This window comes from Psychrobacter sp. CX5 (assembly GCF_057621535.2).
This window is the reverse complement of the sequence record NZ_CM177735.1, coordinates 1557132-1672474: the sequence shown is the minus strand read 5'-3', so window position 1 is coordinate 1672474 and position 115343 is coordinate 1557132. Positions and strand designations below refer to the sequence as shown.

Below are 115343 nucleotides of genomic sequence, written 5' to 3'. Positions count from 1 at the left end.
AACTAAAACCTCGTTGAGAATAAGACTTCATTGTAATTCCTTAAGAAAATTTTAAATATGAAGGGTTGGATTTAGGTTTTTCGACTCATTACCGATTCCCCGCTACTAATAAAAACAGCAAACTATTGCATACTGCGACTTAAATATAATGCGACCAATAGTATACAATTATGGTAATGATAACGTATTTGATTATAATACCGCATTTGACAAGGTTCTGTGAACTATTAGCCTTGCTAAAACCTTAATTAATGGTTTGACATGCGTTATTAAATGCTCACAACGTTTAATTTAGATACCCTTAAATCATATATTGAATTTTAAACGAATTTTAAATGATGAGAGCATAGATTTGATTTATGCTTTATTAAAAATAGTACGCTAGGATACAACTTAACCATCTTTTAGGCTTAACCAACTTTGAGACTTAACCGACCTTAGAAATTTAACCGACTTTGAGATAAGTGTAGTTACATCGAAATCTTTAATTTGAATAGCGTTAATATGCATAGCTTTAATTTACATAGCTTAAACTTACATAAAAAATTGTCATGTATATCGTTTTCTTTTTATATATTAGAGTCAATTTGACTAAAAATGTCTAAAAATCCTTTTATATTTTAATGCAGCCGAATAACTTAAGAGATACCCTATTTTCTTAAGCTAGCTTATGAAGCATGGTAAGATAGGGTCAGTCTCAATAATATCGAATACTTGTTTTGAATGCCTATGCGTTAATTATTTATCAAAGATGTTTTACCCAAAATCATACTTATAATATTATTTAGTTTAGGAAAGCACATGACTCAGATGCAAACAGATTTTAATGTCGAGACAGATACTCAGACTCCCCTCGCCGCTTCAAAGACCCCTAGCGTAGAAGACAACTCTCTAGACAACGATTTAGACAACTCTTTAGACAATAACTTAGACAGCTCTCTAGACAAAGATTTGGACAGCAATGTCGATATGAGTGAAGTCGGTAAATTTACGCAACTTGCCAGCCAATGGTGGGACAAGCAAGGCCCCTTCGCCACCTTGCACCAAATCAACCCACTACGGTTAAATTGGATTGAGGAAAATGTCAGTCGTTATATGGTAAGTGGTCTGACCGGTAAAAAGGTATTAGATGTTGGCTGTGGCGGTGGTATCTTAACCGAATCAATGGCGCGCCGAGGAGCTGATGCAACGGGGATTGATTTAGGAGTTGAAAACTTAAAAGCGGCCAGTGTCCATGCCAAGCAAAGTGGGTTAACTGACACCCTGAGATACCAGCATATTGCGATTGAGCGTCTGGCTAAAGAACAACCTGAAAGCTTTGATGTCGTGACGTGTATGGAGATGCTTGAGCACGTGCCAGATCCCAGTCAAATTGTACAGGCCTGCTTTGATCTGTTAAAACCGGGCGGCGTCTGCGTATTATCCACCATTAACCGTAACCCCAAATCATACCTATTTGCTATTATCGGTGCTGAATACGTCTTAGGGCTATTAGACCGAGGCACTCACGATTATGCAAAATTTATCACTCCCGCAGAGCTTGATAAAATGGCCATCTCTGCTGGATTTAATCGTTATGACTTAATTGGTCTGCATTATAATCCTATTACCAAACGCTATTGGCTGGCACAAAACGTCGATGTCAATTATATGATGGCAGTCGTTAAGCCCGCTTAACCACTACAACTAAAACATTAAAAAGTATAAAACTATGTCCACTCATTATATCAAAGCTGTCCTATTCGACTTAGATGGCACCTTAATAGATACCGCCGCAGACTTTGTTCGTATCATTAAGCGCATGTCAGATCAAAATGGCTGGCAAGTCCCCTCAAGTGACGCTATCCGCGAGCAGGTATCAGCAGGGGCTGGCGCTATGGTCCGCCTCATGCTTGAGTTTAATAGTCAGCCTATAGATGATGAGATGTTGGGGCAGTATCGTCAGCAGTTTTTGGACGAATATGAGGCAGATATCTGTGTCGATAGCGTCGTTTTTTCAGAGATTAATGCGTTACTAGCGTTTTATGATCAAAACAACATACCTTGGGGCATCGTCACTAACAAACCACGCCATTTAACGCTCAAGCTATTAGAGGCTCTAAATTTAGAAGAGCGTTGTACTGTGGTGGTTTGTCCAGATGATGTTCGTAATACCAAGCCTGACCCTGAGCCCTTATATTTAGCGTTAGAAAAGCTTGAGCTTCCTCGTGGTATTGCCAACAGTGTCATTTATGTCGGTGATCATATTCGGGATATTCAGGCAGGTGCAGCAGCAGGTATGACCACTGTATTAGCCAGTTACGGCTATATACCCCCAGAAGATCAAAAAGACTTGCATCTTTGGGGCGCAGACTATATCGTCAAATCCCCAAAAGACTTGGTTAAGCTGTTACGCTCCAAAGAGTTTGATTATCTATAAATGATTTATTAGGGCCTGTTGAACAGGTATTATCGCTATTAAAAGATAAGTTAATTTTAAAATTTAATATGACAACCAAAGTAGTATAATTATGACTGACGACGCTTCAAACGCTTTAAAAATCTTAAATCACGACCAAATTCGACACTTTATGCCAACGTCAAATTGCTTAGAAGGTAAAACCATCTTAGTCACAGGCGCAAGTGACGGTATCGGGCGAGTTGCCGCCTTAACCTATGCAAAATATGGAGCAACCGTACTGCTACTTGGGAAAACACTCAGTAAACTCGAAGCCGTCTATGATGAGATTGAAGAGGCGGGCGGTAAACAACCTGCCATAATGCCACTAAACCTTGAGACTGCTAGCTATAGCGATATGCAAAAATTAGCTAACCTGATTGAAACTGAAATCGGTGAATTACATGGTGTACTTCATAATGCGAGTGTTTTAGGCGCATTAACCCCATTAGAGATGTACGATATTGTGACCTTCGAGCAGGTCATGCGTGTGAATACAACGGCTACTTTTATGCTCACTCAAGTGTTGATGCCATTAGTTAAAGCGGTAAATAATGGCTCGTTTATATTTACCACCAGCTCTGTCGGCACCCATCCTAGAGCGTTTTGGGGTGCTTATGCTTTATCTAAACAAGCTGTCGAAGGGATGAGTGATATTTTAACTCAAGAAACCAAAAATACCACCAGCCTGCGCTTTAACTGTATTAATCCTGGTGCGACCCGTACCAATATGCGTGCCCATGCCTACCCTGGCGAAGATCCAATGTCGTTAAAGACACCGGAGGATATCATGCCTGCCTATGTGTGCTTGATGAGTGATGCCAGCATTGGGGTACGTGGGCAAGTCATCGCACTGCAACCCAAATAGCTTTCTAGGTAGATAATAGAATAGATCATTAGCCAGATAATTGAATTAAGAATTAAGTAGAAAATTAAATTAAAAAGAATATAGCTTGCTATCGCATATCCTTGAAATTATCTGCCCATGTCTCTATTTATATAATTTAGTTGTAGATAGATAGGAGTTGCTATGGCCGGAGGATGGGCGCGTGATGGCGCAGAACATGAGCAAATGGATGCTACTGTTAACGACGCCTTAGAGCGTGCTAGACGAGCGCTTCCGAAGGGGGACAGTCTAGAGTATTGTGAAGAGTGTGGAAACGCCATTCCTGAAGCACGTAGGCTGGCGCTGCCTGGCGTCGAATACTGTGTCAGTTGTCAAAGTGAGCTTGAAGCATACACTAAATCTCAAGAACTCTACAACCGCCGGGGCAGTAAGGACAGTCAGCTTCGCTAATGTCAGACCACTGCACTTCTACGTCATAATTAATACCTAGCCTTAATATTTATCTAAAGCTCTTAGGGGCTGTATAGAATAGAGTCAATTAACGTCAAGACGCATTATCTTAGGATAATGCGTCCTTTTTTTTAAAGGGATATAGATACTCTATTAAATCGTCCATTGGTAGGTTGAATAGGCTGTTAGCGCTTTAATCCTTCAATAAAAAGCTAACAGATACTATTCACTATCTTCCTCGTCAGGAACAAATACATAACCGACGCCCCAAACCGTTTGAATATATCGAGCTTGTGAGGGGTTGTCCTCAATCAAACGACGTAGACGGGAAACTTGCACATCAATAGAGCGCTCCATTGCGCCCCACTCACGGCCGCGTGCTAAATTCATCAACTTGTCACGAGTCAACGGCTCACGCGGGTGTTGTACCAAGGCTTTTAATACAGAGAATTCACCCGTCGTCAGCGTCACTAGGTTGCCATCACGCTTAAGCGTCCGCGTCGATAGGTCCAGCGTCCAAGGGCCAAACTGAACGACTTCGACTTGTTGTGACGGCGCGCCTGGCAGTTCACGGCTATGCCGACGTAAAACAGCTTTAATACGAGCTAACAACTCTTTTGGGTTAAAGGGTTTGGGTAAATAGTCATCTGCACCTGCTTCAAGACCCGCAATACGATCACTGTCTGAGCCTTTTGCCGTCAACATAATGATGGGGATATCACTATTGTCTTCACGCAAGCGCTTACAGATACTAATACCATCTTCACCTGGCAGCATCAGATCTAACACCACTAGGGAAAACAGCTCGCGCTGCATAAGCTTGTCCATTTGACTGCCGTCATGGGCGGTGCGTACTACAAAGCCATCATCTTCCAGAAAGCGCTGTAAGAGTGAGCGTAGGCGTGCATCGTCATCGACCACTAAAATACGGTGGGTCAAGCTATCAGTATTGTTTATTTTATTGTCCGACATACTTTGTATCCTTTTACTAAGGGTTTATTGAATAAAATACCCTTTAATCAGTTTATGCTTATTTGATTGGTTTTTTAGTTTGCACTTATTCATTATGACAGTCTATGAACTATTCATTTAGACAGTCTATTTCAAATCTATGTTATCTTTTAGTGTATAAGATTGTGACGCAAATTACACACCTAATACAGTGCAATGCTGTATGTGTTTGTTAATTAACCGTGTAAAAACCATAGAAATAAACAAAATAAGCAAAATCGTTTTTTATAGGTCAGCTTTTGCTATAATGCAAACCTCACTTACTTAAACTCGATACGGATATGACCCAAACCGATACTAACACTAACATCACCCCCACCAGTCAGAGCACTTCAACATTGCCGACTGATGTCACTGCCAACATTCATAACAAGCTTGCAAAAGAACTGGGCATCAAGCCTGCGCAAGTCAATGCGTTTGTTAAGCTTTACGACGAAGGTGCGACGGTGCCGTTTATCGCTCGTTATCGTAAGGAAAAAACGCAAGGCCTCGATGACAGTCAATTACGTGCTTTAGAGAAAGGCTTAAATTACGAACGGGATATGGCGACACGCCGTGCTAAGATTCTCGATCTTCTCCAAAGCCAAGGTAATCTAACAGAAGCATTGCAAGCTCGTATTGAGCAAGCGACATCTAAGCTTGAGCTTGAAGACATCTATCTGCCCTATCGTCCTCGTCGCCGTTCGTTAGCCGCCAAAGCGCGCGCTGCAGGCTTAGGAGACGTGGCGGATAATATTTTAAATAATGACATCGCACCACTTGATGCGCTAGCAAACTATACCTTGCCCGAGACTATTACCGATGATGCAGGCACGGAGATTGATGTTGACTTTTCAGATACTGAAAAGCAGCTTGCTGGTGTCGAAGCGATCATTATCGATACGTGGACGCAAGAGCTTGAACTGCTGGATAATCTACGTCAGGGATTTGCTAAAACAGCCACCATTAACTCGAGCTTAGCTAACGAAGATAAACGCGACGTTGGAGAAAAGTTTGCAGACTATTTTGAGCATAGTGAAAGTTTAGCACGTCTACCCAATCATCGCCTATTGGCTATGCTACGTGGTCGTCAAGAGAACGTACTGGTCTTAAAAGTTGACGGTGAAGATGCTCCTTTTGTAGAAAAGATTATTAGTAAATTTGAGATTGACGCAAAGCTACCTGAAGCGCGCCGTGAGTTTTTATTAAATGCGGCCAATAGCTTATGGAAAGACAAATGGCGCCCTCATTTAGAGCATCGCTTACTGACAGAAAAGCGTTTAACAGCAGAAGCGGATGCCATTGATGTATTTGCGAGTAACTTACAACACTTACTAATGGCCGCACCTGCTGGTCGTAAGGTCATACTCGGTGTTGACCCGGGCATTCGCCATGGTGTCAAAATGGCGGTTATCGATGCGCAAGGTCAAGTCATCTGGGATGACGAGGGCAAGCCTGCGACAGCGACCGTCTATCCATTTGCGCCAGACAATAAAATGGCCGAAGCGAAGGCAACTATTGCAGACTTATTGAAGTCTCATCAAGTAGATCTGGTAGCAATTGGCAATGGCACCGCCAGCCGTGAAACGGATGCCATGATCAAAGAGCTTATTGACGAGGACGATGCCATTACTGCCAAAGCAGTGGTAGTTAATGAGTCTGGTGCTTCGGTCTACTCTGCCAGTGAGCTTGCCAGCGATGAGCTTGCTGACTTAGACGTCTCAATACGGGGCGCAGTCTCTATCGCTCGTCGCCTACAAGACCCCTTATCAGAGCTGGTCAAAGTAGAACCCAAAGCCATTGGTGTTGGTCAATATCAACACGATGTTAACCAAACTCAACTCTCTGATAGCCTAGATAAAGTCACTCAAGACTGTGTGAATGCGGTAGGCGTTGATGTCAATACTGCCAGTCCTGCTATTTTGGCGCATATTGCCGGTCTTAACCGGAATGTCGCTCAACAGATTGTCAACTATCGTAAAGAACATGGCGCCTTTACCAACCGTGAGCAACTCAAAGATGTGCCAAGACTTGGCGCTAAAACCTTTGAGCAGGCTGCTGGCTTCTTACGTATCCGTGATGGCGAAGAGCCATTAGATGCCACGGGTGTCCATCCAGAAAGCTATGCATTGGTCAAAGAGATACTTAACCAGTCAGGTAAAGAGATTACTGAGGTTTTGGGTAATGATAGTGTCATTAATACTCTAGCCGTCGACGGTATAGAAGCGGCTAACGACGACAATATTAGCATTGCTGCCATCAAGCAAGAGTTGGCTAAGCCTGCTCACGATCCCCGCCCTGAGTTCAAAACGGCTCAATTCAGAGATGATGTGAACAGTGTGAGTGATCTTGAAGAGGGTATGCAGCTTGAAGGTGTGGTGACAAATGTTACAGGCTTTGGCTGCTTCGTGGATGTGGGCGTACATCAAGATGGCTTAGTGCATATCTCTGAGATGGCCAATGACTTCGTTGAAGACCCAATGAATTTAGTTAAGCCTGGCGATATCGTGAGCGTACGTGTACTGTCAGTTGATGAAAAACGCAATCGCATTGGCTTTAGTATGAAGTCTGAAAATGCCGCACCGGCCAAGCGTCGTTCTGAAAGCCCTAGCTTAGATGGCAAGCAATCTAATGATAAATCGACCTCTGCCAAACCAGAACACGCCGCACGTCGTTCATTTAAGGACAAGCCAAGATCGAATAAACCTAATGCGAAAGGTAAGCGAGATCATTCGCGTAGCGATAAGCCCAGACCTAGTCAATCTGGTAAATCGTCTAAGCCTAAAGCAGATGATAATAAAATTGGTTCATTAGGCGCTTTGTTAAAACAAGCGGGTCTGAAATAATCAATAGTTTATCGATGTACGATTAAGGTCTATAGACCTTAAATAAAACAAAGAGCCTCTAAAAAAAGAGGCTCTTTGTTTTATGTTTAATGGGATCATTTATTATTCAGTAGCAAGCTGTGAAAACTCAATTCCAGCATATTTTTCTAAGCGCTCGATTAAGGGCTCACCCATCGCAGATGCTGACGTCCAGAACCCACCGCCTACCTTATCTTTGGGTATATCCTGCAACAAACATAGCGCACTTTGCGATAGCATCTGACACGTACTGCCATACCCTGGGTCTTTATCACCCGTGACTTTTGTCTTAATCTTATGGTGTTTATTGGTATAGCCGAAGAATCGGATATCGAAATACCCATTGTCACGCTCTGATTGAGAAGGACCGTCTCCTGATTTAGGTAACACATGGTCATTCAAGAAATCACGACTGGGTTTAAACATCATGCCTGCAGCAAAGCCCGCAATCCCTGCAGTCATACCATAACTCATGAGACGTCCTTTTACGCCTGTTGGCATCCATACTGCTTCGTCATACTTAAAATCACGTCCATATTGATAATCACGCAATTGATTACTGCGATGCACAATTCGCGTATTGATGGTCGCCATAATAAAGGGTGCTAACCAATGGTCACTCTTAGCGTCCCATTGTGGCTTGCTGATATTGACTTGGCGAATATCGGGCCGTGAACTATCATCATTTAATAGATATGGATTTGACAACTGCTTGCGAAGCGACTTGTCTTTACCAACTGCTTCAAAAATAGTCGCCATTGAGGCTACTGTGCCACCTGACAAACCCCCTTTGGCTGCTTTTACGCGCATATTAATGGTATCGCAGTACTCTCCAAATTGCTCTTGAGCAAGCTTTTGGGTATATAATACGCCTAAGTCAGAAGGCAAAGAATCAAAACCGCAGGCATTCACAATACGGGCCCCTGACGCTTGCGCTGATTGCTGATATTTATCCATCATATCTTTAATAAAGATGGCCTCTCCGGTCAGATCAACATAGTCTGTTCCGTTATCTGTACAAGCTTTAATTAAAGGCTCACCATATTTTAAATAGGGTCCGACAGTGGATATAATGACCTGAGTTTGCGCTGTCATCCTGTCCAGACTTTCTGCATCTTCGCTATCTGCAATAATCGTCGCTAAGTTATCATTGCCAATATCTTTTTTGACTTGATCTAACTTATCTTGATTACGCCCCGCAATCGCCCAGCGAACAGAACCTGAATGAGGATTGTCACTTATAGCACTGCTATTTTCTGAGAGAAACTTTTGTAAATAAGCGGCACACAGTTGACCCACAAAACTAGTTGCTCCGTATAAAATGATATCAAACTGACGGCTATCATTTTCCTGTGGTTTATTATTAAGTGGATTGTCTTGAGGATTGTCTTGTAGGTTATCTGATACTTTCATTGTCTCGTTTTTATTAGTGGCTTCATTATTAGTAGCTTCCTTTTTATTGCTCGTGTCTTGTGTTGCTTGCACCTCTTGTACCTCTTTTTTATATGAATCTTTAGTCGTCTTTGTCTCGTGGTTATCCATGCGTCATACTCCCTTGGCGTCAGTTATAATTATCAAAGTTAGTTGTTAAGGTTATCAATCAAAGTATTGATTTAGACTTGTTCATTTAAGCACAGTTATTGTATTGACTAAACTACAGATTGTAAGAAAGATTCAATACCAAAAAGAGTATGCGCGTGCATAAAGGTGCTTCAAAAGGAGGTTATATGCCCTTTTTCACGGTATATTCATAGTTTTTTTAGGCGCATGGTATCACTAATCACCAATTAGACGTAAAATAGCTTAATGATTGCGGTAGGGGGAATGTGCTACACTATTTGCATCCGCAAATTCCCAGATTAGTTTAGAATATGTTGAATGATTAACAGACATATAAATTAAAATAACTTTAAATGACAGAACGAACGCTCATGCCGCAAATTTTGGCAACATTTTCATTGAAATATAGTTTAAATAACAGTTTAGATTACAGTATACAATTGATTTAACAAGGCGATATTATGAGTAACCCCTATTCTGATTTCCAGTCGCAATTACAAGGCTCAATGGTAGCCCTTGTAACTCCTATGCATGCTAATGGAGAGGTTGATTATCCCCGCCTAGCAGATTTAATCGATTGGCAGATTGAACAAGGTACACATTGCTTAGTGGCCGTGGGTACAACTGGCGAATCTGCCACTTTGTCTATGCAAGAGCACAGCGATGTGATTCGATTTTATGTCAATCATGTAAAAGGTCGTGTGCCCGTTATAGCCGGTACAGGAGCAAATAATACCAAAGAGGCCATTCATCTGACGTCCGAGGCAAAAGACGCTGGGGCTGATTGTGCTTTATTGGTAGCGCCTTACTACAATAAGCCAACTCAAGAAGGGTTATACCAGCATTACAAAGCCATTGCTGAAGCGGTAGATATGCCTCAAATGCTTTATAATGTGCCTGGTCGTACAGTGGTAGACATAGCTCAAGAAACGGTTGAACGTTTGGCCGATATTGACAATATTGTGGCTATCAAAGATGCGACTGGATCGGTTGAACGAGGCAAATTACTTATCGAAGCGTTAGGCGATCGTATGGTTGTCTTGTCTGGCGATGATGGTACCGCCCTTAAGCTAATGCCATATGGCGCAAAAGGTAATATCTCCGTCACTGCCAATATTATTCCTAAGGCCATGAGCGACATTTTTAGCACAGCTCTAAAAGGTGATTATGATACCGCTCAAAAAGCGCACGACCTTATCGAGCCACTACATAAACTTATGTTTATAGAATCAAGTCCAATACCGGTTAAATATGCCCTCAATAAAATGGGTATCATTGAAAAGGGCATACGTCTGCCTTTAGTTTGGTTAGATCGTAGATTCCATGATGATGTGGATGCTGGTCTGAGAACAGCAGGTTTGATCTCATAGATCATTTATTTTATTGTTCTTCATTAACTATAGGTATACGTGAATACAAGTCGTTTATTACTAGGACTTACGCATATAGCAATATTTAAACATATGAGCGACTGGAAATTATTTATAAATCGTCCGGCTTTCTTATTTAGGCAGTGCCAATGAATGATAGCCAGTCACTCATATTTTAGTTCTGCGTCAGTCTTAATTACCTATTCACTAGATTTTTGATTATTGCATTAAATAGCAAACGACTCATAAGGATAATCCATGCAACAGTTTGACTTACATCAAGGCTCTAATACGGCTCTTCGCAAAGGCGTTCAGGCTTTCATGGTGAGTGTGAAAGTTATTGGCTTGACCAGTATTATCGCTTTAACAGGTTGCCAAGCCACTAGTAACTTTTTTGGTAAGTTTGATAATGGCAGCTTGAAGTATCAAGAAGCAAAAAAGCTTGAGCCCATTGAGCTGCCCGCAGAACAAGAAACAGCACCTTTCACCCCTCTTTATCCAACGCCCGCTGTGGGTGTGAATACACTGGATCTTGAGAATGACTCTGGTAATCGCTATGAGTTACCACCACCTTATCGTCAAGTACCTGCCAATTAATAATTAAATTAACCCATTAATTATCGTGATTACCCATTAATTGTCATGATTAATATAAATATGGGGTTATGTTTAAGTGTATTGTTTTCAATTGGGAATGCTTAGCCCTTACTAGAATAGCCCTTATAAAATAGTTTTAATTTATTGTTATAGACTGACGTTTAATAGCGTTGGTCTCAAAATTCTATATTCATATTTATTTTTTAAATATCATTACTCTTTAAACCCTTTCAACCTTTTTAAAAACTTTAGCTAATGTGACGCTTATTAAACATAGCTATAGGCATAGGACCTAAATCATGCAACTTCAAAAACAAGATCTTCTTTATAAAGGTAAGGCTAAATCAGTTTATGAAACTGAAAATGCAGATTATCTGATTCTTCATTTTCGAGACGATACGTCAGCTTTTAATGGCGAGCGCGTAGAACAATTAAACCGTAAGGGTCAAGTCAATAACCGTTTTAATGCCTATATTATGCAAAAACTTGAAGAGGCAGGCATTGAGACTCACTTTGAAAAGCAGCTTTCACAAGATGAAGTGTTGGTGAAGCGCTTACAGATGATTCCTGTAGAGTGTGTGGTACGAAACTTTGCGGCAGGTAGCTTAGTACGTCGTCTTGGTTTAGAAGAAGGCCAAAAGTTAACCCCGCCTACTTATGAGTTATTCTTTAAAGATGATGCACTAGGTGATCCAATGGTCAATGAATCATTGTCAGTCTCATTAGGCTGGGCGACTGAAGAACAGTTAGCAACTATGAAAGAGCTAACCTTTAAAGTCAATGAGGTGTTACAAGAGATCTTCGATGCAGGTGGCTTAATGCTGGTTGATTTCAAGCTCGAATTTGGCGTTTTCCATAATCGTATTATCCTTGGTGATGAGTTTTCACCAGATGGCTGTCGTATTTGGGATAAAGAGACCAAGAAAAAGTTAGACAAAGACCGTTTCCGCCAAAGTCTTGGTGACGTTATTGAGTCTTATGAGGAAGTCGCACAACGTATTGGCGTTCCTATTGATTAGGTTAGATCTTTGATGTGATGTCGATTACTCGTTTTGTCTTATTGCTCTAATAAAATTGTATTGTGCTAATTGTACATTGCTGACTGTGATCAAATTATAGTCAGCTTTCTTAACAGTGGTTTTTGGTCAGACACACAGCTTTTAATAAGACACACATCATTTCACCCAGTATTTTAACTCGGGCCTGTTGCCATGTATAAATTGACTGTTTTTATTCCGGATACTGCGCTAGATGACGTGAAAGACGCCTTATTTTCGGCAGGGGCTGGTCATATTGGAAATTATTCTAATTGCTGTTGGCAGGTTCAGGGAACCGGTCAATTTATGCCACTTGAAGGTAGCCAACCCCATATTGGACAACAAAACAATGTTGAAAAGGTGACTGAGTGGCGAGTTGAAATGGTGGTTGCTGAAGAGAACATTCATCGTGTCATAGATATATTAAAGCAGGCTCATCCTTACGAGACGCCTGCTTATGATGTTATCAAATTGTTAGATATATAAGTCTATAGGTTGTTATAAGATTAACGGCTATTAGATTAGCTTTTTTTTAGAGCCACTGTTATTAGTTCAATTGCGTCAATATAGCCACTTCTTTAATATAGCTTTTTAAGTCATTTTCAGATTCGAGTAACAGCTCATCATCATTCATGTGCTTAGCATATTCTATCCACAGTAGTAGTTGATAGACACTGTTGCGCTCAGCAGCTTTAAACTGTTGGCAAAATTGCTTTAACGTGCTTTCATCGTTAAAGTTAAGTCGAGTAAACCAACCTTCAATCTTAGCCGCTTGCTCATTGCTAAAGCGCGTCTGAAACAGCGCATCTACTAACGCATGGCGATCTTCTTCACTAATCAGTTTACCCACCCGTTTAATCTGACGGTTACGCGCAGTGGGACTGGTAATATCAGTGAGTGTCATAAGCTCTGCTAAAAAATACTCGCTGGCAGGTAGTTTCTTCATTTGTTTTTTTGATAAGCCAGCCAAAGGCACAGACAGTTTCTGCAAACGCTCGTGGGCTTTTTTAAGCTCTGTACGCGATACGCGCATATCGTGTTCGGACCAATCAATCATAAAACTCTCAAATTAATAATAAAGATTAAAACGCTAAGCACTCCAATGGGCTTTTTCACGATGCTTAACTGTCATTTTTAGTTCTGAAGGTAAGTTATTTGAAAGCTTAGCATACAAGGTTTCGGCAATAAATACGGACCGATGCTTCCCGCCCGTGCAGCCAACTGCCACAGTGATAGAATGGCGATTATTATGCAAGAACTCAGGCAACCAGCGGTTTAAAAATTGATAGATATCTTGCAGCAGCTCTTCCACTTCTGGAAATTTAGAAAAGAACACTATCACTTCTGAATCTTTGCCCGTCATGGCGCGAAGTTTTGGTTCCCAATGCGGATTTGGCAGTATTCTGGCATCAAAAACAAAGTCAGCGTCAATAGGAACACCGTATTTAAAACCAAAGGACAGCAAGTTTACCGTCACTTCATTATCAACACCAACATACTCTCTAACTTGATCTTTTAATTGATGAATATTAAGCTGGCTGGTATCGATAATGATGTCTGAATTACTGACAATAGGTCGTAGTGTCTCGGTTTCAATCCGAATGGCACTGGGTAAATTTTTGACTTGTTCTTCAGTCACTGCCATTAACGGGTGTACACGCCGAGAGGCGGCAAATCTAGCCACTAATACTGACTCTTGCGCGGTCACGTACATCACCTTAATGCTACCCGCGCCATAGCTATTTACCAGCTCATCCTTTATTGAAGAAAAGCTTGAGCTATCGGCACGCAAGGTACGAATATCGACACCGAGAGCTAACTTATGAATAGCACCATCTTTGATCAGCTTAGCAATAGCATCGGGTACTAACGACAATGGCATATTGTCAATGGCATAATACCCCAAGTCTTCTAGGATATGCAGCACAGAGGTTTTACCTGACCCTGAACGACCAGAAACAATTATTATGCTCACAGTCGCCTTCTTTAGGACTACTTGCTGCTCAATTGCGTTACCGACTGCGCCCTTATTCATTGACATGAGGATCTCCAAAATCCATTATGACACTAGCACATTAACCATAGGGTCTGTTTGATCATTCTCCACATAAGCTCAAAAGCGGTAAGGCTTTGAGATTTATTTAATACTCAATGAGCATTCATCGAACAGACTCTAAATGATGATCTTAAAATTCTCGGGTTACGTTTTAATCAATAAGGTCTATTTCTTGATTATCTAATAACCGGGCTTTACCCAACCAGGCGGCAACGGCTATCACCCACTTTTTCTCAGTATCAAAGTTGGTTATTTGAGTTAAGTCTCGATTTAGAACGTCTAGATAATCTACTTTATAACCTAGACTCTCAATACTGACAATAGATTGCGAGACTAAAGTTTGTAACTCTTTACTACTTTTAGCCTGACCCTGTATCAATTTGTCGGCTAGCTTTTTTATTTCTCGATTAAGCATTGGCGCTATTTGACGCTCATCTGCACTTAAGTATTGATTGCGTGAAGATAGAGCTAAGCCATCCTCTGCACGTACAATAGGGCCCCCTAAAATTTCTATCTCATAACTTAAGTCACGAACCAGTTGTTTGATAATCGCCAATTGTTGGTAATCTTTTTTGCCAAATACCGCTATATCTGGCTGCATAATATTAAACAGTTTAGTCACTACAATACCTACCCCATCGAAGTGAGTCGGTCTTGATTTCCCGCATAGCTGTTGACTAATACCGCCTGCTAAAACTTGTGTTGGTGGTGGCATAACGGGATACATCTCAGCAACTGTCGGTGCAAATATATAATCCACCCCTGTTTGTTTAAGCTTAGCGGTATCTTCGTCCAATGTGCGAGGATAGCTGTCTAAATCCTCACCAGGACCAAACTGTGTAGGGTTCACAAAAATACTAACAATAACGATATCAGCATGCTGTTTTGCGAGCGTCACTAATGATATATGCCCATCATGCAGATTTCCCATGGTTGGCACAAGGGCGATCTTATTATCTGCTCTAAGTGGCTGTAATGTCTCACGTAACTCTTTTATTGAACTAAATGTCACGGTCATATTAAGCATCCAAAAATAAACTTAGGTTCCTAATTAAATTGATGCTGAGGCTGGGGGTAGCTTCCCTCTAAAACGGACTGATGATATAGCGCAAAAGCGCCTTCAACACTTCCCGCATGATCGCCTTGTTGATTACGCTCATCTGTTAAGAAATCGTGCACAAACCGTGCTGTTCTTCCATGTGTGACACCTAGCATATCGTGCATTACCAATACTTGACCATCCGTATCTGATCCGGCACCAATACCAATCACAGGCACCTCAATAGCTTCCGTAACGGCTTTAGCCAGCGGTGCTGGAACACACTCTAACAGTATAATGGCAGCCCCTGCTTCTACGACTGCCTTGACATCATTCATAAGCTTGCTGGCACTGTCTTCGGTTTTCCCTTGAACTTTATAGCCACCAAACACGTTGACGGATTGAGGTGTTAGTCCCAAGTGCACACAAACAGGCGCCCCTGCACGAGTTAAAGTAGTCACTAACTCACTGAGCTCAGCACCCCCTTCCAATTTGACAACATGAGCTCCAGCTTGCATGACTTGCCGAGTATTGGCAATGGCATCCTCAATAGTGACATAACTCATAAAAGGTAGGTCAGCTAATATAAGTGCATGTTTATTACTTCGGGCAACATTTCTCGTATGATACACAATATCTGCAACAGTTACTGGCAGCGTAGAGTCATTACCCTGAACGACCATGCCCAAGCTATCACCGATTAAGATAGCATCAATCTCTGCTTTATCCATCATCTTAGCAAACATAGCATCGTAACATGTCAAGCAGCTGAATTTACGACCCTCTTTTTTGTATTTTTTTAAGGTAGATAACGTAATCATAGTGGGTCATCCCGAAGTAAGTATAGGGGTAAAATAAATGTTTTAAACATCGATTAGGATTTAATAGGTTTTAAAAAGGATATTTCTGGCAGAATAAAAGACCAAAGAACAAGGCGTAAAACAGGTGTAAAGTTAAAGAGTAGACAGAACTACAGTTTAGTCAGTCCAGACCAGTTATGACTCTGTTTGTATTCAGTTATTCGCTTTCCTGCAATTTTTAACTCGGGGTTTAGCTCGGCTAGCGGTATCAAAACGAAATTACGCTCTGTTACTCCAGGGTGGGGCACCGTTAACGTCGGAGTAGACATTATCTTATCCGCATATAATAGGATATCGACATCTAGACTACGCTCGCCCCAGTGACGCACCCGCACCCGCTGTGCCTGTTGCTCAAGCAATTGGGACAGCGACAATAAGTCTTGAGGTGATAAACAGGTATCAATCTCTATAACAGCATTGATAAAATCTGGCTGGTCTTGTGGGCCCAATGGCTTAGAAGCATACAATGACGATGTACGTACGTGACTGATACTGGGATGGGCCTTTAAATACTCAAGTGCGTTTTGAATATGGTCCTTGGGTGTGCCTAACTCATTACTGATATTGCCCCCTACCCCAAGATAACACTGATACATATTGTCAGATAAAGAGTCTTTATCCATTATGTAATCTGCCTTCATTCAATTTAATACCATTGATAGTTATAGCGAATCCATAAATTAACCTATCGAAGAAGGCTACGAACGCTGTAAATAAGAGATTCAGTGAGCCTGACAAAGATAAGTTATTTTATATAAAAAGGTATTACACACCTTCACTGACGTTCTTTTTTTCGCTAACACTTAAAGTAGAGCTCGGCAGTCGGCGGCGTCGAGTAGCCGGTATTCGATCACTTTTAGTGATAAGCTTGTCAGCAACTGAAGCCTTATCCTTATCCGCTACGATAGATTCTGATTTAGTACTATTAGCTGTCTTATTCGTCTTAGCTGGCTTTTTAGTGTTCACAGATGGGGCAACCGTTTTGCTATCCTTCACCTGCCTGCTATTTGAGTCCGCTTGGTTATCCGACTTAATGTCACCAGTCGATTGCTGGAACTGTTGACTACTTTTTTCATCGTCATTTACTTTAGAACTTGCTTTGTGACTAACGTTAGGACTTGCACCATGACCACCTTGTTGACTAGGCTGGCGACGACGACGTTTATTAGGAATAGGCTCAGACTTAGGTAATAAAACCAAGTCAGCTTTCGCTACCAAACCGTCATCTGGAGCATCTCCTATAGATACCGGCTCATTGTTCTTAGTAGCGCGCGAGGTAAACTGTTGCTCTTTTTTCGGCGCTTGCGGTTCCTTTTTATCTTTAGGTTTGTCATTAGGCGCTGGTTGTACTACCTGAGCTTCAATATCGGATTGCTGAGGTACTTGTTTTGCCATTTTATCCGCATTAATGGTAAACAATGGACTTGGTTGATTTTGCGTGTTAGGCGCCTCCCCCGCAAGATTGCCTAATGACAGTTTCTCAAGCTGAGCACGCTCTTGTGCATAGTGGTCTTGATATTTAGCTGATCGGCCACGAGTGTGATCACTTGATGTTTGTTTAGGCGATTTCGATGTTACGTCAGTAGTTTTATGGGTAGCAGATTCAGAATTTGCTGTAGTAGATGAGTTCGAAGTTTGAGACGGATCGGTATGAGCCTCAACATTCCCCTCATTTCTGTTACGTCTGCGATTGCGATTACGACTAGACTTACTGGCACCGCGGCGACTGTCTCCTGCAAAATCATCCATTGCCTGTTGTTTTTGCTTTTCAGACAAAGTCTGATAATTCTGCCACCATTCACCCATGCCATTGGTAGACTCGGATAAAGGATTGGCGTCATCATTACACTGTTCACGTAATAAAAGAAAATCAAAGGCTGCACGAAAACGAGGGTGCTCCGCCAATTGCGGAATTTGTTTGACACGGGGGCTTGCAAGCTTAGGTTGCAACATCCAAATATCACGAATAAATTGTTCTGCGAAACGAGGTATCGCAGTTTTTATACGCTGACGCTCAATAACCTTACTACCCGCTTGAAGCTGCGCATCATGAAAGGGCATGTTCTTTTTCTTAAACTTCGCCAGCTGATACAGATAATTATCCCAAAGAAGAGCCGCATAAAAAAATGCAGGGTTTATACTTTTGCCCTGAGCTATACGTTTATCAGTATTTATAGCCACTTGATTGACCAGTGCCGTGGGTTGTTTAGGCGGATATATAATTAAATGACGTATTGCACCATATTCGAATAATAAAGGCAATAAAGGCACTAAATATCCACCGGTAAACATTTTTTGTGACTCATCGTACAGTCTATGCGGCGACACCTGATCTAATAAAGCCCAATTATCATCGTGGAACTGCTCAGCTAGGGCTGCATCAAACTCAAAGCCTAGTTTTGCCTTAAACCTTAGGGCACGTAACAAGCGTACCGGATCTTCTTCAATACGCACAGGCGCATCGCCTAACAATCTTAACGTTTTATTTTTAATATCATCAAGGGCATTACAAAAATCAAGCACTGTACCCTTAATAGGCTGATAGTACATAGCATTGATAGAAAAGTCGCGACGGGCAAAATCTTGTTCAATAGTTCCCCATACGTTATCACGTACAATCATACCATCACTGGTAGTATGAGCATCTCCATTGGGTGGCGCACGAAAAGTGGCGACCTCAATCATGTCGCGACCTGAGTATACATGCGCCAGCTGAAATCGTCGTCCAATAATACGGCAACGTTTGCCAAATAAGTCTTTTACTTCATGCGGTTTAGCATCAGTTACGGCATCAAAATCTTTAGGGTTTAAACCCATAAGCGTATCACGAACACCGCCACCGACAATATACGCATCAAAACCACCTTTATTCAAAGTGGAAATTACTTCAATAATCGAATTGGGTAAATCCGCCTTACTTAACCCTAACTGCTTGGCTGAACGTTCTGCCATGCATATACTCCCTACAACCAAATCAAAGCCTTGTATTTAGTTCGGTGAATAGTACCGATAATACAAAGCATATATATATGTTAGTGTAACAAATTTTCACTATAAATGCCCAATATACTCTACTTTTACGTCACAACTACCGTTCTAAATAACTATTAGGATAGTAATGTTTGGAATTTGACCCGATTAATAGCCCTACACATAAGCCACCAAAATGGGCGGCGAACGATATGCCTGTCTGCGGCATAAGTCCCTCTTTGAGAATTAACCAATAACTTGCACCCATAACAATGCAGGCGATTAGATAACCCCAACGCCTCGCAAATACCGCACCGCCTATCATATAGCCTAACATGGCAAATATTAGTCCCGACGCCCCAATATGAATAGAAAAGGGTGAGCCTAGACCCCATGTCATCAAACCGGACCCTATAATAAGCTTTACCACAGTACGGTAAGCATTTCGCTCAAAGAGACCGAATAAAAACAATATCTGTGCCAATACTATGGTATTTCCAAAAATATGCGCAAAATTGCCATGCATTGTCCATGACGCTGTCACACCGATCATACTGCCCAAACTTAGTGACCTTGGAACAATCCCTAGCGAGTTCCAAAAATTGAACAACACCGTATTATTTAAGACATACATTACCCACATGGGGATAAATACAAAGCCATACAATCCAAAAACTTGACTAACACGATGCCTTATTAGTGTCAATATCCTCTGCCAATTCATACGCAACGCCATATTATTAATTTAAATCAAAATCAGTTTAGGAAAAATAGGCTTCATCTCTTCAAAGTTTAGACTCATAGTCTAAACTTTTGAGAAGAAGATCAATCAAAGGTTATTTCTATTTATGAGCCAAGTGCCAGGTATGTGAATGAAGCTCTGAGGTTGAGTAATAAGGCACCAATGCTGTAGGTACATAGTGTCTAGCCGCTTCGATATGCTGAACAGAATCATCAAAAAAGATATGAGGCGCAAAGGTTTTTAACACAGACGTCTTCTCCAGTCCTCCCAAAAAGAACGCCATATCGACAGTGACGCCCCATTGCCGTAACGTCTTGATGGCTCGCAGATCAGCTGGAGAATTGCGTGCAGTGACCAAAGCGATTTGAATCGGCGAATGCTCTAACCAACAAGGCAAACGACGTTGTAAATGGGACAATTTTATTAACAAATCAGCATAAGGGCCCTTTTCTATAGGTAAATCTGCCATTTCAGCTTCTCTATCATGAAACGCCTTTAACCCTTTTTGTTTATACAATAATTCTCCAGAATCATCAAACAGTACGGCATCACCGTCAAATGCGATGCGTAATTGTTCTGTATCCAGTTTAAAGGTATTAACTGGTGTGGCATCTAAAATAGCACAGGCACATATTTTGGCATCCGTCACGCTCTGTGCATCTTCTCGGTTTGTTGTTAAGAATAAGTCAACCTTAAAGTCTGCGATATAGTCTGCAATTTTACCGCCAGATATAAAGGCTGAACGGGTAATATTCAAGCCTCTCGCTCGAATAGCATTTAACACTCGGATACCTGTCTCAGGTGAGCTTTTTGAGATAATAACCACCTCGACCAAAGGGGCATTATCGGCATAAATATCAATCTCTTCATCCGGAATACAGTTGTCTTGATCCTTACTGTCGCGATTATATTTATTAAGATTTAATATGGCTTGAATAAGCGGAAAACCTGCCCCTATCTGTAAAGGTTCATTTTCACTTTTTTGCATATAGTCACGGAACAACTGCGCCGCTTGTTGAGGATGGCTGTTTAAAAGCGATTCGCGATATTGCTCTGACTCGGTTAAATCAAACAGTGCAGTGGCTGAAATTGCCACGATAAGTGTATTCGATAAATCTATAGACATTGACGCTAGACCAGGAAAGTTAATTGAATATGTGATAAATAAATTTTTGCTATCAACAATTATATAGGTTATCCCTCTTTAGTGAGTTTAAAAATGTTTCATTCACCCTTTTATACTTTAAGCGCTATGACAGGATAATTTCGTGGTTCGTTATTATGAACGCCTAGATGAAAAAACAAAAACCACACCATTATTTAAATAGTGTGGTCGAAAAACGTGATCGAAAAAGGTAAATGATAACTGACTTGCTGAGTTAGACCGAATTAATTTAATAACACCAAAGATATCGCTGGGAAAGCCACCAGTATAACCAAACGTATTACATCAGAGACAATGAAGGGCGTTACCCCTTTAAACATATCGCCAAGCTTAATATGCGGGGCCATCGCTTTAATAACGAAAATATTCATTCCCATAGGCGGTGTGATTAATCCAAGCTCTACCGTTAGTACAGCCACAATACCAAACCAAACTGGATCATACCCTAAAGCTAGAATAATCGGGAATACCACAGGTATTGTAATTACCAGCATTGCGAGAGCGTCCATAAACAACCCAAGCAAGAAATACATGATTAAAATGCAAATCAGTACAACAAGAGGACTGACGTCTAATGCCCCAATCCAAGTAGCTAACGAATTCGCTATCCTTGAGACCGAGATGAAATATCCTAATGCCTCTGCGCCTAATAGCATAAAGAAAACAACTGCTGATAACGCGAGGGTTTCTATCAAAGATTGCTTTAAGCCTTTGAGACGCATGCCTTTAAATGCCGCATATAGCCATGATGCAAAAGCACCTACTGCAGCGCCTTCAGTTGGGGTAAATAGACCAAAGAATATACCGGCGATAATGATGATAAAAATGAAACTAAACGGTATCAATCCAGTTAAAGAGAAGAACTTAGCCTTCCATGATGTTTTCTCGCCTCGCTCAGCTAAATGAGGCTTCCATCGCACCATAATCATCACGGTAATAGAATACATTACCATACCCAATATACCCGGTAAGAACCCAGCGATAAACATATCACCGACGGACTGTTCGGTTAAGATCGCATAAACAAGTAATGCGATACTTGGTGGAATCATAATACCTAAGGTACCACCGGCTGCTAAAATACCGCAGGCAAAACCCGGGTTATAGCCGTACTTCTCCATTTCTGGTAAAGCAACTCGAGTCATTGTAGACGCCGTCGCCAATGAGGATCCTGAGATAGAAGCGAAGATACCGGAAGACCCAATACCTGCAATCCCAAGACTACCGCGTACCCCTCCGAAAATAGTCCTTGTTGCATCAAATAACTTTCCTGCCATTCCTGAATGGGCGGCAAATACGCCCATTAAAATAAATAAGGGAATAGCACTAAAATCATACTTTGCTAACACATCAGTTGGAATATCTCTTAGCATTTGTAAGGCACTACTTGGGCTAGTCACCGCCCCAAACCCAACAACTCCAACTCCCAACATGGCTAAAGCCACTGGTACTCGTAAACATACCAGTAAAATCATGGCTGCTAAGCCGAATGCACCAATAATTTCTGGACTCATGCGCCTGTCTCCTCGGCGTCATAAAACTCGCCCGTTCTGAAAATATTGATGGATTCATATAAAGATCTATAGGCTAGCAATGCGCTTAAAAATGCACTAAACATAAAGATTGGTGTCATCGAAATTCTTAAATCTTGAGTCACTCTGCCAAACTCAGTGGCATCAATCGCACTTTCATATAATCCCCAGACAAAAATAATGCCCAGAGCAAAATATCCCATCATAAAGGCCCCCATGAGGTAACCTTTTACTTTCTGCGTCATGCCTTGTGTAAAGACATCCACGATTACTTGTGATTTTTCAACATACGCTGCAAAGGCGGCGAGCAATGCAAATAACATCATATAAGAGACAATCTCAACAGTACCTTTGATGGTAAATCCAAGATCGCCATTTGTCAGCTTGAAGACGTATCGGGTGATGACATCCACAATCGTTACCAGCACGATTATGATTAAACTAATACCGCCGATAAACTCACAAATCTTTTTGAGAAAATGGTTAATGCTAGCAAATATCGACATTGTTAATTCCAACCTTTTTATTAAGCTTTACAGGCTGCACTTGCCGCTTTAGCCGCTTCATAAACCCCATCCGCATCCAGACCTAAATCTTTAACATCGTTTAGATACTTTTGAGTCCCTTCTTCTAGTGGACCTTTCCAGTTTGGATCATTTAATGGATCAGGAATTTCGACAAACTCATCCCCCTTCGCTATTGCTGCATTTAAAGCAGTAGAATCATTATCGTCAAATAACTTACCAATTTTCATCGCAAGCTTCATTCCAGAGTTATCATCAATTACTTTTTTCAAATCCTCTGGAAGACCTTCATAAACATTTTTATTCATATTAACCAATAGGCCTGAACTATAAAAAGGAATATTGGTATGATACTTGGTGACTTCATCAATTTTGAATGTTTGAACCGGTTCCCAAGGGAAGCTTACGCCGTCAACGACACCACGTTGTAAAGCAGTATAAATTTCAGTAGCTGGCAATCCAACGGGAGAGGCGCCCATACTTTCAAGAATGTCTCCAGCAACAGCTGAAGGACGACGAATACGCATACCCTTCATATCTTCAGGTGTTCTGATTAATTTATTACTAGTATGTAGCACTCCAGGTCCTACGCCATACATGAACAATACATGAGAGTCTTCGTACTCACTTGCGACCGTGCCATTATCATACAAGGTCTGTAGGATACAACTCATTTGGCTAGCAGATCCAGATAAACCAGGTAGTTCGGCGATCTGAGTTAATGGGAAACGTCCATTTGAATAGCCATGAGCTTGTGACCCAATATCAGCGGTACCTTTAACAGCGGCTTCATAGGTGACATCAGGCTTACTTAAAGTAGCGGAAGGATAGAGCTCAACTTTTAAGCGTCCATTGGATTCTTCTTCAATTGTTTTTGCCCATGGCTCGAATACCCCTTTACTAATTGAGGAGGTCGCCGGCCAAAAATGCGAAAAACGAAGCGTGGTAACTTCGTCAGAGCTCGCCTTACTAGCGGTAGTTTCAGTAGAGGTGTCAGAGGTTGTTGGAGTGTCTGTTGATTCTTCCGAAGATTGATTTGAACAGCCAAAAAGTCCAAACGAAATTAAGAGAGCAGCTGAGAGGGAGGTACGGAGTTTCATTATCAGATCCTTTGATAAATTATAAAACCTATTAATCCTTAATAGGCGTAAAAGAGATATAGTTTTAACTGATAGCTATTAGAAGACTTGTTTAACAAGCTTAAATTATAATAGGCTGTTATTTTTAAAGAATTTATAACGCAATAAATAACTATTAAGTTTTTCTAGACAATAGATACTTTAAATTAAGTTAAAACTATATCATGAAAATAACAACTATACTGATATAAGTCAAATCATTTTATAAAATATAGCTTAATAACTATTTTCACTTTTAACTATTATTTCAATAAGCTAACGGCTAAAAACTATGGACTTAAACTATTGCCTTAAAGCTGACCCAAAGGAAAAAGCCCCCACAACGTAAGTTGCGGGGGCTTTTAGGGTATAGGGAGCTGACGATGACCTACTCTCACATGGGCGAACCACACTACCATTGGCGCGACGATGTTTCACTTCTGAGTTCGAGAAGGGATCAGGTGGTTCCATCGTGCTATTGTCGTCAGCAAAGGGGGTATAGATATGAGTTGGTTAAGTTATTTACTTAACGTTGTATTGACTATAGTATCAAGAACCTGAATCAAGGTTGCTATTCATCAGCAATCATCAGGATGATATCGAAATAATTGGCGACATACTAAAACCACTTGGGTGTTGTATGGTCAAGCCAAACGAGCAATTAGTACAGGTTAGCTACACGCATCACTGCGCTTCCACATCCTGCCTATCAACGTCCTAGTCTTGAACGGCTCTTAAGGGAAATCTAATCTTGAGGTTGGCTTCCCGCTTAGATGCTTTCAGCGGTTATCCAATCCGAACGTAGCTACCGGGCAATGCCATTGGCATGACAACCCGAACACCAGCGGTTCGTCCACTCTGGTCCTCTCGTACTAGGAGCAGATCCTCTCAAATTTCCAACGCCCACGGTAGATAGGGACCGAACTGTCTCACGACGTTCTAAACCCAGCTCGCGTACCTCTTTAAATGGCGAACAGCCATACCCTTAGGACCTGCTTCAGCCCTAGGATGAGATGAGCCGACATCGAGGTGCCAAACACCGCCGTCGATATGAACTCTTGGGCGGTATCAGCCTGTTATCCCCAGAGTACCTTTTATCCGTTGAGCGATGGCCCTTCCATACAGAACCACCGGATCACTAAGACCTACTTTCGTACCTGCTCGACTTGTGGGTCTCGCAGTTAAGCGCGCTTTTGCCTTTATACTCTTTGAACGATTTCCGACCGTTCTGAGCGCACCTTCGTACTCCTCCGTTACTCTTTAGGAGGAGACCGCCCCAGTCAAACTACCCACCATACATTGTCCTCGGTATTGTTATACCTGAGTTAGAACCCCAACATGACCAGGGTGGTATTTCAAGGGTGGCTCCACAAATACTGGCGTATCTGCTTCAAAGCCTCCCACCTATCCTGCACAAGTCAGGTCAAAGTTCAATGTAAAGCTGTAGTAAAGGTTCACGGGGTCTTTCCGTCTAGCCGCGGGTACACAGCATCTTCACTGCGATTTCGATTTCACTGAGTCTCTGCTGGAGACAGCGCTGCCATCATTATGCCATTCGTGCAGGTCGGAACTTACCCGACAAGGAATTTCGCTACCTTAGGACCGTTATAGTTACGGCCGCCGTTTACTGGGGCTTCGATCAAGAGCTTCGCCTTACGGCTTACCCCATCAATTAACCTTCCAGCACCGGGCAGGCATCACACCCTATACGTCCACTTTCGTGTTTGCAGAGTGCTGTGTTTTTAATAAACAGTTGCAGCAGCCTGGTATCTGCGACTGCTAGTAGCTTACACCGCAAAGGGCTTCACCACCAGCAGCGTACCTTCTCCCGAAGTTACGGTACCATTTTGCCTAGTTCCTTCAGCAGAGTTCTCTCAAGCGCCTTGGTATTCTCTACCTGATCACCTGTGTCGGTTTAGGGTACGATTCGTTTATGACTTAAGTTTAGAAGCTTTTCCTGGAAGCATGGTATAGACCACTTCGCCAGTAAACTGGCTTGCTATCAGATCTCAGCATATAACCACCCGGATTTACCTAAGTAGTCTGCCTACATCCTTTCACCTGGACAACCATCGCCAGGCTGGTATAACCTTCTCCGTCCCTCCATCACATCATAAACAAGTATCAGAATATTAACTGATTTCCCATCGACTACGCCTTTCGGCCTCGCCTTAGGGGTCGACTCACCCAGCCCCGATTAACGTTGGACTGGAACCCTTGATCTTCCGGCGTGGATGCTTTTCACACCCATTATCGTTACTCACGTCAGCATTCGCTCTTGTGATACCTCCAGCATGCCTTACAACACACCTTCACAGGCTTACACAACGCTCCCCTACCACTTGAAACATGTTCAAATCCGCAGCTTCGGCTCCTAGTTTGAGCCCCGTTACATCTTCCGCGCGGGCCGACTCGACTAGTGAGCTATTACGCTTTCTTTAAAGGATGGCTGCTTCTAAGCCAACCTCCTAGCTGTCTATGCCTTCCCACTTCGTTTCCCACTTAACTAGGAATTTGGGGCCTTAGCTGGCGGTCTGGGTTGTTTCCCTCTCCACGACGGACGTTAGCACCCGCCGTGTGTCTCCCGGATATCACTCATCGGTATTCGGAGTTTGCATCGGTTTGGTAAGTCGGTATGACCCCCTAGCCGAAACAGTGCTCTACCCCCAATGGTGTTCGTCCGAGGCGCTACCTAAATAGCTTTCGGGGAGAACCAGCTATCACCGAGTTTGATTAGCCTTTCACCCCTATCCACAAGTCATCCCCTGGCTTTTCAACGACAGTGGGTTCGGTCCTCCGGTGCCTGTTACGGCACTTTCAACCTGCTCATGGATAGATCACTCGGTTTCGGGTCTATACCCTGCAACTAAACGCCCTATTAAGACTCGGTTTCCCTACGGCTCCCCTAACGGTTAACCTCGCTACAGAATATAAGTCGCTGACCCATTATACAAAAGGTACGCGGTCACGGATCAAGTCCGCTCCCACTGCTTGTACGCACACGGTTTCAGGTTCTATTTCACTCCCCTCACAGGGGTTCTTTTCGCCTTTCCCTCACGGTACTGGTTCACTATCGGTCAGTCAGGAGTATTTAGCCTTGGAGGATGGTCCCCCCATCTTCATACAGGATTTCTCGTGTCCCGCACTACTTAATATGCTTGCATTTATGTTTCGAATACGGGGCTATCACCCACTATGGCCAGATTTCCCACTCTGTTCTTCTACATAAAATTAAGTCGGCTCCTCCCCGTTCGCTCGCCGCTACTAGGGGAATCTCGTTTGATGTCTTTTCCTAAGGGTACTGAGATGTTTCACTTCCCCTCGTTCGCTTCCTAATAAATTAGGATACCTAACTTACGTTAGGTGGGTTTCCCCATTCAGAAATCTCCGGATCACAGATTATTGCCATCTCCCCGAAGCTTATCGCAGGCTGTCACGTCTTTCATCGCCTCTGACTGCCAAGGCATCCACCATGTGCGCTTAATTACTTGACCATACAACCCCAAAGGGTCTTTAGTCCGCAATTATAACGATATCACCTTGATAATTTACGCTTGATTCAGTTCTCTTTACTTTGTAACCAACCTCTTGGGATAACAACTGATGTCGTTAAAGAGGTTGGTTACTGGTTGATACCTAAACGTGAAAGATTAGGTATCAACCGTATTACAACTCATATCTATGTTTTTAAATAGTAATGACGCTGTCATCCAGTCGTCATATGCTTTCTGTATAAAACAGAAGTAAGTAATTCATTATCTAATAACCTAATAATCACTTAATTCTATTTTATGTCTCTATTCTATCTGTATGCTTTATCTAACTCTATTAGTCTGCAATATGGTGGAGCCAAGGAGAGTCGAACTCCTGACCTCCTGCGTGCAAGGCAGGCGCTCTACCAACTGAGCTATGGCCCCTGAGCGAGGATACAGTCAAAGCACTGCTTTGACCCGAGCGCAAGGAAAATCCTTTAAATAGGATTTTCAAAAAGCTCAGCTTACTCTCATAGTCTAATATGGTGGGTCTGATAAGACTTGAACTTATGACCCCCGCGTTATCAACACGGTGCTCTAACCAGCTGAGCTACAGACCCTGAGCTTTAAAGCTTTAACTAAACCAAAGAACAACTTGTTGTGAATTCTTGCTGACCGGATGCGTCAATAAGGAGGTGATCCAGCCGCAGGTTCCCCTACGGCTACCTTGTTACGACTTCACCCCAGTCATCGACCACACCGTGGTGAGCGCCTCCCCGAAGGTTAGGCTACCCACTTCTGGTGCAATCAACTCCCATGGTGTGACGGGCGGTGTGTACAAGGCCCGGGAACGTATTCACCGCGGCATTCTGATCCGCGATTACTAGCGATTCCGACTTCATGGAGTCGAGTTGCAGACTCCAATCCGGACTACGATAGGCTTTTTGAGATTCGCATCACATCGCTGTGTAGCTACCCTCTGTACCTACCATTGTAGCACGTGTGTAGCCCTGGTCGTAAGGGCCATGATGACTTGACGTCGTCCCCGCCTTCCTCCAGTTTGTCACTGGCAGTATCCTTAGAGTCCCCGGCCTAACCGCTGGTAACTAAGGAAAAGGGTTGCGCTCGTTGCGGGACTTAACCCAACATCTCACGACACGAGCTGACGACAGCCATGCAGCACCTGTATTCTAATTCCCGAAGGCACTCTCGTATCTCTACAAGATTCTAGATATGTCAAGACCAGGTAAGGTTCTTCGCGTTGCATCGAATTAAACCACATGCTCCACCGCTTGTGCGGGCCCCCGTCAATTCATTTGAGTTTTAACCTTGCGGCCGTACTCCCCAGGCGGTCTACTTATTGCGTTAGCTGCGTCACTAAGGGATCAAGTCCCCCAACGACTAGTAGACATCGTTTACGGCGTGGACTACCAGGGTATCTAATCCTGTTTGCTACCCACGCTTTCGAACCTCAGTGTCAGTATGATGCCAGGAGGCTGCCTTCGCCATCGGTATTCCTTCAGATCTCTACGCATTTCACCGCTACACCTGAAATTCTACCTCCCTCTCACCTACTCTAGCCCAACAGTATCAGATGCAGTTCCCAGGTTAAGCCCGGGGATTTCACATCTGACTTATTAAGCCACCTACGCTCGCTTTACGCCCAGTAATTCCGATTAACGCTTGCACCCTCTGTATTACCGCGGCTGCTGGCACAGAGTTAGCCGGTGCTTATTCTGCAGCTAATGTCATCGCATATGGGTATTAACCATATGGTCTTCTTCACTGCTTAAAGTGCTTTACAACCAAAAGGCCTTCTTCACACACGCGGCATGGCTGGATCAGGGTTGCCCCCATTGTCCAATATTCCCCACTGCTGCCTCCCGTAGGAGTCCGGACCGTGTCTCAGTTCCGGTGTGGCTGATCATCCTCTCAGACCAGCTACAGATCGTCGCCTTGGTAGGCCTTTACCCCACCAACTAGCTAATCCGACTTAGGCTCATCCAATAGCGAGAGCGCAAGCGCCCCCTTTTCCCCGTAGGGTGTATGCGGTATTAATACGAGTTTCCCCGTGCTATCCCCCACTACTGGGCAGATTCCTAAGTATTACTCACCCGTCCGCCGCTCGTCATCTTCTAGCAAGCTAGAAATGTTACCGCTCGACTTGCATGTGTTAAGCCTGCCGCCAGCGTTCAATCTGAGCCATGATCAAACTCTTCAGTTTAATCTTGCTATGAAGCTCTTTAAAGAAGCTTCTAAACTTGGCTCATTCTTTTACTAGCAAATTGCTTTTCGTATGTTTCATATAATGAATTAACTTCGAGTTTTTCTGCTTCTAAAGAATGATAATTTTTATAGTTAGTCACTATCTCGAAAAGAGATAGTCCCAACTTTAATTTCTCAGCATCCTAAATCAGCAAAAATCCACACAAGTTGTTCTTTGATTTTAGCTTTTAAATAGTTGACTTATCTTGTCGTCCAAGGTAAGTTATGCAATAGGTAAGATAGGTTAATTACCTCTCTTACTTATCGGGTTATCAAGTATAACATTATTATGATATCTGTCAACCTTTTATTTACTGCATTTTAAATTCTTTCAATAAGTTATCTCGGTTTTAAACTTCTGCTTTCGCTTTCAGTTCTTAACGTCGTTTCCCTTAATGAGGTGCGTATTATAGACGCTTTAATTTGTGTGTCAAGAGTGTTTTACAGTTATTTTTTAGTTATTTTGATTTTCTTCAAACTTCATTCATTTTTAACTGTCTAAATGATGTTTGTTCACTATAAGCTAGTTAACTATATAAGTCTTCTTGAACAGGTGGCGTAGTATATATAGTTTTTGAGTTTGGTCAAGGGGGTGGGAGAATTATTTCAGCAAAAATTGAGTATTGTTTTGATCTGAGATATCCAAAAGGTAAACATCATATTAACTACCCGCTCATCGAATTCTAGTTTATCTATATATAGATAATGGTTAACGTCAACATTTAATTAAGACATCCCTTTCTTAATTAAGATATACGCTTTAATTTGTAATCTTAAACGTGGGTTTCGTTGCACTACACCACACGCTACGTATTTTAGAGGCTAGTGTTAGAGACTATAATATGTATCTGACGCTAGGTCCTATGCAACCTAGCTAATATCTGTTTTTTATTACTCTTCTCGTTACGGCTCTTCTTGTTCTACTTCACTTCTTATTTGCTATCTTTATTTTACCAAGTACCAGCCTTTCGATAACAAATACATGTACTAAGGTATAGACGACAAAAATGGCTAACGCTTCATACCTTGAAAGGTAATCATATATTCTACAATACATGACGCCTGCCATCACTAAAAACCATACCACCTTTAACAAAAGCTCTTTTCTTTGAGTACTTAACAAAACATCCCACCCCCTTCTAAACAACTAAACCATTGGTTTTAGTTGTTATGTGCTATTTAATTTGCTAATTATTCTAAATGAGCGCTTAACTCTAGTCCGTCTTTTTCAATAAGATAACCTTTTTAACACAGACGATAGTAGCAAGAACACGATGTTGCCGCTAGCCCTGATTGCAGCGGATATACTGCATGAGTGAATGAGGTACGATGGCTTAGTTTGGCTAGGCTCGCGAAGCAAGAGACTTGCCAAACGTTAGCCACCGTGTCATTCACTCATGTAGATAGTAGCGAAAAGCAGGAATAGCTATAAAAACGAATACAAAATCCTTTATAATAGGATGAATAACGACTTATAAACTGGCTTTGAGGTCGGTTTTTCTGTTTTAATGGTTGTGTTTGTTATTTTCGTCACAATTATAATGGTGATGAATTTTAATTTATATTATAAATAATTTGGATTTTAGATTATGGTTGCAATTACTTTGCCTGATGGCAGTGTCAAAGAGTTTGAAGGTGAAACTTCAGTCATGCAAGTGGCTGAAAGCATCGGCCCAGGCCTCGCTAAGGCGACGGTTGCAGGACGTGTGGATGGTCAGCTTGTCGATGCAAGTGACCCAATCACCCATGACGCTAAAGTTGAAATTGTGACCCCAAAAGATGCCGACGGTGTGGATATTATTCGTCACTCTTGTGCGCATTTGCTCGGTCATGCGGTGAAGCAGTTGTACCCAGATGTGAAAATGGTCATCGGCCCGGTGATTGAAGAAGGCTTTTATTATGATATCTATAGTGAAACGCCCTTTACCCCTGATGATATGTCGGCGATTGAAAAACGCATGGCAGAACTTATTAAGCAAAATTATGATGTGATCAAAAAGATGACGCCACGTGATGAGGCGATTAAGATCTTTGAAGAGCGTGGTGAGGATTATAAGTTAAAGCTTATCAATGACATGCCAGAGGAAAAAGAATTTGGCTTATACTTCCACCAAGAATATGTGGATATGTGCCGTGGTCCTCATGTGCCAAATACGCGCTTCTTAAAAGTATTTAAGTTGACTAAAATGAGTGGCGCTTACTGGCGCGGCGATGCTAAAAACGAACAGCTCCAACGTATTTATGGTACTGCATGGGCGGATAAAAAAGATCTAAAAGCCTATATTGAACGTATTGAAGAAGCTGAGAAACGTGACCACCGTAAGATTGGTAAGGCTTTAGACCTGTTTCATTTGCAAGAGCAAGCGCCTGGCATGGTCTTTTGGCATCCAAATGGCTGGACCATTTATCAGGTACTTGAACAGTATATGCGGAAAGTTCAGCAGGATAATGGCTACCAAGAGATTAAGACACCGCAAATTGTGGATAGAAGCTTGTGGGAGAAATCTGGACACTGGGAAAACTATGCTGAAAATATGTTTACCACCCATAGTGAAAACCGTGATTATGCCATTAAACCTATGAACTGCCCTTGCCATGTGCAAGTCTTTAATCAAGGGTTACGCTCTTATCGCGATTTGCCGTTACGCTTGGCAGAGTTTGGTTCGTGCCATCGTAATGAGCCATCAGGTGCCTTGCATGGTATTATGCGGGTTCGCGGCTTTACACAAGATGATGCGCACATTTTTTGTACCAATCAACAAATCGGTAAAGAGGCATCTGACTTTATTAAGCTGACCTTGGACGTCTATAAAGACTTCGGCTTTGATAATATCGAAATGAAGCTATCGACGCGACCTGAAAAACGTGTAGGTGCAGACGAGCTTTGGGATGAGGCTGAAAAAGCGTTAGCCGATGCTCTTGATGCGGCTAACCTTGATTGGGAACTGCAAGAAGGCGAAGGCGCATTCTATGGTCCGAAAATTGAGTTTAGCTTACGCGACTCTATTGGCCGAGTCTGGCAATGTGGTACGCTGCAATTAGACTTTAACTTACCGAACCGTTTAGAGGCCCATTATATTAATGAGCAAGGCGAACGTGATACGCCAGTTATGTTGCACCGCGCTATTTTAGGATCCTTTGAGCGCTTCTTGGGTATGCTTATTGAGCATTATGCAGGTTGGATGCCGGTATGGCTATCTCCTCAACAAGTGGTAGTGATGAACATCACTGATAAACAAGCGGAAGCCTGTGACAATGTCGTGTCAGAACTAAAAAATGCAGGTCTGCGGGCTATTAGTGACTTGCGTAATGAGAAGATAGGATTTAAGATACGAGAAAGAACATTAGAGCGTATCCCCTATATGCTAGTATTGGGGGATAAAGAAGTTGAGTCAGGACAGGTTAACGTGCGTACTCGTGAAGGCGAGAACCTAGGTGTCATGTCTGTGACGGACTTTATTGAATTAATACAGAAAGCAGTCGCCCAAAAGGGACGACAATAGTCTTTAACTTTTAATGCTATATGCCAACCTTGTGAAAAGAGTGAACTGCTGCTTTGAACAAGGTTAGCGTGCTAATGGCGTTAATAATGTTAATAATAAAGACTATAAAACCTAAAACTGATGAGGAGTATTACCTATTAAACAGTCAAACCGTTTGAACATCAACGAAGAGATTCAGCAAAAAGAAGTTCGCTTAGTAAAAGAAGATGGCGAACAGATGGGTATTGTCGATATCGATACTGCCCTAAAAGCGGCTCGTGATGACAATCTAGATTTGGTTGAATTGGTACCAGATGCCCAGCCGCCTGTGTGTAAAGTGATGGACTACAAACGTTACTTGTATGACCAAAAACAAAAGGCGAAAGAGGCTAAGAAAAACCAAAAGCAAACCCAGCTTAAAGAGATGAAGCTACGTCCAAGTACTGAGGAAGCAGATTACCAAGTTAAACTGCGTAAAATTATCAGCTTCTTAGAAGACCAGGACAAAGTGAAAGTAACCATTCGCTTCCGTGGTCGTGAGATGGCTCACCAAGACCTTGGTCGTCAGCAACTTGAGCGTATTATTGAAGATACAGCTGACATCTCAAATGTCGAGCAACATCCAAAAATGGAAGGCCGTCAAATGGGCATGCTACTTGGCCCAACTCGTAAGAAATAATCAATGTGGTATGTCTAATTTGACAATGTGTCATGTAGACAGCGTCATGTTGTGATTTGTTATACACTCTATATAGTAATAATCGCGTACCACCAATTTGCAGTAGCGGATTGGTGGTTTTTTTCCACGTTAAAAAGTGCTCATCAAACTTAAAAGCACTCTTTATATGTGCTACAAGTCCTAAACCAAATTTTCAATCACGCTCTAAACCAAACGCTAAATCACACTCAAAATAAAGTTACTTTTATTTAATATCATCATAGTCTACTTTCTTGTACTATTTAAAATACAACCTCTTTATTGTTTCGAAAACATTCATTCAACCTTTAAGCCAACACATTGCTTAATTTAATTGCTCAATTTATAAGGATAACAATATGCAAGAATTAACGCCTCCTGAAAATGCAAAAGCGCCCGCAATCAGCCTAACGCCGCCAGAAGCAGTTAAGGAAGTCCCTGTCACTGAAGCGGATCAAATGGTTAAACTTGATCCTAGTGATATCCCTGAGCTCGATGCCAAAGTTGACGCTTTTATCGATAACGTCCTTACAAACTCTGTGCAAAGTGATGAATTCAAACAAAAAGTCCAGTCAATACATAATTTAGGCAATAAAGAAATACGTGAGTCAGCTCAAGTGTCTAACCGTATGTTAGAGCTGCCTTCCAAAAGTTTAAGCAAAGGCTTATTTGATGACTCTCCTATTGCCAAATCCTTAACCGAGCTACGCGGCATTGTCGAAGATTTAGACCCAAGTAAAAAACAACTGACAAGCTCACGCAAACTGTTTGGTCTCATTCCCTTTGGTAATAAAGTTCAAGATTACTTTCGTGAATACGAATCGTCTCAATCACATATTAATGCGGTGGTAACCAGTCTATATAACGGTAAAGATGAGCTCATGAAAGACAATGCTATGATTGAGCAAGAAAAAGTTAATATGTGGAACTTGATGGAGTCTATTCGTCAATATGTCTATGTAGGCAAAAAGATTGACGAGCAGCTAGAGAAAAAGGTCTACGAGATTGAAGCGACAGATCCTGAAAAGGCACGTATTATTAAAGAAGAGATGTTGTTTTATGTGCGCCAAAAAAACACAGACTTCTTGACTCAATTAGCAGTCAATATTCAAGGTTATCTAGCACTTGATACCATTCGTAAAAATAACCTAGAACTGATCAAAGGTGTCGATCGTGCGACGACAACGACGGTTTCCGCATTACGTACGGCAGTCGTGGTTGCTCAAGCCATGACCAATCAAAAACTGGTATTAGATCAAATCAGCGCGCTTAATAAAACAACCAGTAGCTTGATTGAATCTACCTCTGCCATGATGAAGCGTCAATCTACTGAAATTCACGAGCAGGCAACCAGTAGTACTATTGAGTTGGACAAACTTCAAAATGCATTTAACAATGTCTATGAGACGATGGATATGATTAGCGCTTACAAGGTGCAAGCGCTGGATAATATGAAGCAAACGGTTGATACTTTGACTAACGAAGTCGACAAAGCTCAGAAATACTTAGATAAGAGCAATGAGACCACCATCTTAGAGGTATCAAAAGATATCGACACTAAGAAAATCAGTAATAAACCTAGCAACACCGTTGATATTGATTTATAGAGATTCAGTTTATATTCTGTTGCTTGAAACTCTCGCTTTAAGTGTGTTTTTAAGCAACATTCAAAGACTTCACACTAAAAAAGCCCCGCTAAGCAAATTAGCGAGGCTTTTAATAACTGCCTAAAAAGGTATATATAAAGTTAGCTTAAACAGCTGATATTTATATACACCTCATTATTAGGTTAAAGTATTATTAAGTTATAGTATCTAAGTTAAACGTCACCTTAGATTTTACCAACTAGGTCTAGGCTTGGCTTAAGAGTGTTTTGACCTTGTTCCCAAGCTGCTGGGCAAACTTCACCGTCGTTGTCACGAACATACTGAGCAGCTTTAACTTTACGTACCATATCTTTAGCGCTACGGCCGATACCTAAGTCATGGATCTCAGCAACTTTAACAACGCCATCTGGATCAACTAAGAATGAACCACGTAAAGCAGCATGCTCTTCTTCGATTAATACATTGAAGCCACGAGCAATATTACCAGTACCATCACCTAACATTGGGTAAGTCACTTTGCCGATTGCTTCAGAAGAATCGTGCCATGCTTTATGTACAAAATGAGAGTCAGTAGATACTGCGTAAACTTCTACGCCTAAACCTTTAAGTTCTTCATAATGGTTTGCCATATCTTCAAGTTCTGTTGGGCATACGAATGTAAAGTCATGTGGGTAGAACATGAAGATAGCCCATTTACCTTTCACATCATCAGAAGAAATGGTCTTGAATTCACCATTTACGAAAGCTTCAGTCGTAAATTCAGGGATAGTTTGATTGATAATAGATGCCATGATTAAGGCTCCTTTTTTTGTGGGTTTAATTGAATTTAGCTTCTTGCATACTACAAAAGACTGTTCGTAATTATATTATTAATGGACTTTTGCTAATTGCTTATCAAAGTCTAACCTATCATAGCGGTATTGCAATTCTATGACGTGGTTGATTGTGATGGTCGATGGTTAATTTATGTAGCCTTGCATTGAAAAAATCATGGATAAAAGGCATAACAATAACTGATCAATAGGATATTCTGGCTTTAGTTGTTATGACTTGAACATTAGATATGGCAGCTATGGCTACTTAACTAGCAACAATTTGATTTAACCACTCACAACTTGACTTTAATCAAGTGATCTCGTTAACTACGAGTTTTATTATAGCAATCTATAATCTTTAATCTAATTTAAAGATTATAATATGATGTTTTGTTTAACAAAACGTAGACCAATATATTTCGCACCTGTTATGATAACAGTTGCTCACTCTCAAAATGCTCAAATATGTACTTAATCATATAGGTGCTTAAATAGCTACTTACTTAATGGTTAATATTTCTTAAAGCAATATATGCTATAGCAATATATCGTACAACGATAATATTTTGTACAACGATAAATAGTACAGTGTGCTACCAAAATTATAAATGAAAAATATTTAATAGATAAGAGAGACTTAATGATTACTTTAAGACAATTAGAATTTGCCCTTGCTGTCGCTAAACATCGCCACTTTAAACGTGCCGCTGAAGAATGCAATATTTCACAATCTGCCTTAAGCTTAGGTATTGCCGAGCTTGAAAAGCAGCTCGATACTCAGATCTTTGAGCGTAATAATAAGCAGGTGCTTATTACACCTATTGGCGAGGAAATCTTAACGCGTGCTCAGCGGGTATTTTCTGAGATCAACGACTTAACCACCCGCGCTCATAGTCACCAAACACCGCTGGCTTATCCTATGTCAGTCGGTATGATTCCGACCATTGCACCGTATTTACTCCCCAAAGTGTTGCCTGAGTTAAAAGCACAGTATCCTAACTTTCGTATGACCATCGTAGAGCAACAAACCGAACGTTTGCTAGAGCAAGTACGTTATGGACATATCGATACCGCTATTATCGCACTGCCCTATCCTGTCGAAGGACTGCATACGTTTGAATTTTGGGAAGAGGACTTCTTTGCGATTTTCCCAAGTGACAACCCCTTTGCCAAGTTAGAAACCATCAGTGCAGATCAGCTTGGTAGTACCAACTTAATGCTATTAGGGGAAGGACATTGTTTGACCGATCAAGCATTGACGGTCTGCTCATTTGATCGCGATGATTATAAGTCTAATTTTTCAGATGCTAGCCTTAATACGCTTATTCAAATGGCTCTAGCGGGTATGGGAACTACCTTAATTCCAGAAATGGCTTTAAAACAAGTGCATCATCAAACCAATGATGTTGCGACTGTTCCCTTATCTGAAAAAGGACCTCATCGCCGTATTGCCTTTGTCACACGCTTGAATTATGCCCGCGTCGATGACATTAATCTATTGGGTAATATTTTTAAAACTGCTTTAGAGAAGTGTGAGCAACAAAATGCTTCTTAACACTCCAGTATTTTGTAAAGCTTTAGTATTTTGTAAACCATATTTTAATATATTTTACAAATTAATTGTCTTTTAGCCATGGCATCTAATAATAAAACAACGACGCTGTTATTTACCTCAATTGTAGATACGCCCATTCAGTATCCAGATAACCAATCGCGCTCCATTGAGAGGCTAAAAGACCGTTATTATGGACTCTTTACGCGTTTGGCTCAGTCTAATGATAATGATTTTCATCTTTTGAGTGATTTAGTGAATTTAAATGCTTTAGAGGCTGATATACATTCATTATGGGAGGATATTTATTCTCACTATACTCAGCCTCATCGTCATTATCATACGCTAGACCATTTAATGCAGATGTTTGACCATTTTGATGAGGTTAAGCCTTTACTACATAATACAGTCGTTGTCGAACTGGCCATTTGGTATCACGATATCATTTATCAACCTACTTTGAATAATAATGAACAGCAGAGTGCGGATTATTTTAAACAGCAACTGAGAAGTTACTTGCCACCCTCTTTAATTCGCCAAGTAGAGTCGCTCATTATGATGACGGCGTCTCATCAACTACTAAATCCTAATGAATTAGCGCATAACCCTCAATCTTGTTGCAATATTGATGATGGTAATAATGGGGAGAGTCATCAAAAACAATCGAAGTGCGGACTTGAGATAGCTCTAGACGATGCGCGGTATTTTTTAGACATGGATTTGGCTATTTTGGGCGCTAAATGGAAGGTTTATAATAAGTATGCGACCCAAGTGCGTTCGGAATATCAGCATATTCCATTAGTAGTCTATAAGAAAGAGCGTTCAGCAATTTTGAATAAATTTTTGGAAAGAGACAGGCTTTATTTCTCAAAAGAATTTTTTGATAAATACGAGCAACGGGCACGTCAAAATATTGAGCATGAAATTCAGCAACTTTTAAATTAAGAATTGTTTTTAAAGTAGGATATATAAACCCTATTCACAATACCTTGGTTCCTCTGTTCGTTCTAATCCCCTTCAATCCACAATCCCTGATTTACCCGCCAGCATATCATGCCAATGTTTATAGTCGGGCATAGAACGCTTTACTTCACCCCAAAATGCAGGGCTATGATTGGCATGATGCAGATGACACAACTCGTGTACGATAACATATTCAGTACAGGCTAACGGATAGGCTGGCAGATATACAGAGAGCCAAACCCGCTTAGCTCTGGTATTGCAGCTGCCCCAACGGGTTTTCATTTTCTTAATACGCGTTTCATTGGCCGTTGCACCGACGATGGGTTGCCATTTTGCAAACAAATCAGGCATGACATTTTGTAGCTCTTGTCGATACCAGCGAATCCTTTCTTGCTCACCCATAACCAAACCTTGAGGGTTGCCCCAAAGTGTTACCGGAAGTAGGGTGTTATTGTCATAGCCCTTTTGAGAGTCACCGTTTTGCACCCCATATTGCTTTTTTAAACGCTGACGTTTTAACAAGGTCGCATGGTGATTTATGGCCCAGTCAAGTCGATGAGAGATTGCGGTCACAATGTCACTTGTAGTGGCATGGTTAGGAGCAGATACAGATAAAAGATTGGGCTTTAGACGAAAGTTAATATTTTTTACCCGCTTACGCGTCACCACAAGCTTGATATCTGCTTCATTTAATAAAGACTCGAGGGCTTGGTAGACACTGGTTGCCTCTTTATTATGTTTAGCAGACTTACGGTCAAATAACATCTCATACCTTATTTAAAAACATCCTTATAACTCTAAGGCGTTTAAATGATTGTCAAACGCATAGGGCAGATGCAATTTATCGACATCTAACTTAAAAGAGCTTGTCTGATTAAGACTTAACTGAGTCAAATACCCCTGTCCATCACTGACTAAAAAACGTGCGATATCATTTTCAGACGTGAAGGATCCTCTTGTAGCGTTAGGCCAATTGGCCACACCGGCACAGTCTGCAAGCTCAGTTGCCACCAGCATTTTACCGGTGGTTAAATCAAAAATAGCGGCACAGCCCCCTATCGGACTGGTCGCACAAACTAGATTATGATCAGAGTCGACAGCGACACTAGCAATATAATGGTGGAACCGATGCCAGCCCTTGGTGTCCGCTTTATCTAGCTGCATTGCCGTTAGTTTTGACTCTCCTCGACGATGAGTCAGTACCAAGGGCACACTCAAATGACGCTCACCTTGGAACTGAATACCGATCACCACTGTCCCATTATCATGCATCGCTAAATGACGCACACTCATTTGATTATGCTCAGGATATATTTGTTGCAACAATGTGCCATTATGACGATTAAGATAAACCAGCGACGGCTGCATACTGTCTAAGTTTAGCTCTTGCCTTGAGGCACGTTCGGTCTTAATTCCCCCATTTGCTACCACCAATGTCTCACTGTCAGTATGCATCAGCAGTTCATGTGGGCCAATACCATGGGTGGCAAACTCGTCAATTTTTTTATAGCCTGTCGCTACCTCATAAACGCCAATAATACCACTAAAATCTAACGTATTATTTTCTGTGACGTATAACAAATCGCCCGCTAAACTATAACAAGCATGACCATAAAAATGACGATTAGGCTCAGATTTTATGTGATAAATGACGTCTCCACTATGACTGTCCAAAACCCAAAAGCTGTCACTCGGGCGGCGACCCATCACCACTACCTGCGGACTGCCCGCCTGAACGTTCCTCTTATAAGTATGATACTTAGAAGTAGTCTGAGAATTTGAATGGGAGATGCTTAGCGGCTGTATTAAAATATCATGCACCCGCTCTGGCATAGGCGTCTGCCAAATAATTTGGCGATGACTATCAATAGCAACAACGGCAAAAGTATTGCGCTTTAAATCTGCAACGCCACTTATCCAATAAGCTGTCTTTATACTATCAGGGGAACTGCTTGTACTATCAGCATCAGAAGGTGTAGCAGACTGATGCTGGTTTACAGACTGAGTTTTCTGAGCAGGTTTAGTGCGTTTAGTAGGTGTACTATTTTGAACGCGCTGTTGAGCACGCTGTAGGGCAGATCCCAGCCCCTCGATATAATCGCGCAGACGCGCATCAGGATTAGCTTGTTTCCGGCCCAGATGATGCGATCCCACTAAGGCAAGCGTTCCCAAACTTGCCAGCCCAACGGTTTTTAAGATGGTTTGTAGACCCGTCGCCAACGTACTGTCGTCGTTGGGATCAGTAAAACATTTCCCCTGACTGCTTGGCTTAAAAATGAATGAGGACATATCTGATCTCAACATTAATCACCATCCGTACTATTAAAGCCTACCTGCACACCGAGTGTTGGCATCAATTGACGTTTAACCAGTCTCGTAAGCTCGGCAAATTTATCATACAATTGTTTCTGAGTGTCAGGGGTAGCGTCAGTCAGATCTTGTGGCATTTGTGCCAATAAGGTTGAAATCTCTGCCAATGTTGACGACATCTTATCAGCTAAGGTATCTTGCCCTCCTTCTGAGAGAATGGCTACCAATGCTGGGTCGGTTAAAGCTTTGTTTAACGCGGCTACTTTTGCCGTAATTATTTCTCGACTCTGCCCTGCCGCTTGTGCTGGTAGATGGCCTTTTTTATTGCCTGTTATTCCCAAAGGCTGATCGAGTGAGGTACTCTTGGTAGTTTCAATCAAAGATAGTACTGAATTGATCCAACGGCTTACACCGACTTTGCTAGCTTCTTTGTTGCCTTCTTTGCTATCGGCTTGACTTATACCCATTAATTCTTCTGCCGAGTTATCCCACGCGTTTTCTATATCAGTCAACCTATTCGCCAAGGCGCCACTGGCGCTAACAATATAGTTACACTGAGCCGGAGTTAGTGACTCGTTGGCATATAATACTTCTTCGAGCCCTGGAATACCTTGGACAATGGCACTTTCTGCCGCTAGCTCATCAGCGGTTAAGTTAGGATTGGCGTCTATAAGATCAATGACGCCTTGATGGACTAGTCCACGTTCATCAGGATAGTAATTGATATACAGATTACTCATGCTGTCCATCGCTGGACCAAAGTTGATGATTTCTGCCTGTGCCCATGCCTTGGCTAACTCTAACCATTGTCCACGCAGTTCATTAAGTTTATCGCCTTTTAAACCACTATTATTGGCTTGACAGTACTGCGTTGCTAAACTATTTAACGTTCGGCTTTGTTCAGAAATTTGTTGATAAGCTGGTAAAATTTGCGTTTCAGTCACTCCAGTAATATAGCGGTGTGCTGTCTCAGGGGAAATATCGATAGCATCAATCGCAGCTGCATTACCTGTACTGTCTGACTGAGTATCGGTCTGAGTGCCGGTGTCGCTTTTAGCCGCGATCGTTGTGTTTTCGACTTCTTGTTCGTTTGCTGTTTTTTGTCCATCTTCATTTGGCTTGCTACAGCTGATTAAAATACCTGCACTGAGTGCGGATAGCACCATAGCAGCGAGTTGGTGTTTTTTCATATTATTCTCATTTTGTTTATACGTCTTGCCCTAGTTGACTCTATTATAATATGACACAGATATAATATTGCACAAAAAAGTGTTTCGATTTAATTAGGGTCATCTAGCTAAGGTCTAGACATTATCGTCGGTTTACGCCTAGTTTGGAAAACTGCTTTGATAAATTGGTAGCTATCAGCAGTCCTAATATTTGAATGTTTAACAGACCCTATAGTGAATTCAAAAAAGCCTCTAATTCCGTGCGACCTTGCTCATCTAACTGTAAAACTTTTTTCTTATGAGCCTCAGCTTCGCCGCCATGCCAAAGCACAGCTTCCATCAGGGTTCGCGCTCGCCCATCGTGTAAAAATGTCGCTTGTGAGTCTACCGTTTGCGCCAACCCTGTACCCCAAAGTGCAGGCGTTCGCCACTCATATGAGGTCGCTAAAAACTCAACCTTAGCGTCTTTAGGAGCAAGTATCCCGGCAATGGTACGATCTGCCAATTCCTCACCCATATCATGTAATAATAAATCAGTATAAGGATAAATGATCTGACCTTGCTGTTCTAAATTGTCATCGTTGCCTTTTGGTAATTGATAACGCGGTGTATGGCAGTCCTGACAACCGATATCAAAGAAACGTTTCTTACCTGCTAATACTGTTGCATCGTTAGCATCTCGCCGATCAGGAACTGCTAAATTTTTGGTATAAAATTCAACAAATTTTGCCACATCATCACTGACCTCAACGGGTGACTTGCCATCGCCTTGATCATCAGCCCCTGTCGGTGCTTTAAGACACTGGGGTTGATTTTTAGTACAGGACTCTATAGGACGTATACGTGATGTCAGTCCCATATCTTCGTTAAAGGCGCTCATATTTTGAGTAAAAAGGCGAGTCTGACCAGCTTTCCAGCCAAACCTGCCCAATGCCTGCTTACCAGTTTGAGGATCTAAAACCACATTATATTTGCCACTGATGCCGTCTTTATTTTTATCCTCTGCATCTGCTTGACGCTTAATCGCCTCATCAGGAATATACTCAAGAAGGCCCAACCCTATCATCGGCAATGCCACACGGGGTGATAACATAAGCTCTTGACTAAAAGAACCATATCCTGGGTTTTTTAATTGAAAATTGGGTCGACGCAGGGTGACCACATGACCATCTGCAAAAGTCACGGGTACTTCCGTCCATTTGACCGATATTTTGGCTTCAGCAGGCACTCCTTGAATACCTCTATCTTGCAGTTGACCACCATAGACCGGGTGTATTACCTTTTCAATTTGCGAGTTATTCAAAGCATCGATTTGCTCTGGTGTGGTCGCCGGCATTGCTAATCGTATCAGTAAACTGTCCGCATTATCGTCTGCAGTCATCGGCGCATGCCCGCGCCCATCTTTTATATGACAAGACTGGCAAGCGGCGACGTTAAATAACGCCCCTAACCCATCTCGACTATCAGTGCTGGCAGGTGCGACTACCCAAGGCTGCTTAAAAAAAGCATTGCCAATAAAGAAATCGCCTTTTCGTGAGGCGGTAATATTTGACGAAGGCTTAGAGTAGCTTTCAGCCGAGGTAATGGCGATACCCGTCTCTCCCCCTTGCTTGATTTCCTGCGGGTCAAAAGTAGCTAACTGGGTCAAAGGCACACCTGCCAATGCTTCGATAATCTGTGTTCGATCACTCTGATCTTTTTGAGATTGCGATTTCTTTGATGCTTCTTTGTCAGTGTCATCTGCCGGTTGCTGACAGCCACTCATTCCTAATAAGGTAAAGCCAATGAGCGATACCCCTAGAACTTGAGTCAATCTATGCTTTTTTAGCCTTAACGTACTTAGTCTTCCTACTTCATTTGAATTCAACTCTTCTACAGTCGCTTTATAGACACGATTTGAAACTCGGCGAAAGCTTGAGCTTGGTAAATGACGGTGTTTCATAATGAGTCCTCAAATGACACTGGTCAATTTTAAAAAAAGGGTAACTGACAAAGCAAAACACGTTACCAGATAACCACTGGTAACGTGTCTATTTTATAATGTTAGACGAGAATGTTAGACGAGATAACTGGATAAGACAGCTCATAAATATTCTAGGTTAATTCGGGACCTGTATAGAAATCCTCTATTGATATTGAATATAAGCCATCAAACTTGAATTAAATCTATTTAGGCTTAAAACTGCGAACCGGTATCCGCATCTAAGTTTTCTATACCAATGCTTTTTGCTGAATACTCGATAGCATCTGTCAAAGACTTTAGATCATTAATAGCGGACTCAACCCAGCCACGTCGTTTATTTTGGTCATCCGCAGTAACACCTTGCTTGCTCGCTTGACCAACTGTTGCAATCATTTGATCGACTTTAATGCCGTTCTCTTCACCTTGAGTCACAATGGTATCAAAGCTTGATGCAACTTTTTTAAACTCAGCGTCTAGCTTGTCAGCGGCGTCTGTTTGTCCAGCATCTATTAAAAACTGTTTAATGCCATATTCGCCGACTGTTGACCCTGAAACGGTCTTATACTGACCGTTGAATACGTTATCGATACCACGCGCATTATTTGCATAGCTGAGATGCGTCAAGTCACTGAAACACTCATGCTCATCTTCGGTAGAGCCAGTAACAAAAGCAACCTGCATACGCTCTGAGGCAAGCTCTCCAAGTGCCAAACTCCCCATTTGATAAAAAATCTGACGCACCGCATTGTCACTACTACGCGCCATCAAATCACTACGCAATGTATTTTCTGAATTGGATTGCCACTGTGCCACCATGTCGCTCAGATCATCAACCAATAGTTGGGCTGCTGCCTCAAGATAATCGCCACGTCTTTCACAGATATCATCATCACTCGGATTGCCCACACCACTGGTACATTGGTCATCTTCCATATAATCGCTTACGGGGCGATTACCAGCACCTTCGCCAACACCGTTAGTATCCTGACCCCATAATAAAAACTCTATGGCATGGTAGCCAGTGGTCACATTTGCTTCACTACCGCCAATTTCATTCATGTCGGCCAGTAATTCTGGGGTAATCTCGCTGGTGTCTTGTTCAATGCTACCCACTGTAATATGGTCTGAATTTATAATATTATCTTTACTATTATATTCACCCGCGTAACCTTCTGACACATAGTCAATCAAAGCTTCGTCTAACGGCCAAGCATTAACTTGACCTTCCCAGCCATCCACACTACCTATCTCTCGGTTATCATTGGCAGTCACAAACCCTTCATCAAAGCGGAATACCTCGGTTTGCGAATAAGGCTGACGGGCTGCTTTATAAGCGGCTTTTGCTGCTTCTAAGTTGGCTTCAGTGGGGTCATCTACAAAGGTATCTATCGCAGCTTGTAGTTTTTTTGCTTCATTTAATGAATCTTCATAAGAGGCCAATGCCATATCAGCATAACTGGTCAGTAGTTTATCGACAGAAGCTTGATCACCTTCACTGGCTGTAGTACGCTCAGCATCATTGGCAGTAGTGGCGACTTTAGCATTAGTGATATCATCGGCTTGCTCTGTGTCCTCTTTTGAGCAACCTGTTAACGTTATTGTCCCGATGACTGTCGCTATTAATGCAGTGGTTAGTTTGGATTTGATCAAGTTTTTCTGTGTTATTAAAGCCATAAATTATTCTCTAATTAAGTTTTAGTTCTGCGTGGTGATAATTTGGGATCTCAAATCGGTCTATTGAATTAAAAGTTCTAGAGAGTTACAAAAGCAACCTTTCATTATTAATTAAGAATTATAGTGGTATTGATAACCATTATCAATACAAAAAGTAAATAACTTAACATTTAGGCAAATTTTAGGTAAAAAAATAAGCCAGTCATGACTGGCTTACTTTAAAGACAAGGAGGATTAAAAAGAACTTAAATTAACAATGACTTATATTAGTTTAAGTTTTGAGGAGCGTTGATTTTAATTTCCACACGACGGTTTTGCTGTCTACCTTGCTCAGTATTGTTGTTACCAATAGGTTGGTTTTGACCATAACCCATAGTTCGGATACGATATCTTGAAACGCCACGGTTAACTAGATAACTTGCAACTGCTTGGGCACGGCGCTCAGAAAGACCTTGGTTATAAGAGGCATTACCTGTGCTATCAGTATGACCGGCAATATCTAATGTCGTTTGGTCATATTGGTTCATCGTGGTAGCTAGCTTATTCAACGTATTATAAAACGATGAATTAATGTTAGTACTGTCATGAGCGAATGTAATATTACCTGGCATAACAAGGTCAATGTCACCCGTTGTTGGGTTGCGGTTGACTTCTACGCCTGTACCTTCCATTTGCTGTTTTAACTGTTTTTCTTGCTTTTCCATATACAAGCCAACAGCACCACCAAGTGCAGCACCAATCGCTGCATCACGACCAGTATGCTCACCACCAGTTGCCTTAGAAATACCGGCACCTGCAACCGCACCACCTAGAGCACCTAATACACCTTTATTAATAGATTGTTGACCTGTTGCAGGATCAGTCGCACAACCGGCTAACGCCAAAGAAGAAGCCAAAGCAGTAATCATAAGTTGGTTTTTCATAATAAATTCCTCAATTTAAGTCCATAGATTTAAACACTATTTCTATAACATTGTATTCATACAAAACTATATATAGAAAATGCTACTTTATAAAATATCTTCGAATCGTATACTTTCAAATCAAATACTATTCTGTCTAATACTTGTATATCACATAGTATAATAGAAAGTTTCTCTTAATAAAGTTAGCAAATGTTTCATAGGTTATTATGCCTAATATATACATTTTGCATCTATCAATTATGTAATAAATTGTCAGTTTGCTGTATTATATGTAGTATTCATATCACAGTGTTAACCCTCTTAATACTTTGATTCCAAATACTGTATTATTCCAAATACCGTATTACAAATTTTCTTTATCGAATGCATTCCTATAACTCACTCATAAATATTACTCATCTACTTAAGCAAATATAGTAAATTATTTTCATAATCAAAATAACGTTCTAAATTTACGTTTTATCGTTGTCATTTCTGCAGTCTCTGGTTTACAATCGTAAACAGAAAATTTATTTAAGAATGCTCATAGTAATTTCTATTTAACAGTATCGTCTATTTACAGTAATGCCTATTAGCCATATGAGTTGGTATTTAAAAAGATAATCAGAAATGTCATCTTATACTGCCCTATATTAATGTTAGTCTTATTAAGTATAAGTTAACGCATTGTAAAGCAAATTCCGTTATCTAACTAAGCTCTTATCTATCTGATGATACTCCTAGGTCAATACATCACTAGCTTAATCTTAATATAGCCATAGGCATCAGCTCTATAATACTTAATCACCTCGATGCTTGATTCTAATAACTACTAATCACTTCGGTCTAAATTATGAAAAGTAAAATAAAAAACATCTATCAAAAACTACATACTAAAGCCCCATCAATAGGGAAAGTGGCCTCATTTACTACAGCAGCAGGGGTTATAGGTGCCAACACCTTTACATTTGGTGGGCCATTATGGATGCTTGGCATGACCAAAGTAATGACGGGCTCAAATGTGGCTGATAGCAACGTTATCAAAATTGCTAAGCATTGGATTGGGACGAATAACAAACTGATAGACAGCGTATTGCCTGAGCGCGACTGGCGTATTGACATCCCTGATGACCTTGAACAAGATAAGCAATATCTACTTATTAGCAACCACTTATCTTGGGTAGATACCACTATCGTACAATATATTAGCCAAGATCGACTGCCGTTGACTCGATTTTTTACCAAATTTAACCTAATCTATATTCCTGTCGTCGGTCAAGCCTTTTACTTTTTAGACTTCCCAATGATGAAACGTCACACTAAGGAAGAAATTGCTAAAAATCCAGAGTTAAAAAATCGCGATATTTTGGAAGCAAAACGAGCCTGTGAACTTCTAAAAGACAAACCTTTTGCCTTACTCAACTATCTCGAAGGGACGCGCTTCACTCCTGAAAAGCGTGATGCCCAAAAATCGCCTTATAAGAACTTATTAAAACCTAAAGCAGGCGGTATATCCCTTGCTATTCAAGCGCTTGGTCCTCAAATTGATGGTATCTTGGATATGACCATCGTGTACCCTGATGGTAGCCCTTCTTATGGTGATTTATGGAAAGGAGATGTAAAACGGCTAGGGGTGCATATGCAACGTATTGATATCCCACAATCGTTATTTACCTCTATCGAAGAAGGTGATTATAACAATGATGACGATATGAAGCAGACCATGTACGCATGGTTAGATGAGATTTGGCGTCAAAAAGACGAGCAAATTGATCGCATGCTTGCAGATTTTGAAAACTCGCCAAAGCCTTTGTAACTTTGTGTCTTCATGATGGCGTAATGGCATATAGAAGCTGAATTCATCAGTTAAAATCAGGATTAAAAGTCAACTGAACCTTATTTAAGGTCAACTCAACTTATAGGCTTTGCAACCGCATGACAGACTTAAAAGATACCCCTGAGCATACTCAGGATCAGGGCAGCCCTAATAACGTACCAACTGCTTATTCAAACCCGTCAAAACATAAAACAGCAACCAGACTGTCATTGTTTTACGATATTATTATGCTGTTAGTTATTATTGTTGATTTATCTATTATAGGTATTGACCTATTACTGATGAGCAAGTTTGCCGCTCAGCTCGCCGACTGGTTAAGTTTAACGCAATCTTATAATTACTATACCCAAAATATTCATCAACCTCTTAGAGTGTTAGGCGGATTCTTTACTATATTTTTGATCATAGAGTTGGTATTTCGTTGGTTGCTATCTATTGTATCTAAAGAGTATAGCCGTTGGTTCTTTTTCCCCTTTGCCCATTGGTATGAAGTTATTGGTTGTTTTCCTCAGTTTCGCGCCTTTCGTCTGTTACGTGCCTTTTTTATCGGCCGCAAACTGTATCAAATGGGCTATCAGGTTTTACCAAAGAGCTGGATTAAGACCGGGAAGTTTTATTATGATGTTGCATTTGAAGAGTTATCAGACCGTGTCATCTTGACTGCTACGGACAATTTGCGTCAGCAGTTTGCTGATGAACAGGCGAACCAGCGCTTTATCGAAGACACGCTGAATAAAAACCGTCTTAACATCCAATCGATGCTCTCCTCGATGCTAAAACAAGAGCTTTCTCCGCAATTGGTTAAGCTGGCTCATAGTGATGCCTCAAAAGAGCTATCAGTCCAAGTTGGCTTAGCGGTTCAAGAAGCGTTAAATAATACGCCAGAGTTACGCCGATATTTGCGTATGATTCCTATTGCAGGGGGCTTAATTGAGAGTCAAATTCACGTTATTAGTCAAAATATTGGCGAGAACATCACTAAACGCTTGTTGTCACATTTAACCCAAACTGAAATAACAGATGTTATTATTGATGAGGTTGCGAACACTATAGCGAATATTGACCTCAATAACCCTGAGCTTGAAAACCTTGTCGAAAGTATTGTCAATGACGGATTGACCGCATTTGAACAACAGGTTAAAGTTCAACAATGGAAACACCAAGAATACCTGCATCTTTAACTTAGACCTGTTCTGATGCAGACCTGTTAAAATCATAATTAATAACTATACTTATTCATAACTTTGCGTCGCTTATTCTAAGGATTTTTTATGTCAGCCTCGAACGATGCTATTCCTGCATTAAAAATGTATGGCAAGATGCTCGCTTTTACACGCATAAAGTTGCAAACAGCTGAGCTTAAGCAAATTGAAGAATACCTTGCAGCAAACTTAAGCAGTAAAAGCAGTCAAATTCCGGTTATCATTGAATCAGATATAGAACAAGATTTAGCTGCTTTGGTAGAGCTTTTTTGGTCATGGGGACTGCAACCCATAGGGGTAATGACTGGTATTTTAGATGAGGCCGCCAAAACGTTAAGGCTTGCTATTTTCCCTGGGGACGGTAAGCGAATCGAACGTATTCGCCCCACTAAAAGAGCACACAATTCCGCAGCAACTCAAACCTCTGTATCAGTCGCAGACCCAGTCGACACTAATGAAAGTGTTGACCACCCTAATGGTAATACGGTTACTGCTGGTCAACCTCAAAATGACTCGGGTGGTAATAATACCTTAGTTGACAATAGTGTCTTAATTGAAGATAGCACTATTGAGGACGATACTGAAACGATGACTACCGTTTTTTATGATCAAATGCTACGCTCCGGTCAAAGTATCAACCATGTTGGTGGTGATTTAGTATTGACCAATAGTGTCAATAACGGGGCGGAAGCTATAACAGACAACAGCTTACACATTTATGGACGCGCTCAGGGTCGTTTGGTAGCGGGTGCAACAGGTGATAAAGATGCCAGAATATTTTGCCAACGCTTCAATCCCTCGTTAGTGTCTGTCGCAGGCACCTACTGCTTAAATGATAGCATCCCAAAAGATATGATCGATAAACCGGTTCAAGTTAGATTTGTGGAAGGTCAAGGGCTGGTATTTGAAATACTCAATAACAATTGAATCAGAGCCTTTCAATAAGGACTAAGATGAAAGATAAAATTCAGTATTCTTTTAATAAGGACATTAAATGCTATTGAGATCACAGACGTCTATTAAGCCAATATCAACATTTTCTTAATTATCTAGGGTGTTAAGCTAATCATTAATTTTACTGATATGCACTTATCATAAAGCGAATACTGTTACTTTACCATCATCTGTGATAATCTAATGATATAAAAATTTGACTTTTTTTGGTGCATAAATATTCGTTGATTTTTGACTATCGCTGTTGAATCTTTTCAGGGTCAACAGGTGTATTTAGTCAACGTTGCACCTAGCTTTAATATAGTTGTAGGAACTTATTGTCCCTTTTTTAGATTTATAGGAGTATGCCATAGTGGCAAAGATCGTTGTAATTACCTCTGGTAAAGGCGGCGTCGGTAAAACTACGACCAGTGCTTCATTTGCCGCAGGCTTAGCATTACGTGGTTATAAAACAGTCGTCATCGACTTCGATGTTGGGTTACGCAATCTAGATTTATTGATGGGTTGTGAAAACCGTATCGTTTATGATTTCGTTGACGTCATTTTAGGTAATGCCCGCTTATCGCAGGCGTTGGTAAAAGACAAGCAGTTAGATAACTTATTTATTCTTCCTGCCAGTCAAACGCGTGATAAAGATGCCCTGACTGATGAGGGTGTGGCCGAAGTCATGGAAGAGCTCTCTAAGCAGTTCGATTATATTATCTGTGACTCGCCAGCTGGTATCGAGCGTGGCGCTCAGCTTGCCATGTATCATGCAGATGAAGCTATTATCGTTACTAACCCAGAGATATCCTCAGTTCGTGACTCAGATCGCATTATAGGCGTTCTTCAAAGCCGTACTAAGAAAGCGGAAGAAGGTACAGGTAGTGTGCGAGAGCATTTGGTTATAAACCGCTACAATCCTGAACGTGCTGCCGCAAAAGAGATGATGGATATTGATACTATCTCAAATGATATTTTAAAAGTGCCTTTACTGGGTGTTGTCCCTGAGAGCAATACCGTACTTGAAGCTTCCAATCATGGTGAGCCTGTCATTCATTACCCAGACTCTATTGCTGGTCAATGTTACGATGATATCGTTGCACGCTTCTTGGGCGAACAAAGACCATTACGTCACATTGATGTTAAGAAGAAAAGTTTCTTACAACGCTGGTTTGGGGGTTAAAGATGTCGAGAAAAAAAGGTTTTTGGGGTAGTCTGTTTGGCACAGAGACTAAAAGCTCAGGTAGTGCTAATACAGCTACTGAGCGGCTTAAAGTCATTGTTGCCAGTGAAAACCGTTTAAACTCACGTTTAACCACTGATCGTATTGAGAAAATGAAACGTGAAATTTTAGAAGTGGTTAATAAGTATGTGAATGGGGTTCAAATTGACGATGTGAATATTAATCATCGTCATGAAGACAACCTAGATGTATTAGAAATGAATATTAACTTACCAGAAAGCAAATAACGCTACTGGTACATTACACTGGTAAAACCGTATTCGATCTAATATTACTTAGCTTGCGATAAATAAATTTAAAAAGCGCTGTCAGGGATTGACAGCGCTTTTTTGTATTTATTGAGCATTTAAAAAATTGAGTATTTAAAAAACTGGGTATTAAAACACCAAGACAATCAGAAGTCAGACTCTATAAGCAGGTGTCGAAGATAGTATAGTCAAAGAAGTTAAAATGGTTACAAGGCAACCGAGTACTAGCACTACTGGAGTAGGCTTAACGAGGCTAACGATGTAACCGTTAATTAGTTCGCTGACTATATTACTTTATTCTAGAGATGATATTGTCTCTTTTAATAAACTGGTGCTGTAGAGCGGCTAAAATATGCAATCCTGTAAATATTAATAAGGAAGGCCAAAAAATTTCGGTATGTAAATCATTAAAAAAACGAGCTTGAGTGCGATCACTTGCTAATACACTTGGTAATTCAAACAACCCAAACATATTAATACTATGACCTCCATACCAGGACATTAAAATACCAGATAAGGGCATCGCAAACAGCAAAACGTATAAGATAATATGGGTTATTTGAGATATCCTAGTCTGCCACTTCGGCATTGGAAGATTGAGAGGCGTAGGGGTAATCACTCGGCTTATCACCCTAGCTATCATCCAAAGAAATAAACTGACCCCAAAGGCTTTGTGAAGCTGGATAAAAGTGTCTCCATCTGAGTTTTCATGAAGCGTTATCATCCCCCAAATCACTATTAAAAGTAAAACACTACCCCAATGAAAAATCTTAACTGATCTAGACCATATCGTAGGTCTTGAAATTCCTACCTTACTATAATTAGTATTCTCATCTGAATTCATTGACATAAGCCACCAATATATCGTTAGTGAACAAGTTAATTACGAGCTTCCTATTAACTTATACCTTTTGTATAAAATAATCTATCTAACTCAGGGTCGAATGTTCCACACGCCCTGGCGCTATTTTGACTTATTAGTTATCTGATCCACAAGCTTTGGTAAGTCAGGTACAAGATAAACATGCTGATTGATTGCCACAAACTGAAAAGCGTAGTCAGAGGGTTTAGCAGGTAGCAACTTAGAATCAGGCTCAATATCTTTAATATCAGATATATTGATACGCTGCTCTGCAAGCGCTCCTTTTACCAAAACCCCCAGACGCTGCTCATCACTAGACCCCTCCAAAATAATCAGAGTATCTGGTTTGGCTGACTTCTTTAACAAAGGGTGCACAGGTAGGGTCTTACCCTGCCAAGTATAGCTCTTTATACGCTTATCATAAGGAATTGACTCTAATATCAATTGCGTTGGCACAACCCAATCCGTTTCATCCACAACAGGAATGATAGTGATCGCTAAGGTGCCTTGATTGACAGTCAGCAAATTGGTTGCTTCAAACTGAGGGTTATGGCCTTTATTCACATGAGTTCCTCTTAATTTTTAATTTTTTGTTCAGCATAGTTTGCAAGGTGTTGTGCCAATATATGCGGAGGGCCACTAAGGTTGATATATTTGGAGTCAGATCTAGATCTTGAGACATGGAGCGTTGCATCATTAACCTGTTGCCATACTTGACTTTGGTTTTGTTTTACTCTTTTAAGATCTAACGTTGAGTCGCTGTCAACATCCGTAAACAAAATACTGATCAGCTGCTCACCAAATGCCTCAGTACAGTTATTGAGCAGTTGCTGTATTCTTAACTGTTGTATATTACTGCTCTGAAAGTCAACATTTGATATCTGAGTCATAATCACTCTACCTGTTGAATTACAAACGACATTCTGATCGGTAGGGACGATATAACAGTTTCCAGCTTGCATATTGAGCGCCAAGCTAATAACTTGACATCGCCAGCTATTATGTTGACTTAATACTCGAGGCATTGCATGGGGATGATATTCAGCATATTGCTCGTCTTCAATTTGCTGAATAAGCAGTAAAGCTATCGATAAATCACTTGGTAAATGATCTAAAAAGCGTTGTACAGCTTCGATCTCATTAGGTCCTACAATTAAGAGTGCTATATAGTCCCAAGGTCTATATTTGACAGTTTCAGTATTGGTTGCTATCAGTTCAGGCATCTGAAGCATGCTAGCGAGTTTGCGCGTTAATTTGCGTTGCCATTTGGCATACAAATTGATCTCGTCGCTTTTTGGTGCTTGCTCAAAACCCACTAACATAAGTGGTTTATTCGCAGTAGGACTGATTAAATCACTGCCATGTATAGACTCAATCACGGTATGATGGGTGCTACTTAAGCTATTATTTTCAATCAATCTATCTAACTTTTCATATAACTCATCATCATAGTCGGTTTCACTATCATCATCGAAACCACTGTCTACCATCCAAAGATCAGCTTGCACTGTGAGGTACTTTTCACTAACCGCATCAGGAGCGATACAGTCAATTAATTCAAACCCCAACTGAGATATAGTGTCACTTAATGCGTGGCGTTGCTGATCCGTTTCAGCGATTACCATGACCCGTATAGAGGGTAACTCTTTTATTTTACTACCCACTATTATCCCCTGATGTTTGACCTATTAGTGCTTGCATAGTACTAATAAGAGCAGCTTCTTGGAAAGGCTTGCCCATATAGTCATTTACACCGAGTTGTCGTGCTCTCTGGCGATGTTTTTCACCCGTTCGAGAAGTAATCATAACGATTGGAAGATCACTTAACCTACTATTGTGTCGTACATGAGCCGCTACCTCAAACCCATCCATTCTAGGCATTTCAATATCAAGTAACATTAAATCAGGTAGCATATTTTCTAACAGCTCAACTGCCTCTACCCCATCACGTGCCACATAAGTCTGGTACCCTTGTCGCTCTAAAATGCGAGAGGTAACCTTACGCACCGTTACAGAGTCATCGACAATTAATATTTTTGGCTTAACCGTCGTTTTATTCGCCATCGGCATCGCTCGTCTCTGAGCCGTATCTGTATTGGACGACACGGCAGATATATCGCGTGACGGCGCGTTCCTCATTAGTGCCAACGCATCTAAAATTAATACAACTGAGCCATCGCCCGTGATCGTTGCAGCTGACAGCCCTGTAATACTTGATAAGGGTCTACTTAGAGGTTTAACCACGACTTCCACACGGGATCCAACGATGTCATCGACATGTAATGCGAAATTTTGCCCTGTTGGGTTTTTAATCAAAATGACGGGCGCACTTGAATCAGTCCTTATTAACTTGCCATCGGGCCTCATACCCAATAACATTTCAGTTAAATATCCTAATCGATATTTCGATCCTCCAATGTTAAAAGCATGGCTCTCAATCGGCTGAGCACCTTCAGACTGAGAGCTACCTGGTTTAGGATCTATTTTCCCATTATAAAAATCTAACAAGCTCTGTCCGTCAATGCGTTCAATACGTTCAATCTGCAATAAAGGTATGGCAAATGTCTGATCGCCGGCACGAACTACCAATGCATCCGCTACTGCAATTGTCAGCGGTAGTCTTAGAATAAACTCAGTGCCTTGGCCTGCATCAGAGTGTGCTGAGACGCTGCCCCCCAATTGACGAACTTCACTTAACACCACATCCATGCCGACACCGCGACCCGATATTTGTGTTAAATTACGTGCTGTAGATAGCCCTGCATGGAAAATATATTGCACGATATCTAAGTCCGTCAGCAGTTTATCATCCGCACTGATGAGTCCCCTACTGACCGCTTTACGGCGCACTGACTCAACATCAATACCTTGACCATCATCTTTAAGTCTAATGACAATCTCGCTACCTTCGCGAGTCATATCGATAACGACCTTGCCTTTGATTGGCTTGCCTTTTTGTTTACGAACGTCAGGAGACTCAATGCCATGATCTACCGCATTTCGAATCATATGCTCAAGCGGTGAGGTGATTCTCTCTAATATCGTTCTATCAATCTCATCATGCTCATTAACCACAACCAGCTCAACTGATTTCCCAAGCTCATTTGCGGTTTGTCTGACGGTTCGTTGTAGCCTTGATGATAAACGTGAGAACGGCACCATTCTAGAGGTCATCAACCCTTGCTGTAGTTGCGCTTGGGATTGTGATAATTGCAACAATAGCGATTCGGTATCTTGGGTTTTGTTGTATAGAGTCGTTTTGATATCAAGTAAATCAGAGGCAGATTCTGCCAATGACTTTGACAACTGATTTAAAGCAGAATACTGATCCATTTCTAACGGATCAAAACCTTGTTCTAAATCTAAGTTCTTGTCATCAATCTGTGAGCGAATTTGTGCCTCAAGTTCAATGTCCATGCGGCGTAACTGTTCTGCTAAACGTTTAACAGTCGTGCCCATCTCGTTAAGCGTCGCACCAAAACCGCTCATACTACGCTCTATCCGCGAACAACTTATAGAGGATTCACCGGATAGATTGATCATTTTCTCCATCAATCTGGTTGAGACACGTATCATCTCATTGTTTAATGTAACTTGCTCTTCCGGCTGCTCTTTAGTCGTTATACACGTTGGCATTTCGCTAATATCACGTAACCCCAGACGTGCTTCACGCCAGGCTTCATAACGATCAACTGCCTCTACATAATCAGTTAATGATACATTGGGTACTTCTTTCAAGCTTTGAGGATCTTTAGCTATTGTCTCAAGCGTAGATATCAAAGCTTGAGCAGGCGGGGGGTTAATACCGTTATGTAATAGGTATACTGCTTGATTTAGCCAGTTATGCGCTATCTGAAGTGAGCTTATTGGCAAAGACGTCGAAGTTAAACTAGTGAATACTTGACTATGCTGCTTTTCAAACTTGCTATAGGCGGATTGCAAGGCTTCTGCAACATCTGCTGTAGCATACGCATACGCCATATGAGCACCGCCTTTAAACATATGCAGTTCACGCTGTAAGTCTTGCAAAAGCGCTGTCTGATCATCAGGTCCCCACTCTATGTCATCCTCGTTACTGTGTATCGATTTATTGTTTATCGCATTTAGTAACGTATTAAAATGCTTATCGATACTATTTAAAAGCTCATCCGCTTCTTCTAAATAAATAGTTAAAATATCTGGATCAGGAATCAACCCCTCCCAAGACTCTGACTTCATCCTATCGAAATCAAGTTCAATAGAGCTGATATTGTCCATCGCCAATGTCGGATTTTCCAACGCTGCATCGAGATCTAATTCAGCACTGTCTGTCACGGCACTTTGTGACTGTACATTACTGGCCTTAATTGCATCTGACTGACTGTTGCTTACTTCTGATAAGTTGCTGACTTCTGACCAGTTGCTTAGTTTTGAGTCTTCTGAGTCGGCGCCTTTTGTTAAATCGAGTACTGCTTCAATCTCATTAGCCTCAGTTTGTTCAGTGCCTATAGTCTCATCAGTCGGCTGAATTGGTTTACTCAGTCCGTCTTCGTCTACAATCAAAGTGTCCTGCGATCTTAACGCTTGCTCTACAGGCACTTGTAACTGGTAATCAGGCGGTATCGCTTTTGCTTTGGCCAACGCACGCAACTGTTCAATAACCGTCGGAACATAAAATGACTTTCGATCTGTAACGAGCCGCTCGATTTGATTGGATAAAATATCTTGTACCGATTGCATAACGGCAACGCCAGACGCCGTTGCTTCAATCTTTCCTGATACAAGATATTCATATAATGTCTCAGCTTCGTGGCTAAGCTCAGCAATACTTTCGATACCTGCCATGTTGGCGCCACCTTTAATAGTATGAAGGTGTCGCAGTAAAGCTTTAACAGGTGCCCTATTATTAGGAGCTTTATGCCACTTTATAAACTGACGGTTACTGTCTTCATTAAGTTCTTGAGCTTCTTCAACGAAAATCGTTAACATCTCTTCGTCTATATCGATTACCTCAACGGGCAAAGAGAGTTGCTGATCTTCAGTAGCTATAACGTCCATACTTTCATCAGATAGTGACTCTTCAGCTGGCATCTTATCCTGAGTAATCCCAAAAGCTTCCTGCTGTCTAGCAGGATCAGAGTAGTGGTCAACATCAAGATCTTGCGTCTCTGCCTCTTCTGTACCAAAGTGGGTAGAGAGAATACTTAATGACTCAATAACGTCTACATCCATATGACTTATAGTGCTACTGTCATTAATAACATCATTGCTAGCAGTTTTACTGCTACCAATACTGATAACCAAGTGTTGCAATTGATCAATGACGTCATCATTCACTTTGAGAGTCATACTCCCAGCAAGGGAGTCGAATAAGCCGGTTAATTGCTCCTGTCCGGCAACCAATGCGTCAATCAGTTTCTTATTGTCAAGGATATCAGGGGCATTGCAAACCGATTGATACGTCATGATAAGCGCATTGAGTACCGTAACAAATTTAGGAGACTCAGAGACTCTTGATAATAGTTTTTGCCCTTGTTGACTTAATTTATCGAAATATGAAACCAACTGCTCGTGTCGATCATCGGTTTGTTGAAAGGTGCTTAGGTTCTGTTGGAGCTGCCAGTCTGCATCTAATAGCTCATCAATACCGTCTATTAGTTCTTCCACTCTGAGAGTCACCTCGCCTTGGGCAATTTGTGATTCCGTCTCTTCTTTCAAGGAGCTCTCAAAAGCATGCTGCAACAGACTCAGGTCCTGCTGCATTTGTGTGGACTGTGACTTAGAGGCATTGTTTTGTAGCTTGTTAATATGATTGGTAATATAAAGTTTGATCAGTTCTACTGATTGGGAAATGAGTTGCAGATGGCTGTCTGTTATTGGTCCATCTTGCTGTTGAAGCTGTTCTAAGCTATGCTCGACTGTCGCACTTATGTCACTAATAGCATCGAGTGACTGACTACTTGCAGCGCCATGCAGGGTATGGAAGGCGCGAACCAACTCATCGTTTATACCCTCTGATTGGTCGCTACTCATTTCACCAATAATTTTATCAATGGTAGCTAGTAACTCCCCTGCTTCAGAAAAAAACAGCTCTTGTAGCTCCGCTTCTTCTGTAAAGCTAACCAACTCAGGATCATGCGCCACTTGCTCCAATCTGGCATTTGCACTGGCTAAGTCTTCAAGTAAGTCAGACTCTATCGCACTTGCAGGGTGTGACGATTCTGGTATCTCGGTAGAAGACGCGTCACTTATAGTGTCTATTTCTGTGTCTAGCTCTTGGTCTAACTCTTGATCTAATTGCGAGTCTGGCTCTTGGTCTAATTGCGAGACGGATGGATCTTCATCAACCACAGGTTGTAAGACGTTTGATAACTCAGTGACATCCTGTTCTGTATTTGCGTGTTCTACCGTCTTCGACTGACTTTCAATGACGTCAAGGTAATCAAATTCAGGATGCTGATTTTTAGCGTATATATTAGCAGCGGTCATCCATAATCTCATCTGATCTGGATAATCGCCATCTTGTTCAAATATATCAATAAGTGCAGGATAACCTGTCACAATATCCTGTAATAATTGCTGCATACCAGCAGTAGGTTGTATCGTACCTTCTAATACTCGGTTAAGCATATTCTCAATAGCCCAAGCCAGCTCAGCACTCGTATGCGCCCCTGCCATACGACCAGAACCTTTCAAGGTATGAAACCCACGACGCACCGTCGTCAATGGCTCTTTAGTGGAAGAGAGGATATTAAGTTGAGGCATTAGCTCTGTTATCGCATCAAGCACTTCTTGAGCTTCTTCTACAAAAATTTCTTTTATTTCAGAGTCACAATCCTCGTCATCGTCTGGGATATCATTATCTTGTATATTTGAATACAGTAGTTGCAGAGAAGGGTTAGTATCTTGTTGCGACGTTACTGATTTATCATTGGACTCGTTACTTAATTCGTCACTTAACTCTTCATTGAACTCGTCACTTAACTCTTCATTGAACTCAGCATTAATTTGCTTGGGCTCAGTCTCATTCTGCATCATCAATTGTTCTAATTGTTGACAATATTCGCTAATTCGGGGCTGATCATAGGTGTCTGTCTCTGCCAAACTTAGCAACTCTTGTAACAATATCTCACTGGCATTTAAGACCTTAGCGCTTAAAATGTCAGTACTTAAAGCTTCAGAATTTAAAGCGTCAGTGCTTTGATCAAAAAATACGGGCTTGTCAGTCATTGCTAGGGTAATGTCTGCAAGTCTCTTTGCCAATACCGCAAACTCATTTAAACCGGCTTTATTTAATTCAGCACATACTTCCTGATATCCTTGAGAGATACTTAGCAATATATCATCTGACAGCTCACGCTGAAGCTGATGATGCAAATTATGCAATCGCTCTTTAACAATAGGGAACTTCCCTGCACTGGTGAAAAATAGGTTCGTCAGACTGCTCATTATTTATCCTTAAATAACGGCGCATTATCTTTTTCTAATGTAAAGCCAGACACTGATTTTTGTAATGCTGCTGCCATTTCATTTAGCTGACCTACTGAACGTGCGGTTGCCCTCGTACCTGAGGTAGTCTTAGAGGTCACCTCTTCAATAGCTTCCATGGTTTTAGAAATTTGGCTCGCTGATGACGCCTGAGTTTGTGCTTCATTTGAAATTTTCTGGATAAGGTTTGCTAAATTGTTCGATACCGTTTGCACCTCTTTCAATGCCTCGCCAGCATCTGCTGCTAAACGAGCACCTTGCACCACTTCGGTCGTGGTGGATTCCATAGATCTCACAGCCTCATTGGTATCTGCTTGAATGGTTCTGACTAAGGTTTCGATTTGTTTGGTAGCATTGGCAGATCGTTCTGCTAGACGTTGAACTTCATCCGCAACAACCGCAAAGCCCCATCCCGCTTCACCAGCCATTGAAGCTTGAATAGCAGCATTTAATGCCAATACGTTAGTTTGATCAGCGATATCATTAATCAATCCAACAATGTCGCCAATCTCTTGCGATGATTCGCCCAGTCGTTTGATACGCTTTGAGGTTTCTTGAATTTGTTCACGAATAGTATTCATGCCATCTATTGAACGCTGCACGACCTGTGCCCCATTATGCGCAATACCTACCGAACGCTCAGCAACCGTAGACGACTCATAAGCACTTAATGATACCTGCTCAATAGAATTTACCATCTGATTAATAGCTGAAGAGACATCGACAATCTTCTTCGATTGTTGCTCAGAGGCCTCAGCCAACTCTGTCGCGGTCAACTGAGTTTTTTCAGAGGATTGTGCAACACTTACCGCTGTACTGTTAATAGCTTGCACCAATTGACGTAATTGATCGATGGCATAGTTAACGGAGTCTGCAATCGCACCTGTGATGTCTTCTGTAACCGTAGCATTGGTTGTCAAATCACCATCTGCCAAATCTTCTAACTCATCTAATAACCGTAAAATAGCTTGTTGGTTTTTCTGATTTTCCTCTTCAACAGCACGGGCTCGCTCGAACTGCGCATCCATCTCATCTCGTTGACGCATCTTTTCTTTTTCAATGAGCAGTCGCTGGGTAACATTGGCCGTTTGATATTGACGATAAAGCGCATAAGCGGCACCCAATAGACTTAAAAGAAATAGCAGTGCTGGAAAGATTATCCCTGTACGCGATATGATATCTCGATCTACCTGCTGTAGACGATCTTGGGTTTGAGCGACAAAATCACTAATTGCAATGGCTTTTTGTTGCAAGTCAGGAAGCTGCTCAGCTGTCTCTTCATTGGACCCCTCATTAGGTTGAGCGTCAGCTTTAGTATTAATAATTGACTGTACATCTGGCTCTATCGCATTCCATTGAGCGGTGAGACTTTGATACAACTGTTCATCGGCCAGACTATAGGTCTGTGCTTCTGTTAAGAGCGTTTGATAGCTTTCTAAATCCTTTGCTAATAACTGTTTTGCCTGATTTTGATGTTGCTCATCGCTGACAAACACAGCTTCATTGACATGGCGTGCTAAATTGCTTGATGAAACCTCTAGTTGATTGACGCTACCCACATACCCTGTCACCTTGCTCAAGTTCATAAACAGGAATAGTAGGCTTAATAAGCCCAATATACCAAAGCCTACCAAGGCATAAATCCATTTTTTGCGATCACCATCTGGATGAGACAATGAGCTGTTGTTTCGAGAGGGAGTGTTCATGCTCGCAGACATTTTGGCTACATCTTTCATTCGGGCTGTCCTTAAAGTAAGCTTTTATCAACGCATTATCCAGCGTAGGTTCAACTAATAGGGGTGGTTAAAATGTAATGTTTATTCGGTTTATTTCACTAATGGCATTTATATCGATCAAATCAGTATAATTTTAGAATTGATGAGACTCATTATCAAATCGAAGCCTCTAAAAATCTAGGATCCTGAATAAGGAGGCTAGGCATAAATACAGGCCACTGCTGCTCATTTTCAATAAACTGTCCATGGTTATAAGGCAGAAAAGGGGAGCTAGTGGGTAAGCTTTTGGCAATATACTGATCAGGTGAGAACTTTTTGATGTGCGAAACTGCATCTACTAACAGTCCAACCCACACACCCTGCTGTTTAATCACCAGCACCTTATGTCGTAATAAACTGCCCTTTTTATAAGGCTGATTTTGACTGTTTAGGTTCAGAAATTTATAAAGATCAACTAACGGCAGGAGCTGCCCTCGAACATTTGCAATACCCATTAACCAAGGCTTTGATAACGGCACGGGCGTTAATGTTTCAGGAATAGCAATGACCTGCGTAATTTCACCGATAGGGGAAACGAAGCGTTGACCCGCGACTTCAAATGCCACGCCTTGCCACTGCTGCTGCTGATTATTTTGACGTTCAGCTTTACGTGACTCTGCAAGACGCTCTAATCTAAGTAATTCGATAAATCCCTTTAAAGCCACAATGATTATCCTATTACTGATTGAATCGTACTCAATAACTCTGCTTCATAAACAGGCTTGGTCAAATACGCTTGTGCACCTTGCCGTTTACCCCATACTTTATCGGTTTCTTGATTTTTGGTACTAATCATTACAATCGGTATATGACGCGTCGTCTCATTACGAGATATTTTGCGAGTGGCCTGAAATCCATTCATTTCTGGCATAACAATGTCCATTAAAATAACGTCGGGTAGATGGGTTGTTGCCATTTCGACGCCTTGATGACCATTGGTCGCTTCTATCACTTCAAAATCACCTTTGATCAGCATATCCTTAAAACGTGCCATTTCAGACTGCGAGTCTTCAACCACTAAAACCTTATACATTGTCATCTCACTACTCATTATTTGACGTCTCTTTGTGATATTTATAGATAATAAAGATTTGAGTATAAAGAGCGGCTTAACTAGGCTCTATGCGGCCTTATGATGTTGACGAATGGCATCATATAACTCATCTTTACTAAAGGGTTTGGTTAAGTATTCATCTGCCCCAACAATACGGCCTCTTGCTTTATCAAATAAACCGTCTTTTGAGGACAACATGATGACAGGTGTGTCAGCAAACTCTTTATTATTTTTTACAATGGCACAGGTTTGATAGCCATCTAAGCGAGGCATCATCACATCAATAAAGATAATATCCGGCTTATAATCAGCAATTTTAGCCAAAGCTTCAAACCCATCTACTGCGGTGACAACCTCACACCCAACTCTTTGTAGCAACATCTCTGCCGTACGGCGAATGGTTTTAGAGTCATCAATTACCATGACCTTTAAACCTTCAAAACTAATATCCATTATTGTTACCCTATTTGTCTTACTCTATTATGGTTACCCTATATCGTATAGTGTTATCTTTCGAACCTATTACGCTAATCATTTTATAATATAAAATCTATAACGAAACGCTTTTTAATCTTAAATTTTCTTAAGCGTTTTGCGCATCTTTAAATTATGATTTTGATGTTAAGATTGAAGCTTTTCTTCTTAGATAATTTATCTATATATTTTACAAACTCTAAAATATTAATAATACTATTATTGATATCTTTTTTAGCATAATTTAACAGTCTTTACTACCAATTTTATACTCTCATCGTCTTTTAGTAGTATAGTTTGACCTTATAAGCTCATTTTTTATAGTTTTTACCTATATTACTAATGACTAGCATTAACCATTTTATTGGCATTAACCATTTATTTTGACTATTTAAGCGAAACATGGCGCCTTAGTAACATTCGCGAACAAAAGTAACAAAATGTGAATGGTTAAGATAGGTAGTGATTTGGCATTATGGATATAATAACGTAAATAACGACTCATTGATTTAAAATTGATGTTTTAATTAATGAACTAATTTTAGTAATGATCGCAGTAATTATATTAACTATTTATTACCTATATAAACTATTACCTAATTAAAGATATAACGAATCACTTCCCACAAAATTATTAATTAAGGACAGATATGAGTAAGCAAATTTTATTAATTGAAGATGACCCTGATTTAGCTGAACTGATCAGTGATTATTTAACCATGAACTACTATGAAGTTCACCATGCCTCGACAGGTCAAGAAGGACTAGACATCCTTGATACTAAAGAACGTGCTATAGATCTTATTATTTTAGATTTAATGCTCCCTGATATGGATGGCATGCAAGTGTGCCAAAAAATTAGAGGTAGCAAAAATAGTCAAACCAATAAAGTACCCATTGTCATGCTAACGGCAAAAGGTGATACCACGGATCGTGTATTAGGCTTAGAGATGGGAGCAGATGACTACATTGCCAAGCCTTTTGAGCCTCGAGAGTTACTAGCACGTATTCGCGCAGTATTGCGTCGCCATGAACAGCCTAATCAGGCCGATGGTCAATCTGACAGTCTTACCTTTGGTCGTTTAAGTGTATTCCCAGACAGTCATGAGGTGACTATTGATGACAAGCCTGTACGCTTGACTACTCACCAATTTCAACTATTGCATTATTTTGCCACTCATGCGGGTAAAGTGTTGAATCGTGAACAGTTATGGCAGGCCATGCCGAATGATGATAGCTCAGATAATATTGACCGGGCAATTGATGTGCATATTTCACGTTTAAGAGCCTTAATCGAAGATAATCCTCGTCAACCTAAACGTATTATTACTGTGCGTGGAGTGGGCTATCAATTTGCTACCGATCAAGTTTAGGTAACAACTAACCTGGGTCTATTAACCAAGTTCAACCTATTATGCCTACATTATATTAGATACGCTTATGTCTCGACCGTCTCGATTTGGCTTTACCTCCGTCTTTAGCAAACTATTTGCCAGTGTCATGTTGACACTGGTTTTATTTGCTATTGCCATGGTCACCTTAATGAATTTGGTACATAATAATTCGGTTGATGCACGTTGGGAGGTATTAGCTAAGCAAATTATCAGTCAGGTAGATCCTTTTGTCGATGAGCTCGATAATGCAACGACGATGAATGAGCTACTACAAGCACGTTTTATGCTTGCCGTTATCAAAAAAAGCTTTGATATTTTGGATGAATCATTAGAAGCCAAAATGGGGCTATATGACCGTCAAGGTAACTTACTGATTCAAACTGACGATAGCGATTTACCCAAAACCCTACCTGAAGATCCTTCTTTTTTCTCTCGAGTTTTGCCGGCCTTTTTTTCATCGGATACAGTCAACGTGACTGTGATGAGTGATCGAGGTTATACCCTGTTATATGAACCACGCAACCCGCCACAACGCTCAGAGCTTTGGGCTGTGCTTAACTGGTTTACCGGTACAATAGTGCTCGTTGCATTAATGTCATTAGTACTTTGGTGGATTGCGCGCTCGATGACATGGCGTCTCAACCAGATGAGCAAACAAATGGAGGAGCTTGGTGAGGGTAACTTTAGCGTCCGTGTGCCCGCTAAAGGAACTGATGAGATTGCGAGTTTGGCAAGAGGGTTTAACCAAGCGGCGCAAAAAATTGAACAACTTATTAATGCCAACAAGTTATTGTTAGCGCATGCCTCTCATGAGCTGCGTACGCCAATTACCCGTATTAGGCTACAAATAGAGATGATGGATATGCTCGCTAGTGAGCTGTCACCTGATACGCAAGCCAAATTCAAAAAAAGAGCGCAAGCGGTCAATCGTGATTTAGTGGGTCTTAATGACTTAGTAGAGAGCATTCTTTTAGTAAGCCGTCTTGATGCAGGACATGCTGCCCAAAATAATGAGAAGCTTGACTTTTATGATTTGGTCAGTCAAGAGTGTCAGCATTATTCAGAAGCAACGTTATACGGCCAATCTTTGATTATTGAAGGTCAACCAAAGCTACTCACTCACCTTATTCGAAACTTACTCAATAACGCTCTGATTCATGGTATCTCTCCAATAGAAGTGCATGTGTACGGAGTGGTTAAGCAACAAGATGCGCTTTATCCGCCTAAACCATTGTTAGAGGAGATTTCAGCTGCATCTTCAGCTCAGTCTATTGAGTCTGAGTCTCAAGAGAATGAGAATAGCAATAACCCTGAAGAATTACCCTCTGAACATCAGGATGATACACTTGCCAATTCATCCTTAAAGAATACGTCTGAGCAAGCGGTTTTAAGCAAAAATACGTCGATTGCAACTCACGGTCATTCAGAAATAAACAACGACTTAGAGACTACTGAGAGTCACTCTTATGCTAATAAGACTGGCAATCGCCAAAATGAATCTATTCAGTCATCCTCTACTCCTACCTTAATAGCACATAAGTCACACCATAATAGTTCTGACAAAACAAAAGCTCAGCACAAGGGATCAAAAAATGATAAGAAAACTAAAGAAGACATTACTAAAGTAAATGAAGGCGGCTTTGGTAAACGCTTACGTCGTCCTAAAGCAGACCCAGTTGTCAAACCCAACTATGCTGTACTCGCTGTTATTGATCATGGTAAAGGCATCCCACTGGACAAACGTGTCGAGATATTTAGTCCCTTTGTACGCTTGCAACAACAGAAAAAAGGCTCTGGGCTTGGTCTATCCTTAGTGGCACAGATCGTTGAGGCTCATAACGGCCTGATACGAACAGATACTTACAATGGACGTACCCGTTTTATTGTTCTCCTTCCAATTGATAAATATAGTGTTGTTGAAAAGCCTAGCTTTTCTTAAGAGGTCAATATTGAGAACGACTAATCTATGCTAGAGTTTATTAGGCTATTAAAAATAGAGTGCGAACTATATAGCCTGTCGTTGTTTTTAATATGATAAGTCGTGTGATAAGCCTTAACCTGTTTGTTTTACAATACAATGGTTCGAAATAATCAGTCTTTAAAATAAATCTGCTTTGCTAGCCTAAAGGTATTACAGTGCGCTTCCACGACATCTTTAATATCTTCAGAGTAGCCCCCGCCCATTACGGTGGCAATCGGGATATTGTATTTCTTAGCCTGACTAAGCACAAACTTGTCCCGATTTTTGCATCCTTCTAAACTGAGTGCTAATTTGCCTAGTTTATCCGTCCCCAATACATCGACTGCTGATTGATAAAATATCAAATCTGGCTGATGGTCTGTTATAAGCTTAGGCAACGTTTCCATTAATTTTGCAAGATAAGTATCGTCATCGGTTCCGCTAGCCAGATCAATATCTAAGTCAGAAGGAGGTTTGCGAAAGGGATAGTTCTTCTCACCGTGCATACTAAACACAAAAACTCTTGATTCATCCGCCATAATACTGGCATTGCCATTTCCCTGATGAACATCTAAGTCTACGATGAGTATCCGATTTGCCTCACCTCTATTGAGTAATAAATTGCTTGCGATACAGACATCGTTAAACACACAAAATCCCTCCCCATGATCTGCAAAGGCATGATGCGTGCCCCCTGCTACATTAAGCGATACGCCATACTGTTTGGCATATAAGGCACACTCATAGGTCGCATGAGCAATATACCTGCCCCGCTCTACTAGATTTGCTGTCATTTCAAAACCAATTGCGCGCGCCTCTTTACGAGATAAAGTCTGTGTTTTTAGTTTGTGCCAGTACTCTTTGGTATGTGTGCTTAAAATTTCTTCCTCAGTGGCTATATTTGGCGCAAAGAAATTATCCTCGGTTACTGTGCCCTCCTGTAATAGTCGCTCTGGAATAAGTCGATACTTTTGCATCGGAAAACGGTGTTTTTCGGGGACGTCATATAGATAGATTGGCGAAAAAGCGATTTTTAACATAATAGTATAATCAGTGACATAGAACATGATTCATTAGAAAATTTAGGGTTCATTGAATTATCCGGTCATTTAAAGGTTGTCAATGACGACTTATTAAGCACTGCTGAAGCTTAACGCAACACGTCATAAAAAAACACCCCTAGTTTGAACTAGAGGTGTTTTCTAAAAGTTATGTTTTCAGGTAGTTGTATTATTTGTTGATCTTAAGCGTGCGTATTCTTTATAAACACGCTAGCTGACTAACTTTAGATAACAACGATACCTTGTTCAATGTATACGTCATGCGAGTTATCAGAAGCGGCTGAATTATGATAAACATCATAATTAATACCATCTACTACCGTACTTGATGCTTTGCTCCAAGTACCATCAGTAGTCGCATCATCAAACTTAGCACGGCTTGCACCATCGCTATTCCAGTTTGTTGAGCCAAGATCTACCTTACTTGCACTCGTACCTTGAACATAAAGCGCTCCATCACGATCGGTGTCTTGGAGTAGATCCTCAAATCGTACATCAAGAGCATTGCGACCATTTAATTGAATAGTTTCAAAGCCACTGATATCATCAGTCGATACATTAGTTTCATGGTACCAACGATTAATTAAACTATTATCATAGTCATAGGTAAGTACTAAGGTATCATCACCTTCACCACCATTAATAGTACCCATTAATCTACCACCTGAGAATGTGACCGTGTCATCTCCAGTACCCGCATCAATTTGCGAGTGGTGTTTCATGGTGTGAACAGAAAGACTATCGTTACCGTCCCCTAAGTTGACTTTAGAACTATAAATCATTGAGCCTTTAATAGTTACCGAGTCATCACCTGCACCCGTATCTATCAAACTATTATCACCCATATGTCTAACTGTGATGGTGTCAACACCACTACCTGTTAATACTTGGGCTTTATCAGTTATATCGCAGCCAATAGTGACAGAATTAGATCCATCACCAAGATCTATAATACTACTTCCGAGGACATTAGTACCGACCTTGACATTATCATCGCCTAGACCGCCAAAGACATAACCGAAGTCATAAGAGGCACAATCACCAAGGTTATGGGTAATAGTTAGATTATTTACATCGCCTGCGGCATCTACAGTGCTGGCTGAAGCTACCTCATTATCCGTCACGTATTCGGTACGACCAGAGCCTAAATCAATAACGCCGCCATCGTCCATCTCACCATACACTGTAACGTTATCACTACCGCTACCAGTAAAGATACGACCACCGTCGATACCCCATCCAGTAACTTTGCCATTACCATTACCACCGACGACGACGGTATCATCACCGGTTTCTGTAAAGATATAGCTACGTGCTCTGGAGTCTGTTTGGGCGCTATGTAAGTTAGAATCTAATGCACCTTGGACATAGTAAGTATCATTTCCACTACCGAGTGCTGCTACAGTATAAGCGTTTTGGTCTTCACGTATCTGGACAAAATCGTTACCTGCATACGTTTCCATTTTCCAAACAACGTCACCGTCCCCACAATCACGCTCAAAGTCGCCATCCCAGCAAGATTTGATTAAGCTGCCATTACTATTAAAGCCATCGTAACCAATATAGATGAAGTCGTTTAAGATACCTGTTTCATAGTTAACATCAGTGCCATACTTACCGCCTGATTTACCACGTTGATCTGAAGGACCTTGAGTATCATTCAGGTTATACCCTAAATGCCATAAGAAGATAGGCGCTGCATCTGGTATAGTCAAGTCAACTAAGGCACTATCCTGAGCCACAGTTGAAGTATTGCCCGCTGCATCAGTAACAGTAGCTGTCACTTCGATTTGTGCACCATCTACAGGTACAATGCTATCATTATAACCATTATCAATAATGTCTTGAGTAATGACTATCTCTTGACCGTTCACCGTTAATATATTACCCACCTCAGCATCAGGACCAACCGTGACAGTATAGTTAATATTGCCTTCATCATCTGTTGTATCAGTCGCATTTTCAAGATAACTCACAATACCATCATTATTGGTATCTTCAGTAATTACCACCGTAGGCGCTGATACACTAGTATCGACTCCGTAGTCTTTAGTAGCACTGATAGGTGCTGTGTTACCAGCAGGATCAGTGGCATCAACCACCACATCAAGGGTGGTATCAGGATCTGCTGCTAAATCACTACCTGGTACGTCAATGGTGAAGCTGCCATCAGCGGCAACGGTGCCGGTGAAGTTATTACCATTAGCAGTGACGGTAACTGTATCTCCTTCTTTATACTCGCCACTTACCGTACCCGTTACTGGGACATCTTGTTCTGACTCATCAGCATTAATAATGTTGTCATCAGTGATGTCATTTACCGCAATTTGTGCATCTGGTGCCGTTGTATCAACACTATAGTCTTTAGTGGCAGTGATCGTGCCGGTATTACCAGAGGCATCTGTTGCCACAACTTGACCGTCAATAGTCGTATCATCATCCGCCGCTAAATCGCTACCGGGTACGTCAATTGCGAAGCTGCCATCAGCAGCAACTGTACCGGTGAAGGGTGTGTCATTCACAGTAAGCGTTACTTCATCGCCTTCACTGAATTCACCACCAACGGTACCTGTTACGGTCACTGACGCACCAGCTTCAGCGGCATTAATAACGTTATCTTCAGTGATGTCATCAATAACCAGTGTTGTGGTTTGATCCGTTGGGCCTTCCGTATCAGCAGCAGGTGCTGTACTGGTCGCATCAGGACCTGGGTTACCAGCGATATCAGTCACGTTAGCAACGACATCAGCACCTGGAGTCACTTCAATATCTTGACCGTTGTCTAGGATGTCTTGAGTAACTGGATAGTCTGTGCCATTGATAGTCAATACATCATCAATCTCAGTACCTGCAGGAACGGTAACCGTTGCTGTCACTGTACCATCTGGACCTACTTCTTCAGCGTTATAGATACCATCCGTACCTGGGTCTTCAAAGCTAATGGCAGGCGCATCTGGTGCCGTTGTATCAACACTATAGTCTTTAGTGGCAGTGATCGTGCCGGTATTACCAGAGGCATCTGTTGCCACAACTTGACCGTCAATAGTCGTATCATCATCCGCCGCTAAATCGCTACCGGGTACGTCAATTGCGAAGCTGCCATCAGCAGCAACTGTACCGGTGAAGGGTGTGTCATTCACAGTAAGCGTTACTTCATCGCCTTCACTGAATTCACCACCAACGGTACCTGTTACGGTCACTGACGCACCAGCTTCAGCGGCATTAATAACGTTATCTTCAGTGATGTCATCAATAACCAGTGTTGTGGTTTGATCCGTTGGGCCTTCCGTATCAGCAGCAGGTGCTGTACTGGTCGCATCAGGACCTGGGTTACCAGCGATATCAGTCACGTTAGCAACGACATCAGCACCTGGAGTCACTTCAATATCTTGACCGTTGTCTAGGATGTCTTGAGTAACTGGATAGTCTGTGCCATTGATAGTCAATACATCATCAATCTCAGTACCTGCAGGAACGGTAACCGTTGCTGTCACTGTACCATCTGGACCTACTTCTTCAGCGTTATAGATACCATCCGTACCTGGGTCTTCAAAGCTAATGGCAGGCGCATCTGGTGCCGTTGTATCAACACTATAGTCTTTAGTGGCAGTGATCGTGCCGGTATTACCAGAGGCATCTGTTGCCACAACTTGACCGTCAATAGTCGTATCATCATCCGCCGCTAAATCGCTACCGGGTACGTCAATTGCGAAGCTGCCATCAGCAGCAACTGTACCGGTGAAGGGTGTGTCATTCACAGTAAGCGTTACTTCATCGCCTTCACTGAATTCACCACCAACGGTACCTGTTACGGTCACTGACGCACCAGCTTCAGCGGCATTAATAACGTTATCTTCAGTGATGTCATCAATAACCAGTGTTGTGGTTTGATCCGTTGGGCCTTCCGTATCAGCAGCAGGTGCTGTACTGGTCGCATCAGGACCTGGGTTACCAGCGATATCAGTCACGTTAGCAACGACATCAGCACCTGGAGTCACTTCAATATCTTGACCGTTGTCTAGGATGTCTTGAGTAACTGGATAGTCTGTGCCATTGATAGTCAATACATCATCAATCTCAGTACCTGCAGGAACGGTAACCGTTGCTGTCACTGTACCATCTGGACCTACTTCTTCAGCGTTATAGATACCATCCGTACCTGGGTCTTCAAAGCTAATGGCAGGCGCATCTGGTGCCGTTGTATCAACACTATAGTCTTTAGTGGCAGTGATCGTGCCGGTATTACCAGAGGCATCTGTTGCCACAACTTGACCGTCAATAGTCGTATCATCATCCGCCGCTAAATCGCTACCGGGTACGTCAATTGCGAAGCTGCCATCAGCAGCAACTGTACCGGTGAAGGGTGTGTCATTCACAGTAAGCGTTACTTCATCGCCTTCACTGAATTCACCACCAACGGTACCTGTTACGGTCACTGACGCACCAGCTTCAGCGGCATTAATAACGTTATCTTCAGTGATGTCATCAATAACCAGTGTTGTGGTTTGATCCGTTGGGCCTTCCGTATCAGCAGCAGGTGCTGTACTGGTCGCATCAGGACCTGGGTTACCAGCGATATCAGTCACGTTAGCAACGACATCAGCACCTGGAGTCACTTCAATATCTTGACCGTTGTCTAGGATGTCTTGAGTAACTGGATAGTCTGTGCCATTGATAGTCAATACATCATCAATCTCAGTACCTGCAGGAACGGTAACCGTTGCTGTCACTGTACCATCTGGACCTACTTCTTCAGCGTTATAGATACCATCCGTACCTGGGTCTTCAAAGCTAATGGCAGGCGCATCTGGTGCCGTTGTATCAACACTATAGTCTTTAGTGGCAGTGATCGTGCCGGTATTACCAGAGGCATCTGTTGCCACAACTTGACCGTCAATAGTCGTATCATCATCCGCCGCTAAATCGCTACCGGGTACGTCAATTGCGAAGCTGCCATCAGCAGCAACTGTACCGGTGAAGGGTGTGTCATTCACAGTAAGCGTTACTTCATCGCCTTCACTGAATTCACCACCAACGGTACCTGTTACGGTCACTGACGCACCAGCTTCAGCGGCATTAATAACGTTATCTTCAGTGATGTCATCAATAACCAGTGTTGTGGTTTGATCCGTTGGGCCTTCCGTATCAGCAGCAGGTGCTGTACTGGTCGCATCAGGACCTGGGTTACCAGCGATATCAGTCACGTTAGCAACGACATCAGCACCTGGAGTCACTTCAATATCTTGACCGTTGTCTAGGATGTCTTGAGTAACTGGATAGTCTGTGCCATTGATAGTCAATACATCATCAATCTCAGTACCTGCAGGAACGGTAACCGTTGCTGTCACTGTACCATCTGGACCTACTTCTTCAGCGTTATAGATACCATCCGTACCTGGGTCTTCAAAGCTAATGGCAGGCGCATCTGGTGCCGTTGTATCAACACTATAGTCTTTAGTGGCAGTGATCGTGCCGGTATTACCAGAGGCATCTGTTGCCACAACTTGACCGTCAATAGTCGTATCATCATCCGCCGCTAAATCGCTACCGGGTACGTCAATTGCGAAGCTGCCATCAGCAGCAACTGTACCGGTGAAGGGTGTGTCATTCACAGTAAGCGTTACTTCATCGCCTTCACTGAATTCACCACCAACGGTACCTGTTACGGTCACTGACGCACCAGCTTCAGCGGCATTAATAACGTTATCTTCAGTGATGTCATCAATAACCAGTGTTGTGGTTTGATCCGTTGGGCCTTCCGTATCAGCAGCAGGTGCTGTACTGGTCGCATCAGGACCTGGGTTACCAGCGATATCAGTCACGTTAGCAACGACATCAGCACCTGGAGTCACTTCAATATCTTGACCGTTGTCTAGGATGTCTTGAGTAACTGGATAGTCTGTGCCATTGATAGTCAATACATCATCAATCTCAGTACCTGCAGGAACGGTAACCGTTGCTGTCACTGTACCATCTGGACCTACTTCTTCAGCGTTATAGATACCATCCGTACCTGGGTCTTCAAAGCTAATGGCAGGCGCATCTGGTGCCGTTGTATCAACACTATATGCACGATCTGCGGTCGCTGTGTTTGAGTTACCCGCAGCATCTGTAGTGGTTACCGATGCAGTAACATTGGTGTCAGCATCAGCCGCTAATGCACTTCCTGGTACAATGATGCTGTAGCTACCATCTACCGCAACCTCGCCTGAATAGACACCATTATTAATATTAAGTGATACGATATCACCTTCATTGAAATCTCCAGTTACAGTACCAGTTACTGAGATGTCTTCTTGAGATTCATTAAAATTAATCGTATTGTCATCGGTAATAACATCAATAGTAATATCAAGCTCTGGAGGGTTCATACTCGTCGTATAATCACGAGTAGCTTCAGCACTACCTGTATTACCTGCCGCATCTACAGTAGTTACAGTCGCGGATATACTAGAACCGGCCGCAAGATCCATACCTTGTACCGGAATACTATAAACTCCAAAGGCATCAACATTACCAGTGTATTCATTGCCGTTAATACTAATGGTAACTGTATTACCTTCGCTGAATTCTCCAGCAACTACGCCTGAAATGTCAATGACACCTTGAGCCTCACTGTCATTGACGACGTCATCGCCTGCTATTACATTAATAGTAATAGTAGGAACTGGAGCATCTAGATCTGCATCTGCTACGGGTACATCGGTGGCAGTACCAATATTACCAGCTGCGTCAGTAATAGAAGCTATAACTGGTTGTCCGGGTTCAACATCTACCTCAAACCCATTATCAATCATATCTTGAGTGATTTCGTACTCAGTACCATTAACCACTAAAATATCACCAGGTTTGGTAGTTTCAAACTCATTGTCTGAGGTTGGTAGCGTTATGGTCGCTGTTACCGTACCATCTGGATTAGCATCTTCAATATTGTACTCGCCATTTGGTCCAGACGGATCAGGTAACCCAATAACTGGCTCTAATGGCGGCGTGGTATCGACATTGAAATCTAAATCAAACCGGTTACCTTCTTCAAGAGTCTCGCCATTAAGATAGTTATTAGCTCTTATTCTTATTTGAGCAGGTCCGTTATAGTCAGGTACAGCTGTCACTGTTCCAGTCCAGCTTTGTCCGTTGTCAGTTGTAGAAAAATCATTAATGATTACACCAGTTAGGCGTAAATCATTAATATCAAAGTCTAAAACGGTTGTATCAAATACAATCGTCAAAGTTGTCTCATCATTAGCAGACAGATTGTCATCTGCTAATTCAAATGTTCTAATACTAGTACTCATCTTTTAAATCCTTTAGTCAATAATTGTTTTGCAATAGTGATTGCACATATTGCAAGTTAAATCTGTAATTGAAGCTCAAAGTTATGAGTTATAACTTCGAGCATGTTTCTGAATACATCTATTATCTATACAACCCCACCACGGACTTCCTCGGTCAATATCTGCGTATCTACATATACTTGATTGAATGAACTATCGAAGAATGCAACGTCATATATCCATTGATTAGGTAATTGATCTAAATCATTATTAGCGGCATTAACATCCACTATAGAGAAACCATAACCATCGATTACACCATTTCTATAAGAAACATCAAACTCGAAAAGACCGTCATCGGTTAGTTTAGTAAAATTACCGTCCTCATCGATAAATCCTGCATACTCGATTTCACCATTAAAGGCATCATCACTAAAGGCAGCACTATCTTGGAACTCATCACCCTTAGGCACTGTATAATTGAGCCCACTGGGACCATCATCTGCACCAGTTCCCGTTGCTGTGCTACCTTCATTACCAGCAATATCAGTATTGGTCGCAGAAACTTCACTCTTATCTAATATTCTGTCTTGGTTGATTAGAACAACGGCTTCGTTTACCCCATCACCATTTAAATCAGTATTATCAAGTACTATTGCAGATTGAACGACAGATGGGTCAGCAACAGCGTCTTGTCCATCAAACGTAAGCCAGTTCCAATTCCCATCCTCTCCTCTAGCGACTGTTACCTCATGAGTAGTACCAACCATACCTGTCTCTGGGTTATAGGTCTCATCAGTATAGGTGAAGTTCATTAGAACAGTATCCTCATCAGTACTAGATTCAATGCGTACTTGTCCCTGACGCTCCACTCGTGTAGGATTTCCGTTTTCATCCGTTACAACAGTGTTTGTTGTACGTGGTATTACGACAGCGTCAGGTGCGGTCTGATCAACTAATGCGGTGTCTGAAACTTCGACGCTGTTACCAGCAGGATCTGTCAAGGTGGCCTTAAATGTAAGCTCTGTACCATCAGCCGGTATCTCAGGTTGAACAGTCACTGTATCGCCTGCATTGGCATCTGTACCTACTAGATAAGTCTCAAGCGTATTACCTGCTTGGTCAGTAATGGTAAGCTCGTCTCCTACTTCTGCAGTATCCGGAATAACAACATCAACAGTAATTTGTGTTTTTCCGGCAAGCTCTGCAATGTTCAAATACTCATCATTGTTCCAATCATCTGCTATGTTGATGGTTGGCGCATCTACCGTAGTATCAATCACGGCACTGTCCGAAGCTTGAGATGAGTTACCTGTGGCATCAGTCAATGTGGCTGTGACTTCCATGGTCTCATTCTCGGCCGGTACAGGAACTTGTATGGTGACTGTGCCTCCACGTAAAACGGTATCACCAACTTCATAAGTATAGCTAGTACCTAAATAGTCCGTAACTGTTAATACGTCTCCGATTTGCGCATCTGATGGCACAGCTATTTCAACATCTAGCTCAGTTTGACCATTTAACTCCTGAGCATTGATAACACCATCGTCTGGACTGCTGTCCGATACAATAGTAACTGTTGGACTATATAATAACCCATTCGCTACTTCATACTCTTTAGTGGCAGTGACAGGACCGGTATTGCCTGCGGGATCAGTCGCATCAACCACTACATCAATAGTAGTGTCAGGATCCGCTGCTAGGTCTGAACCTGGTACCTCTACGCTAAAGCTACCATCTGGGTTGACAGTTGTGGTAAATGGTTTGTCATTGACGGTGACGGTAACTTTGTCACCTTCTACAAATTCACCAGTTACAGTGCCGGTTACAGGGATGTCTTGACCCGCTTCGGTAGCGTTTAGGATGTTGTCATCAGTGATGTCATCAATTGCCACTTGCGTTTCGGGGTCCGTCGGCGGTTGGGTGTCCACTTTTGCACTGTCTGTGCCTGGGTCACTGTCATTGCCTGCTGGGTCTGTCAGAACAGCTGTTACTTCTAAGGTCTCACCTTCAGCGGGCACTGGCGCTTGTACAGTTACGGTGCTACCAGCACCGACGTCGGCAGTGCTTCCTACGGTGTATTCGCCAAGCTCATTACCTGCTTGGTCGGTGACGGTCAGTACATCGCCTTCTTCGGCATCGGCTGGTATGACAACGTCTACTGATACTTCTGTTTTACCCTCAAGCTCTTCGGTATTTAAGAAGCCGTCGTCGTCTGCGTCATCAACGATGGTGACTGTCGGTGCAGTGGCTGGGGGTGTGGTGTCAATAACAGCACTGTCTGAGCCTTCAGCTGTGTTACCAGCTGCATCGGTTAGCACTGCGGTGACGGTTAGGGTCTCACCTTCAGCAGGAACTTGCGGTTGTACTGTGACACTGCCGCCTACGGTGATGTTGGTGCCAACTGTGAAGCTGTCTACTTCATTACCGGCTTGGTCGGTGACAATAACGGTATCACCAATCTGAACAGTGTCCGGTACGCTAACGGTTACTTCAACTGTGTCAGCATTACCTAACTCTTCGGCACTTAGTAAGCCGTTGTTGTCTGCGTCATCAATAATGTCAACGGTTGGCGCATCTGATGCAGTCGCTACTTCATACTCTTTAGTGGCAGTGACAGGACCAGTATTGCCTGCGGGATCAGTCGCATCAACGACCACTTCAATAGTGGTGTCAGGATCCGCTGCTAGGTCTGAACCTGGGACATCTACGCTAAAGCTACCATCTGGGTTGACAGTTGTGGTAAATGGTTTGTCATTGACGGTGACGGTAACTTTGTCACCTTCTACAAATTCACCAGTTACAGTGCCGGTTACAGGGATGTCTTGACCCGCTTCGGTAGCGTTTAGGATGTTGTCATCAGTGATGTCATCAATTGCCACTTGCGTTTCGGGGTCCGTCGGCGGTTGGGTGTCCACTTTTGCACTGTCTGTGCCTGGGTCACTGTCATTGCCTGCTGGGTCTGTCAGAACAGCTGTTACTTCTAAGGTCTCACCTTCAGCGGGCACTGGCGCTTGTACAGTTACGGTGCTACCAGCACCGACGTCGGCAGTGCTTCCTACGGTGTATTCGCCAAGCTCATTACCTGCTTGGTCGGTGACGGTCAGTACATCGCCTTCTTCGGCATCGGCTGGTATGACAACGTCTACTGATACTTCTGTTTTACCCTCAAGCTCTTCGGTATTTAAGAAGCCGTCGTCGTCTGCGTCATCAACGATGGTGACTGTCGGTGCAGTGGCTGGGGGTGTGGTGTCAATAACAGCACTGTCTGAGCCTTCAGCTGTGTTACCAGCTGCATCGGTTAGCACTGCGGTGACGGTTAGGGTCTCACCTTCAGCAGGAACTTGCGGTTGTACTGTGACACTGCCGCCTACGGTGATGTTGGTGCCAACTGTGAAGCTGTCTACTTCATTACCGGCTTGGTCGGTGACAATAACGGTATCACCAATCTGAACAGTGTCCGGTACGCTAACGGTTACTTCAACTGTGTCAGCATTACCTAACTCTTCGGCACTTAGTAAGCCGTTGTTGTCTGCGTCATCAATAATGTCAACGGTTGGTGCATCAGGGTTGTTGGTGCTTATTGCAAGCGTTTCACTCGCTGTATTCGATACGTTACCAGCAGGATCTTTGACATAGGCTTGTGCGTCAATTTCTGTAGTGTCAGTTGTTATCGCTGCGTCAACTTCAACGTATTGGTTATCAAGCGCTTCTTGAGTAACGACGATTTGTTGTTCTTCGCCGTTAATAGTGAGTACAACGGTATCCTCTAGGTCAGTGTTCGCTGGTAAGCTTACTCGAACTGGGGTACTGTCAGGGCTATCACCATTTTCTTCGGCATTTAGGGAGCCATCACCGCTAGTGTCTTCTGGGAAGGTAATGATTGGTGCACCGTTTTCAGTGGTATCATCATCATCATCATTGTCCGTATCGCTATCGCCATCTACGTCGCCAGGTACACTGATATCCACTGCTAGTGTATTTTCAGCAGTATTAGAGGTGTTGCCCGCAGGATCTTCGACGTAGGCTTCAACGTCAATATCGTCTACGCTACCGTCTTCGTTTTTGGAGATTGGGGCGTCAAGGGTTACATAGCCATTAGCAATATCAACGACGCTGACGGGTATGCTTTGTTCGTCGCCATTAATGGTAACTACGACGGTGTCACCCGCTTGGGTGCCTGCAGGTGTACTGACTCGTACGGGGGTAGTGTCAGTTGTGTCGCCATTTTCTTCCGCGTTTAAAATGCCGTCACCACTGGTATCTTCAGGGAAACTGATAATTGGTGCACCGTTCTCGGTGGTGGTGTCGTCATCATCGTCGTCGGTGTCACCATCGCCATCTACGTCGCCTGGGATGCTAATGTCGACTGCTAAAGTGTTCGTAGCTGTGCTTGAGGTGTTGCCTGACGGATCTTTGACGTAGGCTTCAACGTCGATATCGTCTACGCTTCCATCGTCATTTTTACTAATCGGAGCGTCTACGACAACATAGCCGTTAGTGGTGTCGTCTTGGGTGACAATCACGTCTTGTTCTTCACCATTGATGGTGACGACAACAGTGTCTCCGATATCAGTGTTGACTGGAGTTGTTATGCGGACAGGCGTGGTGTCTTTGCTGTCGCCATTTTCTTGGGCGTTTAGGACACCGTCACCGCTAGTGTCTTCTGGGAAGCTGATAATTGGTGCACCTTCGATAGTAGTGGTATCATCAGTCGGATTACCTTCTGCATCTGTATTGTCAGTATCATCAGGGTCTCCTTTACTTGGATCACTAGGATCTGTCGCACTACCATCACCATCGACATCACCTGGCACTAGTAGGTCTGTAGGTGCAGTATCACTGCCTGAACCGATCTGTTGGCCCTCTGCGTTTTTAACGATAGCGTTAACGGTAGTGTTGCCTTGTTCAACTGGTGTGACAGGGACAGTAGTGCCAGTTTCAAGAACCTCTTCAGTGAGTGTAATGGTTGTGGGTTCACCGTTAGGCCCTACTATCTCAAGGATGTCACCCGGCATATAGCCACTATCTTCTGGGAAGGTGATGCTGACGGGTACCTGATCATTATCATCTAGGTCATCTGGATTAACAAATTCATCGTCCCCAGTGATGATTTCAACGATAGGCCCATTAACAGGATCACGTGACGCGACAGATTCTGCAGTTGAGGTGTTCCCTGCTTCATCGCTATTCTCAGCATGTATAGGTGAGCCGTCTTTGATGGCATCATAGTGAATGTCAACGGTACCGGTTTCAGGATCTACGGTAACGCCTTGGGGTAGTTCGGTGCCATCTTTAGGTCCCCATGTGCCATTGTCGTCTTTTTCTAGTTCGATGGTGTTGTCTTCACCTTCTTCGTCGGTGTAGTTTATGGTTAAGTCGACGGCATCTGTTTGGGCAGGTTCAACGATAACTGAGCCATCATCTTGCGCTAAAATAGTTGGTGCTGGCGGTGGGGTTAGATCTTCAATGTCATTACCTGCTGTGGTTTGTGAGCTCGCCACGCCACCGTCGTTGCTGTTCTCGGCATCGACGGATGAACCATCTTTGACGCTGTCTGGACTTAGAGTTACTTTACCGGTCTCGGGATCTAGGGTAACGCCTTCTGGTATAGTAACGCCTTCAGCAGGCGCCCAAGTACCGTCTTCGCCTTTTTCTATTGTGATCTCTTGCGGTTGATCATCCTCGTCGGTAAAAGTGAGCGTCGCTTCATCTGCTTCATCTGATGGTGTCATGTCTACTGACCCATCGTCTTTAGCCTCTAAAACTGGAGCATTAGGTGCTAAGGGACCATCTAGATCATTACCAGCAGTAGTCTGAGAGGTTGCACTGCCGTTGTCATTACTGTTCTCAGCAGTCACTGGTGATCCGTCTTTAACGCTATCAGGATCTAAGGTAACTTGTCCTGTTTGAGGATCCAAAGTGACACCTTCTGGGACGGTTGTTCCTTCTGGTACCGTCCATGTGCCATCTTCGCCTTTTTCTATGGTGATCTCTTGTGGTTGATCGTTTTCATCTGTGTAGGTAAGCGTCGCTTCGTCTGCTTCGTCAGCAGGGGTCATCTCAATTCCACCATCTGATGTGGCCACTAACTCTGGTGCTTGAGGTCCTAGTTCTTCTGGTGTGGTGTCATTACCGCCAACGGTGATCTCGCTATCTGAGCTATTACCAGCTTCGTCACTATTCTCGGCAGCAACGATGGTGTCATCTTTAATATTGTCACCTGGTATGGAGGTTTGTCCTGTTTGTGGGTCAATAACTACACCATCAGGAACGGTGCTGCCATCGATAGGACCCCAGGTGCCATCTTCGCCTTTTTCAATCTCAATGACTACTTCTTCACCGGTGTCTTCATCTTGGTAAGTAACCTGTGCGTCAACTGCATCTTCTGCAGGTGTCATTTGTGCTCCGCCACCTTCGGTTTCTACTAAGTCTGGTGAGTTTGGTGGGGTGGTGTCTTCTATGTCATTACCGGCTGTGGTTTCTGAGCTCGATGTGCCACCATCATTGCTGTTTTCAGCAGTCACTGGTGATCCGTCTTTAACGCTATCAGGATCTAAGGTAACTTGTCCTGTTTGAGGATCCAAAGTGACACCTTCTGGGACGGTTGTTCCTTCTGGTACTGTCCATGTGCCATCCTCACGTTTTTCAATGGTGATCTCTTGTGGTTGATCGTTTTCATCTGTATAGGTAAGCGTCGCTTCGTCTGCTTCGTCCGCTGGTGTCATTTGTATGCCACCATCAGGGGTAGCAATTAATTCAGGTGATGCTGGGGGGGTTTGTTCTACTAAGTCATTACCGGCAACAGTGGTCGCTGAAGATTTATTGCCGCCTTCGTCAGCGTTCTCTGCTTTTACAGTTGTGCCGTCTTTGACACTATCAGGACTTAAGGTGACTTTACCAGTTTCGGGATCTACTGTAACGCCATCTGGTAGTTCGGTGCCATCTTTAGGTCCCCAGGTGCCGTCTTCACCTTTTGTGACTTCTACGGTTTGTGGTTCATCGTTTTCATCAGTGTATTCAACTATCATCTCGATAGCGTCTTCACCGGGTTCTGCAGTCACAGAACCGTCTTCATTGGCAATGAGCTCAGGGGTGCCCGGAGCGGTGGTGTCACCGATAACAGTGGCGGTATCTATGATGTCGTCACCTTCTTTAGATATGACTTCATATTCTTCACCATTTTCAAGGACGATGTCGGTTTCTACTTCAAAGCTGCCATCAGGATCGGTTGTGGTACTACCAATGATATTACCGTCTTTATCTACTACAGTAATACTGCTATTAGGCTCAGCTGTACCTGTGATGATAGTGCTATCAGGTATTCCATCGTCGTCCTGGTGTTGGTTCTCTTGACTTTCGATGACAATCGGTGCTTTGGGTGCAGGACTATCATCATCGTCATCAGCTAAGGCAATTCCTACGGCAGCTAAACCTGCAAGGCCAACTAACCAAGGTAGCCAAGCAAAGCCACCGTCATCTGCTGCGCCCACCCAATAAGGGGTTGGATACGCGTTACCGCCTAAGGCTTGTCCTTCGCTGTCACCTGCGGCCAGTTCTGTGACAAAGTCTTCTACTTCACCAGTATCCGGTACATAGTAGTAGTAGCTGCCATCTTCTGCTAGTCCTATGAGCGCACTTTCAGCCTCGTCATAATAACCTTCTATTATAAGGTCGCTGTCTTGGCCGGTTTCTTCTATGGATACGTGTAAGTCTTTACCGACACGTTTGGTGATGATGTGATCTGGTGCTCGTCCCGTCGAGGTGTCGATAAGTTCATAGTTTACTTTGTTTGTGGCTTTGATGACGGTTGGTTGTCCGTCTTTGGTGACAACTTGATGTTCGGCTATGCTTTGTACGGCATCATTTACTTTTACAATTATCGTTTTCATTTTGTATTCCTTGGATTCGCTTTTTATTTTTGAGTGTGTCTTTATTCTTCAGTAGCACTTACGGTGGCAACGACGCGGCGGTTGTTGTAACGACCTGCGGATGTGGCGTTGCTTTCTACTGGTCTGCTTTCTCCGTAGCCTACTGTGCTTAATCGGTTTGGTGCGATGCCATACTTAGTAACCAATTCTTTTTTAACGGCTTCAGCGCGACGTTTTGATAAGTCCATGTTGTAGCTGTTTGTTCCGATACTGTCGGTGTGACCTTCAATGACGGTGCTGGTGTCTGGATATTTCTTCATATAGTCTGCAACCGCTTCGATGCGGGGGTTGAATACAGGCTGAATGACGGCTTTGTCAAATTCAAACAATACTTTTAGGTTTATTGGTTCGTCTATTTCAATGACAATCGGCGGCTCAGGCTCAACTATCTCTGGACAGTCGCGAACTACGCGGCTGATTTGATGGGTTTGTTCGCTTTGGGTGCTTAGTATTTGCTGCGCGGCGCTTTCTTCAAGCTTGCTTAACGTCGGTGTGCCTGTGGCGTCATCAATGTCGATGTAGATGTAGTAGTTTTCTTGGGGGGTGAATTCAACGAGATGACTAAAGGCGTTGGTGAGATCGTTTGTTTTAAGTCCGGTTGGTGCAACACTGATGTTGTGTTGTCCACTGCAGTAACGTATTTGTGAGTAGTGCCCTGGTTGTAGACTGACTTGGAATCGGCCGTCAATGGCGATATTGGCACTGGTTTGTAGTCCGTCGTTGTCTAGGGGACGTACAAAGATGAGGTTGGTTTCATTTGCCGGTAGTTCACTGGCATTCATGGGCTGAAAAGCGGTGTCACCTGTTTTATTCCAGCCTATATGGTCTACTTGACGCATGCTGTCTTCTGCTGTCGCTGTGTACCCTATTCCAAACATAATCGCCCATAGGGAGGTGACTAGGCTACAGGTCCGAATGTGTCTTTTGGCTTGAATGTATTTCATTGGTGTCATCCTTAGTTGTGTTTGGTCTCTATTCGTAAAAGTGTTATGGGTTGTTTTAATTGTTTTATAAAAGTTATATAAAATAATTAAATAGCCATGGAATATTTAAAACAACCTATAATACCTTTCATATATACTGATTTTATTAACATTTATTTCATAAAAATAAAGTCTTAATAATTAAACATTAAAAATAAAATTATAATTTACATATATTTATTTGCAATTATATTAAATTAAATAATTTGAGGATTATAATCAATTAATTGATATATTAAAAATTTTATTTAATTTAACATCACTATATTTATGTAACCAATTTATATCATCTTATAAACCCTATTTAATCTAATTAAGTAAATGGCGTTAAAGACTAGAACAACAATCTGTATGTAAGCCATGCTATTAAAGGGTATAAGTAACAATGAATCAATGTATATAGGTTTATTAGTAAGGAAAGAAAACTCAATGTTAATAGCTAAAATGACAATTAAAAGGCAAAAATTAACCTATAATAAACTTAAAAACTCGACTACTACATAATCATTATAATTGATTAAAACCAACAATCAATAAAATTTATAAAAAATAATACATACATAATGTAAATTATATTTAATTAAAGAGTTAGTAAATCTAATAAATTTTTTTCTGTAATAAATTGATGAGTTAGAAATTATAAAAGCAAAATTTCTGCATATTATTTAAAATTTTAGATAAATATAACTATATAATTATCACAGCATTACATCTTATAAATTAATATAATTGTATCTAATAAATGATTCTTATAAGTGCAGTATATTCAAGTAGTTATTCATTTAGTTTACTTAGAAAATGCATTATAAAAACTGATTGAATAAACCCTTAAGATATATATTTATGTATAGAGCTTAAAGCTAAATAAATAGAAAACTAGTGCTTTTTTATAGGTAGGTAGATATAGTCAAAGAAGTCTAAAATGGTTACAAGACAACAGAGTGCAAGTAGCCAGTAATACGGGAGTAGACTTAACGTGGTTAACGCCGTAACCGTTTAGTAGTTCGCTGACTATAGAATGATAATTATGAGCGATGTTGCCTTGAATAATCTTTCATAAAAAAGCACTCCTAGCTGTACTAGAAGTGCTTTTATAAAAGGTTTACTTTTAACGTAACCAGATTTTAATGAGTAATAAGTATTCATCTTACAAGTCAAAAACTGGCTGTATCAAAATAGTTAGATCACAACTATTCCTTGCTCAATATAAACGTCGTGCGAATTATCAACAGCAGCTGAATGATGGTAAATATCATAGTTGATACCCTCTACAACTGCACTCGAGGTTATCTCCCAAGTACCATCTGTAGTAGCATCATCAAATTTAGCCTTATCCGCACCATCACTATTCCAGTTAGTAGACCCTAAATCTACTTTACTTAAGTCATTGCCTTGAATGTATAACGCACCCTCACGAGCTTCATCCTGCATTAAGTCTTCAAAACGGATATCAACAGCATTTTGTCCAGTCATTTCAATAACTTCAATGCCACTGAAGTCTTCAGAAGAGACATTAGTTTCATGTAGCCAACTACTAACCAAGCTATCATCTTCATCATATGTGAGTTGCAAAGTATCAATACCCTCTCCCCCAGCTATAAATCCGTTGAGTTTGCCACCAGAGTAAGCAATTGTGTCATTACCAGCACCAGCATCGACTTGGCTATTATTGTGCATGCCATTAATAGATAAGCTATCGTCACCATCACCCAACAACATTGTTGAATAGAAATGCATGGTATCTAGGGTTATAACATCATCGCCTACACCGGCATCAATATGACTATTACCATTCATATCAGTAACAGAAAGTTTATCATCCCCTGCGCCTAGATCTATACTAGCCTGATAGTTAATATTATCCGCTATGGTAACGGTATCATTACCATCGCCTAAATAAACTGAAGCACGATCTCCGATAGATTGAGCAATATCCAATTGGTCAGCACCACTACCAGTAGTTATAGTACTGTTTCCTTTTACGTAACTGCCGATAGTAATGATATTATTACCATCACCTAAATTAACTTGTGCATAGGATTGAATGTCATCAGCTATGTTAAGTGTATCATCACCACTACCTGTTAGAACTTGAGCTCTACCAGAGAGATCGTTACCAATATTGATAGTATTGGTTCCCTCACCTAGGTCGATCACGCTATAGCCGAGGACATTGTTCTCAACGGTCACGCTATCGTTACCTAACCCACCAAAGACATGACCAAAATCATAAGCAGCAACACTACCAATATTGTTCGAAATGCTCAACGTATTGACATCACCTTCAGCATCAATTGAGCTGGCTGCGTCAAATGTATTACTGCTAGCATAATCGCTACGACCGGCACCTAGATCAATGACACCGCCGTCATCCACGGTGCCATAAACAGTCACATCATCATTGCCACTACCTGTGAAAATACGACCTCCATCAACACCCCAACCAGTAACTTCGCCCTCTCCATTGCCACCAATGACTACTGTGTCATCGCCAGTTTCGGTAAAGATAAAGCTACGCGCTTCAGGGTTACTTTGAGCTTGATAAAGATTAGAATCTAATGCGCCTTGAACATAGTATGTATCATTACCACTACCCAATAAAGCTACCGTATACGCATTTTGATCATCACGTATCTGTACAACGTCATTACCAGCATAAGTTTCCATCTTCCATACGGCATTACCATCACCGATATCTCTTTCAAAATCGCCATCCCAACGTGATTCGATAAGGCTGCCTTGATCATCTACGCCATCATAACCAATATATATATAGTCATTTAAAATACCTGTGTCATAATTGATATCAGTGCCATACTTTCCACCAGACTTACCGCGATGGTCAGAAGGACCTTGAGTATCATTTAGGTTATATCCTAAATGCCATAGGTAAATTGGGTCTGCATCTGGAATCGTTAAATCAACAATGGCAGTATCTGTCGCTACAGAGGATACATTACCCGCCTGATCAGTAACTGTCGCGACTACGTTTATCTGCTCACCATCGATAGCAGGTAAACTACCTTGATAGCCATTATCGATAATGTCTTGAGTGATGTCGATAGGCTGATTATTAACCGTTAAAATATCACCGACTTCTGCGTCTGGACTAACAGTAACTGTATAGTTTATACCAGGTTTGTCATCAGTTGCATTTTCAACATAACTAATAACACCGTCATTATTAGCATCTTCTGTAATAACAACGCTCGGTGCTTCTGGAGCCTCTAAATCAGCATCAGGTACGAGCGCATCTACGGCTTCTCCAATATTACCAGCTGCGTCAGTAATAGAAGCTATAACTGGTTGTCCGGGTTCAACATCCACCTCAAACCCATTATCAATCATATCTTGAGTGATTTCGTACTCAGTACCATTCACCACTAAAATATCACCAGGTTTGGTAGTTTCAAACTCATTATCTGAAGTTGGTAGGGTAATGGTCGCTGTTACCGTACCATCTGGATTAGCATCTTCAATATTGTACTCGCCATTTGGTCCAGACGGATCAGGTAACCCAATAACTGGCTCTAATGGCGGCGTGGTATCGACATTGAAATCTAAATCAAACCGGTTACCTTCTTCAAGAGTCTCGCCATTAAGATAGTTATTAGCTCTTATTCTTATTTGAGCAGGTCCGTTATAGTCAGGTACAGCTGTCACTGTTCCAGTCCAGCTTTGTCCGTTGTCAGTTGTAGAAAAATCATTAATGATTACACCAGTTAGGCGTAAATCATTAATATCAAAGTCTAAAACGGTTGTATCAAATACAATCGTCAAAGTTGTCTCATCATTAGCAGACAGATTGTCATCTGCTAATTCAAATGTTCTAATACTAGTACTCATCTTTTAAATCCTTTAGTCAATAATTGTTTTGCAATAGTGATTGCACATATTGCAAGTTAAATCTGTAATTGAAGCTCAAAGTTATGAGTTATAACTTCGAGCATGTTTCTGAATACATCTATTATCTATACAACCCCACCACGGACTTCCTCGGTCAATATCTGCGTATCTACATATACTTGATTGAATGAACTATCGAAGAATGCAACGTCATATATCCATTGATTAGGTAATTGATCTAAATCATTATTAGCGGCATTAACATCCACTATAGAGAAACCATAACCATCGATTACACCATTTCTATAAGAAACATCAAACTCGAAAAGACCGTCATCGGTTAGTTTAGTAAAATTACCGTCCTCATCGATAAATCCTGCATACTCGATTTCACCATTAAAGGCATCATCACTAAAGGCAGCACTATCTTGGAACTCATCACCCTTAGGCACTGTATAATTGAGCCCACTGGGACCATCATCTGCACCAGTTCCCGTTGCTGTGCTACCTTCATTACCAGCAATATCAGTATTGGTCGCAGAAACTTCACTCTTATCTAATATTCTGTCTTGGTTGATTAGAACAACGGCTTCGTTTACCCCATCACCATTTAAATCAGTATTATCAAGTACTATTGCAGATTGAACGACAGATGGGTCAGCAACAGCGTCTTGTCCATCAAACGTAAGCCAGTTCCAATTCCCATCCTCTCCTCTAGCGACTGTTACCTCATGAGTAGTACCAACCATACCTGTCTCTGGGTTATAGGTCTCATCAGTATAGGTGAAGTTCATTAGAACAGTATCCTCATCAGTACTAGATTCAATGCGTACTTGTCCCTGACGCTCCACTCGTGTAGGATTTCCGTTTTCATCCGTTACAACAGTGTTTGTTGTACGTGGTATTACGACAGCGTCAGGTGCGGTCTGATCAACTAATGCGGTGTCTGAAACTTCGACGCTGTTACCAGCAGGATCTGTCAAGGTGGCCTTAAATGTAAGCTCTGTACCATCAGCCGGTATCTCAGGTTGAACAGTCACTGTATCGCCTGCATTGGCATCTGTACCTACTAGATAAGTCTCAAGCGTATTACCTGCTTGGTCAGTAATGGTAAGCTCGTCTCCTACTTCTGCAGTATCCGGAATAACAACATCAACAGTAATTTGTGTTTTTCCGGCAAGCTCTGCAATGTTCAAATACTCATCATTGTTCCAATCATCTGCTATGTTGATGGTTGGCGCATCTACCGTAGTATCAATCACGGCACTGTCCGAAGCTTGAGATGAGTTACCTGTGGCATCAGTCAATGTGGCTGTGACTTCCATGGTCTCATTCTCGGCCGGTACAGGAACTTGTATGGTGACTGTGCCTCCACGTAAAACGGTATCACCAACTTCATAAGTATAGCTAGTACCTAAATAGTCCGTAACTGTTAATACGTCTCCGATTTGCGCATCTGATGGCACAGCTATTTCAACATCTAGCTCAGTTTGACCATTTAACTCCTGAGCATTGATAACACCATCGTCTGGACTGCTGTCCGATACAATAGTAACTGTTGGACTATATAATAACCCATTCGCTACTTCATACTCTTTAGTGGCAGTGACAGGACCGGTATTGCCAGCAGGATCAGTGGCGGCAACAACACCATCAATGGTGGTGTCAGGATCCGCTGCTAAATCAGCACCTGATACCTCAATACTAAAGAGGCCATTTGCATCTACATCATCTGTGAACTCATTGCCATTGATCGTTAGTGTGACGATATCACCCTCAGCGAATTCTCCTTCTACCTTTCCGGTTACAGGAATGTCTTGACCCGCTTCGGTGGCATTTAGGATGTTGTCGTCTGTAATATCATTAATAACTAAAGTGGTTACACTGTTCGTCGGTGGGACAGTGTCACGAGTGGCACTGTCTGTACCAGGTTCGCTTTGGTTACCGGCAGGGTCAGTGATCGTTGCTTCAACGTCAAGCGCTTCACCTTCTGCTGGTGCAGGTATGTCAACCACTACTTCACCGGCGTCTTTGTCTTCTTGGGTGATTTCTTGCTCAACACCGTTGACGGTGACAAAACCGCCCACTTCGGCGTCATCCGGTAGAGTGACGGTGACAGGAACATTACCATCGGCATCAATCTCATCTGCGGTGATAAACTCATCGCCATCACCTATGACTGCTGTCGGGGCTGTCGGTGCGACAGTGTCACGAGTGGCACTGTCTGTACCAGGTTCGCTTTGGTTACCTGCAGGGTCAGTGATCGTTGCTTCAACGTCAAGCGCTTCACCTTCTGCTGGTGCAGGTATGTCAACCACTACTTCACCGGCGTCTTTGTCTTCTTGGGTGATTTCTTGCTCAACACCGTTGACGGTGACAAAACCGCCCACTTCGGCGTCATCCGGTAGAGTGACGGTGACAGGAACATTACCATCGGCATCAATCTCATCTGCGGTGATAAACTCATCGCCATCACCTATGACTGCTGTCGGGGCTGTCGGTGCGACAGTGTCACGAGTGGCACTGTCTGTACCAGGTTCGCTTTGGTTACCTGCAGGGTCAGTGATCGTTGCTTCAACGTCAAGCGCTTCACCTTCTGCTGGTGCAGGTATGTCAACCACTACTTCACCGGCGTCTTTGTCTTCTTGGGTGATTTCTTGCTCAACACCGTTGACGGTGACAAAACCGCCCACTTCGGCGTCATCCGGTAGAGTGACGGTGACAGGAACATTACCATCGGCATCAATCTCATCTGCGGTGATAAACTCATCGCCATCACCTATGACTGCTGTCGGGGCTGTCGGTGCGACAGTGTCACGAGTGGCACTGTCTGTACCAGGTTCGCTTTGGTTACCGGCAGGGTCAGTGATCGTTGCTTCAACGTCAAGCGCTTCACCTTCTGCTGGTGCAGGTATGTCAACCACTACTTCACCGGCGTCTTTGTCTTCTTGGGTGATTTCTTGCTCAACACCGTTGACGGTGACAAAACCGCCCACTTCGGCGTCATCCGGTAGAGTGACGGTGACAGGAACATTACCATCGGCATCAATCTCATCTGCGGTGATAAACTCATCGCCATCACCTATGACTGCTGGCGGGGCTGTCGGTGCGACAGTGTCACGAGTGGCACTGTCTGTACCAGGCTCGCTTTGGTTACCGGCAGGGTCAGTGATCGTTGCTTCAACGTCAAGCGCTTCACCTTCTGCTGGTGCAGGTATGTCAACCACTACTTCACCGGCGTCTTTGTCTTCTTGGGTGATTTCTTGCTCAACACCGTTGACGGTGACAAAACCGCCCACTTCGGCGTCATCCGGTAGAGTGACGGTGACAGGAACATTACCATCGGCATCAATCTCATCTGCGGTGATAAACTCATCGCCATCACCTATGACTGCTGTCGGGGCTGTCGGCGGTTGGGTATCCACTTTTGCATTGTCTGTGCCTTCTACTTCGTTCCCTGCAGGGTCTGCAAGAACAGCTGTTACTTCTAAGGTGTCGCCGTTAGCAGGTACTGCTGCGGTGACGGTGACGGTGTCTTCCGGATCGACATTGGTGCCTACGGTGTATTCGCCAAGCTCATTACCTGCTTGGTCGGTGATGGTCAGTACGTCACCTTCTTCAGCATCGGCTGGTACGGCAACCTCTACTGATACTTGTGTTTTGTCTGTAAGCTCTTCGGCATTTAAGAAACCATCATCGTTACCATCTTCAGTGATGGTCACTAACGGTGCAGTGGCTGGCGCTGTTGTGTCGACAATCGCACTGTCTGAGCCTTCGGTGGTGTTATTTGCTGAGTCTGTTAGTACTGCGGTGACGGTTAGGGTCTCGCCTTCAGCAGGAACTTGCGCGGGTACTGTGACACTGCGGCCTGCTGTGATGTCGGTGCCCACTGTGAAGGTACCTAGATCATTACCGGCTTGGTCTTTAACACTCAAAGTGTCGCCAATCTCTACGCTGCTAGGTACTGTCACTTTAACGTCTACGGTTGTCTTGCCCTCAAGCTCAGCTGCATTTAGGAAACCGTCGTTGTTTGCATCGTCTGTGATTAAGACTGTCGGGGCATCTGGGTTGTTGGTGCTTATTGCAAGCGTTTCACTCGCTGTATTCGACTGGTTACCTGCTGGATCTTTAACATAGGCTTCAGCAGCAATCTGTGTGGTGGCAGCAGCAATTGGTACTAAAACTTCAATATATCCATTAGTCAGTGCTTCTGGTGTGACGGGTACTTCTTGCTCTGTACCATTAATGGTCAATACCACTGTGTCACCAGCTTCTGTATTAGCAGGTAAGCTTACTCGCACTGGGGTGCTGTCTGCACTATCACCATTTTCGACAGCGTTTAATATGCCATCACCGCTAGTGTCTTCTGGGAAGCTGATGATCGGTGCACCATCAACTGTGGTGTCGTCATCGTCGTCTTCATTAGGGGTGCCATCATTATTCACATCGCCTGGAACACCTAAGTCTACCGCCAGGGTTTCAGTAGCTGTATTCGACTGGTTACCAGATGGGTCTTTGACATAGGCTTCAGCAGTAATGTTATCTGTGTCTGTAGTGACTGGTGCATCTACTGTCACATAACCATTTTCTAGGTCTTCTGCTGTGACGGGTACTTCTTGCTCTGTACCATTGATTGTGACGACTACGGTGTCACCAACTTCTGTATTCGCAGGAGTGCTGATCTGTACAGGTGTGGTGTCTTTCGTTGTTCCGTTCTCAGCAGCGTTTAATATGCCATCACCGCTGGTGTCTTCTGGGAAGGTAATGATTGGCGCACCATTAACTGTGGTGTCATCATCATCGTCGTCACCTACAGTGCCATCATCGTTTGAGTCTCCTGGGATGCCAGTATCCACTTTAGCACTGTCTGTGCCTTCTGCTTCGTTCCCTGCAGGGTCTTTCAGAACAGCTGTTACTTCTAAGGTGTCGCCGTTAGCGGGTACTGCTGCGGTGACGGTGACGGTGTCTTCCGGATCGACATTGGTGCCTACGGTGTATTCGCCAAGCTCATTACCTGCTTGGTCGGTGATGGTCAGTACGTCACCTTCTTCAGCATCGGCTGGTACGACAACTTCTACTGATACTTGTGTTTTGTCTGTAAGCTCTTCGGCATTTAAGAAACCATCATCGTTAGCATCGTCAGTGATGGTCACTACCGGGGCTGTGTTTGGCGCTGTTGTGTCGACAATCGCACTGTCTGAGCCTTCGGTGGTGTTATTTGCTGAGTCTGTTAGTACTGCGGTGACGGTTAGGGTCTCGCCTTCAGCAGGAACTTGCGCGGGTACTGTGACACTGCGGCCTGCTGTGATGTCGGTGCCCACTGTGAAGGTACCTAGATCATTACCGGCTTGGTCTTTAACACTCAAAGTGTCGCCAATCTCTACGCTGCTAGGTACTGTCACTTTAACGTCTACGGTTGTCTTGCCCTCAAGCTCAGCTGCATTTAGGAAACCGTCGTTGTTTGCATCGTCTGTGATTAAGACTGTCGGTGCATCTGGGTTGTTGGTGCTTATTGCAAGCGTTTCACTCGCTGTATTCGACTGGTTACCTGCTGGATCTTTAACATAGGCTTCAGCAGCAATCTGTGTGGTGGCAGCAGCAATTGGTACTAAAACTTCAATATATCCATTAGTCAGTGCTTCTGGTGTGACGGGTACTTCTTGCTCTGTACCATTAATGGTCAATACCACTGTGTCACCAGCTTCTGTATTAGCAGGTAAGCTTACTCGCACTGGGGTGCTGTCTGCACTATCACCATTTTCAACAGCGTTTAATATGCCATCACCGCTAGTGTCTTCTGGGAAGCTGATGATCGGTGCACCATCAACTGTGGTGTCGTCATCGTCGTCTTCATTAGGGGTGCCATCATTATTCACATCGCCTGGAACACCTAAGTCTACCGCCAGGGTTTCAGTAGCTGTATTCGACTGGTTACCAGATGGGTCTTTGACATAGGCTTCAGCAGTAATGTTATCTGTGTCTGTAGTGACTGGTGCATCTACTGTCACATAACCATTTTCTAGGTCTTCTGCTGTGACGGGTACTTCTTGCTCTGTACCATTGATTGTGACGACTACGGTGTCACCAACTTCTGTATTCGCAGGAGTGCTGATCTGTACAGGTGTGGTGTCTTTCGTTGTTCCGTTCTCAGCAGCGTTTAATATGCCATCACCGCTGGTGTCTTCTGGGAAGGTAATGATTGGCGCACCATTAACTGTGGTGTCATCATCATCGTCGTCACCTACAGTGCCATCATCGTTTGAGTCTCCTGGGATGCCAGTATCCACTTTAGCACTGTCTGTGCCTTCTGCTTCGTTCCCTGCAGGGTCTTTCAGAACAGCTGTTACTTCTAAGGTGTCGCCGTTAGCGGGTACTGCTGCGGTGACGGTGACGGTGTCTTCCGGATCGACATTGGTGCCTACGGTGTATTCGCCAAGCTCATTACCTGCTTGGTCGGTGATGGTCAGTACGTCACCTTCTTCAGCATCGGCTGGTACGACAACTTCTACTGATACTTGTGTTTTGTCTGTAAGCTCTTCGGCATTTAAGAAACCATCATCGTTAGCATCGTCAGTGATGGTCACTAACGGTGCAGTGGCTGGCGCTGTTGTGTCGACAATGGCACTGTCTGAGCCTTCGGTGGTGTTATTTGCTGAGTCTGTTAGTACTGCGGTGACGGTTAGGGTCTCGCCTTCAGCAGGAACTTGCGCGGGTACTGTGACACTGCGGCCTGCTGTGATGTCGGTGCCCACTGTGAAGGTACCTAGATCATTACCGGCTTGGTCTTTAACACTCAAAGTGTCGCCAATCTCTACGCTGCTAGGTACTGTCACTTTAACGTCTACGGTTGTCTTGCCCTCAAGCTCAGCTGCATTTAGGAAACCGTCGTTGTTTGCATCGTCTGTGATTAAGACTGTCGGGGCATCTGGGTTGTTGGTGCTTATTGCAAGCGTTTCACTCGCTGTATTCGACTGGTTACCTGCTGGATCTTTAACATAGGCTTCAGCAGCAATCTGTGTGGTGGCAGCAGCAATTGGTACTAAAACTTCAATATATCCATTAGTCAGTGCTTCTGGTGTGACGGGTACTTCTTGCTCTGTACCATTAATGGTCAATACCACTGTGTCACCAGCTTCTGTATTAGCAGGTAAGCTTACTCGCACTGGGGTGCTGTCTGCACTATCACCATTTTCGACAGCGTTTAATATGCCATCACCGCTAGTGTCTTCTGGGAAGCTGATGATCGGTGCACCATCAACTGTGGTGTCGTCATCGTCGTCTTCATTAGGGGTGCCATCATTATTCACATCGCCTGGAACACCTAAGTCTACCGCCAGGGTTTCAGTAGCTGTATTCGACTGGTTACCAGATGGGTCTTTGACATAGGCTTCAGCAGTAATGTTATCTGTGTCTGTAGTGACTGGTGCATCTACTGTCACATAACCATTTTCTAGGTCTTCTGCTGTGACGGGTACTTCTTGCTCTGTACCATTGATTGTGACGACTACGGTGTCACCAACTTCTGTATTCGCAGGAGTGCTGATCTGTACAGGTGTGGTGTCTTTCGTTGTTCCGTTCTCAGCAGCGTTTAATATGCCATCACCGCTGGTGTCTTCTGGGAAGGTAATGATTGGCGCACCATTAACTGTGGTGTCATCATCATCGTCGTCACCTACAGTGCCATCATCGTTTGAGTCTCCTGGGATGCCAGTATCCACTTTAGCACTGTCTGTGCCTTCTGCTTCGTTCCCTGCAGGGTCTTTCAGAACAGCTGTTACTTCTAAGGTGTCGCCGTTAGCGGGTACTGCTGCGGTGACGGTGACGGTGTCTTCCGGATCGACATTGGTGCCTACGGTGTATTCGCCAAGCTCATTACCTGCTTGGTCGGTGATGGTCAGTACGTCACCTTCTTCAGCATCGGCTGGTACGACAACTTCTACTGATACTTGTGTTTTGTCTGTAAGCTCTTCGGCATTTAAGAAACCATCATCGTTAGCATCGTCAGTGATGGTCACTACCGGGGCTGTGTTTGGCGCTGTTGTGTCTACAATGGCACTGTCTGAGCCTTCGGTGGTGTTATTTGCTGAGTCTGTTAGTACTGCGGTGACGGTTAGGGTCTCGCCTTCAGCAGGAACTTGTGGTTGTACTGTGACACTGCCTCCTACTTTGAGGTCGGTGCCCACTGTGAAGGTGCCTAGGTCATTGCCAGCTTGGTCTTTAACACTCAAAGTGTCGCCAATCTCTACGCTGCTAGGTACTGTCACTTTAACGTCTACGGTTGTCTTGCCCTCAAGCTCAGCTGCATTTAAGAAACCGTCGTTGTTTGCATCGTCTGTGATTAAGACTGTCGGGGCATCTGGGTTGTTGGTGTCACGAGTGGCTTCATCTGTGACGGGGTTACTGACGTTACCGGCAGGATCTTTGATGGTGGCTTCTACGTCAAGCTTTTCACCTTCGGCTGGCGCAGGAACTTTAACAATGACTTCACCGGCGTCTTTGTCTTCTTGGGTAATCTCTTTATCTACGCCGTTTACGGTGACGGTGTCACCCACTTCGGCATCTTCTGGTAGACCAACGGTGACAGGTACGTTGCCATCAGCATCAATCTCGTCTGCTGTGATAAAGTCATCGCCATTACCAATCTGTACGCTATCTGGTTGAGTCGGTGCTGTGGTGTCACGAGTGGCTTCATCTGTGACGGGGTTACTGACGTTACCGGCAGGGTCTTTGATGGTGGCTTCTACGTCAAGCTTTTCACCTTCGGCTGGCGCAGGCACTTTAACAATGACTTCACCGGCGTCTTTGTCTTCTTGGGTAATCTCTTTATCTACGCCGTTTACGGTGATGGTGTCACCCACTTCGGCATCTTCTGGTAGACCAACGGTGACAGGTACGTTGCCATCAGCATCAATCTCGTCTGCTGTGATAAAGTCATCGCCATTACCAATCTGTACGCTATCTGGTTGAGTCGGTGCTGTGGTGTCACGAGTGGCTTCATCTGTGACGGGGTTACTGACGTTACCGGCAGGGTCTTTGATGGTGGCTTCTACGTCAAGCTTTTCACCTTCGGCTGGCGCAGGCACTTTAACAATGACTTCACCGGCGTCTTTGTCTTCTTGGGTAATCTCTTTATCTACGCCGTTTACGGTGATGGTGTCACCCACTTCGGCATCTTCTGGTAGACCAACGGTGACAGGTACGTTGCCATCAGCATCAATCTCGTCTGCTGTGATAAAGTCATCGCCATTACCAATCTGTACGCTATCTGGTTGAGTCGGTGCTGTGGTGTCACGAGTGGCTTCATCTGTGACGGGGTTACTGACGTTACCGGCAGGATCTTTGATGGTGGCTTCTACGTCAAGCTTTTCACCTTCGGCTGGCGCAGGCACTTTAACAATGACTTCACCGGCGTCTTTGTCTTCTTGGGTAATCTCTTTATCTACGCCGTTTACGGTGATGGTGTCACCCACTTCGGCATCTTCTGGTAGACCAACGGTGACAGGTACGTTGCCATCGGCATCAATCTCGTCGGCTGTGATAAAGTCATCGCCATTACCAATCTCTACGCTATCTGGTTGAGTCGGTGCGGTGGTGTCACGAGTGGCTTCATCTGTGACGGGGCTACTGACGTTACCGGCAGGGTCTTTGATGGTGGCTTCTACGTCAAGCTTTTCACCTTCGGCTGGCGCAGGCACTTTAACAATGACTTCACCGGCGTCTTTGTCTTCTTGGGTAATCTCTTTATCTACGCCGTTTACGGTGACGGTGTCACCCACTTCGGCATCTTCTGGTAGACCAACGGTGACAGGTACGTTGCCATCAGCATCAATCTCGTCTGCTGTGATAAAGTCATCGCCATTACCAATCTGTACGCTATCTGGTTGAGTCGGTGCTGTGGTGTCACGAGTGGCTTCATCTGTGACGGGGTTACTGACGTTACCGGCAGGATCTTTGATGGTGGCTTCTACGTCAAGCTTTTCACCTTCGGCTGGCGCAGGCACTTTAACAATGACTTCACCGGCGTCTTTGTCTTCTTGGGTAATCTCTTTATCTACGCCGTTTACGGTGATGGTGTCACCCACTTCGGCATCTTCTGGTAGACCAACGGTGACAGGTACGTTGCCATCGGCATCAATCTCGTCGGCTGTGATAAAGTCATCGCCATTACCAATCTCTACGCTATCTGGTTGAGTCGGTGCGGTGGTGTCACGAGTGGCTTCATCTGTGACGGGGCTACTGACGTTACCGGCAGGGTCTTTGATGGTGGCTTCTACGTCAAGCTTTTCACCTTCGGCTGGCGCAGGAACTTTAACAATGACTTCACCGGCGTCTTTGTCTTCTTGGGTAATCTCTTTATCTACGCCGTTTACGGTGACGGTGTCACCCACTTCGGCATCTTCTGGTAGACCAACGGTGACGGGTACGTTGCCATCAGCATCAATCTCGTCTGCGGTGATAAAGTCATCGCCATTACCAATCTGTACGCTATCTGGTTGAGTTGGTGCGGTGGTGTCACGAGTGGCTTCATCTGTGACGGGGCTACTGACGTTACCGGCAGGGTCTTTGATGGTGGCTTCTACGTCAAGCTTTTCACCTTCGGCTGGCGCAGGCACTTTAACAATGACTTCACCGGCGTCTTTGTCTTCTTGGGTAATGACTTTATCGACGCCGTTTACGGTGACGGTGTCGCCCACTTCGGCATCTTCTGGTAGACCAACGGTGACGGGTACGTTGCCATCAGCATCAATCTCGTCTGCTGTGATAAAGTCATCGCCATTACCAATCTGTACGCTATCTGGTTGAGTTGGTGCTGTGGTGTCACGAGTGGCTCCATCTGTGACGGGGCTACTGACGTTACCGGCAGGGTCTTTGATGGTGGCTTCTACGTCAAGCTTTTCACCTTCGGCTGGCGCAGGCACTTTAACAATGACTTCACCGGCGTCTTTGTCTTCTTGAGTAATCTCTTTATCGACGCCGTTTACGGTGACGGTGTCGCCCACTTTGGCATCTTCTGGTAGACCAACGGTGACGGGTACGTTGCCATCAGCATCAATCTCGTCTGCGGTGATAAAGTCATCGCCATTACCAATCTGTACGCTATCTGGTTGAGTCGGTGCGGTGGTGTCTTTAGGAGTTTCATCATCGTCACCCCCTAAGGCAATCCCTACGGCAGCTAAACCTGCAAGTCCAACTAACCAAGGTAGCCAAGCAAAGCCACCGTCATCTGCTGCGCCCACCCAATAAGGGGTTGGTTGTGCATTACCGCCTAAGGCTTGTCCTTCACTGTCACCTGCGGCCAGTTCTGTAACAAAGTCCTCTACTTCACCGGTATCTGGTACATAGTAGTAGTAGCTGCCATCTTCTGCTAATCCAATGAGCGCACTGTCAGCCTCGTCATAATAACCTTCTATTATAAGGTCGCTGTCTTGGCCGGTTTCATCGATCGATACGTGTAAGTCTTTACCGACACGTTTGGTGATGATGTGATCTGGGGCTCGCCCCGTCGAGGTGTCGATAAGTTCATAGTTTACTTTGTTGGAGGCTTTGATGACGGTTGGTTGACCGTCTTTGGTGACGACTTGATGTTCGGCTATGCTTTGTACGGCATCATTTACTTTTACAATAATCGTTTTCATTTCGTATTCCTTGGATTCACTTTTTATTTTTTAATGTGTCTTTATTGTTGGGTAGCACTGACAGTGGCAACAACGCGGCGGTTGTTGTAACGACCTGCGGATGTGGCGTTGCTTTCTACTGGTCTGCTTTCTCCGTAGCCTACTGTGCTTAATCGGTTTGGTGCGATGCCATACTTCATAACCAATTCTTTTTTAACGGCGTCAGCGCGACGTTTTGATAAGTCCATGTTGTAGCTGTCTGTTCCAATACTGTCGGTATGACCTTCAATGACGGTGCTGGTGTCTGGATATTTCTTCATAAAGTTTGCGACCGCTTCGATGCGGGCGTTGAATACAGGCTGAACGACGGCTTTGTCAAATTCAAACAGTACTTTTAGGTCGATTGGTGTGTCTATTTCAACGACAATCGGCGGCTCAGAAACCGGCTCTTCAATGACAATCTCTGGACAGTCGCGAACAACACGGCTGATTTGATGGGTTTGTTCGCTTTGGGTGCTTAGTATTTGCTGTGCAGCGCTTTCTTCAAGCTTGCTTAACGTCGGTGTGCCTGTGGCGTCATCAATGTCGATGTAGATGTAGTAGTTTTCTTGGGGGGTAAATTCAACGAGATGACTAAAGGCGTTGGTGAGATCGTTTGTTTTAAGTCCGGTTGGTGCGACACTGATGTTGTGTTGTCCACTGCAGTAACGTATTTGTGAGTAGTGCCCTGGTTGTAGACTGACTTGGAATCGGCCGTCAATGGCGATATTGGCACTGGTTTGTAGTCCGTCGTTGTCTAGGGGACGTACAAAGATGAGGTTGGTTTCATTTGCCGGTAGTTCACTGGCATTCATGGGCTGAAAAACGGTGTCACCCGTTTTATTCCAGCCTATATGGTCTACTTGACGCATGCTGTCTTCTGCTGTCGCTGTGTACCCTATTCCAAACATAATCGCCCATAGGGAGGTGACTAGGCTACAGGTCCGAAGATGTCTTTTGGCTTGAATGTATTTCATTGGTGTCATCCTTAGTTGTGTTTAATCTCTATTCGTAAAAGTGTTATGGGTTGTTTTAATTGTTTTATTTACTAATTAGTTAAAATTAAGTTTAAAATCGAGAAATATTTATGAAAGGTAATATGTTAATTAGGAATAGTTTTGTTAAATTATAAAATACAATCTAAATAGTTGATTTATCTAACTTAATTTAAGTTATTAAGTCCAATAGCATTTTGCTATTAACTATATTAAATCTTTTAATTTAGTGAGTATTAAATTAAAATCTGTTACGGTAATGAATATCGCATATAAAACATAACTTTATACTTTCTTAAAAAATTTAATATATTTAACAATATATATTTACTACTCATGTGAAAAATACCAATTCGGTATTATCTTCAAAAGAATCAATATTTCATTAGATTCATAAATGTCATTAAAGAATTAAAAAATTTAGCTCTTAGTATTAACAAACCTACATTTCGTTTGGGTTTTAAAGATATTATTGTTTAAGGCTTTGTTTTACTATGCTTTATCTATAAAAACATGCGTTTTTTACTAGAAATAAAAATCAATAAAAAATTAAATTAAGTTATATTAAAGTCATTATAGTTAAATTGATTTAACAATCAATCAAATTATAAAAAATATTGATTTTTAAATAAAAATATATATTTTAACCCATAATGAAGATAATTTAATAAATAGACTGTTTTATGCTTTGAAAATATTATACACTGTTAAAAGTATATTGGATAATATAATTAAGATATACTATAATAAAATTTAATAAATATTCAAAAATATTCATATCGAATACCAAATTTTATAAAATATTTACAAAAGTAAGTATTTATACACAAAAAAAGGGCTGTATATCTAATGATATACAGCCCTTTTTGAGTATTGCTTAACTATGAATCACTTAACTATCAATAATATAATATGCTTTATAACTGATGCACTTGAGTTGTTATAAAGAAGTCTGCTTTCTTTCAGAAAAGTAGTGTCCTCTAACACCGTGATTAATTCAAAATGTTCGCATAAGAATTAATGAGATCTAATGTCGCCATCCTTATTATCAATTTAAATGCACCCAAGCATCATATCGTAGTTTAACTGTGCGGCTAAGGTTAGTCCTGACTTGTAGGTGTGACTTAGGTAGATGAATGGTCAATACACCATAAAGGTTAATAGATGAAGGTTAATCATTGCCAAAAAGAAATTTTTTACGTGAGCTCATATTAGGCACAATAGGGTAAGTAGTTATGGGACTAGGTTTGCTATACTATGCTATATTTACCGCCCCAGGTTGATAAATAATTTAGGGACTGTTGCACATTCCAATAGGTCGATACTGGCCGTTATATTTAACAAATACCCTAAAACAAAAAATCCAATCAACATACCGTTTGAAACTTAGGTCATCATGCCACACAACACAAGTTCCTCAGTTTACCCTACCTTAGAAAGCCAATTCTCCATATTGGCTTTAGATAATTTTACTGTACAGCGCGGTGACTTTCCACTGTGTGTTGACGTCAAGCTCTCTCTTAATCAGGGTGACATTTGCCATCTCATTGGCGCAAATGGTACTGGCAAAACCACTCTATTAATGCAATTAGCAGGTCTATTACCTTTAATGGAAGGCGACGTGCTTTACTACGGTCAATCTAATTTACCACTAGCCCCATTATACGTCTCTCATCAACTCGGTATTCATCCAAATTTAACCGTTAAACAAAACCTAACCTTTTTATTAAACCTGTATGGCATTCATCCGACACAAGATCAGATTGAGGCAGCATTAGATTGGGTTGATTTATCGGGGTTTGAAGACATTGGCAGCAATCAGCTTTCAGCAGGACAAACACGGCGCATAACCTTAGCGCGACTATATCTTATGCGTGCAGAGCAAACACCACTCTGGCTACTTGATGAGCCATTTACAGCACTTGATGTCAATATGGTTGCCAGACTACAACAAAGACTGACTGACTTTGTAAATAAGGGTGGCGCTGTACTGATGACCAGTCATCAAAAGGTGGATGTGGCCAATAAAGTGCTTAACTTATCAGACTTCATACCTGGTGTTACGACTGACTTATCAACACAATCCATAGCAAACGCTGATGACGAATCTGAATCTGCATTTGATCGTCGTTTTGTTACTGATACTGGTGCATCTGTTGACTGTAATTTAAGTTCTAACATCAGTTCTAATAAAAGTGAAGGAGAGCTTTAATGTCATTGCATTCTTCGCCTTCATCTTCTGCTGATGCGCATACTAAGATGCCTCGTCAAGAGATTCCTCATCAAGAGACTACTATTAAGGGTATTGGTACCCGTCAACTTTGGCACCGTGAATGGCAGGTCAAGCAACAAGGGGCAGTACAGTGGCTCTATCCATTAGTATTATTTTTAGTCATTATTACTCTATTTCCACTTGCTGTTGGCAGTGAGCCACAATTATTGCATCGATTAGGGGTGCCTGCGGTATGGATTGCTGCTTTATTGTCATTAGTAATGGGGGTTGATGACCTATTCAAACCAGCAATGGATAACGGTACACTAGCACAGTTAATTGTGTCTAGGACCTCCCTCCCTATATGGGTATTGGTGCGTCTCACCATTCACTGGGTATTTAGTAGTGGGTTGGTCGCTATATTAAGCCTACTTGCCATTCCATTATTTGGTTTGTCATGGGGGGAGGCCACTGCCCTACTGGCCTCTATAATAGTAGGTAGCCCTCTTTTATTAATGCTGTCAGCTATTGCCAGTAGCCTAACATTATCTCTCAAAAACGGCGCTGTTTTGGTGCCTTTAATCGCACTGCCTATGCAGCTTCCTGTTTTAATATTTGCCACAGGAGCCGTTGATTTGTATGCGACAGGACTAAATGGCTTACCTATCCTAGCCTTACTTGCCGCTGGAAGCATCTTTTCAGTGATCATCATGCCATGGGTAATAGCCATGACTTTAAAGATGGCATGGCTTAATTAGGACGTGTGGAACATTCGCAAATTAGCACTGCTGATAGCTAAAATCGTTCCAGACTAGGCGCAAACTGACGCTAATGCCCGAAGCGTATTGGACCTTGGCTAGGTTTGTAACAACGTCTGGGGCGATTTTAGTATCAGCCCTGAGAACGGATTAAGCAAAGCACTGCTTTGACCGTTCGCAAGATGAGGGCTATGATCGAGTGAGGGCGGGACTCTTTTTTTGCCAATATATGGCGGCTTTTAAAAATTTAGGGTTCTAACTTAGAATGACTAAGCGTCAAAAATTTCACTGCATATTGACTAAAAAATAGCCTCCGCCAGTGCCATGGTCGAATGTTCCACACGCCCTAAGGTTAATATTTGCTATAATAGTACTGCTTATCTTTAGGCTCTGTTGAACTTTCAACAGGTAAGCATCAAAATGGTGTGAATTTTAAGTTTATTTAAAACCAAACCTAGAGATTAACTCTAAAAATCAACCAATCGAGGCAGGCAGGTACAAACGCAATAAATCGAACGCAACAAATCAAACGCTGCAAATAGTAGGTTTAATGAGCCTGACTTAATCTAACTAGGATAGGCAAGTTTATAGAAAAGGTATCACTCTCAAAACGTATGAATACCTGTTTAAGCGTTTTATATGCTTAAACTATGACTTACTAGAACTCTGGCTTACAAGGTCATTTTATGATGCCAAATGCTAATCCCTCTTCTAACACTCAAGGGTTTTTCTCACGACTATGGCAAGGCTTTTTAGCCACTGTGGGTACTCGTGAGTTTTTTCGTATTTTCTCCCCTTGGGTAAAGTGGCTAGCAGGCCTGGCTATCATTATGCTATCAATAGGTAGTATCTGGGGCTTAGGGTTTGCGCCGCCTGACTACTTACAGGGTAATAGTTATCGTATTATCTTTATCCATGTTCCGACAGCGAGTATTGCGCTATCCATTTACTTTGCAATGGCAGTACTGGGTGTGATTTTTTTGGTATGGCGTATAAAAACAGCAAATTTAGTCGCTCAAGCTATCGCGCCTATTGGGTTTATGCTGTGCGTACTTAGCTTGATAACTGGATCTATATGGGCCAAACCTACCTGGGGGACCTTTTGGGTATGGGATGCGCGCCTAACTTCTATGCTGATTTTGGCTTTTTTGTATGCAGGTGTCATGGCGTTGTTTGCCGCATTTGAACATACTCCAAATCGCGGGAAAGCGGCAGCCATCTTATCTGTCGTCGGTGCTGTAAACCTACCCATCATTAAATACTCGGTGAACTGGTGGAATACGCTACACCAAGGATCTACCTTAACCATTACTGAAGCCCCAAAAATGTCTTTAGATATGTTAGCGCCATTACTACTCATGATACTAGGGGCTTATTTTTTAGTCGCCGCGTTGGCCATTTATCGTACTAATACCTTAATACTGCGTCGAGATCAAAATAAAGCCTGGGTCAAAGAGTATGTCCGCTCATCGAAATAATATTAAGGCTTAACGGTTTAGTATTTAACGATAATTCCATTCTTATAATCCCATTTAAAGGAGCGCAAAATGCACCCTTATTTCAATAGCTTGCAAGAATTTTTGACAATGGGTAAGCATGGTCCGTATGTATGGTCTAGTTGGGGTATTACTCTGATAGTTGTCTTAGCTTTTATTCTATATAGCCTAAATCAGCGTCATCGGTTAATCAAAGAGCTTAAAATTCAACAGGCAAGACAACAACAACGAAAACCTAGTCATCCAGCGTCTCGTCCTCGCTGAGCAGCACCCCTTCTTCTACATTTTCTTCTACATTTAAATACGCCACTTATGGGTTAATAAGCCACGATCACCCTCTGAATTAAATTAAAGGCAATCATATGAATGCTGTCCGTCGAAAAAAACTTATTTGGGTCGCAGCTACCTTGGCAGGTGCTATCATCGCAGTCATACTTGTGATTTATGCCATTGGCCAGCAGACCGACTATTACTTTGATCCATCAGCCATTGCAGCCGGTGAAGCTCCGCAAGATAAACGTATTCGTGCCGGTGGCATGGTGGTAAAAGACAGTGTGAAACGTGACCCGAACAATGAGCTTAACGTTCAGTTTGCCATCACCGACTTTAATGCCACAGTACCCGTCAGTTATCAAGGCATCCTTCCTGACTTATTTGCAGAAAACTCAGGTGTTGTCGCGACGGGTAAAATGCAAGGAGAGGTGTTTGTGGCCAGTGAAGTGCTAGCTAAGCATGATGAAAACTATATGCCACCAGAAGTGGCTAGATCTTTGAAAGAAGAGCATGTTGCTAAAGGCGTCTCACCTGATTCTGAACAGTTCACACCTGCTATCCCATTAGAAGAGTCAATGGTTGGTGGCAACCACAAAACTCAAACTCTAGTAGAAGATTAATAAAGACTTAAAGCAACTTAACAATAAGGTCGATAATCTTAAGGTTAGCCATCACTTATTATTGTGGTGTTCAAGTTCGAGCTCGTGCTTGTATTGCAGTGCTGGCTGTTGTAATACTTGCACTAAGCTATCTTATTTAGCTACTAATCAAGCTTTTTTTTATGGGCTTTTATGCGTTACGTTCATGAAACCAACGTAACCAAACTTCGTGAGCCAAAAAGAAAAATATCGCCAAAAAGAAGGGTATTAGATAATAAAGTATCCTAAACACCAATAATATGGCCAATATATACGCCTTATCAACTTGTGGCAATGAGGCCATCATTGTTAGTTCAAAGACTCCCAAGCCACCCGGTACATGGCTTAAGATTGCTAATATCATAGACTGTACAAAGGCTGAGAAGACAGTGAAATACCCCACTCCAGCACCTTGAGGCAATAGCAAATAAAGCACAAAAGCGACACTTGCTAGGTCAATAATTGAGATAAGTATTTGCTTAATCAGTATGATTGCAGGTGGTAAGTCAAAGCGCCAACCTTTAATTCGAACGTGCTTACCTTCGCGACCTGACCAGACGATCAATCCAATAACTAACACCAACAAGCCCAGACCAATACCACGTATCAATGCGACACTACGCAGCAGATCTGGGATATCTAGGGATAAGTTGGCGAGTTGGCTGTCTAGTTGCCCTATCATCGTGACTGTCGCCTGAGGATTTAGGGTTAAAGACAGGGCGACTAAAGTAGTAATACCAAACGTAAATGCCATAGATACTAACCATACTACGTTGGCAATATTCTCAGGTCGGATATTATTGACGCCATACATACGAAAGCGGACACCAGATGCGGATAATATAGCCAATCCTATGGTATGACCGATAGCGTATGCCGTAAATGAGGTAAATGCTACTTTCTTAAAGGGTAGCTTAATATCCATATGTCTTAATGCAATCGTGTCATATAAAGTGAGAATTAAGTAACCTAAGGCAACAACAATGAATGCCAAAAATATTTTAGTATTAGGGATCTGTTCAAGAGCGGCAAATACTTCTGAGAGCTGAATAGTTTGGGTAATGGTATATAGCGTTTTGATGGCCAACACAAAAACGACCAGCGCCAAAAAGGTCAGCGTGCCGCGTAATAAAATAACTTTGGGTTTTAAAACTTTTTTTAAGTTAATAGACATATAAATACTTAGCAACACACTATCAATACACAGGTTTTTATCGACGTTTTATTATAGCTCTATTATAGGTCATATAATAACAGCCTATTCTATCAGTTTGTGTGTTTATGCAAAAAGTAAGCAAAAATCGGGGGGGTTAAATTAGCAATAAAGAGAGCTTTAACTAAAATAGATTCAATTAAAATGGCCTTGATAAAATATGAGCGATAAAAAGATATTTTCTTAAAAGGCATAAAGCTTATTAAAGAGCTCATAAAAGATCACAGCTGCCCATAAAAAGTAGCAACCAAAAAAAACGAGCCAAAGGCTCGTTTTTTATTGTATGAATCTATTGTCAGTTAATACTCATTGAATGAGTGGTCGCTGACTAATACATTATACTGCAGTGATACCGTGGGCTTGTGGGCCTTTAGCACCTTGAGTTACTGTGAACTCAACTTCTTGACCTTCCGCTAAGGTTTTGAAACCTGAGCTTGCGATTTCGCTGTAATGAGCAAAAACGTCTGGACCAGTTTCTGGAGCGATAAAGCCAAAACCTTTAGCTTCGTTAAACCACTTTACGGTACCTTTGATAGTATCTGACATATTATAATCCTAATTTTAAACATAATGACCAATTTGGTCGGGTAAAGCTTTGAGCTACTGAACGGTAAATCTTAAAACGAAGGATTATAACTATCTGGTAATGGCTATAACTTAAACTACGTGGTAATGATTTGCTGCAGGACTTCTCTTAAGCAGGAGCACAGTATATGTCTAACCCACCCCTTATGCAAGCTTTATTTTAAAATAAATTAAATATTTTCTCTTTTATAATTAATTATTTTAAATATAACTGGCTGAGCCTTTACTAGCATTGACGTGAACAACAGTCTTGAAAACCTATCAGTCTATAAACGATCAGTCGTGACTATAATGACTTGCAGCTATTATTCTTAGTATTGCTTATTATTAACGTTGCTTGTTATACCAGACCTAGAAATTAACCTATCACGGAAGTCAATTCCAAACACAACAAATCAAACCTTACAAATAGCACTTTCTGTGAGTCTGACTAAGATAAGTTGTGTTATAGAAAAGGTATTAGTTAATTAGAGCCTATTAGGAAGAAGAACCCACTATTGGCTGAGAACAAACTATTAAATTAAGCCCTATCTATAATATAAAGCGCACTAAATAACATCCAAATGCTTTAAAACGCTAGATATCGCTATTTATGTCAGTCCTATATCTGAAAATCCTAAAAGAGTTATCACCTGACCAAACGACAAAATAGCAATCCATTTATTTTTAAGCCAATAAATAGGCAATAAAGTAGCAACCAAAAAAAACGAGCCAAAGGCTCGTTTTTTATTGTATGAATCTATTGTCAGTTAATACTCATTGAATGAGTAGTCGCTGACTAATACATTATACTGCGGTAATACCGTGGGCTTGTGGGCCTTTAGCACCTTGAGTTACTGTGAACTCAACTTCTTGGCCTTCCGCTAAGGTTTTGAAACCTGAGCTTGCGATTTCGCTGTAATGAGCAAAAACGTCTGGACCAGTTTCTGGAGCGATAAAGCCAAAACCTTTAGCTTCGTTAAACCACTTTACGGTACCTTTGATAGTATCTGACATATTATAATCCTAATTTTAAACATAATGACCAATTTGGTCGGGTAAAGCTTTGAGCTACTGAACGGTAAATCTTAAAACGAAGGATTATAACTATCTGGTAATGGCTATAACTTAAACTACGTGGTAATGATTTGCTGCAGGACTTCTCTTAAGCAGGAGCACAGTATATGTCCAACCCCACCCCTTATGCAAGCTTTATTTTAAAATAAGTTTAAGTCTGTCTTATAATTATTAAGGAAAAGCCATAAATAGCCTTAACTGCCCTACTATCTACAACCCTACTCATAGTGAAGAATGAAACATATCCTAATCAAAGCGGTGCATTTATTTAATTCTAAGATTCAGTATAGATACAAGTTGAATAACAGTCAGTAAAACATACTCGTCTTATCGCTTAAAGGTCTTAAACTAACCTGAAAAGTTGCAAATTGAGGCTGAAACCATCCTTAAATAGGAATATGATAGTAGATAAAGAAAGAGAAAGAGAATTAACGGTTAAAGTAATAGTTAACGACCGTTCATCATTCACATTTATTAGACGTTATTAAATCCACCCCCATCCCTTTGACAATGGACTTATATAATAGGTATTGCTATGAGCTATAAACATATTTTGTTAGTCACTGACTTACGCTCTGATGCTGATGTCGTTGCCCAAAAAGCAAAATACATTCACTCACGTCAAAACGATGCTCAGTTATCCGTACTGCACATTATTAAAGACGCGGTGGTTGGCTTTGGTTATGAAATGATCCCTGCTGCAAGTCTTTATGATGAGATCGATGATGAGCGCCGTGAAAATGCAACAACGGATTTAGCCAAGTTTCTACAGCGTAATGGCTTAGATTGTAACAACCAAGAAGTGACTACCGCCATCTCAAATAGTGAAGGTATTATTAATTACTGCCATAAGAATGAGGTTGATTTAGTGGTTATCGGCCGTCACGAGCGTCACGGCATTTCAGCATGGATCAATGGGGCTACTGCTGACTGCATCTTGCCAAATGTTTCATGCGATGTGTTGGTGGTTAAATTAGAAAAGCCAGTAAAATAAGCCTGTAAAATAGCTGAGTCAAACGTTAAATAAAGTCGCCTAAAAGTGGTCTTAATAGGGGATATAGTTTGGCGCAGTATAGTCGTCGGCAAACAATAAAGTCAAAAGACGAGGCTAACGTCGTTAGGTCTAGTCTACTACTAAAGTATGCGAAATCGGCTCACTTGTGTCTTGTATACTCGCTATAACTAACAAGCTATGCTTTTATTTTGATAGTCAAGGCTTAAGCCGTGGGTTTTGCTTTGCTACATCACATTCTGCTACACCACAGGCTCTACAGTCTGCATACTATAACTGTATATAGTATCCGCTAGGCATCTGGCAAGCGCCAAAGATATACCCCCACGCAAAAGCAGACTATGGCAACACTCCAAGCTACCCAAATAAATGCGGCAGGCACCGTGAAAAATAACATGGTGACGGATAGGGTCATCATAATACAAGCCAACCACTTAGCACGTCTAGGCACAGCTCGGCGCTCCTCCCAGTCTCTCACATACTTGCCCATATACTTATGGTTGATGAGCCATAAATAAAAGCGTTTTGAGCCTCGTGCCCAGCAGGCTGCTGCTAATAGTATAAAGGGTGCGGTCGGCATTACGGGCAGTACCGCACCTACGACACCTAACCCAAAAAATATAAATCCCAGCACCAGATATAGCCACCGCATATGAGCATACTTGGACTGATTAATATTACCTGTATATCGGTGTTTGGAGGATAGAGTCATAACTATTTAAATATGTTATTTTCGATTATTAGCTACATTAAAGCAAGAAGTGGTATTTAAATTTATAGTGTGCAGATTATAGTGTTATAGTTTAGCTGATTGCCCTAACTTATCATCGGATGCCACTTGAGCTATCTTTAATGCTACCGCAGCATCAAAACTAGCAGTCCCAACAGATTTAAATACAGACACCCCTTTGTTCGTACTACTTGCATCAATGACCAGCTCGCCACTGACTAAATCAATCAATTCGCCTGTTAAGTCTTGCCAGACCCAGTCACAGCTTTTATTATCGTCAGCTTGAATAAGGTCTCCTGCTTCGTGCTTTCCCCCTTCCAGATCATCGATGATAATATGCGTTGAGGCCTCAATCACTGAGTCACTAACCTCTTTCATATGAGGCTGATAAGCGCCCACTGCATTAATATGCACTGTCGATTTGACCTGATCGACCTCGAATAACCCTTCCGTCGCCCGCGTTGCTAAATTAATCACATCAGCATCTTTTATCGCATCTTCTAAACGCTCACACACTGTTAATTTAATACCTTTATCGATCCACTGTGCATACTCTTTCTTAAACGTCGCTTGAAAGGTTTCTGCATTTTCATGAGTGCGATTCCATAAGGTAACCTGAGTGATGTTCGGACAAACGGTTAACACCGCATTGAGTTGCTCATACGCCATGCCACCAGTACCGACAACGGCAACGGTATTGCTATTTGGGTCCGCCATATATTTGGTAGCAACGCCGGATAGAGCAGCCGTTCGAACTTGAGTGACATACACCCCATCCATAAAGGCAAGAGTCTCCCCTGTTGCCGTCTTAGATACCGTAATGGTGGCGACTGTCGTTGGCAAATCACGCTTTGGATTATCAGGGCAGATGCTAACCAATTTAACCACGGCATATTCATCTTCTCCATCAAAGACTACAGAGGGCATAGACAGATGAGAGCCTGTTTGATGGCTATCGGTTTCATTATTGGTCGGTATTACCAAACGCTCAGGACTTTTTACCCAGTTTGGGTGCTGATATTGTCGCTTTAATAGATTTTCAATGGCTTCAATAGCCATTGGCATAGTCAATTGCTGTTTGACGGTCTCTATATCTAGAATTTGCATAACTGGCCTTTTAAATTTGTTTAAGAGTTTATAAGTCGAATCTATTGTTCGATCCTGTTTTTATAATATAATTTATTATGATAGGAGGCCTAAGAGTGATACAAGTTGATAAATGTGTCAGTGTTTAGTGATTTATTAAATTGGAAACTATCCGTTTAAAGCAATCCTCTTAAGCGGTGGCATTAGCTGGCAGGTTTGAGATACGAAAGACAAGGTATGTCTGCGCCATTTAATGTCCTGTCATACCACCAGCAAGTCCGGTGACTGTACAGGCTGTTAGGACAATTGGACTTGTGATAAGTAATAAAAGCGTCATTCTAATAGTTGCCATGATAGATCCTCTCTACAAAAGCTGAATAGGCTTTATTGTCTCGTTAAATACGCCCCATATAAATTAAAAAACCGTTACAGCGTATTGCTATAACGGTTTTTTAGCCCTAGGCAAACTAAATTTCTGTAAATTTAATATATCAGTTTTAGAGGCTAAGGGTGAGTTGTACATTCATTGTATGGCTAAACCCAATAACTCTCAAGCTCTATTATAGTTTTAATATGTAGCTATTCCCCGCTTTCACTACTATCTGCACGTTTGAGTGAGGCAGTGACTAGAGTTTATCAAGTCTCTTGCTTCGCGAGACTTGTTAAACCAAGTCCCTGCACCTCACTCAATCGTACAGTATATCCGCTACAATCGGGGCTAAACCGCTCTCAAGGTTATAACTGGTGGATATACTCACTAGCTTTAGATACTATTAAAATGTGCTGATAAAAGACTCTATACCATCGATTAATAATTAATATATGCTATACCTTTAACCCATTATTATTAACACGGCACTTTATACGAATTCAGGTTATCCAAAATCATGCTTACTTCTAAAAACCCTAAATTATTAGCAATCGCAACTTTAGCGAGCACACTGGCAGTTGGCTGTTCTCAAATTAACGACACTACACAGCATCAAGTCTTAAACGACAGCAATAATGATGACTCTAACGCCCCACTTCCTATTACTCACTTTCCAACTAGCTTACCTGATGACTGTTTAGACGGTAACGCAAAATTGTATGATGAATGTGGTGACCAAGTCGATATTCTCAACTCTGCCATTGCACAAGCTCAAAAAGAGTCTAAAAATGTGCTCATTGTTTATGGTGGGGAATGGTGTATTTGGTGTCATGTTATAGATAATTATTTTAAAGGTCAGTTTCGAACTTTTGACTATGAATGGCGCTACGCTGACGGTGATATTCAAACGTGGGCAATGCGTGAAAAAGTATCACCTAAGGATATTAGCGATGCCAAAGCTTTAAATAAATATGTGGCGAATAATTTTGTCGTCACTCACATCGATGGTAGTTATGCTAATGGTAATGAGGCTATTGCTATGACAGGATATGATATAAGTCAGCTATATTACGCTCCCATTGTGCTTGTACTAGATAATAAAGGGAAATATGCGGGTACAATGCCGTCAAGTGATGCCATTGAAGGGTTTGAAATTCGTGAGAGTGGTGGGGAAGAGTTTAGAGGCTATAATCGTGAGATTTTATTAGAACAGTTAAAATTACTGAAAGCTAAGACGGAAAACTAGATCTATATTTAAAGCTTTAGAAATAAAAAAACCGTTACATCTTAATGCTATAGCGGTTTTTTCGCCCTAGGCAAACTAAATTTCTATACATTTAATATATAAGTTTTAGATGATAAGGGTGAATTGAGGTTTAATCATATCTATACAGCCTAAATCATGCATAATTTATCGAGTAACATAATTTATCGAGTAACATAGGTACTTAATTTGACATAGGTACTTAATTTGATAACTTCTGCTAAACAATGCTACATTGAATTCTAATTGCATTAACAGATTAAACCTATGAGCAAATTACTGCGAAGACATTTAGAAGACCGTGAAATAAAAAAAGGTTTGGGACAGGTGTCCGCCTTTATTGCCCTGTCATTAGGTATCCTTACTACGCTTACTGCACTGTGTTTTTTATTCCCTAATCTGCTCACCACGCCAGATTTTAGACCCTTATACGATGCAAATATTTTACGAGGCGTGTTATTCGCCAGTATCGTTATTGGCTTTGTCTCAGGTATCATTAGCCTACTGCGTAATCCGTATAAACGGTGGGGCATGGCGGGTATGTTACTCAATGCCCTTGCCGCGCTGCTCGCCTCAGGGCAGATTGAACCCAATTACTACGACCGTAGTGTGTATGCAGGTTTGGACTATTTTATTTTGACCCTGTTAATTTCCGCTTTGGTGTTTATTCCGATGGAGCGGTTTTATGCTAAGTATAAAGAGCAAAAGCTGCTACGATCTGGCTGGGTAACCGATATTAAATACTTTATGTTTAGCCATTTGGGTATTCAGCTACTCAGTTTTTTTACCATCATTCCTGCGCAGATGTTATTTAATCAGTGGCTTAATCCCACATGGCATCAACTTGTCAGCGGTCAGCCTTTGGTGCTGCAATTTATAGAAATTTTAATTGTGGTGGATTTCTTTAGTTACTGGATTCATCGCACGATGCACGAAGTCCCATTTTTATGGCGCATCCATGCGGTGCACCATTCTTCGCATCAAATGGACTGGCTGGCAGCGAGTCGGGTGCATGTGTTTGAGCTGATTGTGAACCGTTTTGTGGGTTATATTCTGTTATTATTTATGGGCTTTTCTCCAGCGGCAACCTATGCTTATTTGGTATTCATCTCTTTTCATGCCATTTTTATTCATGCCAACGTCCGTTTCCGTTTTCCCTATTTTCGCTGGGTTTTGGCAACGCCAGAGTTCCATCATTGGCATCATTCGTCAGAAAAAGAAGCGTGGGATAAAAACTTTGCCGCCTTTTTACCCATTTATGATGTGGTATTTAAAACCGCTCATCTGCCCGCTCACTTACCCAAAAAATATGGGACGACATCAAATACAAAAGTACCTGAGGGTTTTGCAGCGCAAATGGTCTATCCATTACAAAATGAAAAACGCAAGACAAATTGATTTAGTTATACAGATTTAAATAT

The 115343-nt window shown here is 42.3% G+C and carries 69 protein-coding genes, 2 tRNA genes, 3 rRNA genes and 1 pseudogene (1 of these 75 only partly in view); 29 read left to right on the top strand and 46 right to left on the bottom strand.

The features are described from left to right. Positions 1-31 carry the beginning of a thiol:disulfide interchange protein DsbA/DsbL gene (locus AC21OG_RS06485; protein WP_487378021.1) on the bottom strand. It extends 626 nt beyond the left edge of the window, so only the first 31 of its 657 coding nucleotides appear in the window; the start codon lies at positions 29-31; its stop codon lies off the left edge, out of view. A gap of 938 nt (positions 32-969) precedes the next feature. On the opposite strand from AC21OG_RS06485, the gene ubiG reads away from it, so the two are divergent. The 4 genes from ubiG to AC21OG_RS06465 all read left to right on the top strand — a co-directional run bounded on the left by ubiG (position 970) and on the right by AC21OG_RS06465 (position 3734). Beyond that, positions 970-1677: a bifunctional 2-polyprenyl-6-hydroxyphenol methylase/3-demethylubiquinol 3-O-methyltransferase UbiG gene (gene ubiG, locus AC21OG_RS06480; protein WP_487378039.1), complete on the top strand. Its 708-nt coding sequence runs from the start codon at positions 970-972 to the stop codon at positions 1675-1677. 34 nt (positions 1678-1711) lie between these two features. Further along, positions 1712-2419, top strand: coding sequence for an HAD family hydrolase (locus tag AC21OG_RS06475; protein ID WP_487378022.1), 708 nt, complete (start codon positions 1712-1714; stop codon positions 2417-2419). A gap of 91 nt (positions 2420-2510) precedes the next feature. Further along, a complete protein-coding gene (locus AC21OG_RS06470) occupies positions 2511-3305 on the top strand; it encodes a YciK family oxidoreductase (protein WP_487378023.1) in 795 nt (264 codons plus the stop codon). Between the two features lie 162 nt (positions 3306-3467). Next, positions 3468-3734 (top strand): DksA/TraR family C4-type zinc finger protein, encoded by a 267-nt coding sequence (locus AC21OG_RS06465; RefSeq protein WP_487378024.1) that lies wholly within the window; start codon positions 3468-3470, stop codon positions 3732-3734. Between the two features lie 222 nt (positions 3735-3956). Here the strand turns inward: AC21OG_RS06465 and ompR are convergent, their stop codons facing one another. Next, complete coding sequence (gene ompR / locus AC21OG_RS06460) at positions 3957-4706, bottom strand: osmolarity response regulator transcription factor OmpR (protein WP_486547621.1); 750 nt, start codon at positions 4704-4706, stop codon at positions 3957-3959. 320 nt (positions 4707-5026) lie between these two features. Between ompR and AC21OG_RS06455 the strand changes: the two genes are divergently transcribed. After that, positions 5027-7570 carry a Tex family protein gene (locus AC21OG_RS06455; protein ID WP_487378025.1) on the top strand — a complete coding sequence of 848 codons (2544 nt, stop codon included), beginning with the start codon at positions 5027-5029 and terminating at the stop codon, positions 7568-7570. A gap of 102 nt (positions 7571-7672) precedes the next feature. On the opposite strand, the gene AC21OG_RS06450 is transcribed toward AC21OG_RS06455, so the two are convergent. Continuing rightward, positions 7673-9001 carry a saccharopine dehydrogenase family protein gene (locus AC21OG_RS06450; RefSeq protein ID WP_491185075.1) on the bottom strand — a complete coding sequence of 443 codons (1329 nt, stop codon included), beginning with the start codon at positions 8999-9001 and terminating at the stop codon, positions 7673-7675. A 608-nt stretch (positions 9002-9609) separates the two neighbouring features. On the opposite strand from AC21OG_RS06450, the gene dapA reads away from it, so the two are divergent. The 4 genes from dapA to AC21OG_RS06430 all read left to right on the top strand — a co-directional run bounded on the left by dapA (position 9610) and on the right by AC21OG_RS06430 (position 12638). Beyond that, positions 9610-10518 carry a 4-hydroxy-tetrahydrodipicolinate synthase gene (gene dapA / locus AC21OG_RS06445; RefSeq protein WP_486547624.1) on the top strand — a complete coding sequence of 303 codons (909 nt, stop codon included), beginning with the start codon at positions 9610-9612 and terminating at the stop codon, positions 10516-10518. A 258-nt stretch (positions 10519-10776) separates the two neighbouring features. Then, the gene (locus tag AC21OG_RS06440) at positions 10777-11115 is read left to right on the top strand and encodes a hypothetical protein (RefSeq protein WP_487378027.1); all 339 of its coding nucleotides are present in this window, start codon (positions 10777-10779) and stop codon (positions 11113-11115) included. 299 nt (positions 11116-11414) lie between these two features. Beyond that, positions 11415-12134 (top strand): phosphoribosylaminoimidazolesuccinocarboxamide synthase, encoded by a 720-nt coding sequence (purC, locus tag AC21OG_RS06435; protein ID WP_486547626.1) that lies wholly within the window; start codon positions 11415-11417, stop codon positions 12132-12134. A gap of 192 nt (positions 12135-12326) precedes the next feature. After that, on the top strand, positions 12327-12638 hold the full coding sequence (locus AC21OG_RS06430) for a YqfO family protein (protein ID WP_486547627.1): 312 nt from the start codon (positions 12327-12329) through the stop codon (positions 12636-12638). A gap of 61 nt (positions 12639-12699) precedes the next feature. On the opposite strand, the gene yjgA is transcribed toward AC21OG_RS06430, so the two are convergent. From yjgA to AC21OG_RS06350, 16 genes are all read right to left on the bottom strand, one after another. Beyond that, positions 12700-13209, bottom strand: coding sequence for a ribosome biogenesis factor YjgA (yjgA, locus tag AC21OG_RS06425; RefSeq protein WP_486547628.1), 510 nt, complete (start codon positions 13207-13209; stop codon positions 12700-12702). 33 nt (positions 13210-13242) lie between these two features. Then, positions 13243-14187, bottom strand: a complete 945-nt coding sequence (gene rapZ / locus AC21OG_RS06420) for an RNase adapter RapZ (protein WP_487378040.1) — start codon at positions 14185-14187, stop codon at positions 13243-13245. A gap of 172 nt (positions 14188-14359) precedes the next feature. Beyond that, positions 14360-15226: a pantoate--beta-alanine ligase gene (panC, locus tag AC21OG_RS06415; protein WP_487378028.1), complete on the bottom strand. Its 867-nt coding sequence runs from the start codon at positions 15224-15226 to the stop codon at positions 14360-14362. A gap of 29 nt (positions 15227-15255) precedes the next feature. Further along, a complete protein-coding gene (panB, locus tag AC21OG_RS06410; RefSeq protein ID WP_487378029.1) occupies positions 15256-16068 on the bottom strand; it encodes a 3-methyl-2-oxobutanoate hydroxymethyltransferase in 813 nt (270 codons plus the stop codon). A gap of 149 nt (positions 16069-16217) precedes the next feature. Then, entirely contained in the window at positions 16218-16703 is a 486-nt protein-coding gene (folK, locus tag AC21OG_RS06405) for a 2-amino-4-hydroxy-6-hydroxymethyldihydropteridine diphosphokinase (RefSeq protein WP_487378041.1), read from the bottom strand. Positions 16704-16872: 169 nt separating this feature from the next. Continuing rightward, positions 16873-19059, bottom strand: a complete 2187-nt coding sequence (pcnB, locus tag AC21OG_RS06400) for a polynucleotide adenylyltransferase PcnB (RefSeq protein WP_487378030.1) — start codon at positions 19057-19059, stop codon at positions 16873-16875. 136 nt (positions 19060-19195) lie between these two features. Beyond that, entirely contained in the window at positions 19196-19801 is a 606-nt protein-coding gene (locus AC21OG_RS06395; protein ID WP_486547632.1) for a rhomboid family intramembrane serine protease, read from the bottom strand. Positions 19802-19919: 118 nt separating this feature from the next. Further along, positions 19920-20945: a 5'-nucleotidase gene (locus tag AC21OG_RS06390; protein WP_487378031.1), complete on the bottom strand. Its 1026-nt coding sequence runs from the start codon at positions 20943-20945 to the stop codon at positions 19920-19922. A 263-nt stretch (positions 20946-21208) separates the two neighbouring features. Continuing rightward, complete coding sequence (locus tag AC21OG_RS06385; protein WP_487378032.1) at positions 21209-22498, bottom strand: TRAP transporter large permease; 1290 nt, start codon at positions 22496-22498, stop codon at positions 21209-21211. After that, a complete protein-coding gene (locus tag AC21OG_RS06380) occupies positions 22495-23022 on the bottom strand; it encodes a TRAP transporter small permease (RefSeq protein WP_487378033.1) in 528 nt (175 codons plus the stop codon). Before AC21OG_RS06380 ends, AC21OG_RS06385 begins: the two co-directional genes overlap by 4 nt. A 20-nt stretch (positions 23023-23042) precedes the next feature. After that, positions 23043-24140 (bottom strand): TRAP transporter substrate-binding protein, encoded by a 1098-nt coding sequence (locus tag AC21OG_RS06375; protein WP_487378034.1) that lies wholly within the window; start codon positions 24138-24140, stop codon positions 23043-23045. A gap of 393 nt (positions 24141-24533) precedes the next feature. Then, positions 24534-24647: ribosomal RNA gene (rrf, locus tag AC21OG_RS06370) — 5S ribosomal RNA — on the bottom strand. A gap of 151 nt (positions 24648-24798) precedes the next feature. Next, positions 24799-27652 (bottom strand): 23S ribosomal RNA (locus AC21OG_RS06365). Positions 27653-27999: 347 nt separating this feature from the next. Next, positions 28000-28075, bottom strand: a tRNA-Ala gene (locus AC21OG_RS06360). 99 nt (positions 28076-28174) lie between these two features. Beyond that, positions 28175-28251, bottom strand: a tRNA-Ile gene (locus AC21OG_RS06355). Positions 28252-28319: 68 nt separating this feature from the next. Next, positions 28320-29855: ribosomal RNA gene (locus tag AC21OG_RS06350) — 16S ribosomal RNA — on the bottom strand. The 16S, 23S and 5S rRNA genes sit together here with 2 tRNA genes alongside, the layout of an rRNA operon. Positions 29856-31485: 1630 nt before the next feature. Between AC21OG_RS06350 and thrS the strand changes: the two genes are divergently transcribed. The 3 genes from thrS (at position 31486) to AC21OG_RS06335 (ending at position 35682) form a co-directional block, all read left to right on the top strand. After that, positions 31486-33399, top strand: coding sequence for a threonine--tRNA ligase (gene thrS / locus AC21OG_RS06345; RefSeq protein WP_486547952.1), 1914 nt, complete (start codon positions 31486-31488; stop codon positions 33397-33399). A 154-nt stretch (positions 33400-33553) separates the two neighbouring features. After that, positions 33554-34057: a translation initiation factor IF-3 gene (gene infC, locus AC21OG_RS06340; protein ID WP_486547951.1), complete on the top strand. Its 504-nt coding sequence runs from the start codon at positions 33554-33556 to the stop codon at positions 34055-34057. A 377-nt stretch (positions 34058-34434) separates the two neighbouring features. After that, positions 34435-35682 (top strand): toxic anion resistance protein, encoded by a 1248-nt coding sequence (locus tag AC21OG_RS06335; RefSeq protein ID WP_487378355.1) that lies wholly within the window; start codon positions 34435-34437, stop codon positions 35680-35682. 224 nt (positions 35683-35906) lie between these two features. Here the strand turns inward: AC21OG_RS06335 and ahpC are convergent, their stop codons facing one another. After that, positions 35907-36473 (bottom strand): alkyl hydroperoxide reductase subunit C, encoded by a 567-nt coding sequence (ahpC, locus tag AC21OG_RS06330; protein WP_486547956.1) that lies wholly within the window; start codon positions 36471-36473, stop codon positions 35907-35909. Positions 36474-37137: 664 nt separating this feature from the next. Between ahpC and AC21OG_RS06325 the strand changes: the two genes are divergently transcribed. Beyond that, the gene (locus AC21OG_RS06325) at positions 37138-38052 is read left to right on the top strand and encodes a hydrogen peroxide-inducible genes activator (protein ID WP_487378354.1); all 915 of its coding nucleotides are present in this window, start codon (positions 37138-37140) and stop codon (positions 38050-38052) included. 78 nt (positions 38053-38130) lie between these two features. After that, a complete protein-coding gene (locus AC21OG_RS06320; protein WP_487378353.1) occupies positions 38131-38994 on the top strand; it encodes an HD domain-containing protein in 864 nt (287 codons plus the stop codon). A gap of 72 nt (positions 38995-39066) precedes the next feature. On the opposite strand, the gene AC21OG_RS06315 is transcribed toward AC21OG_RS06320, so the two are convergent. From AC21OG_RS06315 to AC21OG_RS06290, 6 genes are all read right to left on the bottom strand, one after another. Beyond that, entirely contained in the window at positions 39067-39777 is a 711-nt protein-coding gene (locus AC21OG_RS06315; protein ID WP_487378352.1) for a M48 family metallopeptidase, read from the bottom strand. Between the two features lie 24 nt (positions 39778-39801). Beyond that, complete coding sequence (locus AC21OG_RS06310) at positions 39802-41301, bottom strand: DUF1513 domain-containing protein (protein WP_487378351.1); 1500 nt, start codon at positions 41299-41301, stop codon at positions 39802-39804. Positions 41302-41315: 14 nt separating this feature from the next. Further along, positions 41316-42512: an imelysin family protein gene (locus AC21OG_RS06305; protein ID WP_487378350.1), complete on the bottom strand. Its 1197-nt coding sequence runs from the start codon at positions 42510-42512 to the stop codon at positions 41316-41318. Between the two features lie 208 nt (positions 42513-42720). Continuing rightward, positions 42721-44433, bottom strand: a complete 1713-nt coding sequence (locus AC21OG_RS06300; protein WP_487378349.1) for a di-heme oxidoreductase family protein — start codon at positions 44431-44433, stop codon at positions 42721-42723. A 234-nt stretch (positions 44434-44667) separates the two neighbouring features. Further along, on the bottom strand, positions 44668-46128 hold the full coding sequence (locus AC21OG_RS06295; protein ID WP_487378348.1) for an imelysin family protein: 1461 nt from the start codon (positions 46126-46128) through the stop codon (positions 44668-44670). A gap of 266 nt (positions 46129-46394) precedes the next feature. Beyond that, positions 46395-47051: a YiaD family glycine zipper/OmpA-like lipoprotein gene (locus AC21OG_RS06290; RefSeq protein WP_486547942.1), complete on the bottom strand. Its 657-nt coding sequence runs from the start codon at positions 47049-47051 to the stop codon at positions 46395-46397. Positions 47052-47886: 835 nt separating this feature from the next. Between AC21OG_RS06290 and yihG the strand changes: the two genes are divergently transcribed. From yihG to minE, 5 genes are all read left to right on the top strand, one after another. Next, a complete protein-coding gene (gene yihG / locus AC21OG_RS06285) occupies positions 47887-48849 on the top strand; it encodes a 1-acylglycerol-3-phosphate O-acyltransferase, YihG family (protein ID WP_486547941.1) in 963 nt (320 codons plus the stop codon). A gap of 119 nt (positions 48850-48968) precedes the next feature. Then, positions 48969-50051, top strand: a complete 1083-nt coding sequence (locus tag AC21OG_RS06280; RefSeq protein WP_487378347.1) for a hypothetical protein — start codon at positions 48969-48971, stop codon at positions 50049-50051. Positions 50052-50141: 90 nt separating this feature from the next. Further along, positions 50142-50999, top strand: a complete 858-nt coding sequence (gene minC / locus AC21OG_RS06275; protein WP_487378346.1) for a septum site-determining protein MinC — start codon at positions 50142-50144, stop codon at positions 50997-50999. A gap of 379 nt (positions 51000-51378) precedes the next feature. After that, positions 51379-52191: a septum site-determining protein MinD gene (gene minD / locus AC21OG_RS06270; protein WP_486547938.1), complete on the top strand. Its 813-nt coding sequence runs from the start codon at positions 51379-51381 to the stop codon at positions 52189-52191. Between the two features lie 2 nt (positions 52192-52193). Next, positions 52194-52478, top strand: coding sequence for a cell division topological specificity factor MinE (gene minE, locus AC21OG_RS06265; RefSeq protein ID WP_486547937.1), 285 nt, complete (start codon positions 52194-52196; stop codon positions 52476-52478). Positions 52479-52788: 310 nt separating this feature from the next. Here the strand turns inward: minE and AC21OG_RS06260 are convergent, their stop codons facing one another. The 8 genes and pseudogenes from AC21OG_RS06260 to pilG form a co-directional block, all read right to left on the bottom strand. Next, a complete protein-coding gene (locus AC21OG_RS06260; protein WP_486547936.1) occupies positions 52789-53349 on the bottom strand; it encodes a cytochrome b in 561 nt (186 codons plus the stop codon). 114 nt (positions 53350-53463) lie between these two features. Continuing rightward, positions 53464-53925, bottom strand: coding sequence for a hypothetical protein (locus AC21OG_RS06255; protein WP_487378345.1), 462 nt, complete (start codon positions 53923-53925; stop codon positions 53464-53466). 11 nt (positions 53926-53936) lie between these two features. Continuing rightward, complete coding sequence (locus AC21OG_RS06250; protein WP_487378344.1) at positions 53937-55025, bottom strand: chemotaxis protein CheB; 1089 nt, start codon at positions 55023-55025, stop codon at positions 53937-53939. Next, on the bottom strand, positions 55018-60789 hold the full coding sequence (locus AC21OG_RS06245; protein WP_487378343.1) for a hybrid sensor histidine kinase/response regulator: 5772 nt from the start codon (positions 60787-60789) through the stop codon (positions 55018-55020). The genes AC21OG_RS06250 and AC21OG_RS06245 overlap by 8 nt, the downstream gene beginning before the upstream one ends. Then, a pseudogene (locus AC21OG_RS06240) lies at positions 60789-61985 on the bottom strand (methyl-accepting chemotaxis protein); the annotation flags it as partial. The gene AC21OG_RS06245 and the pseudogene AC21OG_RS06240, both read right to left, overlap by 1 nt. A gap of 734 nt (positions 61986-62719) precedes the next feature. Next, positions 62720-63268: a chemotaxis protein CheW gene (locus AC21OG_RS06235; RefSeq protein ID WP_487378342.1), complete on the bottom strand. Its 549-nt coding sequence runs from the start codon at positions 63266-63268 to the stop codon at positions 62720-62722. Between the two features lie 5 nt (positions 63269-63273). Beyond that, positions 63274-63636, bottom strand: coding sequence for a response regulator (locus AC21OG_RS06230; protein ID WP_487378356.1), 363 nt, complete (start codon positions 63634-63636; stop codon positions 63274-63276). An 87-nt stretch (positions 63637-63723) separates the two neighbouring features. Continuing rightward, positions 63724-64110: a twitching motility response regulator PilG gene (pilG, locus tag AC21OG_RS06225; protein ID WP_486547931.1), complete on the bottom strand. Its 387-nt coding sequence runs from the start codon at positions 64108-64110 to the stop codon at positions 63724-63726. Between the two features lie 671 nt (positions 64111-64781). Between pilG and AC21OG_RS06220 the strand changes: the two genes are divergently transcribed. Together AC21OG_RS06220 and AC21OG_RS06215 are read left to right on the top strand one after the other, a co-directional pair. Then, positions 64782-65504 (top strand): response regulator transcription factor, encoded by a 723-nt coding sequence (locus tag AC21OG_RS06220; RefSeq protein ID WP_486547930.1) that lies wholly within the window; start codon positions 64782-64784, stop codon positions 65502-65504. A 67-nt stretch (positions 65505-65571) separates the two neighbouring features. Beyond that, on the top strand, positions 65572-67464 hold the full coding sequence (locus AC21OG_RS06215; RefSeq protein WP_487378341.1) for an ATP-binding protein: 1893 nt from the start codon (positions 65572-65574) through the stop codon (positions 67462-67464). Between the two features lie 152 nt (positions 67465-67616). Here the strand turns inward: AC21OG_RS06215 and AC21OG_RS06210 are convergent, their stop codons facing one another. From AC21OG_RS06210 to AC21OG_RS06180, 7 genes are all read right to left on the bottom strand, one after another. Further along, complete coding sequence (locus AC21OG_RS06210) at positions 67617-68525, bottom strand: histone deacetylase family protein (RefSeq protein ID WP_487378340.1); 909 nt, start codon at positions 68523-68525, stop codon at positions 67617-67619. 245 nt (positions 68526-68770) lie between these two features. After that, a complete protein-coding gene (locus tag AC21OG_RS06205) occupies positions 68771-75841 on the bottom strand; it encodes an Ig-like domain-containing protein (protein ID WP_491185063.1) in 7071 nt (2356 codons plus the stop codon). A gap of 125 nt (positions 75842-75966) precedes the next feature. Continuing rightward, on the bottom strand, positions 75967-83712 hold the full coding sequence (locus AC21OG_RS06200) for an Ig-like domain-containing protein (RefSeq protein WP_491185062.1): 7746 nt from the start codon (positions 83710-83712) through the stop codon (positions 75967-75969). A 41-nt stretch (positions 83713-83753) separates the two neighbouring features. Next, positions 83754-84695, bottom strand: a complete 942-nt coding sequence (locus AC21OG_RS06195) for an OmpA family protein (RefSeq protein WP_491185061.1) — start codon at positions 84693-84695, stop codon at positions 83754-83756. 1218 nt (positions 84696-85913) lie between these two features. Next, positions 85914-88580: an Ig-like domain-containing protein gene (locus AC21OG_RS06190; RefSeq protein ID WP_487378470.1), complete on the bottom strand. Its 2667-nt coding sequence runs from the start codon at positions 88578-88580 to the stop codon at positions 85914-85916. 125 nt (positions 88581-88705) lie between these two features. Continuing rightward, a complete protein-coding gene (locus tag AC21OG_RS06185) occupies positions 88706-100216 on the bottom strand; it encodes an Ig-like domain-containing protein (protein ID WP_491185060.1) in 11511 nt (3836 codons plus the stop codon). Positions 100217-100257: 41 nt separating this feature from the next. After that, the gene (locus tag AC21OG_RS06180; protein ID WP_487378474.1) at positions 100258-101211 is read right to left on the bottom strand and encodes an OmpA family protein; all 954 of its coding nucleotides are present in this window, start codon (positions 101209-101211) and stop codon (positions 100258-100260) included. A 1414-nt stretch (positions 101212-102625) separates the two neighbouring features. Here AC21OG_RS06180 and ccmA point away from each other — a divergent pair. From ccmA to ccmE, 5 genes are all read left to right on the top strand, one after another. Next, positions 102626-103441, top strand: a complete 816-nt coding sequence (ccmA, locus tag AC21OG_RS06175; RefSeq protein ID WP_487378473.1) for a heme ABC exporter ATP-binding protein CcmA — start codon at positions 102626-102628, stop codon at positions 103439-103441. Positions 103442-103488: 47 nt separating this feature from the next. Further along, positions 103489-104199, top strand: coding sequence for a heme exporter protein CcmB (locus AC21OG_RS06170; protein WP_487378475.1), 711 nt, complete (start codon positions 103489-103491; stop codon positions 104197-104199). 689 nt (positions 104200-104888) lie between these two features. Further along, a complete protein-coding gene (ccmC, locus tag AC21OG_RS06165) occupies positions 104889-105677 on the top strand; it encodes a heme ABC transporter permease CcmC (protein ID WP_486547953.1) in 789 nt (262 codons plus the stop codon). A 69-nt stretch (positions 105678-105746) separates the two neighbouring features. Beyond that, positions 105747-105959, top strand: coding sequence for a heme exporter protein CcmD (gene ccmD / locus AC21OG_RS06160; protein WP_486547923.1), 213 nt, complete (start codon positions 105747-105749; stop codon positions 105957-105959). 98 nt (positions 105960-106057) lie between these two features. Further along, positions 106058-106588, top strand: a complete 531-nt coding sequence (ccmE, locus tag AC21OG_RS06155; protein WP_486547922.1) for a cytochrome c maturation protein CcmE — start codon at positions 106058-106060, stop codon at positions 106586-106588. A gap of 169 nt (positions 106589-106757) precedes the next feature. Here ccmE and AC21OG_RS06150 read toward each other — a convergent pair whose 3' ends face one another. From AC21OG_RS06150 to AC21OG_RS06140, 3 genes are all read right to left on the bottom strand, one after another. Continuing rightward, on the bottom strand, positions 106758-107780 hold the full coding sequence (locus AC21OG_RS06150) for a putative bifunctional lysylphosphatidylglycerol flippase/synthetase (protein ID WP_486547921.1): 1023 nt from the start codon (positions 107778-107780) through the stop codon (positions 106758-106760). Positions 107781-108155: 375 nt separating this feature from the next. Next, positions 108156-108365, bottom strand: coding sequence for a cold-shock protein (locus AC21OG_RS06145; RefSeq protein ID WP_296403327.1), 210 nt, complete (start codon positions 108363-108365; stop codon positions 108156-108158). An 825-nt stretch (positions 108366-109190) separates the two neighbouring features. After that, positions 109191-109400, bottom strand: a complete 210-nt coding sequence (locus AC21OG_RS06140) for a cold-shock protein (protein WP_296403327.1) — start codon at positions 109398-109400, stop codon at positions 109191-109193. 595 nt (positions 109401-109995) lie between these two features. Here AC21OG_RS06140 and AC21OG_RS06135 point away from each other — a divergent pair. Beyond that, on the top strand, positions 109996-110454 hold the full coding sequence (locus AC21OG_RS06135; RefSeq protein WP_486545818.1) for a universal stress protein: 459 nt from the start codon (positions 109996-109998) through the stop codon (positions 110452-110454). Between the two features lie 310 nt (positions 110455-110764). On the opposite strand, the gene AC21OG_RS06130 is transcribed toward AC21OG_RS06135, so the two are convergent. Together AC21OG_RS06130 and AC21OG_RS06125 are read right to left on the bottom strand one after the other, a co-directional pair. Further along, a complete protein-coding gene (locus tag AC21OG_RS06130; RefSeq protein ID WP_487378418.1) occupies positions 110765-111124 on the bottom strand; it encodes a YbaN family protein in 360 nt (119 codons plus the stop codon). Positions 111125-111268: 144 nt separating this feature from the next. Continuing rightward, positions 111269-112309, bottom strand: a complete 1041-nt coding sequence (locus tag AC21OG_RS06125) for an ornithine cyclodeaminase family protein (protein WP_487378417.1) — start codon at positions 112307-112309, stop codon at positions 111269-111271. An 866-nt stretch (positions 112310-113175) separates the two neighbouring features. On the opposite strand from AC21OG_RS06125, the gene AC21OG_RS06120 reads away from it, so the two are divergent. Next, on the top strand, positions 113176-113904 hold the full coding sequence (locus tag AC21OG_RS06120; RefSeq protein WP_487378416.1) for a hypothetical protein: 729 nt from the start codon (positions 113176-113178) through the stop codon (positions 113902-113904). A gap of 285 nt (positions 113905-114189) precedes the next feature. Further along, on the top strand, positions 114190-115320 hold the full coding sequence (locus tag AC21OG_RS06115; RefSeq protein WP_487378415.1) for a sterol desaturase family protein: 1131 nt from the start codon (positions 114190-114192) through the stop codon (positions 115318-115320). Positions 115321-115343: the final 23 nt, after the last annotated feature.

Coding starts and splice junctions, on each gene's coding strand:
- ubiG (WP_487378039.1), top strand. CDS start 970: ATGAGTGAAGTCGGTAAATTTACGCAACTTGCCAGCCAATGGTGGGAC.
- AC21OG_RS06475 (WP_487378022.1), top strand. CDS start 1,712: ATGTCCACTCATTATATCAAAGCTGTCCTATTCGACTTAGATGGCACC.
- AC21OG_RS06470 (WP_487378023.1), top strand. CDS start 2,511: ATGACTGACGACGCTTCAAACGCTTTAAAAATCTTAAATCACGACCAA.
- AC21OG_RS06465 (WP_487378024.1), top strand. CDS start 3,468: ATGGCCGGAGGATGGGCGCGTGATGGCGCAGAACATGAGCAAATGGAT.
- ompR (WP_486547621.1), bottom strand. CDS start 4,706: ATGTCGGACAATAAAATAAACAATACTGATAGCTTGACCCACCGTATT.
- AC21OG_RS06455 (WP_487378025.1), top strand. CDS start 5,027: ATGACCCAAACCGATACTAACACTAACATCACCCCCACCAGTCAGAGC.
- AC21OG_RS06450 (WP_491185075.1), bottom strand. CDS start 9,001: ATGAAAGTATCAGATAACCTACAAGACAATCCTCAAGACAATCCACTT.
- dapA (WP_486547624.1), top strand. CDS start 9,610: ATGAGTAACCCCTATTCTGATTTCCAGTCGCAATTACAAGGCTCAATG.
- AC21OG_RS06440 (WP_487378027.1), top strand. CDS start 10,777: ATGCAACAGTTTGACTTACATCAAGGCTCTAATACGGCTCTTCGCAAA.
- purC (WP_486547626.1), top strand. CDS start 11,415: ATGCAACTTCAAAAACAAGATCTTCTTTATAAAGGTAAGGCTAAATCA.
- AC21OG_RS06430 (WP_486547627.1), top strand. CDS start 12,327: ATGTATAAATTGACTGTTTTTATTCCGGATACTGCGCTAGATGACGTG.
- yjgA (WP_486547628.1), bottom strand. CDS start 13,209: ATGATTGATTGGTCCGAACACGATATGCGCGTATCGCGTACAGAGCTT.
- rapZ (WP_487378040.1), bottom strand. CDS start 14,187: ATGAATAAGGGCGCAGTCGGTAACGCAATTGAGCAGCAAGTAGTCCTA.
- panC (WP_487378028.1), bottom strand. CDS start 15,226: ATGACCGTGACATTTAGTTCAATAAAAGAGTTACGTGAGACATTACAG.
- panB (WP_487378029.1), bottom strand. CDS start 16,068: ATGATTACGTTATCTACCTTAAAAAAATACAAAAAAGAGGGTCGTAAA.
- folK (WP_487378041.1), bottom strand. CDS start 16,703: ATGTATCAGTGTTATCTTGGGGTAGGGGGCAATATCAGTAATGAGTTA.
- pcnB (WP_487378030.1), bottom strand. CDS start 19,059: ATGGCAGAACGTTCAGCCAAGCAGTTAGGGTTAAGTAAGGCGGATTTA.
- AC21OG_RS06395 (WP_486547632.1), bottom strand. CDS start 19,801: ATGAATTGGCAGAGGATATTGACACTAATAAGGCATCGTGTTAGTCAA.
- AC21OG_RS06390 (WP_487378031.1), bottom strand. CDS start 20,945: ATGTCTATAGATTTATCGAATACACTTATCGTGGCAATTTCAGCCACT.
- AC21OG_RS06385 (WP_487378032.1), bottom strand. CDS start 22,498: ATGAGTCCAGAAATTATTGGTGCATTCGGCTTAGCAGCCATGATTTTA.
- AC21OG_RS06380 (WP_487378033.1), bottom strand. CDS start 23,022: ATGTCGATATTTGCTAGCATTAACCATTTTCTCAAAAAGATTTGTGAG.
- AC21OG_RS06375 (WP_487378034.1), bottom strand. CDS start 24,140: ATGAAACTCCGTACCTCCCTCTCAGCTGCTCTCTTAATTTCGTTTGGA.
- thrS (WP_486547952.1), top strand. CDS start 31,486: ATGGTTGCAATTACTTTGCCTGATGGCAGTGTCAAAGAGTTTGAAGGT.
- AC21OG_RS06335 (WP_487378355.1), top strand. CDS start 34,435: ATGCAAGAATTAACGCCTCCTGAAAATGCAAAAGCGCCCGCAATCAGC.
- ahpC (WP_486547956.1), bottom strand. CDS start 36,473: ATGGCATCTATTATCAATCAAACTATCCCTGAATTTACGACTGAAGCT.
- AC21OG_RS06325 (WP_487378354.1), top strand. CDS start 37,138: ATGATTACTTTAAGACAATTAGAATTTGCCCTTGCTGTCGCTAAACAT.
- AC21OG_RS06320 (WP_487378353.1), top strand. CDS start 38,131: ATGGCATCTAATAATAAAACAACGACGCTGTTATTTACCTCAATTGTA.
- AC21OG_RS06315 (WP_487378352.1), bottom strand. CDS start 39,777: ATGTTATTTGACCGTAAGTCTGCTAAACATAATAAAGAGGCAACCAGT.
- AC21OG_RS06310 (WP_487378351.1), bottom strand. CDS start 41,301: ATGTCCTCATTCATTTTTAAGCCAAGCAGTCAGGGGAAATGTTTTACT.
- AC21OG_RS06305 (WP_487378350.1), bottom strand. CDS start 42,512: ATGAAAAAACACCAACTCGCTGCTATGGTGCTATCCGCACTCAGTGCA.
- AC21OG_RS06300 (WP_487378349.1), bottom strand. CDS start 44,433: ATGAAACACCGTCATTTACCAAGCTCAAGCTTTCGCCGAGTTTCAAAT.
- AC21OG_RS06295 (WP_487378348.1), bottom strand. CDS start 46,128: ATGGCTTTAATAACACAGAAAAACTTGATCAAATCCAAACTAACCACT.
- AC21OG_RS06290 (WP_486547942.1), bottom strand. CDS start 47,051: ATGAAAAACCAACTTATGATTACTGCTTTGGCTTCTTCTTTGGCGTTA.
- yihG (WP_486547941.1), top strand. CDS start 47,887: ATGAAAAGTAAAATAAAAAACATCTATCAAAAACTACATACTAAAGCC.
- AC21OG_RS06280 (WP_487378347.1), top strand. CDS start 48,969: ATGACAGACTTAAAAGATACCCCTGAGCATACTCAGGATCAGGGCAGC.
- minC (WP_487378346.1), top strand. CDS start 50,142: ATGTCAGCCTCGAACGATGCTATTCCTGCATTAAAAATGTATGGCAAG.
- minE (WP_486547937.1), top strand. CDS start 52,194: ATGTCGAGAAAAAAAGGTTTTTGGGGTAGTCTGTTTGGCACAGAGACT.
- AC21OG_RS06260 (WP_486547936.1), bottom strand. CDS start 53,349: ATGTCAATGAATTCAGATGAGAATACTAATTATAGTAAGGTAGGAATT.
- AC21OG_RS06245 (WP_487378343.1), bottom strand. CDS start 60,789: ATGAGCAGTCTGACGAACCTATTTTTCACCAGTGCAGGGAAGTTCCCT.
- AC21OG_RS06230 (WP_487378356.1), bottom strand. CDS start 63,636: ATGTATAAGGTTTTAGTGGTTGAAGACTCGCAGTCTGAAATGGCACGT.
- pilG (WP_486547931.1), bottom strand. CDS start 64,110: ATGGATATTAGTTTTGAAGGTTTAAAGGTCATGGTAATTGATGACTCT.
- AC21OG_RS06220 (WP_486547930.1), top strand. CDS start 64,782: ATGAGTAAGCAAATTTTATTAATTGAAGATGACCCTGATTTAGCTGAA.
- AC21OG_RS06215 (WP_487378341.1), top strand. CDS start 65,572: ATGTCTCGACCGTCTCGATTTGGCTTTACCTCCGTCTTTAGCAAACTA.
- AC21OG_RS06210 (WP_487378340.1), bottom strand. CDS start 68,525: ATGTTAAAAATCGCTTTTTCGCCAATCTATCTATATGACGTCCCCGAA.
- AC21OG_RS06205 (WP_491185063.1), bottom strand. CDS start 75,841: ATGAGTACTAGTATTAGAACATTTGAATTAGCAGATGACAATCTGTCT.
- AC21OG_RS06200 (WP_491185062.1), bottom strand. CDS start 83,712: ATGAAAACGATAATTGTAAAAGTAAATGATGCCGTACAAAGCATAGCC.
- AC21OG_RS06195 (WP_491185061.1), bottom strand. CDS start 84,695: ATGAAATACATTCAAGCCAAAAGACACATTCGGACCTGTAGCCTAGTC.
- AC21OG_RS06190 (WP_487378470.1), bottom strand. CDS start 88,580: ATGAGTACTAGTATTAGAACATTTGAATTAGCAGATGACAATCTGTCT.
- AC21OG_RS06185 (WP_491185060.1), bottom strand. CDS start 100,216: ATGAAAACGATTATTGTAAAAGTAAATGATGCCGTACAAAGCATAGCC.
- AC21OG_RS06180 (WP_487378474.1), bottom strand. CDS start 101,211: ATGAAATACATTCAAGCCAAAAGACATCTTCGGACCTGTAGCCTAGTC.
- ccmA (WP_487378473.1), top strand. CDS start 102,626: ATGCCACACAACACAAGTTCCTCAGTTTACCCTACCTTAGAAAGCCAA.
- AC21OG_RS06170 (WP_487378475.1), top strand. CDS start 103,489: ATGCCTCGTCAAGAGATTCCTCATCAAGAGACTACTATTAAGGGTATT.
- ccmC (WP_486547953.1), top strand. CDS start 104,889: ATGCCAAATGCTAATCCCTCTTCTAACACTCAAGGGTTTTTCTCACGA.
- ccmD (WP_486547923.1), top strand. CDS start 105,747: ATGCACCCTTATTTCAATAGCTTGCAAGAATTTTTGACAATGGGTAAG.
- ccmE (WP_486547922.1), top strand. CDS start 106,058: ATGAATGCTGTCCGTCGAAAAAAACTTATTTGGGTCGCAGCTACCTTG.
- AC21OG_RS06150 (WP_486547921.1), bottom strand. CDS start 107,780: ATGTCTATTAACTTAAAAAAAGTTTTAAAACCCAAAGTTATTTTATTA.
- AC21OG_RS06145 (WP_296403327.1), bottom strand. CDS start 108,365: ATGTCAGATACTATCAAAGGTACCGTAAAGTGGTTTAACGAAGCTAAA.
- AC21OG_RS06140 (WP_296403327.1), bottom strand. CDS start 109,400: ATGTCAGATACTATCAAAGGTACCGTAAAGTGGTTTAACGAAGCTAAA.
- AC21OG_RS06135 (WP_486545818.1), top strand. CDS start 109,996: ATGAGCTATAAACATATTTTGTTAGTCACTGACTTACGCTCTGATGCT.
- AC21OG_RS06130 (WP_487378418.1), bottom strand. CDS start 111,124: ATGCGGTGGCTATATCTGGTGCTGGGATTTATATTTTTTGGGTTAGGT.
- AC21OG_RS06125 (WP_487378417.1), bottom strand. CDS start 112,309: ATGCAAATTCTAGATATAGAGACCGTCAAACAGCAATTGACTATGCCA.
- AC21OG_RS06120 (WP_487378416.1), top strand. CDS start 113,176: ATGCTTACTTCTAAAAACCCTAAATTATTAGCAATCGCAACTTTAGCG.
- AC21OG_RS06115 (WP_487378415.1), top strand. CDS start 114,190: ATGAGCAAATTACTGCGAAGACATTTAGAAGACCGTGAAATAAAAAAA.